The organism is Psychrobacter sp. DM8, assembly GCF_051307025.1.
Classification (GTDB): Bacteria; Pseudomonadota; Gammaproteobacteria; order Pseudomonadales; family Moraxellaceae; genus Psychrobacter.
The window spans coordinates 1-115343 of the sequence record NZ_CP195538.1 but is presented as its reverse complement, the minus strand read 5'-3'; the positions used below and the strand labels follow the sequence as shown (position 1 = coordinate 115343).

Annotated in this window: 107 protein-coding genes and 2 tRNA genes (1 of these 109 running past the window's edge); 63 read left to right on the top strand and 46 right to left on the bottom strand. The window is 45.2% G+C overall.

Translation table 11 applies throughout. The features are described 5' to 3' along the window. From ACR64J_RS00545 to ACR64J_RS00535, 3 genes are all read left to right on the top strand, one after another. Positions 1–250: the 3' portion of an ABC transporter ATP-binding protein gene (locus tag ACR64J_RS00545; protein WP_435950018.1), read on the top strand. It extends 1664 nt beyond the left edge of the window; only the last 250 of its 1914 coding nucleotides appear in the window; the start codon falls outside the window, past its left edge; its stop codon occupies positions 248–250. A 46-nt stretch (positions 251–296) separates the two neighbouring features. Then, entirely contained in the window at positions 297–1175 is an 879-nt protein-coding gene (locus tag ACR64J_RS00540; protein WP_435950017.1) for an alpha/beta fold hydrolase, read from the top strand. A gap of 166 nt (positions 1176–1341) precedes the next feature. Next, positions 1342–1971 (top strand): alpha-ketoglutarate-dependent dioxygenase AlkB family protein, encoded by a 630-nt coding sequence (locus tag ACR64J_RS00535; RefSeq protein WP_435950016.1) that lies wholly within the window; start codon positions 1342–1344, stop codon positions 1969–1971. Here the strand turns inward: ACR64J_RS00535 and ACR64J_RS00530 are convergent. The 5 genes from ACR64J_RS00530 to ACR64J_RS00510 form a co-directional block, all read right to left on the bottom strand. Then, positions 1968–2849 (bottom strand): EcsC family protein, encoded by an 882-nt coding sequence (locus tag ACR64J_RS00530; protein WP_317200503.1) that lies wholly within the window; start codon positions 2847–2849, stop codon positions 1968–1970. The two genes, ACR64J_RS00535 and ACR64J_RS00530, sit on opposite strands and share 4 nt — an antisense overlap. A 173-nt stretch (positions 2850–3022) precedes the next feature. Continuing rightward, positions 3023–4015, bottom strand: a complete 993-nt coding sequence (locus tag ACR64J_RS00525) for an NADP-dependent oxidoreductase (RefSeq protein ID WP_435950015.1) — start codon at positions 4013–4015, stop codon at positions 3023–3025. Positions 4016–4054: 39 nt separating this feature from the next. Then, a complete protein-coding gene (locus tag ACR64J_RS00520) occupies positions 4055–4810 on the bottom strand; it encodes an endonuclease/exonuclease/phosphatase family protein (protein ID WP_435950014.1) in 756 nt (251 codons plus the stop codon). Between the two features lie 152 nt (positions 4811–4962). Then, the gene (locus ACR64J_RS00515; RefSeq protein WP_435950013.1) at positions 4963–5775 is read right to left on the bottom strand and encodes a glutathione S-transferase N-terminal domain-containing protein; all 813 of its coding nucleotides are present in this window, start codon (positions 5773–5775) and stop codon (positions 4963–4965) included. Between the two features lie 102 nt (positions 5776–5877). Continuing rightward, positions 5878–6990, bottom strand: a complete 1113-nt coding sequence (locus tag ACR64J_RS00510; RefSeq protein WP_435950012.1) for a hypothetical protein — start codon at positions 6988–6990, stop codon at positions 5878–5880. 421 nt (positions 6991–7411) lie between these two features. Here ACR64J_RS00510 and ACR64J_RS00505 point away from each other — a divergent pair, with 421 nt between their 5' ends. The 6 genes from ACR64J_RS00505 to ACR64J_RS00480 all read left to right on the top strand — a co-directional run bounded on the left by ACR64J_RS00505 (position 7412) and on the right by ACR64J_RS00480 (position 13430). Then, a complete protein-coding gene (locus ACR64J_RS00505; RefSeq protein ID WP_435950011.1) occupies positions 7412–9595 on the top strand; it encodes a M3 family metallopeptidase in 2184 nt (727 codons plus the stop codon). Further along, complete coding sequence (locus ACR64J_RS00500) at positions 9596–9853, top strand: YheV family putative metal-binding protein (RefSeq protein WP_435950010.1); 258 nt, start codon at positions 9596–9598, stop codon at positions 9851–9853. Between the two features lie 63 nt (positions 9854–9916). After that, complete coding sequence (locus tag ACR64J_RS00495; RefSeq protein WP_435950009.1) at positions 9917–10528, top strand: hypothetical protein; 612 nt, start codon at positions 9917–9919, stop codon at positions 10526–10528. A 16-nt stretch (positions 10529–10544) separates the two neighbouring features. Next, the gene (locus ACR64J_RS00490; RefSeq protein WP_435950008.1) at positions 10545–11114 is read left to right on the top strand and encodes a hypothetical protein; all 570 of its coding nucleotides are present in this window, start codon (positions 10545–10547) and stop codon (positions 11112–11114) included. Positions 11115–11287: 173 nt separating this feature from the next. Further along, positions 11288–12196: a haloalkane dehalogenase gene (locus ACR64J_RS00485; protein ID WP_435950007.1), complete on the top strand. Its 909-nt coding sequence runs from the start codon at positions 11288–11290 to the stop codon at positions 12194–12196. 256 nt (positions 12197–12452) lie between these two features. Next, positions 12453–13430 carry a hypothetical protein gene (locus ACR64J_RS00480; RefSeq protein WP_435950006.1) on the top strand — a complete coding sequence of 326 codons (978 nt, stop codon included), beginning with the start codon at positions 12453–12455 and terminating at the stop codon, positions 13428–13430. Between the two features lie 139 nt (positions 13431–13569). Here the strand turns inward: ACR64J_RS00480 and ACR64J_RS00475 are convergent, their stop codons facing one another. The 16 genes from ACR64J_RS00475 to tpiA all read right to left on the bottom strand — a co-directional run bounded on the left by ACR64J_RS00475 (position 13570) and on the right by tpiA (position 29560). Continuing rightward, positions 13570–14493, bottom strand: coding sequence for a glutaminase (locus ACR64J_RS00475; protein WP_435950005.1), 924 nt, complete (start codon positions 14491–14493; stop codon positions 13570–13572). Between the two features lie 99 nt (positions 14494–14592). Continuing rightward, positions 14593–15747 (bottom strand): restriction endonuclease, encoded by a 1155-nt coding sequence (locus ACR64J_RS00470; protein WP_435950004.1) that lies wholly within the window; start codon positions 15745–15747, stop codon positions 14593–14595. 317 nt (positions 15748–16064) lie between these two features. Then, on the bottom strand, positions 16065–18188 hold the full coding sequence (gene pnp, locus ACR64J_RS00465) for a polyribonucleotide nucleotidyltransferase (RefSeq protein ID WP_435950003.1): 2124 nt from the start codon (positions 18186–18188) through the stop codon (positions 16065–16067). A gap of 624 nt (positions 18189–18812) precedes the next feature. After that, positions 18813–19082: a 30S ribosomal protein S15 gene (gene rpsO / locus ACR64J_RS00460; protein WP_435951085.1), complete on the bottom strand. Its 270-nt coding sequence runs from the start codon at positions 19080–19082 to the stop codon at positions 18813–18815. A 364-nt stretch (positions 19083–19446) separates the two neighbouring features. Further along, positions 19447–19608: a hypothetical protein gene (locus ACR64J_RS00455; protein ID WP_435950002.1), complete on the bottom strand. Its 162-nt coding sequence runs from the start codon at positions 19606–19608 to the stop codon at positions 19447–19449. Between the two features lie 126 nt (positions 19609–19734). Further along, positions 19735–19896: a hypothetical protein gene (locus ACR64J_RS00450; protein ID WP_317200487.1), complete on the bottom strand. Its 162-nt coding sequence runs from the start codon at positions 19894–19896 to the stop codon at positions 19735–19737. A gap of 53 nt (positions 19897–19949) precedes the next feature. After that, positions 19950–20474 (bottom strand): type 1 glutamine amidotransferase domain-containing protein, encoded by a 525-nt coding sequence (locus ACR64J_RS00445; protein WP_317200486.1) that lies wholly within the window; start codon positions 20472–20474, stop codon positions 19950–19952. A 173-nt stretch (positions 20475–20647) separates the two neighbouring features. After that, the gene (gene truB, locus ACR64J_RS00440) at positions 20648–21688 is read right to left on the bottom strand and encodes a tRNA pseudouridine(55) synthase TruB (protein ID WP_435950001.1); all 1041 of its coding nucleotides are present in this window, start codon (positions 21686–21688) and stop codon (positions 20648–20650) included. Continuing rightward, positions 21681–22094, bottom strand: coding sequence for a ribosome-binding factor A (locus tag ACR64J_RS00435; RefSeq protein WP_317200484.1), 414 nt, complete (start codon positions 22092–22094; stop codon positions 21681–21683). Before ACR64J_RS00435 ends, truB begins: the two co-directional genes overlap by 8 nt. A gap of 141 nt (positions 22095–22235) precedes the next feature. Beyond that, positions 22236–24962 carry a translation initiation factor IF-2 gene (infB, locus tag ACR64J_RS00430; protein ID WP_435950000.1) on the bottom strand — a complete coding sequence of 909 codons (2727 nt, stop codon included), beginning with the start codon at positions 24960–24962 and terminating at the stop codon, positions 22236–22238. 165 nt (positions 24963–25127) lie between these two features. Further along, the gene (nusA, locus tag ACR64J_RS00425) at positions 25128–26612 is read right to left on the bottom strand and encodes a transcription termination factor NusA (RefSeq protein ID WP_435949999.1); all 1485 of its coding nucleotides are present in this window, start codon (positions 26610–26612) and stop codon (positions 25128–25130) included. 161 nt (positions 26613–26773) lie between these two features. Continuing rightward, complete coding sequence (gene rimP, locus ACR64J_RS00420) at positions 26774–27274, bottom strand: ribosome maturation factor RimP (RefSeq protein ID WP_435949998.1); 501 nt, start codon at positions 27272–27274, stop codon at positions 26774–26776. 342 nt (positions 27275–27616) lie between these two features. Beyond that, positions 27617–27693: transfer RNA gene (locus ACR64J_RS00415), tRNA-Met, on the bottom strand. A gap of 120 nt (positions 27694–27813) precedes the next feature. Continuing rightward, positions 27814–27898: transfer RNA gene (locus ACR64J_RS00410), tRNA-Leu, on the bottom strand. Positions 27899–28098: 200 nt separating this feature from the next. Beyond that, the gene (secG, locus tag ACR64J_RS00405; protein WP_317200480.1) at positions 28099–28410 is read right to left on the bottom strand and encodes a preprotein translocase subunit SecG; all 312 of its coding nucleotides are present in this window, start codon (positions 28408–28410) and stop codon (positions 28099–28101) included. Positions 28411–28777: 367 nt separating this feature from the next. Further along, positions 28778–29560 carry a triose-phosphate isomerase gene (gene tpiA, locus ACR64J_RS00400; protein ID WP_435949997.1) on the bottom strand — a complete coding sequence of 261 codons (783 nt, stop codon included), beginning with the start codon at positions 29558–29560 and terminating at the stop codon, positions 28778–28780. Between the two features lie 146 nt (positions 29561–29706). Between tpiA and pilB the strand changes: the two genes are divergently transcribed. The 4 genes from pilB (at position 29707) to coaE (ending at position 34570) form a co-directional block, all read left to right on the top strand. Beyond that, a complete protein-coding gene (gene pilB / locus ACR64J_RS00395) occupies positions 29707–31410 on the top strand; it encodes a type IV-A pilus assembly ATPase PilB (RefSeq protein WP_435949996.1) in 1704 nt (567 codons plus the stop codon). A gap of 124 nt (positions 31411–31534) precedes the next feature. Further along, positions 31535–32758, top strand: a complete 1224-nt coding sequence (locus ACR64J_RS00390) for a type II secretion system F family protein (protein ID WP_317200477.1) — start codon at positions 31535–31537, stop codon at positions 32756–32758. Positions 32759–32772: 14 nt separating this feature from the next. Then, positions 32773–33672, top strand: coding sequence for a prepilin peptidase (locus ACR64J_RS00385; protein ID WP_435949995.1), 900 nt, complete (start codon positions 32773–32775; stop codon positions 33670–33672). A gap of 196 nt (positions 33673–33868) precedes the next feature. Next, positions 33869–34570 (top strand): dephospho-CoA kinase, encoded by a 702-nt coding sequence (gene coaE / locus ACR64J_RS00380; RefSeq protein ID WP_435949994.1) that lies wholly within the window; start codon positions 33869–33871, stop codon positions 34568–34570. Here coaE and rlmB read toward each other — a convergent pair. Both rlmB and ACR64J_RS00370 read right to left on the bottom strand, forming a co-directional pair. Continuing rightward, entirely contained in the window at positions 34533–35303 is a 771-nt protein-coding gene (rlmB, locus tag ACR64J_RS00375) for a 23S rRNA (guanosine(2251)-2'-O)-methyltransferase RlmB (RefSeq protein ID WP_435949993.1), read from the bottom strand. The two genes, coaE and rlmB, sit on opposite strands and share 38 nt — an antisense overlap. A gap of 130 nt (positions 35304–35433) precedes the next feature. After that, positions 35434–35769, bottom strand: coding sequence for a pyrimidine/purine nucleoside phosphorylase (locus tag ACR64J_RS00370; protein ID WP_317200473.1), 336 nt, complete (start codon positions 35767–35769; stop codon positions 35434–35436). A gap of 453 nt (positions 35770–36222) precedes the next feature. On the opposite strand from ACR64J_RS00370, the gene recN reads away from it, so the two are divergent. The 10 genes from recN (at position 36223) to ACR64J_RS00320 (ending at position 44708) form a co-directional block, all read left to right on the top strand. Then, positions 36223–37902, top strand: coding sequence for a DNA repair protein RecN (recN, locus tag ACR64J_RS00365; protein WP_435949992.1), 1680 nt, complete (start codon positions 36223–36225; stop codon positions 37900–37902). A 123-nt stretch (positions 37903–38025) separates the two neighbouring features. Then, the gene (locus ACR64J_RS00360) at positions 38026–38589 is read left to right on the top strand and encodes a YqgE/AlgH family protein (RefSeq protein ID WP_317200471.1); all 564 of its coding nucleotides are present in this window, start codon (positions 38026–38028) and stop codon (positions 38587–38589) included. 33 nt (positions 38590–38622) lie between these two features. Beyond that, positions 38623–39141, top strand: a complete 519-nt coding sequence (gene ruvX / locus ACR64J_RS00355; RefSeq protein ID WP_435949991.1) for a Holliday junction resolvase RuvX — start codon at positions 38623–38625, stop codon at positions 39139–39141. Between the two features lie 68 nt (positions 39142–39209). After that, complete coding sequence (locus tag ACR64J_RS00350; protein ID WP_435949990.1) at positions 39210–39671, top strand: hypothetical protein; 462 nt, start codon at positions 39210–39212, stop codon at positions 39669–39671. A gap of 71 nt (positions 39672–39742) precedes the next feature. Beyond that, positions 39743–40060, top strand: a complete 318-nt coding sequence (gene tusA, locus ACR64J_RS00345; RefSeq protein ID WP_435949989.1) for a sulfurtransferase TusA — start codon at positions 39743–39745, stop codon at positions 40058–40060. Between the two features lie 41 nt (positions 40061–40101). After that, a complete protein-coding gene (locus ACR64J_RS00340) occupies positions 40102–41292 on the top strand; it encodes a methyltransferase (protein WP_435949988.1) in 1191 nt (396 codons plus the stop codon). A 105-nt stretch (positions 41293–41397) separates the two neighbouring features. Beyond that, entirely contained in the window at positions 41398–42336 is a 939-nt protein-coding gene (gene xerD, locus ACR64J_RS00335) for a site-specific tyrosine recombinase XerD (protein WP_435949987.1), read from the top strand. A gap of 276 nt (positions 42337–42612) precedes the next feature. Beyond that, on the top strand, positions 42613–42951 hold the full coding sequence (locus tag ACR64J_RS00330) for a DUF3817 domain-containing protein (RefSeq protein WP_435949986.1): 339 nt from the start codon (positions 42613–42615) through the stop codon (positions 42949–42951). A 629-nt stretch (positions 42952–43580) separates the two neighbouring features. After that, on the top strand, positions 43581–44009 hold the full coding sequence (locus ACR64J_RS00325) for an MgtC/SapB family protein (RefSeq protein ID WP_317200463.1): 429 nt from the start codon (positions 43581–43583) through the stop codon (positions 44007–44009). A gap of 90 nt (positions 44010–44099) precedes the next feature. After that, positions 44100–44708 carry a class I SAM-dependent methyltransferase gene (locus ACR64J_RS00320; RefSeq protein WP_435949985.1) on the top strand — a complete coding sequence of 203 codons (609 nt, stop codon included), beginning with the start codon at positions 44100–44102 and terminating at the stop codon, positions 44706–44708. 76 nt (positions 44709–44784) lie between these two features. Here the strand turns inward: ACR64J_RS00320 and lptG are convergent, their stop codons facing one another. Together lptG and ACR64J_RS00310 are read right to left on the bottom strand one after the other, a co-directional pair. Next, a complete protein-coding gene (gene lptG, locus ACR64J_RS00315) occupies positions 44785–45978 on the bottom strand; it encodes an LPS export ABC transporter permease LptG (protein WP_435949984.1) in 1194 nt (397 codons plus the stop codon). Then, positions 45978–47240, bottom strand: coding sequence for an LPS export ABC transporter permease LptF (locus tag ACR64J_RS00310; RefSeq protein WP_435949983.1), 1263 nt, complete (start codon positions 47238–47240; stop codon positions 45978–45980). Before ACR64J_RS00310 ends, lptG begins: the two co-directional genes overlap by 1 nt. Positions 47241–47621: 381 nt before the next feature. Between ACR64J_RS00310 and ACR64J_RS00305 the strand changes: the two genes are divergently transcribed. The 4 genes from ACR64J_RS00305 (at position 47622) to sstT (ending at position 51934) form a co-directional block, all read left to right on the top strand. Beyond that, positions 47622–48227 (top strand): cysteine hydrolase family protein, encoded by a 606-nt coding sequence (locus tag ACR64J_RS00305; RefSeq protein WP_435949982.1) that lies wholly within the window; start codon positions 47622–47624, stop codon positions 48225–48227. Positions 48228–48405: 178 nt separating this feature from the next. Further along, positions 48406–50058, top strand: coding sequence for a leucyl aminopeptidase (locus tag ACR64J_RS00300; RefSeq protein WP_435949981.1), 1653 nt, complete (start codon positions 48406–48408; stop codon positions 50056–50058). 48 nt (positions 50059–50106) lie between these two features. Further along, a complete protein-coding gene (locus ACR64J_RS00295) occupies positions 50107–50559 on the top strand; it encodes a DNA polymerase III subunit chi (RefSeq protein ID WP_317200457.1) in 453 nt (150 codons plus the stop codon). A 172-nt stretch (positions 50560–50731) separates the two neighbouring features. After that, entirely contained in the window at positions 50732–51934 is a 1203-nt protein-coding gene (gene sstT / locus ACR64J_RS00290) for a serine/threonine transporter SstT (RefSeq protein WP_317200456.1), read from the top strand. Between the two features lie 58 nt (positions 51935–51992). Here the strand turns inward: sstT and ACR64J_RS00285 are convergent, their stop codons facing one another. From ACR64J_RS00285 to ACR64J_RS00270, 4 genes are all read right to left on the bottom strand, one after another. Further along, entirely contained in the window at positions 51993–52316 is a 324-nt protein-coding gene (locus ACR64J_RS00285) for a chaperone modulator CbpM (RefSeq protein WP_317200455.1), read from the bottom strand. A 94-nt stretch (positions 52317–52410) separates the two neighbouring features. Then, positions 52411–53421 carry a DnaJ C-terminal domain-containing protein gene (locus ACR64J_RS00280; RefSeq protein ID WP_435949980.1) on the bottom strand — a complete coding sequence of 337 codons (1011 nt, stop codon included), beginning with the start codon at positions 53419–53421 and terminating at the stop codon, positions 52411–52413. A gap of 222 nt (positions 53422–53643) precedes the next feature. Continuing rightward, positions 53644–53937: a Bor family protein gene (locus ACR64J_RS00275; RefSeq protein ID WP_317200453.1), complete on the bottom strand. Its 294-nt coding sequence runs from the start codon at positions 53935–53937 to the stop codon at positions 53644–53646. 12 nt (positions 53938–53949) lie between these two features. Next, positions 53950–54249, bottom strand: coding sequence for a Bor family protein (locus tag ACR64J_RS00270; RefSeq protein WP_317200452.1), 300 nt, complete (start codon positions 54247–54249; stop codon positions 53950–53952). Between the two features lie 367 nt (positions 54250–54616). Here ACR64J_RS00270 and ACR64J_RS00265 point away from each other — a divergent pair, with 367 nt between their 5' ends. Further along, positions 54617–54979 carry a septal ring lytic transglycosylase RlpA family protein gene (locus ACR64J_RS00265; protein WP_317200451.1) on the top strand — a complete coding sequence of 121 codons (363 nt, stop codon included), beginning with the start codon at positions 54617–54619 and terminating at the stop codon, positions 54977–54979. A gap of 63 nt (positions 54980–55042) precedes the next feature. Here the strand turns inward: ACR64J_RS00265 and ACR64J_RS00260 are convergent, their stop codons facing one another. Next, positions 55043–57046, bottom strand: a complete 2004-nt coding sequence (locus ACR64J_RS00260; RefSeq protein WP_435949979.1) for an ABC-F family ATP-binding cassette domain-containing protein — start codon at positions 57044–57046, stop codon at positions 55043–55045. A 437-nt stretch (positions 57047–57483) separates the two neighbouring features. Here ACR64J_RS00260 and erpA point away from each other — a divergent pair, with 437 nt between their 5' ends. The 8 genes from erpA to ACR64J_RS00220 all read left to right on the top strand — a co-directional run bounded on the left by erpA (position 57484) and on the right by ACR64J_RS00220 (position 65491). Continuing rightward, positions 57484–57879 carry an iron-sulfur cluster insertion protein ErpA gene (gene erpA / locus ACR64J_RS00255; RefSeq protein ID WP_317200450.1) on the top strand — a complete coding sequence of 132 codons (396 nt, stop codon included), beginning with the start codon at positions 57484–57486 and terminating at the stop codon, positions 57877–57879. Between the two features lie 308 nt (positions 57880–58187). Then, positions 58188–59762: a glutamate--cysteine ligase gene (gshA, locus tag ACR64J_RS00250; RefSeq protein WP_435949978.1), complete on the top strand. Its 1575-nt coding sequence runs from the start codon at positions 58188–58190 to the stop codon at positions 59760–59762. Positions 59763–59892: 130 nt separating this feature from the next. Continuing rightward, on the top strand, positions 59893–60414 hold the full coding sequence (locus tag ACR64J_RS00245) for a disulfide bond formation protein B (RefSeq protein ID WP_435949977.1): 522 nt from the start codon (positions 59893–59895) through the stop codon (positions 60412–60414). A gap of 301 nt (positions 60415–60715) precedes the next feature. After that, entirely contained in the window at positions 60716–61333 is a 618-nt protein-coding gene (locus ACR64J_RS00240) for a copper resistance protein NlpE N-terminal domain-containing protein (RefSeq protein ID WP_317200447.1), read from the top strand. Between the two features lie 154 nt (positions 61334–61487). After that, positions 61488–62942 carry a UDP-N-acetylmuramate:L-alanyl-gamma-D-glutamyl-meso-diaminopimelate ligase gene (gene mpl / locus ACR64J_RS00235; RefSeq protein ID WP_435949976.1) on the top strand — a complete coding sequence of 485 codons (1455 nt, stop codon included), beginning with the start codon at positions 61488–61490 and terminating at the stop codon, positions 62940–62942. A gap of 251 nt (positions 62943–63193) precedes the next feature. Continuing rightward, positions 63194–63448: a GlsB/YeaQ/YmgE family stress response membrane protein gene (locus ACR64J_RS00230; protein ID WP_435949975.1), complete on the top strand. Its 255-nt coding sequence runs from the start codon at positions 63194–63196 to the stop codon at positions 63446–63448. A 221-nt stretch (positions 63449–63669) separates the two neighbouring features. Continuing rightward, complete coding sequence (gene def / locus ACR64J_RS00225; RefSeq protein ID WP_317200444.1) at positions 63670–64212, top strand: peptide deformylase; 543 nt, start codon at positions 63670–63672, stop codon at positions 64210–64212. 103 nt (positions 64213–64315) lie between these two features. After that, positions 64316–65491, top strand: a complete 1176-nt coding sequence (locus ACR64J_RS00220; RefSeq protein WP_435951084.1) for a type III PLP-dependent enzyme — start codon at positions 64316–64318, stop codon at positions 65489–65491. 238 nt (positions 65492–65729) lie between these two features. On the opposite strand, the gene ACR64J_RS00215 is transcribed toward ACR64J_RS00220, so the two are convergent. From ACR64J_RS00215 to dnaJ, 3 genes are all read right to left on the bottom strand, one after another. After that, the gene (locus tag ACR64J_RS00215) at positions 65730–66572 is read right to left on the bottom strand and encodes a hypothetical protein (protein ID WP_435949974.1); all 843 of its coding nucleotides are present in this window, start codon (positions 66570–66572) and stop codon (positions 65730–65732) included. A gap of 54 nt (positions 66573–66626) precedes the next feature. Next, positions 66627–67457, bottom strand: coding sequence for a 4-hydroxy-tetrahydrodipicolinate reductase (gene dapB / locus ACR64J_RS00210; protein ID WP_317200440.1), 831 nt, complete (start codon positions 67455–67457; stop codon positions 66627–66629). 140 nt (positions 67458–67597) lie between these two features. Beyond that, positions 67598–68731: a molecular chaperone DnaJ gene (gene dnaJ / locus ACR64J_RS00205; protein WP_435949973.1), complete on the bottom strand. Its 1134-nt coding sequence runs from the start codon at positions 68729–68731 to the stop codon at positions 67598–67600. Positions 68732–69056: 325 nt separating this feature from the next. On the opposite strand from dnaJ, the gene ACR64J_RS00200 reads away from it, so the two are divergent. Both ACR64J_RS00200 and ACR64J_RS00195 read left to right on the top strand, forming a co-directional pair. Beyond that, positions 69057–69710: a DUF2939 domain-containing protein gene (locus tag ACR64J_RS00200; protein WP_317200438.1), complete on the top strand. Its 654-nt coding sequence runs from the start codon at positions 69057–69059 to the stop codon at positions 69708–69710. 52 nt (positions 69711–69762) lie between these two features. Beyond that, positions 69763–70824 (top strand): homocysteine S-methyltransferase family protein, encoded by a 1062-nt coding sequence (locus ACR64J_RS00195; RefSeq protein WP_435949972.1) that lies wholly within the window; start codon positions 69763–69765, stop codon positions 70822–70824. A gap of 27 nt (positions 70825–70851) precedes the next feature. Here ACR64J_RS00195 and ACR64J_RS00190 read toward each other — a convergent pair whose 3' ends face one another. Both ACR64J_RS00190 and ACR64J_RS00185 read right to left on the bottom strand, forming a co-directional pair. Next, positions 70852–71922 (bottom strand): disulfide isomerase DsbC N-terminal domain-containing protein, encoded by a 1071-nt coding sequence (locus ACR64J_RS00190; RefSeq protein WP_435949971.1) that lies wholly within the window; start codon positions 71920–71922, stop codon positions 70852–70854. A 357-nt stretch (positions 71923–72279) separates the two neighbouring features. Continuing rightward, positions 72280–72984 carry a pseudouridine synthase gene (locus ACR64J_RS00185; RefSeq protein WP_435951083.1) on the bottom strand — a complete coding sequence of 235 codons (705 nt, stop codon included), beginning with the start codon at positions 72982–72984 and terminating at the stop codon, positions 72280–72282. An 80-nt stretch (positions 72985–73064) separates the two neighbouring features. Here ACR64J_RS00185 and ACR64J_RS00180 point away from each other — a divergent pair, with 80 nt between their 5' ends. The 6 genes from ACR64J_RS00180 to ACR64J_RS00155 all read left to right on the top strand — a co-directional run bounded on the left by ACR64J_RS00180 (position 73065) and on the right by ACR64J_RS00155 (position 77166). After that, positions 73065–73658, top strand: coding sequence for a YigZ family protein (locus ACR64J_RS00180; protein WP_435949970.1), 594 nt, complete (start codon positions 73065–73067; stop codon positions 73656–73658). A gap of 118 nt (positions 73659–73776) precedes the next feature. Beyond that, complete coding sequence (locus tag ACR64J_RS00175; RefSeq protein WP_435949969.1) at positions 73777–74856, top strand: YheT family hydrolase; 1080 nt, start codon at positions 73777–73779, stop codon at positions 74854–74856. Positions 74857–74905: 49 nt separating this feature from the next. Next, positions 74906–75454 carry an acyl-CoA thioesterase gene (locus ACR64J_RS00170; RefSeq protein ID WP_435949968.1) on the top strand — a complete coding sequence of 183 codons (549 nt, stop codon included), beginning with the start codon at positions 74906–74908 and terminating at the stop codon, positions 75452–75454. A gap of 62 nt (positions 75455–75516) precedes the next feature. Beyond that, complete coding sequence (locus ACR64J_RS00165; protein WP_435949967.1) at positions 75517–76068, top strand: acyl-CoA thioesterase; 552 nt, start codon at positions 75517–75519, stop codon at positions 76066–76068. A 176-nt stretch (positions 76069–76244) separates the two neighbouring features. Then, a complete protein-coding gene (locus tag ACR64J_RS00160; RefSeq protein WP_435949966.1) occupies positions 76245–76622 on the top strand; it encodes a DsrE family protein in 378 nt (125 codons plus the stop codon). 412 nt (positions 76623–77034) lie between these two features. Next, positions 77035–77166 carry a hypothetical protein gene (locus tag ACR64J_RS00155; RefSeq protein WP_435949965.1) on the top strand — a complete coding sequence of 44 codons (132 nt, stop codon included), beginning with the start codon at positions 77035–77037 and terminating at the stop codon, positions 77164–77166. Between the two features lie 36 nt (positions 77167–77202). On the opposite strand, the gene ACR64J_RS00150 is transcribed toward ACR64J_RS00155, so the two are convergent. Further along, the gene (locus ACR64J_RS00150; RefSeq protein ID WP_435949964.1) at positions 77203–78150 is read right to left on the bottom strand and encodes an alpha/beta fold hydrolase; all 948 of its coding nucleotides are present in this window, start codon (positions 78148–78150) and stop codon (positions 77203–77205) included. A 213-nt stretch (positions 78151–78363) separates the two neighbouring features. Here ACR64J_RS00150 and ACR64J_RS00145 point away from each other — a divergent pair, with 213 nt between their 5' ends. The 8 genes from ACR64J_RS00145 (at position 78364) to ACR64J_RS00110 (ending at position 85884) form a co-directional block, all read left to right on the top strand. After that, positions 78364–79896, top strand: coding sequence for an MATE family efflux transporter (locus ACR64J_RS00145; protein ID WP_435949963.1), 1533 nt, complete (start codon positions 78364–78366; stop codon positions 79894–79896). A 126-nt stretch (positions 79897–80022) separates the two neighbouring features. Further along, complete coding sequence (locus ACR64J_RS00140) at positions 80023–80277, top strand: DUF2798 domain-containing protein (protein WP_435949962.1); 255 nt, start codon at positions 80023–80025, stop codon at positions 80275–80277. A 102-nt stretch (positions 80278–80379) separates the two neighbouring features. Continuing rightward, complete coding sequence (locus ACR64J_RS00135; protein WP_435949961.1) at positions 80380–81321, top strand: NADP-dependent oxidoreductase; 942 nt, start codon at positions 80380–80382, stop codon at positions 81319–81321. 170 nt (positions 81322–81491) lie between these two features. Further along, complete coding sequence (locus tag ACR64J_RS00130; RefSeq protein ID WP_435949960.1) at positions 81492–82469, top strand: zinc-binding dehydrogenase; 978 nt, start codon at positions 81492–81494, stop codon at positions 82467–82469. Between the two features lie 52 nt (positions 82470–82521). Further along, positions 82522–83523: an oxidoreductase gene (locus ACR64J_RS00125; protein WP_435949959.1), complete on the top strand. Its 1002-nt coding sequence runs from the start codon at positions 82522–82524 to the stop codon at positions 83521–83523. A 230-nt stretch (positions 83524–83753) separates the two neighbouring features. Beyond that, a complete protein-coding gene (locus ACR64J_RS00120) occupies positions 83754–84545 on the top strand; it encodes a TIGR04255 family protein (RefSeq protein ID WP_435949958.1) in 792 nt (263 codons plus the stop codon). After that, entirely contained in the window at positions 84542–85066 is a 525-nt protein-coding gene (locus ACR64J_RS00115) for a hypothetical protein (RefSeq protein ID WP_435949957.1), read from the top strand. Before ACR64J_RS00120 ends, ACR64J_RS00115 begins: the two co-directional genes overlap by 4 nt. Positions 85067–85074: 8 nt before the next feature. Then, positions 85075–85884, top strand: a complete 810-nt coding sequence (locus ACR64J_RS00110; RefSeq protein WP_435949956.1) for a hypothetical protein — start codon at positions 85075–85077, stop codon at positions 85882–85884. Between the two features lie 66 nt (positions 85885–85950). Here ACR64J_RS00110 and guaA read toward each other — a convergent pair whose 3' ends face one another. Next, complete coding sequence (gene guaA / locus ACR64J_RS00105; RefSeq protein ID WP_435949955.1) at positions 85951–87570, bottom strand: glutamine-hydrolyzing GMP synthase; 1620 nt, start codon at positions 87568–87570, stop codon at positions 85951–85953. Positions 87571–87770: 200 nt separating this feature from the next. Between guaA and ACR64J_RS00100 the strand changes: the two genes are divergently transcribed. From ACR64J_RS00100 to ACR64J_RS00075, 6 genes are all read left to right on the top strand, one after another. Next, positions 87771–88265: a cupin domain-containing protein gene (locus ACR64J_RS00100; protein ID WP_435949954.1), complete on the top strand. Its 495-nt coding sequence runs from the start codon at positions 87771–87773 to the stop codon at positions 88263–88265. Positions 88266–88444: 179 nt separating this feature from the next. Continuing rightward, positions 88445–90193 (top strand): FAD-binding oxidoreductase, encoded by a 1749-nt coding sequence (locus ACR64J_RS00095; RefSeq protein ID WP_435949953.1) that lies wholly within the window; start codon positions 88445–88447, stop codon positions 90191–90193. A 226-nt stretch (positions 90194–90419) separates the two neighbouring features. After that, positions 90420–92066 (top strand): glycerol-3-phosphate dehydrogenase/oxidase, encoded by a 1647-nt coding sequence (locus tag ACR64J_RS00090; protein ID WP_435949952.1) that lies wholly within the window; start codon positions 90420–90422, stop codon positions 92064–92066. Between the two features lie 174 nt (positions 92067–92240). After that, positions 92241–93809 carry an FGGY-family carbohydrate kinase gene (locus tag ACR64J_RS00085; protein WP_435949951.1) on the top strand — a complete coding sequence of 523 codons (1569 nt, stop codon included), beginning with the start codon at positions 92241–92243 and terminating at the stop codon, positions 93807–93809. Positions 93810–94005: 196 nt separating this feature from the next. Continuing rightward, positions 94006–95289, top strand: coding sequence for a phosphoribosyltransferase-like protein (locus ACR64J_RS00080; RefSeq protein WP_435949950.1), 1284 nt, complete (start codon positions 94006–94008; stop codon positions 95287–95289). Between the two features lie 181 nt (positions 95290–95470). Next, positions 95471–96637 (top strand): reverse transcriptase family protein, encoded by a 1167-nt coding sequence (locus ACR64J_RS00075; protein ID WP_435949949.1) that lies wholly within the window; start codon positions 95471–95473, stop codon positions 96635–96637. A gap of 157 nt (positions 96638–96794) precedes the next feature. On the opposite strand, the gene ACR64J_RS00070 is transcribed toward ACR64J_RS00075, so the two are convergent. Further along, positions 96795–97586: a hypothetical protein gene (locus ACR64J_RS00070; RefSeq protein WP_435949948.1), complete on the bottom strand. Its 792-nt coding sequence runs from the start codon at positions 97584–97586 to the stop codon at positions 96795–96797. Positions 97587–97844: 258 nt separating this feature from the next. Here ACR64J_RS00070 and ACR64J_RS00065 point away from each other — a divergent pair, with 258 nt between their 5' ends. Next, complete coding sequence (locus tag ACR64J_RS00065) at positions 97845–98051, top strand: hypothetical protein (protein WP_435949947.1); 207 nt, start codon at positions 97845–97847, stop codon at positions 98049–98051. A gap of 2 nt (positions 98052–98053) precedes the next feature. On the opposite strand, the gene ACR64J_RS00060 is transcribed toward ACR64J_RS00065, so the two are convergent. Then, complete coding sequence (locus tag ACR64J_RS00060; RefSeq protein ID WP_435949946.1) at positions 98054–99217, bottom strand: MalY/PatB family protein; 1164 nt, start codon at positions 99215–99217, stop codon at positions 98054–98056. Between the two features lie 264 nt (positions 99218–99481). Between ACR64J_RS00060 and ACR64J_RS00055 the strand changes: the two genes are divergently transcribed. Both ACR64J_RS00055 and ACR64J_RS00050 read left to right on the top strand, forming a co-directional pair. After that, positions 99482–100306 carry a hypothetical protein gene (locus ACR64J_RS00055; protein WP_435949945.1) on the top strand — a complete coding sequence of 275 codons (825 nt, stop codon included), beginning with the start codon at positions 99482–99484 and terminating at the stop codon, positions 100304–100306. 406 nt (positions 100307–100712) lie between these two features. Beyond that, on the top strand, positions 100713–102842 hold the full coding sequence (locus tag ACR64J_RS00050; protein WP_435949944.1) for a hypothetical protein: 2130 nt from the start codon (positions 100713–100715) through the stop codon (positions 102840–102842). Between the two features lie 328 nt (positions 102843–103170). Here ACR64J_RS00050 and ACR64J_RS00045 read toward each other — a convergent pair whose 3' ends face one another. Next, on the bottom strand, positions 103171–103971 hold the full coding sequence (locus ACR64J_RS00045) for a crotonase/enoyl-CoA hydratase family protein (RefSeq protein WP_435949943.1): 801 nt from the start codon (positions 103969–103971) through the stop codon (positions 103171–103173). A 129-nt stretch (positions 103972–104100) separates the two neighbouring features. Between ACR64J_RS00045 and ACR64J_RS00040 the strand changes: the two genes are divergently transcribed. After that, entirely contained in the window at positions 104101–104823 is a 723-nt protein-coding gene (locus ACR64J_RS00040) for a LysE family translocator (protein ID WP_435949942.1), read from the top strand. A 66-nt stretch (positions 104824–104889) separates the two neighbouring features. Continuing rightward, positions 104890–105930: a 23S rRNA (adenine(1618)-N(6))-methyltransferase RlmF gene (gene rlmF, locus ACR64J_RS00035; protein WP_435949941.1), complete on the top strand. Its 1041-nt coding sequence runs from the start codon at positions 104890–104892 to the stop codon at positions 105928–105930. 138 nt (positions 105931–106068) lie between these two features. Here rlmF and ACR64J_RS00030 read toward each other — a convergent pair whose 3' ends face one another. From ACR64J_RS00030 to dnaA, 6 genes are all read right to left on the bottom strand, one after another. Beyond that, complete coding sequence (locus ACR64J_RS00030; RefSeq protein WP_435949940.1) at positions 106069–106662, bottom strand: manganese efflux pump MntP; 594 nt, start codon at positions 106660–106662, stop codon at positions 106069–106071. A gap of 69 nt (positions 106663–106731) precedes the next feature. Next, the gene (locus tag ACR64J_RS00025; RefSeq protein WP_435949939.1) at positions 106732–108207 is read right to left on the bottom strand and encodes a DUF6880 family protein; all 1476 of its coding nucleotides are present in this window, start codon (positions 108205–108207) and stop codon (positions 106732–106734) included. 165 nt (positions 108208–108372) lie between these two features. After that, positions 108373–110982, bottom strand: a complete 2610-nt coding sequence (gene gyrB / locus ACR64J_RS00020) for a DNA topoisomerase (ATP-hydrolyzing) subunit B (protein ID WP_435951082.1) — start codon at positions 110980–110982, stop codon at positions 108373–108375. A 369-nt stretch (positions 110983–111351) separates the two neighbouring features. Continuing rightward, positions 111352–112578 carry a DNA replication/repair protein RecF gene (gene recF / locus ACR64J_RS00015; protein WP_435949938.1) on the bottom strand — a complete coding sequence of 409 codons (1227 nt, stop codon included), beginning with the start codon at positions 112576–112578 and terminating at the stop codon, positions 111352–111354. A gap of 58 nt (positions 112579–112636) precedes the next feature. Then, positions 112637–113812 (bottom strand): DNA polymerase III subunit beta, encoded by a 1176-nt coding sequence (gene dnaN / locus ACR64J_RS00010; protein ID WP_435949937.1) that lies wholly within the window; start codon positions 113810–113812, stop codon positions 112637–112639. Between the two features lie 82 nt (positions 113813–113894). Beyond that, on the bottom strand, positions 113895–115343 hold the full coding sequence (gene dnaA / locus ACR64J_RS00005) for a chromosomal replication initiator protein DnaA (RefSeq protein WP_435949936.1): 1449 nt from the start codon (positions 115341–115343) through the stop codon (positions 113895–113897).

Below are 115343 nucleotides of genomic sequence, written 5' to 3'. Positions count from 1 at the left end.
AGCCACCAGTGCCCTTGATTCTGAGATTGAGTTTGCCATTACTGAGAGTCTAAACGACATCATGACGGGCAAAACGGTCATTGCGATTGCCCATCGCCTCTCAACGATTGCCGCCCTAGATCGCTTGGTGGTTATGGAGCAAGGCCAGATCATCGAACAAGGTAGCCATGAGGAGTTACTCGCGCTCGGTGGTGTATATGCGCGCTTGTGGCAACGTCAAAGTGGTGGGTTCTTAGGTGAAGATAACTAAACCATTATAAAGTTAAACGAATACAAAGTATAAGGATAGTGCTGTCATGCAAGATTTTGCCAAACCGATTACCCTCAAAAAGAAAAAAGCGCGGTATTACGATTTAAGTACTCTTGGCGCACATACAAACACTAAGCGCGCGCCTGCTCATTTTTATGGCGGTAATGGCTTTACTGTCGGTAATTACAAACCGCTGCTCACCCAGCTTTCCACAAATTTTGATATCAGCGCGCTGGCTATGCGCGGCTATTGGTATGATAAGCCAAAGGCAAAAGTGTTGACCCGCCAGCAGGATGCCGATCTTCTTATTAAGTTTTTGGAGCAGACGCAAGATAAGCCTGTAGTCGGTATCGGTCATTCACAAGGCGCGACTGCGACCGCGATGGCAGCGGCTAAACGTCCTGATCTGTTCTCAAAGCTATATTTAATTGAGCCTGTGACTTTTACCAAACGCCAAGCAAGGCTATACAAGCTCATTCCTCGTAAGGTTCTGCTCACTCGAGAACCCTTTAAAAGCGCGCTGAGTAAACAAAATATTTGGTCAAGTGTGACAGAGCTTTATGATAACTTACGTAGCAAAAATGCCTATCGTCGTATCTCAGACGAGCACTTGCACCTCTTTGCTGAGCAAAGCCTTGAGCTGCAAGACGATGGCAGTTACCGCTTTATTTTTAGTCCAAAGCAAGAATTGGCAAGCTATTTTGGCATACCCTATATCGACGACGCCCTAAAAAAGACCCCCGTTCCTTATACCTTAATTATCGGTAAACCCACTATTTTTATTAACGATCAAGTCCGCAAAAATTGGCAAAAATTCGTCCCTGCAGATCAGCTGATCGTTATGCCTGAAAATGGACATCTACTCCCTGTAGAAGCGCCAGAAGAATGCGCTAAGCTCATCCTAAAAGACTTCAATGACAAGTAAACAACATCTTTAATCTATAGGGTATAGTAAATACTAAATAAAACAGATACATTTAATTTTAACGCGCAACTGATATCAATTTTCCTTGCGTGCTGTGTCGTTGCAGCCAGAGGCTGCGCAAAATTAATATCAGTTACGCTTACAATGGACTGACTCTAGATGCCCTATGACTGATTTGTTCCCGCTCACTCCTCAGCACAATTTACTACCCTGTGATGGTATTTTGAATGATTTTGGTGTGGTGATTGAGGACGCTAATGCGTTATACGAAGCTTTGTTGGCTGACTTGCCTTGGCAATCTGATCGTGTGACTTTGTTTGGCAAGACACATATCACTAGCCGCAAAATTGTCTGGATGGGTGACGACGGCACAAGCTATCGCTATTCAGGCCATACGCATTCGAGCATTCCTTGGTCAGACGCTGTGTTTCATGTGAAACAATTTATCGAGAAATTACTACTAGCGCGAGGTATTAAGGCCAATTTCAACTCCTGTTTGCTTAACTATTATCCGTCAGGAGCTGAGGGTATGGGCTACCATGCTGACGATGAAAAGGAGCTAGGTGACCGTCCTATTATCGCGGCGCTATCTTTGGGCGCCACACGCAAATTTGTCTTTAAACACAAAACTATCAGACACCAAAACAAGCCTGTCAAAGCTGCGCTCTATCTTAAGTCAGGTCAGCTGCTTGTCATGCGTGGGGATACGCAAACGTTTTGGAAGCACAGCATCACCAAGACCACAACTGTTGATTCGGGCCGTATCAGCTTAACCTTTCGGCGTATGCTCGTTTAAGTTGACTCTTGACGATCTAAAAAACGCTCGCGGTAGCACTGATACGCCGCTTCACACACACTTGCCGTATAATTGGCATTGACGCCGCCTGCGACCACAGCGCCTACCGCAGGAATAATCTGCGCCGCTTTGGTTTTGACCATATTGGTCGCCACTTTGGTTGCGGTCTGTCTAAGTATTCGCGACATCAGCTCTTCATTTATTTTATTAAATGCCTTAGTCTCAGGGTCTTGAGTTAAGCTTGCCGTATCCTCAAGCGCCGCTTTACGCTCATCAGCAGACGCAGAAGTCGCAACTGCTAGCAGTGACATGGCAAATAGCTGTTCGCCTTTTTGACTCATATCGAAACCATAATAAGTAGCATACTCACCGATAGCGCGCAGATTGGCGGTGATTAGTCCCATCACGTCAACACTGATACCCGCCCAGCCCGCCATTCCTGTCGCTACGCCTTGTGCACTTGTCAGTGCTACGTATTTGCTCTTAAATAATGTCACTTGCTCATCAACATCCGCGATATCTAAGCTTGCAATGTCATCGAAAGATTTGACCGAGTCACTATTGCCCAGCGTATTGCGATAAGCCTCTATAGCATCTTGGGTATCTAGCGTCCAGTTTGCTGCATCGCTTAGAGTTACAATGGCTTTTTGCGTCGCTTGCTTGAGCGTCTCGCCTAATTGCGGCGCGTTCATTAGCGCATCACCTGCCTTGTCTATTGGCGCACTTAAAGCTGCAAAGGTTTTATCTATTATATTTTGATCAGGGTTTTTCCATGCCTCTATCTCTTGGCGTACTTGAGCAGCATAAACGTTACCTCTGCCGTGACTTTTGGTGTTATTACTAGTGTCGCTATTTGCATTATCCTTTGCATCGGTCATTTTTTTATCCTTAATAATGATTATGTGGTAATTAAAAGCTAGGCGGCTGAGAACCAAACATTCAAACCAGCCGCTTTTAGAAGCGATCAATAAAGGCCGCGGTATGAATACTATAGCGGCTTACACGCATTGGTTTTGTAAGGATAAACACGGATAGGTAGTATAAAGGTAACTTATACGGCAAGTACCAATTTGCCAAAGGCGTCGCCCTTTTGCAGATCAGTGTGAGCGGCGACTACCTGTGCTAAAGGATAAACCTGCTGAATCTGTAGCGTCAGCTTGCTATCAGCAAGACACTTAAGCACGCGCGTCATGTCTTGACCATTGGGCTTGACTGCATAGCCCTCTACGCTTAGGTTTTTGTCACTACCTGCCTCTTTAAGCTTATCCACCCAAATCGTCGGTAGCACGAAGACGCGCGCGCGAGGTTTAAGTACGCTCAGCGCGCGCACGCCAGCCTCGTTACCGACCAAATCTAGCAACACATCCGCTTGTAAGTTAGGGAAATTATCGTCTTTAGTATAGTCAATCCAGCCCGCTAGCTGGTTTCTATCGATCAAACCTGAGATTTTGTCGTACTTATCAGGTGAGCAGATCACGGTAACTTTGATGCCCATCGTCGCCACTTTGTCCATCAACAGTTGCACGACCAATTGCCCAACGCCGCCAGCAGGGGCATTCATAACGACGTGCTCACCTGCTTTTATATCGGCAAAATCAATGAACTGTAATGCTGTTTGACCGACACAAGGCACCGCCCCTGCCTGCTCTAAGCTAACAGTCTTGGGCACTTTAGCAAGTAGCCCTGCCTCAACCGCCACGTACTCGGCATAGCACTGTCCATTGAAGCTAAGCGCAGCAACCTTATCACCGATAGCAAAATCATCACTACTGCTTTTGACGACTATACCTGCGACGTCAAAGCCTAAAATGGCAGACCACCCTTTATCGAAATACTGTTTTTGAATATTGTCTGCGCCCCAGCCTTTGCCTTGACGAGTCTTGTAATCGACAGGATTGATACCTGCATACGCGACCTTTATCAGTACTTGGTTATCACCAATGTCAGGGACTTGAACGCCACCTTCGTAGCGCATGACCTCAGGCGTACCAAATTTACTGATCAGTACAGCGTGCTGGTCTTTTGGTATAGCGTGCGTAGACATGATTGCGTCTTCCTTTTCGATGGTTTAAAAGTAATCAGGCTAAGCCAACACCAGCTCTGCACTAATCGGTAGATGATCTGATAGCGTCGACCACGGCTTGCCCGTATGTACCCAAGCATCCTTAATCGTCAGATTGCGCACGTAGATACGGTCTAAGCTGAGCACAGGCAGTTTAGCTGGGAACGTCGGTAATAGCTTGCCATGACAGCACCGCAGAGCCTCTGTCATACCGAGATTGGTCGCTAATTTATCACAAGACATCTTTTTCCAATCATTAAAATCACCTGCCAATATCAGTGGCTGATCAGGAGCAATGGCGTTACGCACGTAGTCGCTGATCGCCTCGTACTGCTTGATACGGTCGCGCTCAAATAGATTAAGATGCGCGCACAAGATAACGACAGGGATATCCCAGCCAATGGGTTGAACTTCGCAGTGCAATACGCCGCGCTGCTCAAGCTTATTGACGGTAATATTGACATTGTGCTTGGGATCTAACGGGAACCGGCTTAGTACTGCATTGCCGTGATGACCGTTTTGGTACTCGGAGTTTTTGCCATAGCTATTCTGAAATTGCAGATATTCTCCGAACCATTCGTGCTGCGATTGATCAGGGTACTCGTTGTACTGCAAGTTGCGTTTTAGGTTTTGACCTTGCACTTCTTGCAAGCAAATCACATCTGCACGTATAGTATCGAGCGCCTGCGCAATACCCTGCATCTTGACTTGCCGATTCATCGGCGACATGCCTTTATGAATGTTATAACTGGTTAATACAAAAGATTTAGTCGTCATAGGGTTATCATTTTTAAGGTAGAGAAATTGGGTTTTATCGTTTAGTCGTAATCAAAATAATTAGCAAACTTATGATGAATAGTAGCAGATAATCATTATGGTAGTTTATCAAAGCGCTGGAGCAGCGTACTCAGCTAAGATCAACAGACCAACTACCCATAGTGCTCATCTAAATAATTGATAATGTCTTTGGACTCATACATTTGCGTATCGGTATTAGGATCTACCAGATACGGGAATTGTAATTTGCCATGCATCACCTCATTCATCAAACGCTCACGTTTACCGCCTTTAACAGGCTGATACTCCCCTACATTGAGTCGAACGCCAAAGCCGCCAATGTCTTGAATCTGCTCGCGAGCGACGCTATGGTTAATATAACCGACTTCAAGCTCGCTGAGTTTTTCACGCACCAATCGGCAAAAGGGACTGGCCTCAAACCCATATAAATGTAGGGGCTCATCAGGTTTACCGCGTGCGTCATTCTTTTTGGGGTGGTCGGCTTTTACGCCGCGCATCATAGAGGCCACACTTGCCGCTTTATTGACAAGGGTGGCGTTGTCATCATCTTGGGCTCTTTGATACTTGCTAGGGGTTGTGCCTTTTTTGGAATAATGCGCGAATAGATGATCGATAATCGCTTGTGAGTCAAATAATTTGACGTCTTGGTTATCATCAATCAAAAACGGTACTTGCGCTTTACCAGCCAGTTTTGTAAGCTCATCGCGGTAAACGTGGCCTTTGTGCGGACTGGGACGACTCTCAAAGTCTAAATTAAGATGGGTCATGACCTCACGTACACGGCGCGAATAGGGACAGGCCTCATGCTCATAGAGCACCAGCATTTTTTCAGGCTGCATAGGCTTGGGCGTGCCCATATTGCCACGAGCACCGCGCAACAGCATAGTCGTCGTTGCTTGCAAGCTTTTTATCGTATGTCCAAGGGGTGTGTTTGGGATAATCATCGTGGATGCCTTATTGTGATGTAAAAAGAGCATTGACTCGTTATGAACCAATGCTCCTTTATTGTACTTTTATGATACTTAGTTATATGACCAAGTGCTATATCAATAACGGGTGACCAGAGCAATCGGTTGATCTTCGCCCATGATCTCCTCAGGCAAGAACACCACGTCGCCGCCATTGTGAATGACATGCTCAATAATCACGCCGATAGCGTCATCAGTAACGCCTTCGCCAGCTGCGTCGTCAACTACCGTTAGCGTCTGCGCTTTTTCATCGATTTTGGCAGGTTGGATGTACCAACGACGTACATATAGCGTCTCGCCTGCGCCTTGGAACGCGCCGCGATAGACTTCTTGCAAGTCAGTACGTAGCATCTCAGCGCCGCGAGCTTTGTCAATCTCACCCATCGCCTCTTGATGTAGTGATGAGCGATACTCTTCTACTGCCTCTTGAACGCCATCAACGATATGCTGCGCGCTGCCATCATCTAGATTAGTCACGTTGGAGACCGTAGCGATAATGTTGTCTGGACGATCGCAAACTTCTTTATAGTAGCCGATATTTTTGGCATCGCCGACGATAACGAGTGGTAATTTGTGCTCACCCCATAGCTCTTGCACGCTCTTGTCCACTTGGTTAAAGAACTCTTTTAGATGACTGCTCTCGTTATTCGCCGAGCGATCTGAGCCGCCATCACTGGTGGTATATAAGCCATTGTTTTCGACAGGAAAGGCAATGTTTTCCATATTGTTTTGCTTGTCATCATCTTTATCAAACTCAGCAACGACGCGATCATTTGACGCCTCGATTAAGCGCGCGACATCACGAGTCAACACAACGGTATAAAAGTGTACTGCGCTTGCCATATCACGAACCAAGTCACGCGTTGCAAAGCTGTCTGAGATCACCACGCGCTCTGTAGTGTCAAGCGGCATACGGATGAGCTGCACATCATCGACGCTAGCAAAAATAGCAAGAGTATCTAGATTATAGTTATGATTAAGATCATTGGTTTTTGCATGAATACTATCCATGATCGTGGTCGCTGTATGCTTATCGTACTCATTATTTAAGCGCTCTTCTGCAACTTTTAATTGGTTTTTGAGGGCGATAGGATCTTGCTCATTGGCAGGATGCTCGCGGTGGGTCTTAACAAAGATACTCACGGCTGGATTGGCTTTGGTCTCGCGTAAACTTTTAAGTGTTGCTTTCATAGATGCATTCCTTATTTTATTATCGTTAATAAACCTTTTGTATTGGTACTCTATTAAAGCATTACCACTATAAATGGTCGTCATCTTAATCTGACACTATCTAGCGGATAACGGTGAATAGGCACCTGTATTAGTACTTTTAGTCATATGTTTTTTCTTAGTACCACCTCTGATACTAACAGACCGCCTGCACAGATGTATGATTAGTTTGCAAGCAAATGATGACGCTTTGTAAGCAATAGCAATAAATGCAAGATACTGTTCTGCGCCTATTTTAAGCTTATGTCTAAGTGCGTCAGATTGCATTGCTCATCACTGGTTGCTAGCAGCTTGTATTTTTGTCAAGACATACCCATCTTTAATCCATATAACCTTATTGAATACTTATCATAATAATGATCTCAGTCAAATGGATACCCTTATGAGTGCTTTAGACCCTAGATTAAACCTTGTCAATTTTTTGGATGCTTCTCCTACAACGCTACAGGCGCAAGTCAATCAAGCTATAAAGCAAGCCAATGATTTTTTGGATACCTTGACAAGTTTTCAAGATAAAGACTTTACCCCTATTAGTGCAGATATTGCGCTACGTGACGTCCTAGAATTTGATCATATTAATTTAAGATTAGATCGTAGCTGGGGCGTGCTCTCGCACTTGAACGGCGTGATGAGTAATGATGAGATCCGTCATGTGCATCATGAGCTACTGCCTAAGCTCTCAGCTTATGGTACGCGCGTAGGCCAGCATCAGCCGCTATTTGATCGCTATCAAGCTATTATCGATGATGAGACGTTTTTTGCAGAGTTAGAGCCTGCACGCCGCCGCGCCATTGAGCTTGCCGTACGCCGATTTGAGCTATCAGGTGTGGCGCTACCAAAAGCTGAGCAAGAGAAGTTCGCCGCTGTTCAAAGCGAGCTATCCACGCTATCAGCGACATTCTCAGATCATATCTTGGACGCCACTCAAGCATACGCGCTACCGCTGAGCGCAGAGCAATTAGCAGGCTTGACCGATAGCGGATTGTCCTTACTTGCAGATGCCGGCGAGCAGTTTAAAGCAAACGAGTTAGAAGCGGGTCGCTTGACGCAAGAGGATGTCGACGCCTTGCCGACGCCTTATTATGTGGCGACGCTTAATATTCCTGTGTATCTGGCAATTATGACGCACGCCGATGATCGTGATTTGCGCGCCGAGCTGTACCGCGCTTACGTCACTCGCGCCTCCGAGTTCGATACTCATACCAACAAAGACGGCGACTCGCTGAACAATGCTGAGGTGATGAGTCAGATACTCACATTGCGCCAGCAAAAAGCTGAGCTACTAGGCTTTAACCATTATGCTGAGGTCTCGCTATCGACCAAAATGGCGGGCAGCGTGGCAGAGGTTGAGACTTTTTTGCGCAATTTAGCCAAGCAGGCGACGCCAACTGCCAAGCAGGATCTGACGCAGTTGCAAGATTGCGCTCGTAATTATGGCATCACTGATTTGCAACCTTGGGACAACGCTTATATCGCAGAAAAGCTTAAGCAAGATAAATTTAGTCTCTCGCAAGAGGAGATACGTCCGTACTTCCCTCTGCCAAAAGTCATCGATGGACTGTTTGCTATCGTAGAGCGCTTGTACGGCATCACAGTCAAAGAGCAAGAGAGTTATGCCACGATAAGTGACGTTACTGCAGCCTCGCGCTGGCATGACGATGTGCGTTTTTATCAATTATTCGATAACGATGATCGCTTAGTTGGCGGTTTTTACTTTGACTTATTTGCTCGTAGCGGCAAACGTGGCGGCGCTTGGATGAGCGGCTTTCAGTCTCGCTATAGTCATGACGAGCAAGGATATGAGCAGCTACCGGTCTGCTTTATGGTAGGTAACTTCACGCCAGCGCTCGGCGGAAAGCCAAGCCTACTCACGCACAACGAAGTGCTTACCTTGTTTCATGAGTTTGGTCATGGCTTGCATCATCTGCTCACGCAAGTCAGTGTCGGCGATGTCGCAGGAGTCAACGGCGTTGAGTGGGATGCCGTCGAGCTGCCTAGTCAATTTATGGAGAACTGGGCGTGGGATTCTGAGGGTATCGCGCTCATTAGTAGTCATGTCGATACAGGCGAGCCCTTACCCAAAGATAAGCTTGATGCCTTACTTGGGGCCAAAAACTTCCAGAGCGGTATGCAAACCTTGCGTCAGGTTGAGTTCGCGCTGTTTGATTTATTGATACATGCGCATACGCCAGCGCTTGATTATGACGGTATCTTAGCGACGCTCAACGAGGTTCGCGGTGACATCGCTATTACACAGACGCCTGATTACAATCGTTTTGCCAATGGCTTTAGTCACATCTTTGCGGGCGGTTACGCGGCGGGCTACTACTCTTATAAGTGGGCTGAGCTATTGTCAGCGGACGCCTTTAGCAAGTTTGAAGAGGACGGTATCTTCAATCCTGCTACGGGTAAAGCGTTCCGCGAGACTATTTTGTCCGTTGGTGGTAGCTTCCCTGCTAAGACTAACTTTGAGAATTTTCGTGGGCGCAGCGCCAATATAGAGGCGCTACTACGTCATAGCGGCTTTGCCCAAAATGATGAGTCTAATATGGATCAGGAGGCATAAATGCGCTATCAATCCACTCGTCCAAAACGGCAGTTCTTGGCTGGGGTACGCTGCCCCAAATGCCAAGCACTAGACGTTATCGTACAGGTCAATATTGTCACCCCAGAGCCTGATGAGTACATTGAGTGCATACAGTGCGATCATAGCGAACACCGTCCTGACCCTGACGCCATTAGTGCTCAAAACCACGCGCAAGATCAACTCGTACGCGATGCTATGACTACAGGTACGAGCGGTACGGTAAAATTTAAACCTTAATTTAACCGCCTATCTAGCTTAGATAGGCTTTTTATTTTGAGTTTGCTATCATAACCACAACTCATGACAACTCCTATTAACGATGGTATGAAATCACACAAACCGCGCCCTACCTTTAGCCGATACTCCAAGCCCAAACGCCAACCTGTTCAGATATTATGGATTGCCATCGCTCTGATACTAGCGATCATTATTCTAGCTTACCTGCTATGGCTGCGCTCTACTGCTGATAACATGGACGAACAAGGAACAACCATTGACATATCGACAGTAGAGGAGCAAATAAGAGCAGCTCAGCCCGTCTCCTCGCCAGTAGTACCTTCTGATAAAACTATAGATAATGATAGTGTTAACAGTACCAATAGTCCTACTATCGACACTTTAAACGACAATGATACGCTTGCTGTCAAAACAATAGCGGTTCCTAGTCCTAAAAAAATCATAGAAGCGCCATTGCCTAAGACCAATAGCCTGGCTAAAGAAGAGATTGACCGCTTAAAGGACGAAAAACAGCGTTTCGCTGAACAAGAGCGACTCGCGGCTGAACAAATCGCGATGACAAAACAGCTCACTCAAATGAAGGCCGAACAAATCGCGCTATTAGAAACGCAAATTGCTCAGTTAGAAGCACAAAAGTTAGAGGCGCAAAAGCGAGCCCGAGCAACGATAGAATAAACTAGGAATAGCTAATATGGCGACTATCCACTTAACACATGCGCCTATTCTAAGCAGTAGCGTACAGCTGCTCGTTTTACCTGTGAATACTACAGGCACGTTATTAGATCCTGTCCTTGCCCGCACCAAGTCCCTTTATCCTGATAACTATCGGCACTACCGCAAGGCCTGTATCGATGGCAGCCTAAAGACAGGAACCTGCTCAATACACAAATGCACGCGTGAGCACTCAGGTCTAGGCGTTGGTAGTCATAATAAGCCCAGTTATATCGCTAACTTAGTCATATCAGATCATCCTTACCATCGGGCGCGCACCGCTTGGCTGACACAAGCACTTAGTGATTTATCCGATCAGCTTATGGCGCTGATACGCTATCAAGGCGTGCGTAAAGCGGCCCTACTCGCCCGTCCGCTGCTATTTGACAACTCTTCTATTAATGCTAGTTTGAATGATGCAAAAGAGCACATGACAACCAGGCTGCCCTTGGACTGGCAGGATATCACGCTACCCCTTATTACCCAGCATCTACAAGAGTTACCGAAACTACGTATCGATATCCATGTGCCTAAAAGCGTAAAGCTCTAATAGCGAATACTATGCTAATTAAGGCGGCGCTAATTAAGTTGACATTAATTAAGGCGGCGTTAATTGAGACAAGGCTAATGCATACTTAGCGTGTTTAGAAATATAGTTTTGACAATCGGTTCAATGCTATTCTATAAGCTGTACATATTTATTTTTAAGGATAAGGACGTCCTATGAAAACTCTACGAACCCCTGATACGCAGTTTGAGAACCTACCTGATTTTGACTTTGTACCGAACTATCTGATGGTTGATGATACTGAGGGCGGCGAGCTACGTGTGCACTATCTTGATGAAGGTAGCAAGGACGCTGACCCTATTCTCCTGCTCCATGGAGAGCCGTCATGGTGTTATCTGTATCGCAAGATGATACCGATTTTGACAGCAGCAGGACACCGCGTTATTGCGCCAGACTTGCCTGGATTTGGGCGCTCGGACAAGCCTGCTGATCGCAATGACTACACTTACCAGCGTCATGTCGACTGGATGCAATCGCTACTCGATCAGTTAAAGTTAGACCGTATCACGCTGTTTTGCCAAGATTGGGGCGGGCTCATTGGTCTGCGCTTAGTCGCGGACAATCCTGATAGATTTGCACGCGTTGCTGCAGGCAATACTATGCTCCCTACTGGCGATCATGATCCTGGCGAGGGCTTTCGCAAGTGGCAGCAGTTCTCACAAGATACGCCAGAGTTCCATGTCGGCAGCATCATCAATAGCGGCACTGTAACCGAGCTATCACAAGATATTATCGATGCCTATAACGCGCCCTTCCCTGATGAATCATTCAAAGAAGGCGCAAGACAATTCCCCGTGCTCGTACCGACTACACCGGATGACCCTGCCTCAAGTGATAACCGCGCAGCTTGGGGCGTACTTAGCACATGGGATAACCCTTTTATCACCTTGTTTAGCGACTCTGACCCTGTTACCAAAGGCGGTGATAAAATCATGCAAAAGCTCATACCAGGTACTCAAAACCAAGCTCATACGACTATTACCAATGGCGGTCATTTTTTACAAGAGGATCAAGGCGAACCATTGGCCGAGCTGCTAGTTACCTTTATCGCTGACAATCCCTAGTATTAAACTATTTAATATTACCTTAATATCAAATCATCTTGCATGACGGCGCGGCATCTTGATTACAGATGTCGCCCTTTGCCGCGTCACTGTTTGAACTATTTGAACCTCACATCAGCGCATGTATCTTCCTGTACACTTTAGACAGTAGATTTATATCCATATATTGATAATCAAATGCGCTTAGCTTAGTATCCTTCTCATAAGTGAACTATCAACATTTAATACATTTAAACTTAATTAAGGATAACAAGCCATGTCAAACAATGATCCCAAAAACAGTAACGATAACAATGTAAAAAAAGCGACCGATAATAAAGCCGTCGTTGGCGTAGAAGTCGTCAAAGACGATACCGTAGTATTTGAAGACGGTAACTTTGATGAATACAATGCTGAGCATGATTACCAAGAGGGCGAAGAGCAAGACAAAAAAGCTCAGGACGATAAAGCGAAAACCACCCCAGCTCCAAACAAAGCCGATAGTGCGACCAAAAACGATAAGCCAGCGGCCGATAAAGCTAAAAATCAAGACAAGCCCCAAAACCAAGACAAGACTCAAAGCACAAGTAAAGCTAAAGATACTGACGCTAAGAACGAGTCAGATAATAAGAGCAATACTCAAAGCGCTAATAAAGATAAAGAAGCGGATAACGTTGAAGCCTCTGTAAAAGAGCAAGCCCCTAAAAAAGACGATAAATCAGCAAAAGCAGAAACTGCTAAAGACGATAGCAAAGCTGATGCTAAAGACGATAGCAAAGCTGATAAAAAACAAGCGCCGAAAAAAGCGAGCAAAGCTACCAAAGCAGAAACCGCAAAAAAAGACAGCGAAGCTAAAGCTGACGATGCTGCCCAAAAAGAGACGTCTAGCAAAAGTGACAAGTCTGATAAAGCTGCTGAGCAGAAGAGCGACGCCGAACAAAATGATGCAAATGACCAAGCGCAGTCTGATGAAGACAACGCTAACATGTCGATGGCAGGTCTCTTTCAGTGGGCCAATAAGCTCAGAGAAGACTTTATGTCAGAAGCAATGGGCATCACCAATGGCGTCACTGAAAAAGCCACAGCTATGACGCTAGAGCGCTTAATCGCTATGGTAGATATGGAGCTGGCTGCCTTTGATAAAAGCGTAGATGTCGCCAAAAAACTCATCGCCAATGTAGAAGAAGAGCGTAGTAAGATCGCCAGTAGAAAAGAGAAGTATCAAAGCATGATTGATGATCTAAACCAAGAGTAACCGTTTCATCTTGTAAGTTTAGAGTGTGATAAATCCAATGTTAGGCGTTTATTTAAGCGTTTAGCATTGGATTTTTTTATGCGTTAAAAGTCATAGTAAATGTCTATATCGGTATCTTTACTTACTATGAGATAATTTTTTAGTTTGAAAAGACCGACCAGCCTGTTCTTTCTACCAGTAGCTCTAGCGCTTTTGTGCCAAGTTCTGAGTTACCTACTGGATTTAGGCCAGGTGACCATACTGCGATTGCGCCTTTACCCGGCGCGATTGTTAGAATGCCGCCACCGACGCCGCTTTTGCCCGGCAGACCCACCTGATAGGCAAACTCCCCAGAGCCATCATAATGACCACACATCATCATCAGTGAATTAATCCGCTTAGATTGCTGCGGGCTGATCACCTTGGCTCCTGTGGGTTCATTGATACCGTTAGAGACCAAAAATAGACCAGCGCGAGCTAATTGCTCACAGCTCATGGCAATCGAGCATTGATGAAAGTAGGTATTAAGTATGGCATCGACGTCATGCTGCAGATGCCCAAAAGACTTCATAAAATGCGCAAGTGCGGCGTTGCGATCCTCGTGCTCAATCTCAGATCTTGCGACTTTATAATCAAAGCTGATCGACTCGTCGTCTGCTATAAAGTGCACAAATTGTAAAATCTCATCCAATATCTCTTTTGGCTCGCGTCCCATAGTGATGGCATCGACCACCGCAATCGCCCCTGCATTAATAAAGGGGTTACGCGGTCTGCCCGATTCGTACTCGAGTATGGTAATGGAGTTAAAGGGGTCGCCTGAGGGCTCACGACCAACATGATTCCACAGCGCACTGCCAAGCTTACTAAGGCCGATAGTTAGCGTAAATACTTTGGAGATACTTTGTATCGAGAATAGCGTGCTGGCATCCCCTGCGCTATAGACCTGCCCATCAGGAGTCGCGACAGCGATACCGAACTGGTTAGGATCGACATGCGCCAGCTGCGGAATGTAGTCCGCTACTTTTCCGCGCTCGGTCTTAAGCGCCATTTGGGCGGCGATGTCATCTAGGATTTGTTGCATCATAAAGGGATAGCCGTGTTTTTATTGATTTATTAAGTAGGCATGATTTTAACTGAATTAGTAAATATAAAGAGGAATAAGAAAATTTCCATTTACTAAGAATTAGACCAGTTTATTAAAATAACTTTCATCAATAGCCAATACCGTGTTTACATTTTTTTCAATCACACCGATACGGTTTTCAATCATTAAACTAACCATACTGTCACCATCAATTAACCTTATAGTATATTGATGTTCTAATGATTTATGATACTCATAGGCTGCTTTAGTAAATTTAGCTGTTGTCATGAATATCCCTTGTCTTAGTGAGTAGGGCGCAAGACTACCTATAAAGTTTTGTAAATCGGGGCTACCTATATTGTTCGATGTATAACGTTTGCATTGGATATAGTATTTCACTGGATGACCTAAGTAATCTTGAACTGTAACGATACAGTCTATGCCCATATCACCTGATTTTCCGTTGTGTACTAAAGCATTTCCAACATTGGCTTTAGGAAACAGCTCATATATCACTTGTGCTGACAGCTTTTCAAACTGTTCAGGATTTATGGACTTTATTTTTTCTAGAAGTTGATTTTTAAGACTCTCTATACAATTGGCTTTTTTAGATTCTATATTACAGCTATCGAAATCTGTTAGCACAAATTCTAATTTACCTTTACTATTTAAAATCCAGTTTATTTCTTCTTTTAAAGCTGCTATTAGTTCTTTGATAAGAGGGTCGCCATCCTTGCCATACATTTTTTTCATCATGTTGTCTATTCTAACTAACATGTTCTCTGCTACTAAGTCATCCCCACAATAACCATTTTTAGAGTGATAAACTAAATCCTCTAGATGATTATGTATCAAACTACTCGCCATTACTCTTAGTGCTTTTATAGAAATATAATCTATATCAAAACTCTTTAATGGTACTACAATAGAATCAGATAAATTATACCTTGTGCCAGCCTTTAATCTTTTTTTAACAACGTAACCCGATGCGATCAAAATCTCTAGAGCCAGTTCTTCGTAAGTCTGATAATAGTAGTATTCATTGTCTACAATAGTGTCTGAAGTAAGTTTTATAGTTTTAAATTCAATTGCGCTGTGATTAAAATTTAACCTTTCACACACTCTCTCAAGAAGTTTACTTTGGGAAACTCGTCCTCCATTTATATGTCTTGCTCGTCCTTCGTTTTTATATTGTAAAAGATAATTAACATATTCAGCTAAAAAATTTGAAAACGATGGTGTTTGTTGGCTCATATAGTACTCTTACTCTATTTAATACTAAGATAAAATTATAAAGATTTAATATGCTACAAAGATGCAAGAATGTCTATCAATCTATATGAAATTTAATCGATAGTAAACGTAGGGTGCGCCCAGTGCACCGATGTATAACGATAACTTATCCAGTGGTGCGCATGGCACACCCTACGAAAACTATATTTATTTTTTACAGTTCTATGTGCTGGGCTAAAAGCCCAGCCTACGCCAAAACTTAATATCTAAAATGTTTCCACAAAAAAACCGCCCTAACCAAAAAGCTAGAGCGGTTTTTCTAAATCAAAAAAAAGTACTTATTCAGCAGTATCAGCCGTTACATTTTGCTCAATACCTTTCATAGTCAGCTTAATGCGACCACGGTTGTCGACGTCTTGGACGAAGACATTGACCTTTTGACCTTCTTTTAGATAGTCAGAGACATTCTCGACGCGCTCTTCTGCGATTTGTGAGATATGCACGAGACCATCAGTGTTTGGCAAGACGTTAACGAACGCACCGAAGTCAACGATACGAGCGACCGTGCCTTCATAGGTTTTGCCGACTTCAACTTCAGCCGTTAGCGCCTCGATTTTACCGATAGCCGCTTTGGTTGCTGCTTTGTTCTCACCAAAGATACGAATCGTGCCCGCATCATCGATATCGATAACCGCGCCAGTTTCTTCAGTGAGCTGACGAATCATCGCACCACCTTTACCGATGACATCACGAATCTTATCAGGGTTGATTTCGATGACCGCATAGTTCGGTGCATGAGCGTTGATTTCAGTACGGCTCTCTGGCAATACTTTATTCATCGCGTCAAGGATATGAATACGACCGGCATGGGCTTGCTTCAGCGCCTGCTCCATGATGTCAGGCGTGATGCCTTCGATTTTAATATCCATCTGAAGGGCTGTGATACCGTCTTTAGAACCAGCGACTTTAAAGTCCATATCGCCTAGATGATCTTCATCACCCAAGATGTCTGATAGTACCGCAAAGCGCTCGCCTTCTTTAACCAAACCCATCGCAATACCAGCAACTGGTGCTTTGATCGGTACGCCTGCGTCCATCAATGCCAAGCTTGCACCGCAAACAGAGGCCATAGAAGACGAGCCGTTTGACTCAGTAATTTCAGATACGACGCGGATGACATACGGGAAGCGTTCGCTATCTGGTAGCATCGCTTGCACACCGCGGCGCGCTAGGCGACCATGGCCGATTTCGCGGCGTTTTGGGATACCTTCGCGGCCTGTCTCACCGACTGAGAAATGCGGAAAGTTATAATGCAGCATGAAATGATCACGAATCGTGCCGCCTAGTGAGTCGATCATATTCACATCACGGCTGTTACCTAAAGTCGTTGTGACCAGAGCCTGAGTCTCACCGCGAGTAAATAGCGCTGAACCATGCGTGTATGGCAATACGCCAACTTGTACGTCAAGCGCACGGACAGTATCTAAATCACGACCATCGATACGCGGCTTACCTGACAAGATATTGTCACGAACGGTGCGGTATTTGAGATCATTAAAGATATCTTTGAGCTTGGAGACATTGCTGCTGTAGTCCTCTGACTCTTTATCACCTGCTAGAGCATCGATAGCCGCTTGTTTGACGTCATCGAGCTTGGCGTAACGCTCTTGCTTATCTGTAGTGGTATAAGCGTCAGCCACTTGCGCGCCGAACTGCTCTTTCATGCTGCTCTCAAGCGACGCGTCTGCCTTTGGCGCTTCGAACTGCTGCTTGGCGGTGCCAATCTCTTGTGCCATTGAAGCAATGTTATCGATGACGATTTGCTGCTGCTCATGACCGTATAGTACCGCGCCTAGCATTTGATCTTCTGATAGCTCAGCGGCCTCAGACTCAACCATAAGTACCGCAGACTTAGTACCCGCGACAACTAGATCAAGATCACTTTCTTTGAGCTGCTCAAGCGTTGGGTTGAGGACGTATTCACCACCGATGAAACCAACACGGGCGGCGGCGACTGGACCATTGAATGGCGCATCAGAGATAGCGAGTGCAGCAGACGCGCCGATTAGAGCTGCGATATCAGCAGATTGGGTCTTATCCGATGACACAACTGTCGCGGTAATTTGAATCTCGTTGACGTAGCCTTCAGGGAATAGCGGACGAATTGGGCGGTCGATCAAGCGTGAGGTTAGGGTTTCAAACTCGCTGGCGCGGCCTTCACGTTTGCCGTAAGCCCCTGGGATTTTACCTGCCGCGTACATTTTTTCTTGGTAGTTGACCGTTAGCGGGAAGAAGTTTTGACCCTCTTTTGGATCTGATTTGACGACTGCGGCAACCAGTACCGTCACGCCGCCCATATGTACCATAATCGAGTTGGCTTGACGGGCAACGCGGCCTGTCTCGATGACGACTTGCTGATTACCGTATTGAAATTCACGCTTCACTGTATTAAACATTGTCATATAAGTTTCCTAGTATTGAGACTGATAATATCCGTATAAAGAGTCTGTCATCAGTCGTTAAATTTTTAAGTGCTAAGTTTTAAATACTATAGTCAGTTCAAAGTAAAATTGTCATAAATTTAGACGAGCTACTGGTATAAATTTTACTGGCGTGCTATTACCTTTCAACGCTGCGCAACTTCACGTAAAAAATAGCATCCCAGCAGCGCTATATCATTTTTAGAGTAAATCAACTATAAGTGCTAAATTGCTATCTCATTCATCTATCAATTATTTTGCTTTAAATAAAGAGCTTTTCCCTATCGCTGTGATCGCTCAATTATCTGTTACTACTCGTACTGGTTCAAATTCTGTTTTTTATGCTCATGTTACCTAAGCCTTTGTCTCTATAAAGCGCCTAACGACGCTCATTTTAAAAAGGGTCAGCTTAAGCTATATCAGGATACAAATTCACAAGGCATTATTTTACAGTGATTTATCGCCCTTGACCAATTAATCGCACAATTGGCTCAAACCTTGTCACTTAGATAAAATAGCAGCCATAAAAAAGCGGCGTGAATCTATTCCACACCGCTTTTGTAATACTCAGATATCTTATCGATAATCACACAGCTGAGTGTGATATTAACGACGTAGACCCAATTGGCTGATCAGTGTGGTATAGCGACCAAGATCTTTACCTTTTAGGTAATCAAGAAGTTTACGGCGCGTGTTTACCATACGGATAAGACCACGGCGGCTATGATGATCGCCTTTGTGCTCTTTAAAATGGTTCTGTAGATCGTTAATACGGGCGCTTAATAGGGCAACCTGAACTTCAGGGGAGCCAGTATCGTTCTCGCCGCGTTGGTATTGAGCAATGATTTGTTCGCGATCAGTATTCGTTAGCATAATTCTCTCCAGCAATGCTAAGAGCTCTATAATTTACTCAAACAGATGAGTGCTTATAGAACCGTAAAAATAAAAAAGCTTTGGCATCATTCAGGACAACCCTGCATTACTAGAGTTGACCTAGTGAACGCTAAGCATTCAAGGGTCGTATTATTAAACAATGAGCTTCACACGTAAACATTCAAGCTTAGCCGTCTATCTAGATACTAACTAACTAGATGCTAAAACTATATCAAAGTTTTGCATAAGAGCTATTGCCAATACGGCGCTGATTATAACAAAAAACTGCCACATTAGCAGCAGTTTTTATGGTGAGTTCACACATTTGATATCACAGTAACATCAATGGATAGACTCATTATAAGGATTACTTATCGTTGTTCTTTTTAACATCGTCTTCTGTAGCATGTCGACCAAGCTCGCTATCATCAAGCGGCGCAGTTGTTGCTTCTGCTAAACTATCAGGAGCCTCATCAGTTGGGTTAATCTCTTTGTATTGCTCTTCGATTTTCTTTTCTTGTTCATCCATTATTACTCTCCTATTCTTATAATAATTTTGCAAACCTAAAATAATAGCTTTCTTCTTAAAAGAAACGCTTTGAAAAATTTTTATAGAAGATAGCCATGATAGTTACAAGTTGTTAGCTATAAGTGCTTACTTATCGTCTTTAGCATTCTCTACATTGTCTGCAATACGATCGGCAGCAGCTTCTGTCTCTTCGTTATAATTGTCTTCGGTTTGATTCTTTAGTGAAGCGATTTGCGAGTCAGACTTTTGTTGCTCAAGCTTGGTATCATTTGGGTTAGGCTGTGTCATAGTAGATCCTTAGTGGTGGTTAAGTAAATTAAATCAGATATAGAAGAATAGAACTAGGATAGTGCTTTGTCGATAGCATCTACGAAATCATCAATATCATCTGGATTGCGTGAAGTGATCAGATTACCATCAATCTGCACGCTCTTGTCGACGAATTTTGCACCTGCGTTCTCTAGATCGGTTTGCAAGGAGTGATAAGCGGTTAGCGTTTTGCCTTTTGCAATGCCTGTATTAATCAGTGCCCATGGCGCATGGCAGATGACAGCTAAAGTTTTATTTGCGTCGTTAATAGCATTGATGATGCTATGAGCTTCTTTGTTGCCGCGAATAGTATCAGCGTTTACCGTACCGCCTGGTAATACGAGCGCATCATAATCAGCAACGTTTGCTTCATTGGCGAACATGTCAGCCGTGAACGTATCAGCTTTATTGACGTCCTGCTGCATCGCTTGTACTTGTTTATCGTCATTAGTAGTAATCAGAACGGTCTTATAGCCTTTGTCTTTGAGCTGGTTATTGACGTCTTCATACTCTGCTTGTTCAAAATTATTATGTAGTAAAAAAGCGATCGTTTTCATAATCTACTCCATTATTGATTATAGTCTCCTACTAGCTTACGTTGTCGCTGTTTTTATTATCATTAGTGTCTAGTAGGTTTGGCTAGTCTATAAAAAAAACAGGTCACGCCATAGACGTAACCTGCAATAAAATGTGACGATATGTGATTAATGTAATGCCCTAGTAATGCAATCTATAAATGGATGAGCTTTTTAGGCTGCAAGCGTCCGTTGAGACTAAGTGCCCCTAGACCAATAAACTGTTCCTGTTCGTCAACGAGACGTATATCTATAGGCATCTCATGATGCAAGAGTGGCTCGGCTTTTGGTTCTAGATGGTTCTTAGAATCAACCAAAATCTCATCAGACACTTGAGAATCGATACTGCTTGAGAGGTAGTTTTTAATATCAACACTCATCTGCTCTAAGACATTAAGGCGTTGACCTTGGCGTATACGTGCAACTTGCGCTGCGGTCAGCATAAGGGTAGCAGGTATATCAATACAAGCGTCCACTGGCAGCAATTGCTCAAAACGTTTATCAAGTGCTAGTGCTTCAAGCTCTAGTATGGTTATGGCATCATCAATAGCGAACTTGCCCACTTGCAATCGTCGTAATGCGGTTAAGTGACCGAGCGTGCCTAACGCTTGCGCGATATCCTCTCCCAGCACGCGTATGTAAGTGCCCTTAGTACAGGTTGCGGTGAGTTGCAACTGAGTGTCATCAATGGCAATCAGCTGGATATCTTTGATGACAATATCTCTTGCTGCACGTTCAACCTCAATGCCAGCACGCGCGTACTCGTAGAGCTTTTTGCCGTCTTTTTTGAGTGCAGAATACATAGGCGGGACTTGCTGCTGCGCGCCCAAAAACTTTTGAGCGATGCGCTCTAGTAGCGGCTGATCAATTTGAGTTACCTGAGCAGTCGCAATAACTTGCCCGTCAGCGTCGCCCGTATCGGTTTGACTACCGAGCGCAATAGTCGCCTGATAGGATTTGTCCGCGTCGAGTTGATAGTGACTAAACTTGGTCGCCTCCCCTAAGCAGATCGGCAAAAGACCTGTCGCCATAGGATCAAGCGTACCTGTATGCCCCGCCTTTTTGCTGTCATGCATTGGCGACTTAAACAGATACTTCACCTTTGACACGACTTGCTGCGAGGTCATACCTTGTGGTTTATCCACCAAGATAACGCCAGAGACCCTTTGTTTATCTATCTGTTTTTGCTTAGTCATTTTGCGAGGCGTCGTTTTCTACGTCATCTTCGTTTTGCTCAGTTTTGGTGACAGCTTGACTGATTAAGTCCATCATATAGTTACCACGCGCGGTCACTTCATCATAGTGAAAGCGCAGGCGCGGCGTCGTCCGTGTTTTTAGGCTATGGCTTAGCTCTGTACGCAAAAATCCTGCGGCGTTGTTGAGTACTTTGATGCTCTCTTCGTGACTGGTTTTGACCATAGCATCATTAAGCTCAGGCTCCATGATAGTGACATAGACATCAGCGTAGCCTAGATCTGGGCTAACCTTTACGCTAGAGATGGTCACAAAACCCGTTAGACGCGGATCATTGACTTCATCACGGATAAGGACGGCAAGCTCGCGCTGGATTTGATCAGCCAAGCGTTGTAGACGTTGGTTCATAGAATTAACCTTACTGTAGTAAAATTTTTATAGTTAAAATACATTTAGAGCGCTCATTTTATAACAAGGGCTATTCGGTAAAAAAGGCCTAGCAGGGTACACCTGTTAGGCCTAGTGGTAACTGACTATCAAACAATAGCCTTAGATCGTACGTGCGAACTCTTGAATCTCAAAGACTTCAATCTTATCGCCCGCTTCGACATCATAGCCACGAACCGCAAGACCACATTCCATCCCCGTACGCACTTCATTGACGTCTTCTTTGTAACGACGTAATGATTGCAATTGACCGGTAAAGATAACTTGGTCATCACGTAGTACGCGGATAGGCTTGTTGCGATAGATCGTGCCTTCAACTACCATACAACCGGCAGCTGCACCAAACTTACTAGAGCGGAATACTTCGCGAACATCCGCCACACCAAGGATCTTCTCACGATGTTCAGGCGCGAGCATACCGCTCATAGCTGCTTTGACATCGTCGATCAGACCATAGATGACGCTGTAGTAGCGAATGTCCATATCAGCGCTATCGGCTTTGCGGCGTGCAGTGGCATCAGCGCGAACGTTGAAACCTAACAGCACCGCTTCACTAGATTCAGCAAGGGTAACGTCAGACTCTGAGATTGGACCAACGCCTGAGCTGATAACGCGAACTTTGACTTCGTCAGTAGATAACTCATTGAGTGCTGCAAGTAGAGCTTCTAAAGAACCGCGAACATCAGTCTTAAGTACAATGTTTAAGAAAGACACATCACCTTGTTCCATCTGATCAAACATGCTCTCAAGGCGCATAGCGTTTTGACGTTCAAGTTGACGTTCACGCTCACGATTGGCTCTAAAATCAGCAACTTCGCGAGCTTTTTTCTCGTCGGTAACGACTAAGAATTCGCTACCAGCCGCTGGCGTCTCAGGTAAACCTAAGATCTCAACAGGGATAGAGGGACCCGCTGACTTAACACGTTGACCATGCTCGTCCGTTAGCGCACGAACTTTACCATAATGCTCGCCTGCTAGAACGAGATCGCCTTGCTTCAATGTACCTTTTTTGACCAGTACGCTGACGACAGGACCACGACCTTTTTCTAATCTTGATTCGATAACGACGCCTTGAGCAGCACCATCTAGTGGGGCTTCTAATTCCATCAACTCAGACTGCAAGCTGATAAGCTCTAACAGCTCATCGATACCGTCACCTGTTTTGGCAGATATACGAGCCATTGGTGTATCACCACCCCAATCCTCTGACACCACTTCTTTCGTCGTCAGCTCATTGAGAACGCGATCAGGATCAGCGCTTGGCTTATCCATTTTGTTGATAGCGACGATAATAGGCGTACCTGCCGCGCGGGCATGATCAATCGCTTCTGCCGTTTGTGGCATCATGCCATCGTCAGCGGCGACAACTAAAACAACAATATCCGTCGCCTGAGCACCACGTGAGCGCATCGCACTAAAGGCGGCGTGACCTGGAGTATCTAAAAAGGTAATGACGCCGCGATCTGTCTGTACATGGTACGCACCGATATGCTGAGTGATACCGCCAGCTTCACCTGTGGCAACTTTAGTCTCACGAATCTTATCAAGTAAGGATGTCTTGCCATGATCAACGTGACCCATGATAGTGACGACGGGTGGACGCGTTTGTACGTTACTGCTGCGCTCATCAACGGCATCATGTAGATCGTCTTCGACTTTGGTATCGCTAACGGGTACTGGGTTGTGACCCATCTCTTCTACGATTAAACTCGCTGTCGCTTGGTCTATCATGTCAGATTCGCGAACGATTTCGCCCATTTTCATAAGCAGTTTGATCACTTCGCGAGCTTTGACTGCCATACGCTGAGCTAAATCAGATACTGCGATTTGCTCGCTAATTTCGACGTCATAGACGATTTTTTCGACAGGCTTTTCAAACTTATGCTGTGACGCTTGCGTTGAAGTCAGACCGTTCTTACGATTCTTGATTTCACGCTCATCTTGGTTTTTGCGGCGACGACCACGAGCACCCGTACTATTAGAACCACGTTTGATCTCACGGCGCTCTTTTTCAAACGACTCCTCAAGCGCGTCTCCTACAAGGCCTTCAGCTAATGGCTCATCTTTACGAACTTCTGCCACAGGCTCACGATCGGTATACTTACCCGCCATTTTGCGCATCTGCTCAAGCGTACGCTTTTGCGCTTCTTCAGCTTGTACGCGGCGCGTCTCAGCTTCGATTTCACGTAAGCGTGCTTCCTCAACTTCACGTGCTTCGCGTGCTTTACGTTCAGCTGCGGTTTCAACTTTTGGCTTAGTCGCGGCAACCTTTTTCTTAGGCTGCTCTTTTGACTTGACTTCAACTGCCGCTTTGCCGCCTTTTTTGACGACAACAGAGGCTGCAACATCATCGTTTTTGTCATCAGAGGACTTGTTAGAGCCCAAGCTTGCACGCATCGCTGCTAGCGTTGCTGCTTGACGTTCTTCAGATTTTTTCTTAGCAGCTTGGCGCTCTTCGGCATCTTTTGCAGCGCGAGCTTGTGCTTCAGCCAAAGCCTGTTCACGAGCGGCTAATTCTGCTGCCATTTTTTCTGGATCAGGCTTGTCGAATACTTTTTTCTTACGTACTTCAACATTGACGCTTTTGGACTTACCAGAGGAGCCAGTCACGCGCGCGGTGCTCGTCGTCTTAGACTTAAGACTGATACGGCGCTTGTCGGTCTGGCCATGACTTTGTTTTAAATACGTCACTAACTTCTCTTGCTCGCGTTCAGTGACCATGTCACTCTCTTCGCGAGCAGGCAGTCCGGCATCTACCAGTTGCTGTTTTACAGCACTTGCGGTTTTGCCGACCATTTCTGCTAGTTCTTTGACGGTCTTATCTGCCATTTATTATCACCTACTGTCTATTGTTTGCTATATTTTCAATTCAATTGTTGGCTACAAATGATTGCGTTAAGGCAAATGTTGCTCGCTAGACTTTACGCTAAGAACAACATCCACGCTTTATGGTTGATAGCATATCACCAAAAGACAGCGATATGCAGTTAGTACCTATTCATCGAACCAAGATTCCCGGGCTTTCATAATTAATTTTCCTGCGGTGTCATTATCTAAACCTTCGATATCTTCTAGATCAAATACGGCCTGTTCTGCCAAGTCATCAACGGTAATAATGTCTTTTTGCGCCAGTTTATAGGCCAGATTGACGCTCATACCTTCAAGGTCTTGTAGCTCTTGACTTGGCTCTTTCATGTTTTGTTGTTTGACTAGCTCATCTGCGATGACCACTTCTTTAGCGCGCTCTTGAATCATATCAATCGCTTCGTCATCCAAGCCTTCGATATCATAAAAGGTCTCAACAGGCACATAAGCTACTTCTTCGATAGTCGTAAAACCAATATCGACAAGGGCTTGTGCCAAATCACGATCTACTTCTAAACGCTCATAAAATAAATCGATAAAGGCTTTTGATTCGCTCTCTTGGCGCTCTTGATACTCTTCTTCTAGCATCATGTTGAGCTTATAACCAGTCAGCTCAGAGGCCAGACGTACGTTTTGACCTTGTGAGCCAATCGCACGTGCAAGCTGATCGTTGGTACTAAAGACAATATCAGCTGTCTTGGCATCTTCATCTAGGATGATACTGCTGACATCAGCAGGCTCAAGCGCACTGATAATGAACTGGGCAGGATCATCTGACCACACCACGACATCGATACGCTCGCCGTCGAGTTCTTGTTGTACCGCTTGGATACGCGTACCACGCATACCGATACAAGCCCCAACAGGATCAATACGATGATCATTGGTTTTGACCGCTATTTTAGCACGAGTACCAGGCAGGCGAGCGACATTACGAATCTCAATGATCTCTTCTGCAATCTCAGGGACTTCCTTTTGCATCAGTGCTGAGAGCATTTCAGGATGCGTGCGGGATAATAGTAACTGCGCGCCGCGATTTTCACGGTTGACATGATAAAGGATAGCATTGATACGAGATTTGGCACGCAATTGCTCACGTGGCAGCATCTGATCACGAGACAGATAGCCTTCGGCGTTATCGCCTAAGTCAACAATGTAACCATCGCGAGTTTGTTTTTTGACTTCGCCATACATCATCTCACCAACGCGAGATTCAAAAGCATCGGCAACCAAAGCACGCTCAGCTTCACGAATCTTTTGGATAATAACTTGCTTGGCTTGCGTGGCTGCAATACGGCCAAATTCGATAGACTCAATCTGCTCTTCTTTGACATCACCAATGGACCACTCATCCGTGTCAAGATCAGTAATAGCAAGCTGACAGGCTGGCATCTCGTGGTCTTCATCAGCGACTACTGTCCAGTAACGATAAGTATCGTAGTCGCCCGTGTCACGATTGATCGCGACACGTACCGCTACTTCTGGCTGTTCGGTATAGACCTTTTTTTTAGTGGATACCACCAGAGCATCTTCGATAGCCTCAAAGATGTCTTCAGGGTTCAATCCTTTTTCGTTACTGACAGTTTCTACTACCGTTAAGATTTCACGACTCATACTCTATCTGTCCTATCGTTTTGTTATTGACTCATATCTTATCATTGATGTCGTAACGTTTATCGTCATTACGAATGTCATTACTGCTATTGTCACAATGAGTTTATTGTCACAATGAGTTATTCACAGCTCAAATTTTTGATATTAGATTATATGTAGCGCTAGACGTCTTCATAGATCAAGTTTGCTTTATCTATATTACTAAAAGCAATCTCAAACACTTCGCCATCAGAGGCGCTAAGCGTTAGTGAGGTATCGTCCATACTATCGAGCTTGCCTGTCGCTTTGCGGCGTTTTTTGTCGCCCTGCCCAATCGCTTGTATCAAACGAAGGCTTACCGTTTGACCGATGTAATCACGCATTTGCGACTCTGAAAAGAACGCCCGATCAAAGCCAGGTGAGGATACTTCTAGAATAAACTCGCCTGCGATAGGGTCATGCACTTCTAATATACCGCTGACTTGATGATTCACCGCCGCGCAGTTCTCAATAGTTACTTGCTTGTCTTGTGCTTGGTCTTCAGGCAACGCCTCAATATAGATACGCAGTAAAGAGCGCTGACCTTGCGGTACAAATTCTACGCCCCATAGCGACACATCACAAGCGGCAACAGCAGGCTCGATGATAGCGGTTAATTCAGCAACTTTGGTTGATAATTTCATAATGTATTTATTTTTTCCTATTGACGTATCACTTGTACATAATAAACGGCAACGACTTTGCCTGTTATTTTGGGCAAAAGCGCTCAGTCTAGGTTTTCTATGACCTAATCTTATTTATAGGCAAATGGATGTCATAAGATAAGGTAGAAGACCGTACTACTTATAAAATACTTATAAATAAGCACTCACTATGCCTAGTAGGCAGGCGCCACACAAGCTAATGCTTGGCATAGTAGGACAAGTGTCATGATAACACAAAGCTTTAGGTACAAAAAAACCCACAAACATAATGGTGGGCTAATCGACACTGGCTATTTAGGGTACAAACATCAGTATAAAAAGTGGTAGCGGGGGCTGGATTTGAACCAACGACCTTCGGGTTATGAGCCCGACGAGCTACCAGACTGCTCCACCCCGCAACAATTTAGAATGCGTATTATAGGTAGGTTTAATCACCTTGTCAATCTTTATTTAAATAAAGAGCGCTATAATGCATCGGTACTATACAAAACAAACATTACAAAACAAACATTAAAACTTGGTGCGATTGGGGGGACTTGAACCCCCACAGCTTGCGCCACCACCCCCTCAAGATGGCGTGTCTACCAATTCCACCACAATCGCTTATGAGACTATAAACTCTCATCACACTGCTTTTGACTATCTACTTTTAGCTACGCTGCTCTTTGAGGAAAATTCAGAACAGTAGGTCGACTATTAAGAGTCGGCTGCAAAAACAGAAAAAGTATTGTAAGACTAACGCATCAAAATAGCAAGCGCTGAGTATCCATCAATAGATGATTATACCGAAACCTTGCTTTTTACTACTGCTGAGGGTTCTCGGTTAACGGGCGCGGCGTTTGCGGCGCAGATACCGGCGCATCTAGGCGAAACTGATCTTCAGCCTGCTCGCGAGCATTGACTGCAAGTACCATACTGGTAATAAAAAATATAACCGTAAGCACAGCTGTCGCACGAGTCAAAAAGTTGGCCGTACCCGCTGCGCCAAAGACTGTACCAGAGGAGCCTGCACCAAAGGAGGCTCCAGCATCCGCCCCTTTACCATGCTGTATCAAAATCAAGCCGATCATAGCAATCGCTACGATAATATGTATGGCTAATATAAACGTAAACATGGTGTCCTCTTTTGCCGCCTAATGACGACTGGTAACAATAATAAATGATGTGAACCAACGACTTATAGCTCAAATAAAAAAACTTATGACAATACTCGCTAGAAAAAATCTAAAGTTTGTGCCATTCGACCTTGTCAAATTAGAACTGCTCTTCAAATTAGAACTGCTCTTCAAATTAGAACTGCTCGTTAGATTAGAACTGATAGTATCAAGGCTTAATAAATAAGGCGCATTATACACGATTGCAAGGGCACTATTAAAGTGACTTTTATCACCTCAAAGAACACCGTTTAGATCCGTCAGCCTACTCTTAGAGCAAAGAGTATAAGACCAAAGATCTTAATACAATACTAAGCTACTCATTAGCTTAACTAAAGGCATCCGCTATCGCCAAAAAGCTCTCTACCTTTAGTGAAGCGCCGCCCACCAAAGCGCCATCTATCATACTATCAGCAGCAAAGTCTTGCGCATTATCTGCATTAACACTACCGCCATAGAGTACATTTATATTACTAAAGGCGGGCGAGAGGCCAGCGAGCGTCTGCTTGATATGCTGATGGGTGGCGCTGACCTCAAAGACGGTTGGGACTTTGCCTGTACCAATCGCCCATACTGGCTCATAAGCTATCATTAGGTGCGATGAGAGAGAGTCGGTGATCTCTGGCTGCTGGGCTAGTAAGTCTTTGATAATGGATAACTGCTCATCGATAACATTTAGGGTTTGCTTGTCATCGTACTGCGCTTGCGTCTCACCAATACAAAATATGGCGCCCAAGTTTTGTTTGAGGGCACAAGATAGCTTTTGCATAAGCGCCTCATGAGACTCTTGATGGTACTGACGGCGCTCAGAGTGACCTAGTAGCGTCCACGTTGCACCAGCATCAGCGACTTGCTGCGCTGAGCAATCCCCAGTGTAGGCACCTGTACTATCACTATGCGCGCTAATATCTTGTGCAGCGGCAAGTAGCGATGTTCCCTTAATTTGCGTAGCCACAGCTGCTAAGTGAATGCTACTTGGGGCGACCATTAACTGACAAGTTATTGGCGCAGATTTTGCATCAATAGCAGCAAGTAAGCCTTGTACCAGTGCGCCTGCTTCGTGACTGGTGGCAGGATTTTGTTTCCAGTTGCCTATTACCCAAGTTTGCATCTTGTTTGCCCTATATGATTTATCATTATCGCTTTGTGCGCGCAAGTATAACAAATATTTTGCAAGTGCTATAGTATATAGAACACTAGGCTGTGTTTGATATTCGACCATAGCACTGATAGCAAGGTTAGGGAGAGACCATATCTATGACAACTATTAAAATCGGCGGCTTAGCGCAGCAGCTCATTAGCGAAGGGATCGTCAACGAGGCGCAAATGGATACTGCGCAAAGAGAGGCGCAGCAGCAGCAAATGGGACTGGTGTCTTATTTGGTAGATAACAAAATAGCCAATGCTTATCAGTTAGCAAAAATGATGTCGCAAGCTTTTGGCGATCCTTTATTTGATCTCAATGCGTTAAGCGATGACATCATACCCAAAGACTTAATTGATGAAAAAATAGTCCGTAAATTTAATGCGCTACCTATTTTTAAGCGTGGTCAACGGCTTTTTGTCGCGCTCAGTGACCCTACGCGTATCGATGCCATAGACGCCGTCGCCTTTAACTCGCGCTTGTCTGTTGAGACGGTAGTGGTTGAGGAGGATAAGCTCAAAGCCCGTATCGAGAAGCTATATGCTGATAGTATGCAAAACTTTAGCGGGTTTGCCGATAGCGACTTAACGGTCGATTTTGAAGACCCTGATGCTGATGATGGCGAGACCAAACTCTCTGATGGCGTTGATGAAGCGCCCGTTGTCAAATTCGTCAATAAAATGCTCGTTGATGCCATTCGTATGGGCGCATCAGATCTTCATTTTGAGCCATATGAAAAGAGCTTTCGTGTGCGTTTTCGCGTTGATGGCGTCATGCAAAAGATGGCCAACCCGCCCGTACAACTTGCCAGCAAAATCGCCGCCCGCCTAAAAGTCATGTCGCAAATGGACATCTCAGAGCGCCGCGTGCCACAAGATGGGCGTATCAAACTTAAACTATCCAAAAATAAAGCCATCGACTTTCGGGTAAGCTCATTACCGACGCTGTTTGGCGAAAAGCTAGTGTTACGTATTTTAGACCCCTCCTCTGCTATGCTTGGTATTGAAGCTTTAGGCTATGAGCCTGATCAGCAAGAGATGTTTTTAGAAGCGCTTCATAAGCCGCAAGGTATGCTGCTGATTACCGGACCAACAGGTTCTGGTAAGACCGTTTCTTTATATACGGGTATTAATATCCTAAATACCGGCGAAACTAATATCTCTACCGCAGAGGATCCTGTTGAGATTAACTTAGAGGGTATCAATCAAGTCAACGTCAACGCCAAAGTTGGTTTAACCTTTGCCAATTCGCTCAAGTCTTTTTTGCGTCAAGATCCTGATATCGTCATGGTCGGTGAGATTCGAGATTTAGAGACCGCTGAGATTGCGATTAAGGCGGCGCAAACGGGACATATGGTACTCTCAACGCTGCACACCAACTCAGCACCTGAAACCTTGACCCGTCTACGCAACATGGGTGTGGCCTCCTTTAATATCGCCACTTCAGTCAACTTGGTTATCGCACAAAGGCTGGCTCGTAGATTATGTAAAAACTGCAAAAAACCTATCGATGTACCGCGTCAAAGCCTGCTTGAGATTGGCTTTACCGATGCAGACTTGGATGACCCCAATAATCACATCAGCGAGCCTGTGGGTTGTAGCGAGTGCCGTGAAGGCTACAAAGGCCGCGTTGGTATTTATGAGGTTATGAAAGTCAGTCCGGATATCTCGCGTATTATCATGGAAGATGGCAATGCGATCGATATCAAAGATGCTGCGCTCAAAAATGGTTTTAGAGATTTGCGCCGCTCTGGTATTTTAAAGGTACTCCAAGGCGTGACGAGTATTCAAGAGATGATGCGCGTTACTTCTGAATAAGCGCACAAACCGACCTGAATAAGCGCGTAAACCAACGAGAAAAGCGCTAAAATTAACATCAATACGTAATCGATTTTAAGCTAAAATAAATACAGTTTATTGAATCATAATTGAGGGTGAGCACATGGCGAAAGCTAAGACAGATATGCTATTGGACTTTGTCTATGATGGAGTCAATCGCCGTGGGCAAAAGATCAAGGGCGAGACCACTAGCCGTAGCTTGGAGCTGGCAAAAGCAACTTTGCGCAAACAAGGTATTACGGTTAAAGGTATTAAGAAAAAGCCTAAACCCCTATTTGAGTTCAAAAAACCGATCAAAGCTATCGATATCGCCATATTTTCGCGCCAGCTGGCGACGATGATGAAAGCGGGCGTGCCGCTTACGCAGTCGTTTGAGATCGTCGCCGACTCGCTTGATAACCCAAGTATGAAAGAGCTGGTCTTAGACATAAAAGCTGATATTGAAGCCGGCGGCACCTTTGCCTCAGCCCTGCGCAAACATCCGCGCTACTTTGATGATCTGTTTTGCTCACTAGTCGATTCAGGCGAGCAATCAGGAGCGCTTGAAACTATGCTGGAGCGGGTTGCCACTTATAAAGAAAAAAGTGAGCTACTCAAGGCAAAAATCAAAAAAGCGATGAAATATCCTATCGCGGTCATCGTTGTGGCCATTATCGTCACTATGATTTTGCTGATCAAAGTTGTCCCTGTATTCTCCGATCTGTTTGCCTCCTTTGGTGCAGAGCTGCCCGCTTTTACCCAAATGGTCGTTGGGATGTCTGAATGGATGCAATCGTGGTGGTTCGTACTGATCTTAATCATTGGCGCAGCTATCATAGGGTTCTCAGAAGCCAAAAAACGCTCTAAGAAGTTTCGTGACTTTCTAGATCGCGCGACGCTAAAGCTACCGATCTTTGGCAATATTGCTTATCAAGCGATTATCGCTCGCTTCTCGCGGACGCTATCCACCACTTTTGCCGCAGGTGTACCGCTCATTGATGCGCTAAACTCTACTGCTGGTGCGACCAATAACGTGGTCTTTTATGATGCCACTCAGCAAATCAAAAACGACGTGGCCACCGGTCAGCAGTTGCAGTTCTCTATCCGCTCAACCAACCTATTCCCAAGTCTTGTCATCCAGATGGTCGGTATCGGTGAGGAGTCCGGAAGCCTAGAGGAGATGCTAGACAAGGTAGCTATATACTATGAGAATGAGGTCGATAACGCGGTCGATGGTTTAACGAGCCTAATGGAGCCACTCATTATGGCGGTGCTTGGGGTATTAGTCGGCGGCTTGGTCATTGCTATGTACTTACCCATTTTCCAAATGGGTTCAGTGGTCGGCTAAAGGATAGCAATGAGATGCAATTGATAGCGTTATTACAAAGCAATATGACTTTGGCTTTGGTCGTGTTTGCCGTATTAGGTCTCTGTGTTGGCAGTTTTTTAAATGTGGTGATTCACCGTATGCCACTGATGATGGTCTACGGCTGGCGACAAGAGTGTAGTCAATTTTTGGCAGGACAGACGGACATAAAAGAGGAGCCAGCAGCCGCGCTCACTCAAATGACGGCAAATGATGTGCCTATTACCCTAAGCATGCCCGCTTCACGTTGTCCGCACTGCGCGCATCGGATTAAATGGTATGAGAATATACCGCTGGTCAGCTGGTTGGTGCTACAAGGTCGCTGCTCTGCTTGCAAAGCGCCTATCGGTATACGCTATCCTATCGTTGAGCTCATCACTGCACTGCTAACTGTGGCAGTTATTTATCACTTCGGCGTTAACGTTATCGGACTCTCGGCACTGATCTTAGTGTGGACGTTGATTGCGCTCACAGGTATCGACTTTGATACTCAGCTATTGCCAGATCGCTTGACCTTTCCGCTTGCTGGATTGGGACTAGCGGTTAATTCACAGAGCTGGTTTGTCACCCCAACGCAGTCTATTTGGGGGTTGCTCCTTGGCTTTTTGTCGCTATGGATAGTGGTCAAGGTGTTTTATTTAATCACCAAAAAACATGGTATGGGACAAGGCGATTTTAAATTACTTGCGGTGCTAGGGGCGTGGCTTGGGCCGATGATGCTACCGCTGATTATTTTGCTATCGTCACTACTCGGCTCTATCGTAGGTATTATCTTGATGCGACGCCAAGGCGAGAGTCAGCCGTTTGCCTTTGGTCCTTATATCGCTATTGCAGGTATCATCGCCTTATTGTACGGCACTGATATCGTAAATGGGTATCTGGGCATGTATGCTTAAAGGTGAAAAACTCAATAGTAAGCTGGCAATCTCAGTAAAACGTTACAATAATGACATGTAACCACGACAGCCAATACTAATGCACGAGTTAAACTTATAGCCATTCACATTGCAAACATAGAACAGCAATTTCTTAAAATTATGACTTGTGCTCATAATCAATCAACCTTTCATTTGCCTATAATAAGTTATTACTATGTCCATACATGCAAGCTCATCTCATGCTGACTCTAACCAAAAATCGGCGCGTAAAGTGACTGGTTTTGACAAAACCAAACTGGTTATCGGACTAACTGGCGGCATCGGTAGTGGTAAGTCCGCGGCGACTAATTGGTTCGCTAAGCAAGGTATCGATATCATAGACGCTGATGTTATCGCACATGAAGTGGTCGCCAAAGGTAGTCCCACTCTGCGCAAGGTTCAAAAGAAATTTGGGGATTGGGCGATTAATTCGGAGGGTCAAATGGATAGAGCGGCGGTCAGAGCGCATGTCTTTGCCAATCCTGAGGCGCTTATAGAACTTGAAACCATCACCCATCCTGCAATACGTGAAGCGGCCAAGGCGCAATTAAATGCCAGCACCTCAGCTTACGCAGTGCTCTCAGCGCCCCTACTCATAGAAGCGGCAGAGGCAGGACTGGCTAATTTGTGTCAGCGTATCTTAGTAATAGATGCGACAGAGGACACGCAACTTGCTCGCGCCAGCCAGCGTGACGGGCAAAGCGTCGCAAAAATTAAAGCTATTATGGTCAATCAGTTAGATCGCGGCGAGCGTACGCGCCATGCTGACGATGTGGTGCTCAATGATGCCGACCTTGAGACTTTGTATCAGCACCTAGAGCCTTTACACCAAGATTATCTTACCCTTGCCCAGCAGCTAAAGTTCGCTGTCGATTAATCTCATATAGCGCCATACCAGTAGCCACGCTGACATTTAGGCTTTGCAAATTGCCATACTCGTTGCCTGACATGGGTATAAATACTAGCTCATCACAGCTCTCCATCGTCAAGCGGCGCATACCCTCACCTTCAGACCCCATGATCAGCGCCGTTTTGCCCGTCAGGTCTGCTTCATGTATGGGCTTAGCGTTTGCTTCAAGCGCGGTACCGAAGACAAAAACGCCTGCGTTCTTTATCTGCGTAAGTGTCCGCGCCAGATTAGTCACGCTAATAATAGGTATCATCTCAGCTGCACCTACTGATACCTTGGCAACAGTGGGCGTGAGACTTGCGGCATGATGTTTTGGACAGATAACCGCATCAACACCCATCGCCACTGCGCTGCGCAAACAAGCACCAAAATTATGAGCATCGGTAATCTGATCGAGCACCAATAGCAGACACTGATCGCGCCTGCTAATTGTATCAATGAGTCCCTCATCAGCAAATCCGAGGGGACGCGCATGAAGCACCACTCCTTGATGCTGAGGACTACCGCACAGCTGCGTAAGGTTGTCTTTTTGTGTGGGCTGGATGCTAATGCCGTTGGCTTTGGCCTCTTGAATGATAGCCTGTACATGAGTATCGCTCTCGCGTCCTTGTTGCACAAATAGACTTAAACCATCTAAGGGACGGTGCGCAAGTAAAGCATCAATGGCATGAATACCATAGAAGTAACTGGGTTTTGCCATAATAGGCCTGCTGATTAAATAGAAGTATAAGTGTCAATTAAAGAAAAACAAACAAAATCTAAGCGATTGTGTTTGTTTTAATAGATGAGTTGGGACTGCTGATATTAAGATGTAAATGTATGGCTGATTATTAGCCTTCAAGATGACAGACGTACTGAACGATCTCATCGGTACGCAGATTAAAGCCGCTATTGCCCTCAACGACAAAAGACTGCCCAGCGCGGTAGTAATTAAACTCCTCATCACCGCTTATCTTTACTTCGCACTCACCACTAATAATTTCGATACGCTCGGAGGTATTGGTGCTAAAGTGATAGTGATCAACCAAATTGTCACAAGGCAAAATGACGCCTAGGGTCTTGTGGCGACCGTCTTCGAACATAATAGTATGGCTTGAGCAGCGTCCATCGTAGGATATAGTGGCTTGCGCATTAACAGTCACATTAGAGAATTTTACCGCTGTCATAGGGACTTCCTTATCAAATAATCACAACTAAACTAAAAAATAAGTAACGGGTCAAGCCATCATCAAGACAGCTCTCTTTGATATATTGTCGCAACGTAAACAAGGTCGCAATGAGCGTAAAAGTTTATCGTTGTGTGAGATTATGCTACCACATTATATCTGTAAAGTTTGTTACGACACTGCCAAAATTCGCAAAATTTGATAAAATACAAGGTCAAATAATGAGCGCTTTGAGTGATAAATACTATTCTTTTAGACACTTAGCCTGTAGATTTATGTGATATTTTGCCGCTAGAATTTGTATTTGGTGCTGTTTAACACCATACTATATTTAGTTTTTTATTCCTTTATCTGTCTTTAGATACTACCGCATTTTTGTGGTGTACCCTCCTCTAGGCTAATGGTAGCGAGTAGGGTTTATTTAAAGGTTGTGATCAGCCACGAGAGGCGTTGATGCTTTTATCTTTAACTCTACATCAGTTTGCCTTGATAGCTCAGCATGAGCTGAGTATGGCTGAGGGTTTTAATGTGATTACGGGCGAGACAGGTGCGGGCAAGTCGCTACTGCTTGATGCCTTGTCTTTGTGCGTAGGCGAGCGCGCCGATAGCGCTATGGTCAGACATGGCGCAGCGCATGCGGATATCTACGCGCAGTTCGACGTACAGGACAACCAAGCGATAGCCGACTGGTTTGTAGCGCATGAGCGCCCTTTGGATGAGCCTGAGGTGCTGGTACGGCGTCAGCTTAGTAGTAATGGGCGCTCAAAAGCTTGGCTTAATGGTACGCCAGTCAGCTTAGCCGAGCTTAAAAGCCTGGGTACACTATTGGTCAATATCCATAGCCAACACGCGCAGCAGGCACTGCTTAAACCGCAGTTCGTGGTCCAATGGCTAGATGCGATGGCGCAGATTACTGCCATGAGTGACAATACTGCCACCAGCTATCAGCATTATCAGCAGCTCAAGCGCCGCGCCGATGATATTGCTAGCCGCGAGGCGCAGCGCCAAGATCGCATGCAATTATTGCAAAACCAGCTTGCCGATATCGCGCCGCTACTCTCTGTCGATTATGCTGATGTTGAAGCCGAGCACGAAGAGTTATCCAATATCGAGGCGCTGATGACGGAGGCCAGCCATAGCCTACATCTGCTTGATAATGATACTGATGAGCCTGATGTCATGACGTTGCTTGGGCAAGCGATCAAATTATGCGATCATCAAGTCGATGTTAGCGCAACCTTCAATCAAGCCTCCGAGCAGCTGCATTTGGCGCAGCAGCAGATTATCGAGGTTACCGCCTTACTCTCGGACTACGCCGAACAGCAGTTGCCTGACCCTGAACGCTTGCAAGCACTAGACAGCCTTATTAGTTTAGGTCATCGCCTCTCACGTAAACATAACCTGCCAGCGACCGATCTAATCGATGAGGCCAAAGCTTGGCAGCAGCAGTTGGACGAGCTAGAAAACGAGCCAAGTAGCGATGCGATGGCAGCACAAATTGAGCAAGCTTGGCAAGATTATCTTGCGCAAGCGACCGCGCTACATAAAGCACGCGTCAAAGCTGCGCCTGCAATCTGTCAGCAGCTCACCGCTCAACTAAAACCTTTAGCTCTGCCTAATGCGCGCTGCGAGTTTGCCTTTACCAAGCGTGATACGGCGCAGTACAACGCCCAAGGCTGCTATGATATCGACTTGCTCTTTAGCGCTAATGTCGGTATGCCTATGCAGCCGCTACACAAGATTGCCTCAGGTGGTGAGCTGTCGCGTATGGCGCTGGTGATGCAAGTTCTACAAGTGACCAATGCTGATACTAACGCCGCCAAGCCCATGCTGGTGTTCGATGAGGTCGATGTCGGTATCAGTGGCGGCACCGCGCAAGTGGTCGGCGAGTTACTACGCACATTAGGTCAGACGCAGCAGCTATTAGCGATCACTCACCAAGCGCAGGTTGCCGCCCAAGCGCATCAACATATCTTGGTACAAAAGCATCATGACAAGCTGACCCAAAGCGAGCTAATTATCTTAGAAGGTCACGCACAAGTCGATGAGCTCGCTCGTATGTCAGGCGGCGTCACCATTACTGATGTCACGCGCGATCATGCGCGTAGCTTATTAACTGACGTCAAATCGTAATCTATCCGCTTAGCGCAACTGTATTGATATTTGGTTAAGCGGTGCCATATAACTAGTACCCCATATGCCTAATTGATATCCAATCTACACTTAATCCTCTTACCCTTTGTTGTATTTGCCTCTATGTCTAAAGCCAATTTGACTCATCATTTTTTGATAGCAGCGCCCAAGCTCTCAGACCCCCGTTTTGAGCAGGCGCTCATTTACATCTGTCGTCATGACAAGCACGGTGCCTTGGGCCTCATGGTCAACCGTCCGCTTGAGCAGGCGCGCGTCGGCAAACTGTTAGAGGATCTAAGTATCGATGTCACTGATCCACAAGTGATGGATGATGTGGCGTTAGACGGTGGTCCTATGTATCCTGAAGTGGGCTTTGTACTACATACGGGGCAGCCTGAATGGGCATCGTCGTTTGCCATCTCCGAAAACGTCTGTATCACTACCAGTCAAGATGTACTTAAACGTATCGCGGTCGGTCACGGCGTCGGTCATTACCAGCTCTGCTTAGGACACGCCAGTTGGGGAAAAAAGCAGCTGGAGCGCGAGTTAAGCGCTGGCGACTGGCTGGTCTGCCCTGCTGATCTGACGCTCTTGTTCGATGCGCCCTTTGAGGAGCGCTGGCAATTAGCCGCTGACAAAATCGGGATTAATTTTGATTATCTAAGTGACGATATTGGTCATGCTTGAAATAACAAATGAGAGAAGAGGACATTCGCGACGATGGTGGATTCGATAGACACAGTGGATAGTACATCAATCGCTAACCGTGCTGACGTTAAACCTCATCTGGTACTATCTCTAGACTACGGGGTCAAAAAGATGGGCATGGCGCTTGGCAATACCATGACGCAGACGGCGCGTGCTTTTGATATTTTGGCGATGAATAATGGTCAGCCTGATTGGGACAATCTACTGGGTATTATCAAAGTCTGGGGCGTGACCCAAATTATCGTCGGTCTACCACTCAATATGGATGGCAGCAGCTCTATGCTCTCAAAACGCGCGCACAAATTTGCGCGGCGCCTAGCGCATCGGATAATGGAGCAGCACATACCCGCCACTGTTATGATGTGTGATGAGCGCCTCACCTCAGTTGCTGCCCGCGAGATCGCATGGGAGAACGGCTGGATTGATAATCCGCGCGCGCCAATCGATGATATTTCTGCCTGTATCTTGCTGTCGACCTACTTTAGTGATCCTAATAGTGCGCTGGCAATAGATGCTATTAAGCCTGAATAATTAAGCCTGGCTGATTCAGTAATCTATTAAACGTTTTTTTGAGCAATTATAAATAAGTGACATCCTTTATGAATACGGTCTCAGATCAACCGACTCAGCATGGTTTTGCACCGCTTGCGATCACTCGTATCAAAGGCGCGCAGCGTGCCAATCAAATCGCCATCTATATGTTATATGTAGCGATTCTCGCTTTTATGGTCTTTGGTACGATTGCTAGTATAAAGATGTTTCATGATAATCAACTGCTCTATCGTTTGTACTTTAATCTGCCCTATGTTTTGATCGCTCTGACGATTCCGATTACCCTTTATGATGCCCTAGTCATTTACCGTTACCGATTGAATCAGCCGTCGATGATTGCGCTCAGTATTGGTGTCTCTACTGTCGTTCTTATTGGCGGCTTATTGTTCGCAGATACCGCTTGGCTAGGACTGTCTTGCTGGCTTGGGGTGGCGTTTTTATTCAAATCTAACTTTAAGCGCTTCTTTGACTTTTTGGCCATAGAAGATAGTGTGGTAAAAGATAAATAAACTTATTATCAAAGACTGCTCTTTATTAGCCATTTACTTTAAAATCCAATTAACTTAAATACATAAGCCCTATGACAACTCATACTCCAGCTCACCATCATTTAGACACGCAAGGACTCATTTGCCCTGAACCTGTGATGATGCTGCACCGCGTCATTCGTAAGGCGGAGGGCGGCGAGGTTATCGAAATACTCGCAACCGATCCTGCGACCACACGCGATATTCCTAATTTTTGTCGTCATTTAGGGCACGAGCTTGTGGCGCAAGAAACCCTTGATAACGACGTCAGCTTGCCTGTCGATCCTAACGAGATCACCATCGATAGCGATGATGCTGCGCCGATGAGTCATACGCTTTATCGCTATCTGGTCAAGAAAAAAAGCGCTTAGTCGATAACGACAGTACATATTATTTATAAAAGGTAGGTTACGTGTTAGCACCCCAAAAGCAGTATGTACAGTGGCATGAGAACGATATAGTAAAACAAGCGCGCTGGTTGTCTGAGAGCAATCATGCACCGCCCACTCGAATAGTTATCATTGATGACAAAACCACAGCAGATGAAGCGTACCGCTTGGCCTCTCAAGGCACCTCTTTATTATGGCGTGGCAATTTTCATAACGCCCGGCAGCTATTGCAAGCGATCAACCGCCGTATCGATCGCACCAATGAGCGCTCAGCACTACGCAAAGCTAAGAAAGCGGCAAAAAGCGCTGAATCTGAGTCTAAAGCCATACCCAATCTATTCCATCAGCAGCGCCAAGTGACCGCTCAGCGTGCGCGTATACTCAGCCGTTTGCTGTTGGAGCTGGATGCAGATTATGGTAGCCATTTGCGCCGTGCTCCTGATATGAGCACTGCTTGCATCGCCGCTTTTGGCTCCTTAGATAAAAAGGATGATGAAGCGTGCGTACTGTCGTTTCGTGATGTGCAAGGTGCGCTTGGTGCGGCTGGATGGCGTGAAAAAGGTGTAAAGATCGACACTTTAGAGCTAACCCTTCATCCGCATTACGGTGTGTTTGCACCGACTCGGCATGAGTATGTACAGCTATTGCTCGATGCGCCTTTGCCAGTTGTGCCTGATGTCGCCTATGATATCGGTACGGGTACAGGACTATTGGCGATCATCTTAGCAAAGCGCGGCGCAAAACAAGTCATAGCAACGGACTTGAGCTCGCGGGCCCTCGCCTGCGCTAGTGATAACTTTGCGCGTCTAGATCTGACTGATATACAGTTGCAAGAGGCCAACCTATATCCGACTGATGCGCCGCTCGCCAATCTTATTGTGTGTAATCCACCTTGGTTACCTGCCAAGCCCACATCCCTGCTTGAGTACGCCGTCTATGACCCCAATAGCGCAATGCTGCGCGGATTGTTGCAAGGCGCAAAGTCTCACTTAGCGGAGCAAGGAGAGGTTTGGCTTATCCTATCGGACTTAGCTGAGCATTTGCATCTGCGCACTCGTGAGGAATTATTAGGCTGGTTTGCCGATAGTGGTTTAACCGTAAAATACCGTCTCGACACCCAGCCCAAACACGGTCGTAGCCAAGATGAGACTGATCCGCTATTTGCGGCGCGTCGTCGTGAGATCACTTCACTTTGGTGTTTGCAACCTGCCTAACGTTTAACTTTGAGTTTTCTATAGGGTGCGCCTCGCGCACCGATTGGGCTTAAAAATTCACAGCTCAATCCTGTAATTAAATATTTAAACTTTCGAGTAAATGCTATGAGCCGTGATCGCGCCGTCCAACAGCGACAACCCAAAGCGCTCGCCGTCGATGACGAACCGTATTATGTGACGGAATTTCGTCAAGCCATGCTGGCGCGTGGTCTGGCTACGCGTACCCGTAATGCTTATGTGCGCGACCTACGCGCTTGTGAGCTGACCAACCCGATCGCTCTGACCAAGTGGCAAGCCGATGACGTACTCCATTGCCTATCTACGCTCGCACAAAGCGATAAAACCCCGCGCACCCAAGCACGTATGCTCTCAAGCTTGCGCCAATTCTACCTTTGGATGATTGCCAGCAACCTGCGAGAGGACAATCCTTGCGAGCGTATTAAAAGCCCCAAGATCGGACGCCCCTTACCTAAAGACTTGGCGGAAGCGGATGTCGACAACCTCCTCGCTGCGCCCGATACTAGTACTGCCCTCGGTCTACGAGACAAAGCCATGTTAGAGGTGCTCTATGCTTGCGGTCTACGCGTTAGTGAGCTGATTAATTTGTCGCTTGAACAAGTGAACCTCAATGCAGGCTGGTTACAGATTACCGGCAAAGGCAATAAAACTCGCCTCGTACCTCTAGGCGAATATGCAGCAGACGCGTTGGAGGATTACCTATCTCATGGACGCGGTGAGCTGATCGCGCATTTAAAATCTGGCAACTGCCAAGCGGTGTTTTTGACCGCGCAAGGCGGTTATATGACCCGGCAGAACTTTTGGTATCTATTAAAGAAATACGCCAAAGTCGCCAGTATTGATAAAGAGCTATCACCGCACACCCTGCGCCATGCCTTTGCCACTCATCTACTCAATCATGGCGCGGATTTGCGCAGCGTGCAGTTGTTGCTTGGGCATAGTGACCTGTCTACCACGCAGATTTATACTCATGTGGCGACGGCGAGATTGCAGAAATTGCATGCGGAACATCATCCGCGTGGTTAGGGTATTGAAGAAAGGGTAAAAGCTTGATGTAGGGTGGGTTAGACTTAACAAATTCTCGAAGAGAATGCGGTTAAGACGTAACCCACCTTTTTTATAACTGTATTCTAAACTTGGTGGGTTACGCTGTCGCTAACCTACCCTACTCGCTAATTTACCTTTATATAGAAAAATAATTTTAATATATTAGCTTAACTCGCGTATTCGCTGGGCTAAAAGCACCAGCCTACAAAGACTTTTCGTACCAATAATTATCAGTGATCGTAAAAGGAATATCCAGTGCCGCAAGCCAAGCCCTCTACCCCGCCTAATCTAACCAAAAGTCAAAACTCTACGCTTAAAACGCTGACTATCATGGGTTATTTAGAGGGTACTTCTTTTTTATTGTTGCTAGGTATCGCGATGCCGCTAAAATATATGCTGGGCATTCCTGAAGCAGTAAGATACATTGGTATAGCGCATGGGGTACTATTTGTTGCTTATATTTTGACGCTTATCTACGCTGCTAGCAAAATAAAAATGCCACTTTGGGCTCTGCCTGCTGGCGTCCTCGGCTCGTTTTTACCTTTTGGTCCGTTTATCTTTGATTATGTTTTAAAAGAGAAATTGAAAGGGTAGCCTGTAGGGTGGGTTAGTTTTGTCAAGCTCTCAAAGAGCGCAGTCAAGACGTAACCCACCTTTCGAGATTGCGTTGATTCTAGATTTGGTGGGTTACGCTATCGCTAACCCACCCTACGCGCTATTTCATTCTACATAACTATGGGAGAAAACACTTATCCTAACCATTCTTTTAATTCCTGAAATTGCTCATAGTTAGTACGTAGGCTGGTGCTTTTAGCCCAGCACGATCTATAAAACCTCAAGATTTTGATATCGACAAATGAACTCACTTATATAAAAAGATAATTCTAGTGTTTGAGCTTAATTCTCTCATTCGCTGGGCTAAAAGCACCAGCCTACATCAAAATCTGTTTGTTATGTAACAGACATAAAGCGCGTTCCACGCACCGATATTGAGTATTATTTCCATGATACTGCGTCCAGCGAATCTTACCGATTAGCGAAACTTCCCTCCGCATCTAATTTTGTAATTATTAAATAGTCACCTTGAGGCGCGATCAGCTCCCATTACTCCTTAGACTGCCACTCGTCCAATGGCTTTAACGCTTCCTAACTGACAAAGCATATCGTTGGCGCTAGACTATTGGTTATAGAGTTTGGCGATATGCCTAGACAGGGAGTCTGCTATGTTTGGATTCGATATTGATATGGATTTGATGCAATATCACTTTTTTCAGTTAGGTATTGCGTTTGTGTTGTCGTTGCCAATTGCGCTGAATCGTGAGATGAAGGATAACGGCGCGGGGCTAAGGACGTTTCCGCTAGTGACGATCGCGTCGTGTGCGTTTATGCTGGTGGGGCGAGATATATTTTCTGAGGGTGATGCCGAGGCGCGTATTATGTACGGGATTATCACAGGTATGGGCTTTATCGGTGGCGGCGCTATCTTTAAGAGTAGTAGTAGTGTGAAAGGCACGGCAACGGCGGCAAGTTTGTGGAATACGGGAGCAATTGGGATTTCGGTGGCGTATGGGCGCTATGAGATTGCGATTATCTTGTCGGTGGTGAGTTTTTTAATTTTGCAATTCTCTGAGCCGTTTAAAGCGGAATCTTAGACTATAGTTTCGCAAGCGCGATAAAACGGTGCTGAAATTTGTCACCGTTGTGGTTACAATAGCGCTTATTATTCACCAATTGAGACCACTATGACTCACCGTCCCCCTGCAGAGCTATTAAAGAGTGCCGAACGCTGGCGCGAAGATATCCACTTTACGGATAACGTGCTGGGCAAGCCGTTTGAGTTTGCGACGACGTGGGGCATATTCTCACCGCAAAAGCTCGATGATGGCAGTTTGATGCTGCTTGATTATGTGGATTTTCAGGCCGATGACGATTCGATAGATTTAGGCTGCGGTTATGGAGTACTTGGCATGACGGCGGCGCGCGAGTGTCCGAATGGTCAGCATACTTTGATTGATAAGGACTTTATGGCGGTAGAATATGCGCGCCGTAATTGTGAAAAAAATGGTCTGAAAAATATCGATGTGCACCTGTCCAACGGCTTTAATCATGTAGCAAAGGACAAGGACTTTAGCTTGGTGATGTCAAACTTGCCTGCTAAAGTTGGTAAAGAGCAGCATTATCTGTACTTCCTCGATGCCTATGCACGCATGCGTCCTGGCGGTCGTTTTTATGTGGTGACCATCAATGGTTTGCGTCAATTTATGAAGCGCTCATTCGTTGAGGTCTTTGGTAACAGCGACAAGGTCAAACAAGGTAAGACTTATACGATTACGATGGCAATTAAAGAATAAAACAGTTTAACTTTGACATAAAAAAACACGCTAAAGTTATCAGCTTTAGCGTGTTTTTTTGCGTATTGATCTCACGTCACATCTGCCGTTTTATCAGATAAACCCCCAATGCAGCACTACCGATAATGGGCAGCAGTACCATCAGCATAGGCGAGAACCCTGTAGCTAAAGAGATAAAGCCAACCAAATCTTGTAAGTAGCTAAACAGCAAGCCAAACAATAAGGCGACGACAATACGTAAGCCTAAGCTATGCGTTCTTAGCGAGCCAAAGACGAATGAACAAGCGACGATCACCAGTGATAGTATTGACAATGGTGAGAGTAGCTTTTGCCAAAATGCCAGCTCATGCTCTAGTGAGCGATTACCCTGCCCGCGCATAAATTGACGATGGTCATACAGCTGAGTTAGTGATAAATCCTCAGCATCACGGGTCAGCAGATACACAGATTCTGGAGCAAAAGGTAGACTTAAAACATCGGAGGCGGCAGTGGCTTGACTACTCTCAAAGCCTTGGCTAATGGTTAGCTCTGTCATATTATTGAGTTGCCACTCGTAGCGATATTGGTCGCTTGCAACATCGTTATTGTCACGACTGACAGGGACGCGCTGGCTATAACGTCCGCCTTCAGCGCGGGTTGCGGTTTGCAGATTGCCATTATTATCTAAATGCCAGCGCTTGACCTCGCCGATATTGCCTGCAACGTCAGCATAATCAATGTACAGGATATCGCTACCATCAGGCTGCATGCTGCCACTTGCGTCGCTTTTGACCCTAGGTTGCACCGTCCAGTAGCCACGTACTGAGGTGATAAGCGCGCGGCTATCATTATCGTTAATCTCGCGCGCTAATTGATTGCTCTGCGGCAATATAAACTGATTGATAGCCAGTGCCAGTAGTACAAAGAGCAGCGCTGGTTGCAACACCCAGCCGACAATACGATAAATACTTACGCCAGCGGCGCGCATGACCACCAGCTCGCTTTTATTGGCGAGAAGGCCTAAACCAACGACGGCGCCAAGCAAAGCGCCTGTCGGGATAAACTGTTCCAAAAAATAAGGCGAGCGATAAAAAATATACTTCAGCGCGGCGCCCAAGGTATAGCCCTCATCCAACGAGTCCAGCTCATTGAGATAGGAGAACAATAGCTGTAGCGCCCAAAGGCCTAGTACCGCGGCTACTATAGCGAGTAGCGCATTAAGTTTTACGTAACGACTCAGTACAGATAGTTTGGTATTATTCAAGCGATCTTTTGGAGAAGCGGCGCGCATTAGGCCTGTCCTCCTGTTATCGGCGGGTTTTGTATGTCACTAGTAGCGGGATCTCGAAAGCGCAGGCGATGCTGGATACGGCTAGCCCAGTTGAGATACAGCGCCAGCGCCATAAAGCCTAAGATCAGCCAAGCGTTTGCCCATACGCTCACACTGCCTTTGCTCACCGCGTTTTTGAGTGAAATAACCCCAAGTGCGCAACTGACAAACAGCAGCACCGAGGGGAATAGACGTAGCCAACGACCTTGACGCGGTCGTACTTGCGCCAGTGGCACAGCGAGCATAGGCGCGATAATCATCAGCCAAGGCAGCGCAAAACGATACCCTAGCTCCCCTTGTGCTGCTCGTAGGGCATCTACGCTAGCGACTGAGGTGCCGCCGGTTGCAGCTTGCCATAGTGGTCCTATTGGCTGGGTCTCGATGTTGTCCTCAGTCACCACCTCTTTTGAGGATTCGGTCAAGGTAATACGGTAGCGATCAAAACTGACTTGATTGTATTTAAGGTTGCCTGCGCCAACTTCATAGCGCCGACCCTGAAACAGATCCAATTGCGTGATGCCGCTACTGCCGTTATCTACTTGCTCGGCGCGTTTGGCAAGGGTTATCGTATCTTTGCTACCGACTTGTCCTGCGCGCTGGATCATAGCCTTTGGCAACGCGGGCATGTCGCTATTGTCGTTATTTAAATTAACGCTATTTGAGTTGGCGTTGTCTGAATTAACATTGTTATCGTCGTCTTTTCTATCTTCAGTTTGAATCAAAATCACGTCTTGTAGTTGTTTTTTATCATCGCTTAAACTTCCGACATATAAGTTGTAATCGCCACTACTAATAAACTCATTGGGACGAATCAGATCAAAAGCACTGCTTAGCGCTTGCTGTTGCCAAATGACTTCAGATGAGCGTACGCCCCAAGGCTTGCCTACTATGGATAATGCTGCCTCGCCTACGAACAGTGCCAAAATTAAAGGCGTCATCAACCGTGCAAGCTTACCGCGTGAGACGCCACTGGCATTGATAACCGCCATCTCTTGATCGACATACAAGCGACCAAACACTAGCATTAAAGCAATAAAAAATGCCAAGGGCAGGATCAGCTCTAAAAAGTAAGGTAGATTGTACCCGATAATAGTAAACAACAAGCTGACATCAAGCCCGCCTTCAGCAGCGATACCAAAGTAACGTATGAGACGGCCGCCAAGCATCATCACCATCAAAAACCCCAGCACTAAAGCAGTCGTAGAGGCAACTTGACGGGTCATGTAGCGGCGTAGTATCACAATAGGTACTCTTGGAAAGATAGTTTAAGACGCTCGCGTAAACGCTATAAATCTATTAAGCGTCGATAAGGGGCGTGGGCTATAGGGCTAACCGCTAATGCTAGCATGTTTTGAGCGAAAATAGCGCTCAAATGTGTTCGCAAACATTACCTAAGCCTTGCTAAATGCTTCTGCTGGCTCTAATAAACTAATTCTAAAACAGGTGTAGCACTTTGCCTAACTCCTTAAAGTTCTTGAATTATGGTATTTAGAAAGGTTTGTGTGTGGTTGGTATCGTATAGTGACCATGATAGGTATTAGTTGATAGACTCTAAGCATCGAACCTCCCTTTTTATCAAACAAAACTATATAAAGGATACTATTATGTCTACCCCCAAAACCTTACTACAACTCGCTGGCGGTGAATTTGACGCTATTGATTGGTCAAACTGCGCTATCGTTTTTATCGATTATCAAAACGAATATGTCGATGGCGCGATGCCATTAGGTGACGCTGGCGCTAAGGCCATTGCCAATGCACGCTTATTATTGAATCACGCCCGCAAAAACGATATTCCTATGTTCCATATTGCTCATCATGGCGCAGAGAACGGCAAAGTGTTTGATCCGTTATCAAGTAAAGTCGATATCGTCAACGACTTACAACCCAAAGAGGGCGAAACCCACATCACCAAAAAGCATCCCAATGCCTTTTATGATACCGAGCTACAAGCGCTCATAAAGGATGCAGGTAAACAACAAATATTGTTCGCAGGCTTTATGAGTCATATGTGCGTGAGCTCCAGTGTCAGAGCGGCTTTTGATTTGGGCTTTGATAACTTTGTCTGCCATGACGCCAGTGCCACGCGCGACTTGCCAAATACCAAAGGTGAGACGATAAGCGCTCAAGTGATGCACGATACGGCAATGGCGGCACTGCAAGATCGATTTGCCGCTTTGGTCTCAACTGACGACTTATTAAACCGTTAGTGCTGTTTGATGCTCAAGATTATAATAGGTTAGCAAATGACAACAACATTCGCTAACCTTTGCTCACAGCGCACCTAGGTAGCAGTGTGCTACACTAGCTATCGGTTAAAACGCTAAAAACAATAATTTATAGCGGTGTTTTAGAACCCAAATCTTACTCTAAAAAGGATAACTATTGATGAATATTACCTTAACTCAGCACCTTCCCAAGACGCATACCCAAAAAATACTAAAAAAAGAAGCCAAAGATAAAGACGCGGCTTGCTTAGTCGTTTTAATCGATTACAAGAAGAACATTCTAGCGGCGTCAAAGCTCACAGACTATCAAGCACGTATTGAGCAGCTTATTGAAGTCTCACACTTTAACGGTAAAGCAGGCGAGAGTGTCGCTGATTATGCGCTAGCCGGCGATAAAAAAACCACCAAGCAAAACCCAGTCCAGCTATTATTAGTCGGTGTTGGTAACTGCGATAAGTTAAAAGAATCTGTCCTACAAAAAATCGCCAAGACTATTTATAACAGCACACAAAAACGCGTGAACTCCATTACTGTTGCTGTAGGGGACGCGTTGGAAGCCGATCAATTTGGTCAACTTGCACTCAACTTACTGGCGGCAAGTTATCGTTTTGATAAATACAAGTCGGAGCAAAAAGAGCCCGTACTCACCGATATCTATCTGCTCGCTGATGACTCGCTCAAATCTACTTTGGACTTTGCTGAATCTATATTCAAAGGCCAAAGCCTCACGCGTGATGTCGCTAATGAGCCAGGCAACATCTGCTTCCCTGTCTACATGGCAGAGCAAGCACAAGCCTTGGCAAAAGCTTATCCTGACGTATTAAAGGTGACAGTCATCGGCGAAAAAGAGATGGCAGCGCTCGGTATGGACTGCTTTTTGGCGGTCGCACAAGGCTCTGCTCGCGAGGGTCAATTGGTACTTATGGAGTATCAAGGCAAGTCAAAGTTTGGCGCAAAAGCGATGACTAATAGCGCATCAGTTGCCAGCGGTCTCAAAGCACTCGCCGATAAACTACCTTCCAAAATGCCAAATAAAAAGTCAGGTAAAACGACTCAACAAAATGACGATACTGTATCCGCCTCAAACGATGATGCGCCTATTGTCTTAGTCGGTAAAGGCGTGACTTTTGATTCAGGTGGTATCTCTATCAAGCCTGGCGCCGCTATGGATGAGATGAAGTTCGACATGGGCGGTTCAGCTGCGGTGCTCGGTACCATCAAAGCGCTATGTGAAGCTCGCTTGCCAATCAACGTCGTTGGCGCACTCGCTTGCGCTGAAAACATGCCATCAGGGGATGCGACGCGTCCTGGCGATATCGTAAAAGCTATGAACGGCAAGTCGGTTGAGATCTTAAATACGGACGCCGAGGGTCGCCTAGTGTTAGCCGATACCCTATGCTACGTACAACGCTATCAACCAAAAACCATCATCGATGTGGCAACGCTTACAGGTGCTTGCGTAGTGGCACTGGGTCATGTGCGCTCAGCGGTATTTAGTAATGATGAAGACGTGCTCTTTGGTCTTGAGAACGCCAGTAATCAATCTGGTGATCTGGTCTGGCATATGCCTATGGATGATGAATATCAGTCGCAACTTGACTCGCCTATCGCTGATATGCAAAATATCGGTGGCAAAGGTGGCGGCGCGATTACCGCAGCTTGCTTCTTATCGCGTTTCGTTGAAGAGGGTCAAGCGTGGGCGCATTTAGATATCGCGGGCACGGCATGGAACTCAGGTAAAGAAAAAGCCGCTACCGGTCGCCCTGTACCGCTATTTATGCAATACTTAAAAAATTGCGTAGATGTGGCTTGATGCCATAGCGACACTTTTTGATAACAACTTGTTGATGACAATCCGCTTATGAAAATTAGCTTTTATGTATTAAGCGAAAGTAAAGCCCAAGAGTTCTTGGGCTTTATTTGTCAGCTCACCCAAACGGCGTTAAACAAAAGCGAGCAGTCGCTATTGATACTCGCTAGTGATGAGGCACAGTTAACTGCGCTTGATGATGCGTTATGGTCTAAGGATCCGCTCAGTTTTATTCCGCATCAGCGCCTGCTAGAGACTACCGATCATGACACAAAGGTTGCAACTCAACCTTTAGCACCTGTCACACTTAGCTCTTACATGCCAGCAGACTTTAGCGGCATTGTCATTAATACTACTGCACATCCTGTAAGCACAAATAACTCAGTAAAGCCCTCTCGTATTCTCGAAATCATCAAACCTGATGAGACAAGCATGAGTGAAGGTCGCCATAAGTACAAAAGCTATCAGCAAGCAGGCTACGAGCTGACGCACTTTAAAGTGTGAATAGTGTAGTTTCATCCTTATTCAAACTACCCTCTCTTTTGTAATTCCTACTCCTTTTGCCCCTTACTCTATTCTTGTTTATACCTTAAAACCACAAGCCTAGTGGTAGGCTAATACTCGAAAAAATGCTACCATCCTTCGATTATTTTATTGTGCTTAAAAGGGTGTCATCATGCGGGCGATTTTTGCGATGTATCAACGAATAGGGCTGGTGCCGCTAATCATTATCGGTTTAATCCTTGGCGTCTTGATTGGTTGGCTGGTACCGAGTGCTGGGATAGCGCTTGGGATCTTAGGGACCTTATTCGTCGGTGCGCTCAAGGCGGTAGCACCGATACTGGTGTTTGTTTTGGTCTTAGCGGCTATTAGCAAACAGCGTAGGGGTAATGAGGTCTTTGTCAAACCTGTCTTAGTCATGTATCTATTCGGCACCTTTTTGGCCGCATTAACCGCGGTTGGTGCAAGCTTTTTGTTCCCGATCGAGATGGTCTTGGTCAATGCTGACATTGAGCAAGTACCACCTGCTAATCTTAAAGAAGTCATGACCAATTTGCTGATGAGTCTGGTCGCCAACCCTGTCAACGCGGTTGCCAATGCCAACTATATTGGTATCTTGGCATGGGCAATTATTATTGGTTTTGCCCTACGTCAAGCAGGTGATAGCACGCGCGCAGTTGTGAGCGACTTCTCCGATGCTATATCACAAGTGGTCAAATGGATCATTGCCCTAGCGCCTTTGGGTATCTTGGGTCTGGTTGCCAATACCGTCGCTGAAACAGGTTTTGCGGCATTAAAAGGCTATGCCAATATCTTAATGGTCTTAATCGGTTGTATGCTATTTATCGCTTTGGTTGCCAACCCTTTAATCGTATTAGTCAAAACGCGCAGGAACCCTTATCCCCTCGTCTTTACCTGCCTACGTGAGTCTGGGATTACCGCCTTTTTTACGCGCTCATCAGCGGCAAACATCCCTGTCAACATGAACCTTGCGCGCAAGCTTGGTTTGCACGAAGATACCTATTCAGTCACTATTCCTCTCGGCGCAACTATCAACATGGCGGGCGCGGCGATTACTATTAATGTTTTAACTTTGTCAGCGGCGCATACTTTGGGGATAGAGGTGAGCTTCGCCTCCGCCTTGCTGCTAAGTTTAGTAGCCACAGTGAGTGCTGGCGGCGCGTCTGGTGTGCCTGGTGGCTCATTACTTCTTATCCCATTGGCGGCGAGTCTGTTTAGTATTCCAAATGATATTGCGATGCAAGTGGTGGCAGTTGGCTTTATTATTGGTGTGATTCAAGACTCAGCAGAGACGGCGCTGAATTCTTCAACAGATATCCTCTTTACAGCCGCTGCCGATCCAAAGTATGCGCGCTAATGTATAACGCTTAGACCAATAAAAAAGAGCCAATAGTGGCTCTTTTTTATTGCGACTTCTACTTTAAACTCTCAATATCCACTTCAATTACCGGCATCTGCGTATCGACTTGGCGTTTAAACTTGCGCAGTTGTTCCACCTCGTCTAACAGCTCAAGTATTAAACCAATCGCCGGTACACTAGCGTCAAAGTCACGGCTCAAACGTGAAGCACGGCGTACTGTTGTAAGCTGGTAGCCTGTAAACTGCTCATACTCTGGTATATCATACTCAATGATGTTTTCTTCTATCAATGCTAGTACCCATTGGCGCTCTTGACCACAAACAGCAACCAGCTCATCAAAGTTCATAATGAGATCATTAAATTTAGGCGAGTGTTCCATTGTCATTCTCCTCGTTCGTCCTTTTTTATCATTATTGTGCGCTTATACGATATTAAAACCTAATATATCGAACTCAGTATATTGAAGCGTCCTATCAACGCTTGATACTGGTATCAGCAAAAGCTTGTTTGAGCTGCTCGTAGGCCTGTTTTGCGTCATCGGTACTGACCTCTGGATTGATAATATTAAGCGTCAAATACAGATCACCCGCGTCTTTAGCAGGGATACCTTTGCCTTTTAGGCGTAAGTTGCTTCCTGATTTACTGTTTTTGGGAATACTTACCCCAAGTGTACCTGTAGGCGTTGCAACATTGACCTTGTCGCCAAGCGCCGCCTCCCATGGGGTGATATTTAGCGTTTGATAAACATCAGCGCCTTCTAAGCGGATGTTATCGCTATGGGTGATTTTTACCTTTAAAAACAAATCACCGTTTTTGCCGCCACCATAACTTGCCGCGCCTTGCCCTGCTAGGCGAATTTGCTTGCCGTCAGTGATACCTTTGGGGATTTTGATCTTTAGCGTTTTATTTTCATAATCCACGCTACCGTTGGGCCTTCGCACAGGTACATTTAATTTAATACTATAGTCGTCACCGCTATAAACAGAGGCTAAGTCCACGCTGATCTCAGCATGCTGGTCTTGACCCTTACTATCTTGCGCGCCAAATTGATCAAAACCGCCTTGCGCCCCGCTCGATTGCCCACCAGCTGAACCCCGCGCGCCGCGACCAAAGGCTGAAAATATATCATCAAAACGAAAGCCACCACCGCCAAAGGCTTCGCCATCACCGAATTGATCTTTGATATCTTCCCAGCGAAAGCCGCCCTGAGCGCCTGCCGATTGTCCACCAAAGCCGCCAAAACCACCAGCGCCGCCTTGAGAGGCAAAAGGATTGTCCAGCATAGCGTCGTATTCTGCGCGCTTGTCTTTATCTCTGATAGTTTCGTAGGCGTTGTTAATCTCAGCGATTTTATTGTCAGCGTCTGGATCATCACTGACATCAGGATGAAATTGACGCACCAGCTTGCGGTATCTTTTTTTGATCTCAGCGTCTGAGGCGTCTTTTTTGACCCCCAAAATGTCGTAGTAGTTTTTTTCTGCCATATTATTTTTCCTTTTATTTTTTATGCTTATCGATTTATCACCTTTATATCTGGTACTTCACCCACTTTTGCAATGTTATAGTTTTTGTCTTGTTTATACAGTGAGTCATCTTGGCGATGATTTCAAGTTAAAATCTTTGAAACAAAAACAAAAAAAGAGCAGACACGGTATGCCTGCTCTATAAACTACTTCTAACTAGAAGATAGTGGTTAAATTCTACCTTTATTGACAGTAAACCGTCGCTGTTCTAGGGGTGTAGATACCAAAGGTTACCAAAGCGAGCGCCACATCTTTGGGCGATTGCATCGTTGTTACTTTGGCCACGTTAGCCGCGCCATTACATACCTGTGCTGCGTCAACAGATTGTACTTGTCCGATACCTGATATAAAGAAAGTCTGTGAATCAGAGTAGGTAGGCGTTACTTGCTGCGTTGGCTGAATAAGTGCGGTCTGCGTTGCGCAACCTGATGCCAATAGAGCTGAACCCATCAATGCCGTCATTATTAGTTTTTTCATAGTTATCTCTCCTTACTTGCAATAAACACGGATTTGACGAGGGGTATAAATGCCATACGAGATAATACCCAAGATGACATTTACAGGACTACTTTTTGTCTGAATACTAGCTACATTCTCTTTGCCTTGACAGACTTTAGCCGCATCGATTTCTTGTTCTTGACCCAAGCCACTCACAAAAAACGTCTGCATTTTATCAGCGTTTGCGGCAGTAGTTGCGTTTGGTGCGGTTTGAGAAGAGACAAGATAGTTTTGCGTTGCGCATCCTGATGTTAGAACGGCAAGTAGTGCTACAGCAACCGCTTTCTTCATAGGTGACTCCAGTAATTGATATTTGTTCGGAGCCGAAATAGTAACGATAAACTTGCTAAAACACAACAGATTTGTAATTTTATTTTTTAATAGTTATAAGCCATTGATGTAATTCACTTTATAAATGGGGTATAGAAAATAAGCCTGTTCTACCGAAGGTTTTATTTGGTATAGCTCTTCTTACATATGGTTCTAAGCGAACCCCTTATAAATCAAACAGTTATTTGAACTCAAGCGTTTTTTACACAATAGAAAGGATATAGCAAGTTTTTTATTGTATAATACGCACATTATTTGTACTCATAGGGAGTATAGATACTATAGGCAAAAGCATCTGTCTATTCCAAAAATTATTCAAAGGTATTACATGTCTTATTTGATCAGGTCTTTGGTTATCACTTTATCGCTGATATTGACCACTACCGCATTTGCAGGTAACACCAGTTACTATGGCAAAAAATTCCACGGTAAACGTACCGCTAGTGGCAGTATCTTTAACATGAATGCTATGACCGCAGCACACAAAACGCTGCCGTTTGGTACTAAAGTACAAGTGACTAACAAAAAGACAAAGCAGAGCGTTGTAGTAAAAATCACTGACAGAGGTCCTTTTACACCAGGACGTGTTCTTGATTTATCTAGAGCCGCTGCTGGTAAAATAAACTGTCAGTTGTGTACAACAACCATGGAGATTCTTTCTTATGGTGACGGTAAATACCGTAAGCAATAATGTAATAAAAAAGGGAGATTTGGTAATCTCCCTTTTTTGTGTCCTCGTTTTAGTTAAAACCTATCATTCAAACTCAGCTTCCATATCCTCTAACGTCGTCATGGCAACCAGTAACTTCTCTTCATAGTCGCTGTGCTGCTGCTGCAATGAGGCTTGCTCATCAAGTATCTTCATCAAGTCAGCTTTGCGAGATTCTTCGTAAAGGTCAGTATCAGTAAGCTTGTTTTCTAGTTTCGCTGACTTGTCATTGATCTTCTCAAGCTCTTTTTCTATCTCTTCGATCTCGCGGCGAACGGGCGCAGTGCGCTTACGTTGCTCTGCCGCTAATTTGCGTAGCTCTTCTTTGCTAAGCGCTGATGTCTTGTGATCTTGAGTATCTTTTGCCATTGGAGTATTGCTCGTTTCACGTGAAACAAACTTCTTACTCTCTTTTTTACTTTTTTTATTAGCAGTACTTTTGTCTGTAGCATTCTCTTGTTTACGCTTCTGTTCCAGCCACTTACCATAGTCGCTGATGTCACCATCAAACTCATCAATCTGACCATCGTGCACCAGATACAGCTCGTCACAGACGTTAGCGATAAGTTCACGATCGTGCGAGACCAGTACCACTGCTCCCTCAAACCCTTGCAAGGCAACAGTCAATGCTTGGCGCATCTGTAAGTCTAAATGGTTGGTCGGCTCATCAAGAACCAGAACGTTCGGACGTTGCCAAACGATTAGTGCTAGTGTCAAACGGGCACGCTCACCACCAGAGAATAGCTCACTTGCAGTATCGATACGGTCACCGCGAAAGTCAAAACTACCCAAAAACGCGCGTAATTCGGCGTCAGAGGTCTTGCCTGCTAGCCGGCGTAACATTTGCATGGGTGTTGCAGTGGCATCCAAGGCGTCCATTTGATGCTGGTTAAAGTAGCCAAGCTTTAGGGTGTCAGAAACGCGGTAGCTACCGGTTAATACTTTAAGCTCACCCACTAATGCTTTAATTAGCGTTGATTTGCCCGCGCCATTCATACCTAGCAGACCTAGACGCGTAGCGGGCGTGACTTGTACGCTAGCGTTATAGAGCAGTGGCGTATCACTATAACCGATATCGGCCTGCGTCATCTCGATAAGGGGCGAGCTCATATTGGCAGGGGGATAAAAGCGAAAAGAGAACGGGTTGTCTGCCATCATAGGTGACAGCTCAGCCATACGCTCAAGCTGCTTGATACGACTTTGTGCTTGCTTAGCTTTACTGGCCTTAGCTCGAAAACGGCGGATAAAATCATCGAGATGTGCTTTGGTCGCTTGCTGCTTTTCATAGGCTTGCTGCTGCTGCGCCATACGCTCATGACGAGTACGGATAAACTGCTGATAGTTACCCGTATAAAGGGTGATTTTTTGTTGTTCCACGTGCAAGATATGTCCGACGGTGGCGTCCAAAAAAGCCTGATCATGCGAGATGACAATGACTAAACCGGTAAAGGCATTGATCCAAGTCTCAAGCCAAAGAATAGCATCCAAATCCAAATGGTTAGTTGGCTCATCGAGTAACATTAAGTCCGCGCGGCTCATCAAAGTCTTGGCAAGGTTTAAGCGCATGCGCCAACCGCCAGAGAACCCTTCTACAGGCAGCTCGTGCTGACTGGTTTTAAAGCCAAGCCCCGCCATAATTTGTGCCGCTTTGGTTGGCGTGCGATACCCATCAATCTCATCGAACTGCTGATGCAAAACGCCGATTTGCTCATCACTAACTGTACTTAAATCATTGAGCGCCGCGTTAATCTCATACCACTGCTCGTCACCGCTTAAGACATAATCAATCGCCGTCTGACTACTAGCGCCAACCTCCTGCGCCATGTGCGCCACATGCCAGCTGTCAGGGATACTCACCTCACCTTTATCAAGCGTGACCTCGGTATCGCCTGTACCCATTTGCGTAAGTAGTAGAGCAAACAAAGTTGATTTGCCTGTGCCATTATTACCCGTCAGGCCTACCTTGTGACCAGGGTGCAGCTGAAAACTTGCCCCTGAAAATAACTCACGACCATCACGGCGCACGCCTACGTCTTTAAATTCGATCATATCTTTTTTTGTCTCAATATTTGTAAAAAAGGAGTCAATAATTTGACTCAGTAGTGCCATGATTGACTATCAAACAGACACTAATAGCGCGGTATTATTTCAAACGCATCACCAATAGGCAAACGATTACATAACTATTTTAAATTCATGCATTTATTATCAAGAGGACTAGTAAAACTGTAGGGCTAACACTTAACGAAATGTCGTTATCTTACGCACTCTTGACAAACGAATAGATAGCCCCATTATGATATACTGCTAATTGATAAGCGCAGGTAGTCCATCAATGCATTTTGATCGCGTGGCTATACTATTTATAATAAGCTTTAACGACTTACCATTAGTTTTAACGACAGCACCCTATTGAATCAGGCACCGATTATTTGCCATTATGGCATAGCAAACGATAGCTTTTGATTCTAGTTAATGAGGTAGATATGAACGAATCAGCCACCCCTTATAACCCAAGCTCTAGTAGTCCCAGCGCAAGCTGGCCTGTCGATCCTACTATTTTGACGTTGACCGATAGCGCCGCGCAAAAGGTGCGTCGTCTGCGCGAAGAAGAGGGTGATAATGAGCTGATGCTGCGTGTCTATGTGACAGGCGGCGGCTGCTCAGGTTTCTCCTATGGATTTAGGTTCGATAGTGATCTAAATGAGGACGATGCCAATTTTGACAATGAGGATGTGACCTTGGTCATCGATTCTATGAGTTATCAATATTTGCAAGGCTCGACTGTCGATTATATCGAAGGTTTAGAGGGTGCCCGTTTTGTGGTACAAAACCCTAATGCGACGACCACTTGTGGCTGCGGATCCTCGTTCTCAATTTAATTTATTAACTTGATACTTACTATGACAATGCATTTGCCATAACTAACCATTAAAAGCATCTATCCACGTGGTAGATGCTTTTTTTGTGGTTATGTTTTTATAATTTCATTCACTGCACAAGCAGTCGCTATAAACCCAAAAAAGTGGGTAAAAATACGCTATACACGCCACGTATAAAGCTTATCGTATTTGTAAGCACGCATAGTTTTTAGGACTACTTTGGGCTAAACTGAGCGGACTGTCTCTATGACACCCCTTTTTTAGATCGCATTTCGATCTACCTTTATAAATAATGATAGATGACCCTTATGAGTAATCCTGTAAGCAGTTTTGTTGATTTTGAGATTCCAAGTTGGTTTGATAGCAAGCATTTAGTCGGTATGCTACGCGGTATTGAAAAAGAGGGATTGAGGGTCAAAGCAGATGGTTATCTTGCGCAAACGCCGCACCCCAAGCAGCTGGGATCAAAACTAACCCATCCCTTTATCACCACTGATTACTCTGAGAACTTACTTGAGCTTATCACCGACCCAAAAGACTCGCCAAAAGATACCTTAATGATGCTACGCCAGTTGCATGTGCTGGTATATAAAGCTTTGCCTGAAGAGGAGCTGATGTGGCCGCTCTCCATGCCCTGTATGCTCTCATCTAATGATGAAGATATTCCCCTTGCCGATTATGGCAGCTCAAACACCGGTAAGCTCAAAACCCTCTATCGTAGCGGTCTTGGAGTGCGTTATGGTCGTCGTATGCAGACGATTGCCGGTCTTCATTATAATCTGTCATTTGGCGATGATTTGTTTCATGCATGGCAACAGCAAGCGGATACAGAGCAGCCTTTAGCAGAATTTAAAAACGAGAAATACCTAGGTCTTATTCGTAATTTTAAGCGCCTAACGAGCCTTGTGCTCTATCTATTAGGGGCCAGCCCCAGCGTCTGCCCTTGCTTTTTGGCAGGGCGCGAGCACGATTTGAAGCTACTAAACGACTCCACCTATTACAAGCCTGCGGCAACTAGCCTGCGTATGGGCAAACTTGGCTATACCAACAGCGTGCAAGAGCATCTTGACATCCGCTATAATCATTTACCTGAGTATATCGAGGGCTTGCGCCGCGCGATTCAAACGCCGCACGAGAGCTTTCAAAAACTTGGCCTCAATGATAGTAATGGCAATCCTATTCAGATCAATGATCATATTTTGCAGATTGAAAACGAGTACTACAGCCCTATTCGACCCAAGCAAATCGCTGAGCGCGGCGAGACGCCAACTGAGGCTTTAGAGCGCCGCGGTATTGCTTATGTTGAGTTTCGAGCGATAGATTTGGACCCGTACAGTGACGTTGGTATTCGCTTATCTAGTGCTTGCTTCTTAGAAGTCATGGCACTGTATTGCTTGCTCAATGACTCGCCTGAATTGATGCCTGAGGAGGAAGAGGCGCTAGCTATCAATCTTGAGCGCGTAGTCAATGAAGGCCGCCGTGACAATCTACATATTATCAATAATGGACAAGAGCAGTCGCTTGAGAGCTGGATGCTGGCGCACCTAGCCAATATGCAGCCGCTAGCTGCGCTCTTTGATGCGCACTATGGTGGCAATGATTACCGCGCAGCAGTTGCGTTGATGCAAGGCAAAGCGGGACACTCAGAGTCGACGATATCCGCGCAAGTGAACTCTGATAGCGCGCGCCTAGGTAGCTTATGGAAGCTTGGTTTCACCCTTGCCGAGCAGCACCGTGATGCGCTACTACAACAGACGCTAAGCCCCAATATCCAAGCTAAGTATGAAGTACTGGCTGAAAAGTCTATTCTTCAGCAAGCTGAAATTGAAGAGAGTGAAACAGAAAACTTTATGGATTATATCCAGCAGTATCGATCCTTTTAAAAGTCATAATTTAATACTGTTATAAGCGTACTACTGATAACTACCGCAACATCTACAGCACTCTTGTCTTAGAGTGCTTATCCCCTTTTAACAAACCAGTTATTCCACATCATATAAGCGTACTTATCTTATGTTACGAGCTATCACCTACCGTCAATTACAAGTCGTATTAGTCATTGGGGCTGTCCTAGGCATGAGCTATGCGTTGTTTTTTTTGCAGCGTTACATGGGCTTCACTCCTTGTCCGCTTTGCGTATTTCAGCGCATTGGCTTAATTGTGATGGGCATCTTTGCCTTACTTGCAGCGATTTTTCATCCCAAATCCAAAGCGGTCAAAATACTGCTGTGGCTTGGTAGCCTAATAGGTATTGTCTGGTCAACAGGGGTCGCGGCGCGTCACGTTTGGCTACAACACTTGCCTGCCGATCAAGTCCCCTCATGTGGACCAGGTTTGGACTATTGGCTAGATACGCTACCGATGAGTCAAGTTATGAATCAGGTATTTGCAGGATCGGGTGAGTGCGCTACGATTGATTGGATATTTTTGGGACTGAGTATTCCTGAGCAGTCATTGATATTTTTTAGCGTATTGATCTTAGTTCATATACTTATACTATTACGTATCTGGCGTCCTGCTACTCTAAATCATTAGTTTTGTATTTAAAATGTTTCTGGTAACTGGTGAATAAAAATCGCGCGCATTTGTAATGCTTATCAAATTATATGTATTTATAGTCTATTAATTCAGTTACTTAAGCCCTGCTAATATTTACGCTTAGTAGGGCTTACTATTGTGTACTTGTTGATTTACTTCAAAAATCCAAGCTTACACTCCATTTATCATAACAAAAAGTGCACAAACTCTAAGATGAGCTTTGTTATCTTGAAGTTTGTCATCTAAAATCTGGCATTAAAAAACGACGCAAAACATCTTGTCTGCTATTGGTGTATTTATGAAATTTATGATGACTTCTTTGTCTATAACAACGATGAGGCGATTCTGGCTCGTATTGCCTGCCCTAGCCATCACTATAGTGAGCTGCGATAACTCTCATTCTTCCTCGACATCGAATAATGCAGTGTCAAGTAAGGTATCTGCTTTTATCAACGCACAGGATGATGGAGACGACGTTGCCGTTATTACAAATAGTAATGACGAATCTGAGTTTGATTACGAGACTGACAGTGTGGAGGTTGTAGAAGAAGGCCAATCCCTTATCGCTGCGGCTAAGCCTGATGAAGCCCAGTCATCGTTACCTTCGAGTAATACGTTGCAAGCGACCTTGATGGGTGATTACGGCGGTATCATACCTTGTACATTTTGTGATTATATTGAAGTCACTTTAAACTTATTTGCCGACGGTAGTGTGGTCAAAACCAGCGTATATAACAATCCAAAGCTTGCGCGCGTACCTTTGGTGGAATCGGGCATATATCGTCAAGACGACGACAAGATTACGATCGCTTATGACAATCAGCATACTGAGTCTTATCACATCGAGGACAATCACTTACTGATGATAGATAAGAATAAAAATATTGATGTCAATCACGCTCTATCTCGTCAATAAACCCTTGGACTATATAAACCTTTGCACTGTACAAGCCTATAAAGCGACGCCTATTTATCAGGCGTTTTTTATTGCCTGACTGTTAGCTGTGATGCGAATACGCTACAATAAGCCAATTTTACTTCCTCATTCATTGACATGGTCTAAACGATTTATGCATATTCATATTCTTGGGATTTGTGGCACTTTTATGGGCTCTTTAGCGCTGCTCGCTAGGGAGCTTGGGTTTACGGTGACAGGGTCAGATGCCAACGTCTACCCGCCGATGTCCACTCAGCTTGAGCAAGCAGGCGTGACGATCAATGACGGTTATCATATCGAGCACTTACAACCCGCACCCGATCTTATCGTCGTCGGTAATGCGATGAAACGCGGTATGGATGTTATCGAGTACATGCTCGATAAAGGCCTGCGCTATACCTCAGGGCCACAGTTTTTATCCGAGCAAGTGCTACAGTCGCGCCATGTCATCGCAGTTGCAGGTACGCATGGCAAGACGACAACGACGACGATGCTAGCATGGATACTTCATTACGCCGGTATAGATACAGGGTTCTTAATTGGCGGCGTGCCTTTGGTAAATACCCTTGATGAGCACTTACAGCAAGTGTTTGCGCATAGCAGTTATTTGGGTTCTAAGGGTACAAGCGTCGATACAGATAGTGTAGGCTACTTCGTCATTGAGGCGGATGAGTATGATTCGGCGTTTTTTGATAAGCGCTCAAAGTTTGTGCATTATCGTCCCCGTACTGCCATCTTAAATAATCTTGAGTTTGATCATGCTGATATCTTTGCTGATCTGGCTGCCATTCAAACTCAGTTCCATCATATGGTGCGCATGATTCCAAGTAGCGGCAGGATCATTATGCCCGCCCAAACCAAAAGCTTGGAGGATACTTTAGCCAAAGGCGTCTGGACCCCTGTTTGGCGTACTGGTGTCACAACTCACAGCTCAAGCAGTCAGCGTGATAGTGACTGGCAAGCTGAGCTTATCAGCACTGATGGTAGTCAGTTTTGCGTAAGTTTCGCCAATGACCAAACCAGCGCTGTCGTTGAGTGGTCAATGAGCGGACTGCATAACGTTAATAATGCTTTGGTGGCGATCGCAGCGGCTTACGATGTTGGCGTCGATATTACGACTGCCTGCGCGGCGCTATCGAATTTCGCGGGTATCAAGCGCCGTATGGAATTGATCGGTGATGTGAATGATATTCTGATATTTGATGATTTTGCTCATCACCCGACAGCAATCACTATGACTTTGGACGGTGCTAAGAAAAAGCTGGCAGGTAGACGCCTATGGGCGATTATTGAGCCGCGTAGCAATACTATGAAAATGGGTATTCATCAAGATAGCTTAGCGCAGTCAGCAATGCTGGCTGATCAGACGCTTTGGTATGAGCCTGCAGGGCTTGAATGGGGTCTTAAAGCGGTCATCGATGAGGCTAAAGCGACCAATACAGACTTAAGCTCGCAGCAGGTTATGAGTAGTATCGATGAGATTATTAACCATATTCAAACTCATGCACGCGCAGGTGATGCTATCGTCATCATGTCAAATGGTAGCTTTGAAGGTATTCATCAGCGCCTGCTCACTACCTTGCAATAGAGCTTTGATACAATGATGGCGGCATATATTTTAAAGAAATGCTTTTTGCATTTTTATTAACTAAGCACTTACCTATTGACCCTACGCTATAGCAAAGAGACGGATTTTCTCACACAGCCCATACACAGGTAACAATTTCTACTTACTTTAATTTTAATTTAGCGTTTACAATGACTTCATTACAACGATTACAACGTCGTAGAGTGACAACGTTGCAAAACCTTTAAATTATAAGAATTAGGAGAATAAAAATGGGTTTTATTTGGATGATTATCGTAGGTCTCGTTGCAGGTTTATTAGCTCGTGCTATCAAACCGGGTAATGACGCGATGGGCTGGATTATGACGATTGTATTAGGTATCGTCGGTGCTATGCTCGGTGGTTTTATTGCAGGGCTCATTGGTATTGATGCAGATGGCGGGTTCACCGGTCTTATCTTCTCAGTAATCGGTGCAATTATCCTTCTGTTCCTCTATGAGATGATTATGAACAGACGCCGCGTATAACTATTAGTCTTTTAGCTTACAGTCTATTAAATAAATGAGCCTCATATCGTATGAGGCTTTTTTTGGCATCAGCAATGCCTTTTGGTAAAAGAGCAAACATGCCCTAAATGACCTACCTATATGACTGAGTAGGTCGCAAATATCCTTGATAACGCTTACTTTTGCCCTTATTTAACTTATAATAAGCCCTATTTCATCCGCTATTACCGAGGTGCGCTGTTATGGCAATACGCCCTATTCTAAGTTATCCTGATCCGCGTTTGCGTACTATCGCAGCGCCTGTCAAAGAAGTCACGTCTGAGATTAAAACCTTAATCAAAGACATGATTGAAACCATGTATGACGCTGACGGCATTGGTCTTGCAGCAACGCAAGTAGATGAGCATATTCAGCTTATTGTTATGGATTTATCTGAAAATAAAGACACGCCAATGGTGTTTATCAATCCAAAAGTGACGCCGCTGGTTGAAGAAAAACAGCCGTATGAAGAAGGCTGCCTGTCGGTACCTGAGGTCTATGACAAGGTTGAACGCCCAAACAAAGTACGTATCGAAGCGTTAGACGAAAATGGCGAGATCATAGATAAAGAGGTCGAAGGTTTGCTTGCCGTCTGTATCCAGCATGAGATGGATCATCTAAATGGTGTGGTCTTTGTTGATTACTTGTCTCGTCTTAAGCAAACGCGCGCCCGCGATAAAGTCAAAAAAGTGCTTAAAATACGTGAAAAGCAAGACGTCAAGCAAGCTCAGCCGAGTAATGTTTAAATAGCATTTAAGTTAATTGAGCACTTATCTTAACGCATGATGAGTGCTTTTTCATTTCTGTACACTTCTTTATTTATCTCTATAAAGGTTTCGCCATATGACTATGATCAAAATCGATCAATATTTTGACTCTGCCGCTTGGCAAAAATTTACCCAAGCCGCGCAGGGTCGCGAGACGCCATTTTTGGTGGTGGATTTGAGCCGTATCAAGACCAAATACAATCAGATGGTTGAGCTGTTCCCTAATACCAAACTTCACTACGCGATGAAAGCCAGCCCTGCGGTTGAAGTCATTAATTTACTTGCTGATTTAGGCTCAAACTTTGACTGCGCTTCTATCTATGAGTTAGATCGGGTACTAGACTGTAATGTTGAGCCCTCGCGTATCTCTTACGGTAATACCATCAAAAAGGCAGAGCACGTTAAATACGCGTTCGATAAAGGCGTCGATCTATATGCGACCGACTCAGAGGCGGATCTCAAAAATATCGCCAAATACGCGCCAGGATCAAGAGTATTTGTACGTATCCTAGTGCAAGGCGCGCAAACGGCTGAGTGGCCACTCTCGCGCAAATTTGGCTGTCACCCTGATATGGCAATCGATCTACTGGTGCAAGCTAAAGCCTTGGGACTGGTACCTTATGGTATCTCGTTCCATGTCGGTAGCCAACAAAAAGACGTGGCGGCGTGGGATGATGCGATTGCCAAGGTCAAATACATGTTTGATTGGATGAAAAACGAAGAAGGCATCAAGCTACAGATGATCAATCTAGGCGGCGGCTTCCCGACCAATTATATTAGTGAAGTCAACCCTATAGAAGTCTATGCTACTGAGATCAAACGTTACTTGTCTGAGGATTTTCATGACGACGATATGCCAGAGATTATCTTAGAGCCTGGGCGCTCGCTAGTCGGTGGCTCAGGTGTTCTAGTGAGTGATGTCGTGCTCATTTCACGCAAGTCTCATACCGATCTGACTCGCTGGGTGTATACCGATGTTGGTCTGTTCCAAGGCTTGATTGAGACTTTGGGAGAGGCGATCAAATATCCAGTCTATACGCCAAAGATGGAGACCTCCACCAGCGAAGGTACCGTGGTACTGGCAGGGCCTACCTGTGATTCGACCGATATCATGTACGAAGAAGCAGGATATCAGCTGCCTAATGAGCTTGAGATTGGCGATAAGATCTATTGGCTCACCACAGGCGCTTATACCAACTCTTACTCCTCAGTTGAGTTCAATGGTTTTCCGCCTTTAGAGGTAATTTATATCGATTAGTTCTTAGATGCCTCTATAAATAAAAAGCGCAGCACTGTGAATATAGTCAACACTAGATAAAATGGATACGTTATTCAAAAACGCGGAACTGGTATAAATTTTTCTGGCTTGCTGTGCCTACGCAGACAGAGGCTGCAAAAAATTCATTCCAGTCCCGCTGTATCTTTTTTATATTGGACTGACTATAGCAAGGCTGCGCTTTTTTGTGTCTGCTTTAAATGCAATGACTTCAGCAAATTTATCGAACCAAAAGAGAGATAGGCATACTATTATTGCTACTAAAAGTGCGGTTACTGCCATAGCCTGAGCTTTGACTTTGCCCATTTTGGGTAATTTGACCAATCGTAATCCATTGCCCACGCGGCACGATGATCGTACTATTTAGACGCTGAGCTTTGACCGCATTATTCTGACGGTAAGCCGCATTGGATCTGACAAGCGTCTCCTCTACTTGCGATAAATTGACCTCGACTTGCCCATTTGGTAATAGCCTTGGTACAACAGCGATGCCTTGCGTGGTCGGCAATAGTATCTGCTGCTGAATGATGATTTGTCCTAAGGGTTGGTTTAAATTAGAGTAAATACTGCTGCTATAATTTTGCGTTAAAGCATAGAGCGTACCTGTGCTAATACTCGCGGCACTGCCTGAGAGCGTCTGTACTTGATACAGATTACCCGTTCGCTGCTGGCGACTGCTCTGGATGATAGCTCCCGATCCTTGAATACCGCGATTGCTGATAATAACCTGACCTTGTTGGCTATTGCCTTGTACCTTGCTATCACTGCCCACACGTACAGCTACAGTTAATGGCTGCGGCTGACTATCAATCTGTTTTAGTAACTGTTGCACGGCTTGATAATTGGCGCGCGTGGTGCGTAGTAACAATTTTTCTTGATAAGTGCTAACAGTGCCGCCATCAGGGCTGGTATCTAATTGCTGACGTACCGCAGGTAATAACTGATTGCCGCCGTAAGTATCGATGACGTAGGTCTGATAGGTAGCGGCTTGAGTGGTAAAAGGCAGAACAATAATACTTAGAGCAATAGCTATTGATCGCACTGCGCCTGTGGCAGTCGTCATAAACTTTGAGTCGTTATTGTTCGTACTTATGTGCCTACTCATCTTATTTATATCCTACTCATTTAACCCAAGCACATCTTGCATATTATACTGACCGTTTTTTTGCTGGGTGATCCAAGTTGCTGCGCGCACTGCACCTGCGGCAAAGGTCATACGTGCTCGCGCTCGATGCGTAATCTCGACCACTTCGCCATCAGCGATAAACATGACCGTGTGATCGCCGATGATCTCGCCGCCGCGAATCGCATGAATACCGATAGTGCCTGTTTCACGTGCACCGGTTTGCCCTTCGCGTCCGTAGATCGCAACGTCTTTTAGGTTTTGACCACGAGCCTCTGCGACTGCTTGGGCCATCATATAAGCCGTGCCAGATGGCGCGTCGATCTTGTGTTTATGATGCGCCTCAATGACCTCGACATCAGCTTCATTGCCAAAGGCTTTGGCTGCCATAGCCAATAGCTTGAGCGATAGATTAACCCCAGTGGAGTAATTGCCTGCGTAGACAATGGCAATGTGTTTGCTGGCTTCAGTCAGCACTTGCTCTTGCTGCTCGTTAAAGCCTGTAGTACCAATGACCATGGCGACGTTGTGCTCAGCGCAAGTTTGCATGTTTTGTTCAGTGGCATCTGGGAGACTAAAATCAATCAATACGTCGATATCGTCAATTACTGCTACCAGATCATCGACGATTTTTATGTTTAAATGATCAATCGCTGCGACTTCGCCGGCGTCTGCGCCTACGAGGCTTGAGCCCTCACGTTCGATAGCAGCACTCAAAGTCGTTTGCAGATTTTCATTGACGGCTTCAATCAGCATACGGCCCATACGTCCGCCTGCACCGATAACGCCGACTTTTATTGTTGTATCATTTGCTTGCTTGCTCATTATCCATCCTAAATACTTGTGAATATCTGATGATTATCATAGCATGAATTAATTTATGCCCTATTATAAACTCATATGAAAAAGCCCAGTAGTTTCACGTGAAACTATTGGGCTTAGAATGTCAAACAGTGAATCAACGACTAGTCAAACAATTCGCCAATCTTTTTAAAGAAAGATTTTTTGTGCGGTGATTGTTGATGCTTGCTATCACCATCCAAAGTATCTTGGAATTGACGTAATAAGTCTTTTTGCTCACGTGTTAGGTTCACAGGAGTTTCGATAATAACGCGGCAAATCAGATCGCCTTTCATCGTGGTACGTACTGGAGTCACGCCTTTGCCGCGTACTCGCAGCAACTTACCGCTTTGGGTGCCCTCAGCGACTTTGATATTGACTCTACCATCAAGCGTTGGGATCTCAACTTCTTTACCGAGCGCGGCATCGGTAATGCTAACGGGGACATCCATATAGAGATCAGCGCCTTGACGGGTAAAGACTTCGTGCGGCTTGACGCGCACTTCGACATATAGATCGCCGTTTTGTACGCCTGCGCCGCCAGCCTCGCCCTCTCCTGCTAGGCGTACGCGGTCACCATCGTCAACGCCTGCAGGGATAGAGACTTCTAAATTGCGCGCTTTGTCTTTAATGCCGTTACCATGACAGTCAGGGCATGGGTTCTTGATTTGCTTACCAGAGCCGCCGCACTGCGGGCAAGTTTGCTGTACAGCAAAGAAGCCTTGCTGCATGCGAATCTGACCTTGACCGTGACAGGTCTGACAAGTGACGATATCTGAGGCATCTTTTGCGCCTTTACCATCACAGGTATTACAAGGCGCAGGCGCGGTAAAGCTAATCTCTTTTTTGCAGCCCCGTACCGCTTCTTCTAAAGTGAGCTCGATAACGTAGCGAAGATCAGAGCCACGACGGGCGCGACCACCGCCGCCGCGCGACTGACCAAAGATATCGCCAAAATTACCAAAGATATCGCCAAAGATGTCTTGGAAGTTACCACCGCCTGCGCCGCCAAAGCCGCCACCGCCCATGCCGTTCTCGAACGCCGCGTGCCCCATACGATCATAAGCGGAGCGCTTGTCGGCATCGCTCAATACTTCATAAGCCATCGAAGCTTCTTTGAATTTTTCTTCAGCATCAGGGTCATCAGAGTTGCGGTCGGGATGATATTTCATCGCCAATTTACGGTAGGCTCGTTTTACTTCTTTATTGTCTGCTGTTTTGCTAACGCCTAATATCTCATAAAAATCGCGCTTACTCATGGGCTCTCCTATCGTCATGACAGTATGGGCTTACAGGTTATCTACGACTCTCACCTTTTAATATCTTGACGATATTTATTTTTATAAAAGATATAAGTTTCACATGAAACCTACATTCTACAAGGTAAAAAAGGAGTCGATAAACACCTGTAGCGGATACTGCGTAACCAAATCAGTTATTAAAAGTTTGCGCTGTTTATGGAGATGATAGGCTTATTTATCAAGCTGGCAGTCGATAGATTTTTTATTGATGCCATATCCTCTTGTGGCATGCTAATATTTATCGCCCTATTTATTTTTAGATGCTCAAGCAGGTCACACCCTTATGAAAAAGCTGACTACCCTTTTATTGCTACTTATCGTCATTGCTATCGCTGTGTATGCAGGCTCGCCCTACTATAGCGCCTATCAGCTCAAAAACGCTTATGACACCAAAGATGGTGCGACTATCGCAGCTGCCATCGATTATGAGCAGGTGCGACCGAGTATTCAGACGCAGCTGACCAATGATTTTGCAGTGACGATGAGTGAGTACCCATTGGTCGCAGAATTGGGCGGCGATGCACTCAGCCAAGCAGCGGATAACTTTATCGCTCAAGCCGTAGATAGCGCGGTCACCCCGCAAAACGTTGAGAGGCTCATTAACACTCAAGGCCAAGCTAATACCGCGACCAAACAGCTAGCGGCGGCTTGGGCCATCGCTAGTAATCAGGTTGATTTGCGCGGTCTGATTCAAGACCTTATTATTCAGCGCGGTGATATGAGTGCAGTGATTGCCAATCAGACGCAGCTGGTCATGGAAAAGCAAGCAAACGAGCTTGCTCAGCAAGACGCGCAAGCTGGTGATAAACCTGCATTAAATTACTGCGGTATCAACTGCTTTACGATTAGTGGTCAAGTCAAAGGCTATCCTATGACGATAGAGATGGCGCGTAACGGCCTTATTGAGTGGAAAATCGTTGATATTGTGCTTCCTTAATAAAATTATAAGACGCTATTGATGTGTCTTTTAGCCTATAAGTGAGTTTATAATGCATACTCAAACTATACTTAAAAAAACAGGCTCTGATTCTGATATTCAAGAATCGATGACTATATTAGATGGCGGAATGGGACGTGAGCTTGAGCGCCGCGGCGCGCCCTTTCGCCAGCCTGAATGGTCGGCACTAGCTTTGAGCGCTGATCCTGATAGTGTGCGTGATGTTCACTTAGACTACATTAAATCGGGCGCTAGCGTCATCACTACTAACAGCTATGCGGTCACGCCTTTTCACTTAGAAGAGCGGTTTTTTAGTGAAGGAGCGCAGCTCATAAGAGTTGCCGCGCAGCTTGCATTTGAAGCAGTACAGGCCAGCAAAAGTCTGGACACACTACAACTGGACCCCCTACAACCTGTACAAATTGCGGGCAGCTTACCGCCACTCTTTGGCTCTTATCGACCTGACTTGTTCGATCCTAAGCGCGCACCTATGATCGCGCGTCCGTTATTAGCTGAGCAAATAGACTATGTCGATATCTGGCTGGTAGAAACACAAAGCAGCATCCTTGAAGCGATCACTTGGCAGCACCTAATTACAGATTTTACAGCAACTCAAAGTAAGCACTCAGCCAAACCCATTTGGGTCGCATTTACGCTCGATGATAGCGCATTAGATATGGCTACTGACGACAATGAATCCGATAAGCATATAAATACCGCGAAGCTGCGCTCTGGCGAATCTGTGACTCAGGCTGTAGAGGCTATGCTCGCGCTCAGTGTCGACGCTATACTCTTTAACTGTAGCCAGCCTGAGGTTATGAATTTGGCATTACAAACAGCCAAAGCAGCTCTAAATAAAGCAACTGTAGATACAACAATTACAGACAAAGCCTGCAACATGCAGCTAGGCGTCTATGCCAACGCGTTTGCCTCAAAGCAGGTGCATAAACAAGCCAACGCACAATTGCGGCAAATACGCAAGGATACGACCCCTGAGAACTACTTGACGTGGGCCAAGCTCTGGCAAGCTTCTGGCGCTACTATCATCGGTGGTTGCTGCGGCATTGGGACTGCTCATATCACGCAGCTTGCGCAGCATTTAGCTGTCAAATAGCGATGTTCCAGAGTCAGTATCAAAATTCTACTCTACCCCCAAAAACGCCAAAAACTCAGGACTCTCAAAACTCGCTTGATATAAGACGCCATCTTCGCGATAAATTGCAGGGGTGGCTATCACTGCCAATCCCGCTGCCTTCTCACGGTTAGGCGTCACATAATCGGTGCTACAACCAGCAGGTGCTGGGGTCATCTGACCGTTTAGCATAGCGCTATCTAACGCTTGGCGGCGGCTTGCCTCACCAGACTGACACCAAATACCGCGCATCTGCTCAGGTGACTGCTCATAGATAGGATAGCCAATCGTTTTCACGGTAACGCCCTTTTGATTTAGACTATCCATCTGCTTGTGTAGCCTACGGCAATAGGGACAATTGACATCCGTTGCAACATAAATAACGGCGCGATCAGTAGTCGTTGCTGGATAAGTAATCAGCTGCGACTCATCTAATTCGTTAAATACCGATAAGTTTTTGCGGGTTTCAAAGTTTTCATCAAGACCCGTGAATTGACCATTCTCTATCACCGATATCTCCCCATCTGTGACGTATTGCGCATCATCAGAGACCAAAAACGGTACGCCTTCTAACGTTGCACCCCAAATGACGCCGGGCACTGCTGTGTAATAGAACGGCGTTTTGGCGCTCATGTTAGCAAGTGCACTCATATTGGCAAGGAGCGCTGACTTGACCGCACTGCTGACTGGCGTACCGACTTGCGCAGCACTGCTACGCGTAGGCGTCTCGGTCACGACGCGCGGGCTTGGGTTTTTTTGCAAGTCGCCTTGGATGACGTATTTGGCGTCTGCGGTGATATGGAGTGGCGGTTGTCCAGCCAGATCGACTTGATACATATTTGGCAAATTAGAAGGTGCAATCGATGTAATCTCAACCTTGATACCCGCCTCGCTTAACGTTTGACGGATACGGGCATCCACCGTTTGGCTCACTGAGCTGGCTTGAGTATTGCTTGACTGAGAGACGCTACTCATCGTCGATGTGGCAGGTTCAGCGCAAGCACTTGTCGCTAATAAGAGAGCGCTGACGAGACTAATTGCTTTAAATAAAGGCGTGGTTTTGATTGTGGGTAGCAGCATAGCGATTGTCCTAACACAATGGAGTAGTTGCTAGAGTCGGTTATGGTCAGAGACACGATAACATTAGCAATTACTATACAAAAAAGTAGATTAAAAGATATCAGGACTTTAGCACATAAGTTAAATTCGGGAAGGGTTTGCCAGTTACTTTTGCAAATCGCTACTTGAGCTTAAGGGAGGCGCAATACAGATAGATAAAATGAGGTAAACATCTTGTATGATTGTAGGGTATGGTTAGAGAAGCGTAACCTGAAAGTCTTTGAAACAAAGTGTTGCTTTATTAGACTTGCAAGGAAAATTCTTTATAACAATTCCATAAAACTAACCACACCCTACGTAAGATTAGTTAAATGACTTCTAAAACTTAGCCACTTCATCGGCAGTCAAGAAACGACTATCGCCGCGCTCTAACCCGTCTAAAGTGATATGACCGATACTTGCGCGGTGCAGTTCGGTGACGCGATTGCCAAAGTAGCCCATCATGCGTTTGACCTGATGGTATTTACCTTGCTCCAAGGTCAGACGTGCATGCGTCTCATCGATAAACTCAAGGGTGGCAGGTTTAGTCGGCTCATAATCGCCTTCTAACAAGATACCTTCACTCACCTTTTGAATAGCTTTAGCTTGTGCGTCCTCATCCATAGGATCAGCTAGGGTTAGCTCATACACCTTGGCATGCTCGTGCTTGGGACTCGTCACGCGGTGCAGCCAGCCGCCATCATCACTAATGAGTAGCGCGCCTGTGGTATCGACGTCCAAGCGCCCTGCAATACGCAAACTACCCAGCTCTGGTACGGCGATGAGTTCTGTGACGATAGGGTATTCCTTGGCCTTTAGCGTACATTCAAAGCCTTCAGGCTTATGCAGCAAGATATAGCGATTGCCTGTCGCCACCGATAACGGCTCGCCTGCCCACAGCACTTCATCATTGACAATATCGACATGCACGCCTGGATCTTTGATGACCTCGTCGTTGACTGTGACCTCAGAGGCGTGCAGGATTTTTTTGGACTCTTTGCGCGACAGTTCCGTGGCTTTACTAATAAATTTATCTAAACGCATGCTTTTGCTACCATTTGATTTGTTATAGTAGGGCAAGTTTAACATATTCACTCTCAGCCTAGGCATATCATCACGACTATATGAGCTATCAAACCCCAAAAATCGCCGTCAGCGCTCGCCTTGACATCAAAAAATCAGCCTTTATCACTTACAGCTATCCTGTCAGCTCACGTGAAGCGGCTATGTTTCATGTGGAACAATTGCGCGCGCAATATCCAGATGCGCGGCATTGGTGCTGGGCCTATATCATAGGCGATCCTAACAATACGACGAGCGCAGGTTTTGATGATGATGGCGAGCCAAGCGGTACCGCTGGACGACCGATATTAAATGTATTGCAGCACAAATCTATCGGTAATGTGATTATTATCGTCGTGCGTTATTTTGGCGGCATTAAGCTGGGCGCAGGCGGTCTGACGCGTGCCTACGCAGGATCAGCGCAAGCCGTGGTCGATGAGATGACCCTGCAACCTTATGTGCCTATGATGCAAGTACAGATCGTTGCCGATTTCGCTCATGAGTCGCAGTGTCGTTATATCGTTGAAGACCTACAGGGTCATATTGATGACGTCGTCTATAGTAAGCAGGTCACGCTGACTGTGACCATCGCTGACGCTGATATCGCAACGTTGAAAGAGCGTTTGGCGATGGATGGTCGGGTGCTTGAGGACTAAACTGCTTAAAAGACTCACTTATTTGAGTAACCACCCGTTCACTCAAAAGCGTTGGTTTTGCCAGTGGCTATCGGTATGATAACTCATCCTTTTGATCCCACTTTAATAAGATTCTACTATGTATATTCATAATGCCCCAAAAGCCTTTAAACCCGCTCCCTTTAAGCCGCCTTTTTGGCTAACCAATTCACATCTGCAAAGCATCTTACCCAAGTTCTTTGCGCCCAAAACGCCAACGTATCGCCGCGTGGTCAAACCAGACTCCTTGTGCGAGACAGACATCGCCTACGACTTTTATGATGCGCATCCAATCGATAACCCAGATAACGCCTTAGAGCAGACGCCATTGATCGTTCTGTTCCACGGGATGGAAGGCAGTAGCGATAGCCATTATGCGCGGGCTTTGGCGTATCAGATGCATGCTCAAGGCTGGCACTTCGTCGTCGCTCACTTTCGCAGTTGCGGCGGTATACCTGCAAATGGTCGCGTGTTTTATAATGCGGGCGATACCAAAGAGGTGCACCATATGCTACAAAATCTGCGTGAAGAATTTGCCAATATCTATGCCGTTGGCGTGTCTCTTGGCGGTAATGCGCTGGCAAAATATCTGGGTGAATACGGCGATAAAGCCCTCTGCGAAGGGGCAGCGGTGATCTCAGCACCTGTCGATATGTCGTCCGCTGCGCTGAGTATGCATAGCTTTTTGAGTCATCGCATTTATACCCCGTACCTGCTCAACCCTATTATCAAAAAAGCACTCGCAAACGATATCACTGAAGAAGAAATCGCCTCTATCAAAGCCGTCAATCGCATCAGCGACTTTGACCATATCTTTACCGCCCCGCGTCACGGCTACCGCTCCAATAACGACTACTATCATTCTTCCTCGGCGCTACCTTACTTAATCGATGTGACTCACCCCCTACTCCTCATCAGCGCCAAAGATGATCCCTTTATCGGCTTTACCGCGACCGAAGGCGATGTCTCAGACACGGTTACTATTATCGAGACGGATAACGGCGGTCATATTGGCTATTTGCGTTATCGCTCAGAAAAATCTCAGGCCAAAAACGAATCAGCAAATGCTAAGTCCGCAAATGGTGACAACAGCAAAACCTCAAGATTTGATATCAATTGGATACCCGAGACCGTCAGCGCTTACTTTAAAGCCATTGGCGTGGGTTCTAATCAATCATAAGCCGTCATTACTTAGGTCACTTACCCTTGTAAAATTTTGAGACTATATTATGTATCCTTACCTGCGCTATACCAAGTCTATCGTTGACGCTGTCATTGCTAATAAAAAACAGCAACCTCTAGACTTTACGCAAACGAGCGAAGTCACAGTGCGTTGTAGCTTTACCGATATCGATCCGATGTTTGAGATGAATAATGGCCGCGTGTTGACCGTCTATGATATTGGGCGTACCGACTTTATCATTCGTACAGGGCTTGCCAAGCAGCTACTCAAACAGCGTTGGGGTATGGTGGTGGCTGGTAGCACGGTTCAGTACCGTAAGCGTATTCGCCTGTTTGATAAAGTGACGATAAAGACGCAGCTGGTCGGTATGGATGAGCGCTGGCTCTATCTTGAGCACTCGATGTGGGTCAAAGGCAAGCCGTGCTCCTCGGTGCTACTACGCACAGGCGTAACAAAAGGCGGCAGAGTAATTGAAACTGCACAGGTATTAAAAGCGCTAGGTGAGCCTGATTTGGTCGTGTCGCCTGAACCTTGGGTACAAGAGTGGATAGCGTCCAATAAGGATCATCGTTGGCCACCAATGGCTCAGAGCTAAAAAACTCCATTTGAGCTTCTGACCACCTTATCCTCCGTTACCCTAAGTTTTGAGAGCAGACTATGTACCCCTTTATTCGTCATACCACTACGCTTATACAAGCGCTATCGCAAGTCAAAAAGGGGCAGACGTTAACCTTAAATGACGTCAGTGAAATTGAGTTTCGCTGCCAGCTGACGGATATCGATGATTACTTTGAGATGAATAATGGGCGCATACTGACCCTATATGATCTAGGCCGGATGAACTTTGCCGTACGTACAGGATTGGGTCGTCAATTGTTCAAACAACGTTGGAATCTGATCGTGGCCGGTACGAGTATTCAATATCGCAAACGTGTCCGCGCCTTTGATAAAGTGACGATGAAAACTCAAATCGTCGGTATTGATGCACGCTGGATATATATTGAACAGTCCATGTGGGTCAAAGGCAAGCCTTGCTCCTCTGCTCTATTACGAACCGGTATTACTAAAAAAGGCAAGCTAGTCGAGACCGCGCACGTACTTGCAGCACTGGGTCAAGCTGATTGGCTAAAACCACCTGAGCCTTGGGTACAAGAATGGATAGACGCCAATGAGGATCACCGCTGGCCGCCGATGGGTGAGATCGTTTAGAATTTTTAAGCATTTAAAATGTTTAAAAATACAGAATTGAGAGCAAAATTACCGAGTAAGTTTTTGGTAACTTTAGCGCTACCCTTTGCTAACAAGTCACTATATAAATAAATATAATAAATGCTAGGATAGAGATGAGTAGGTTACTCAACAAATTATAAAATAAGGATAATAATATGGCTAAGCAAACAGATTACGTCGGTACGCTATTTGACAATAGCGACTCAAACCCTAGCAAAATCACCCTAGCCTTTACTATGGCAGGTGTCGCCCTCAAGCAAGGTCATTCGGCAACCGTTATCTTGATGGTAGACGCGGTACACCTAGCCTTACCTAATGCGCTAGATAATGTCGATATTGGCGATCCCTTCGAGCCTGCTGGCGAGCTGCTAGAAGCCTTTATCGAAAAAGGCGGTCAGGTCTTGGTCTGCGGCGCGTGTATGAAACATAACGGCGTGGCAGAGTCAGACATTGACAAGCGCTTCCCCGTCATCAGTGGTGACGATGTGGTTAAGCTGTTGATGGGATCAAAAGGGTCTTTGCAGTTGAATTAGAGCTGAACAAATAAAGTTATAAAAATGAGCTGGTTTTCTTTGGCATCTTTTGATGGTTTGGGGAGCTGGCTTATTTTTTGTCTACAATAATTTAGATTTCAAAATCTATTTTGTAGATCAAGCTTTTGAATAATTAAAATGTTGGGTAGGGTGCGCCCCGCGCACCAATTGGTTATTTTGATGTAGCTCAAAGAAATAAACAGAAGACACGTTAGCTAAACCAGAACCCTAAAGCTATAAACTATCTAATTCTATGATGCGCTAGGCGCACCCTACGGCTTAACTACAAAACCATAGTCAAATATATTGACTACAAATCTGTAGCTAACTGCCTTAATAGTAGTAAAGGTGGACATAGGGAGCGGTTCAGCTTGAGCACCGTCAAAAAATTGCACTACAATTTTAGGTGGAAATGGGGTGTGGTTTAGCCTCGATTGCAGCGGATATACTTAGCGATGCACAGGGTTGCGGGCGCTTAGCACGGGTCGGTATCGAGACAGCAGGAACGACCCTTGCTATTAGCGCCCGCGCCTGTGCAAGCTAAGATAGTAGCGTAAAGCGGGACTAGCTACTTTTAAGCCTACTTTTTAAGCCCTTCCCGAAAGCGCTTATAATCCTCAGCCGTTTGATCAACTGCCTCAACCATCGGCACGTGACCGATATCCTTCATCATAATGACTTGTGATTGTGGAATGATGTCTTTGATCACCTTGACGGTTTCAGGCTTGATGACTTGGTCTTTATCACCCCATACCACGAGCGTTGGGATATTGTAGTCGGCGATGACTTTGGCGCGCTCCTCGACATTGTCAGTAACGATTTGCTCCAAAATATTGGCGTGTAGCTCTCTATTGGCAAGGCGCTCTTGCGCAAATACTGCTTTGACCGATTTTGGAATATATGGCGGCTTGTACATGACAAAATCGTACATATCGTAGAAGTCTTCTTTGCTATTAATCAGCAAAGGATTGTTCTCAAGGGTTGCGCCCTCTAGCGATTTTGGCACGCCCGCTGACCAAAACCCTGCGCTATCGACCAGCCACAGACTTTTGACGTCATTGGGATACTTTGCCGCATACGCGACACTGATCGCGCCGCCCATCGAATTACCGCCGACATGAATATTGGACGCCACGCCCTTGGCTTGCATCAGCTCATGCAAGCGTGTGGCTTGTGCCTGTGAGCGGTAGTCTGCGCCCATAGGCTTACTCGATTCGCCAAAACCAAGCAGATCAGGAATCAGCAAATGATAACCCTCTAGCTCATCAGCGATACGGGTAAAGTTGTCTTTGTTACCACCGAAGCCATGAATAAGAAGTAAAGGCTCGCCTGCGATGTTGCCGTTTTCGGCATAGACCAGCTTATCGCCAGACGCTAGCGTGAATGATTTGGTCGTTAGATCCGATTTATTGCGCTCATACTGAATGAGCTTTTGGGTAGTATTGACCGCAAGTGTGTTGGGCGCGGTAGTGCAGCCAACGACGGACGCCGCCAGTAAAGTGGCGAGACTAAGACGTTTTAAGATCATGAGAGCTTCCTAAATATGAATTTTGCTTATGAGTTTAACGGCAAACTCGTATTTAGGGTTGTTAATTGATAACTTGATAGTCAAAGTAGTTTTGTAATAAACAAAACGACCACCGAGCTGATTACCTTTCTAATCAAATGACTCAAGCATTGTCATTTATAATAGGCGTCTTTATTCAACCTACGCCTACTTGGATGGCAAAAAGGATGCACATTGAGCGATACCAGTACCTCCACTGATAAGAAGCGTGACCTTACCAAAGGATCTATTCCTAAAACCATGCTGCTATTTGCCTTGCCTACCCTTGGCTCATCAGCGCTACAGTCTCTAAACGGCTCGATCAATGCCGTTTGGGTGGGTCGGTTTTTGGGTGAAGAGGCGCTTGCCGCAACGGCGAACGGCAATATCTTGATGTTTATTATGATCTCTTTTGTCTTTGGTTTCGGTATGGCGGCGACTATCTTGATCGGTCAAGCGATGGGCAGCCGCAACGAGGTCCTGATCAAGCGCACGATGGGAACGGCGCTGGGTAGCATTATTCCGATAAGTGTACTGGTCTCGGCAGGCGGATGGATATTTGCGCCGATGCTACTAGATCTACTCGGTACGCCGCCAAGTGCGTTTGATCTTGCGCTGACTTATCTGCGCATGATTTTTATTGCGATGCCTGTCACCTTAACTTTTACGCTGATGATGATGGCGCTACGCGGCACAGGGGACTCTACGACGCCGCTTTGGTTTATTATTATATCAGTGGTCATTGACCTGGTTTTGACGCCGACGCTCATCTTGGGTCTGGGGCCGTTTCCTGAATGGGGTATATTTGGCTCGGCGGTTGCAACTGCGGCGGCAAATGCTATCGCGCTTATTGGCATGATTATTACTTTGTACTGGCGCGGCTCAGTGCTGACCTTAAGTATGCCAGAGCTGCGCTTTTTGCGTGCTGACCGTGAGATTTTGAAGTCGATGTTCTCCAAAGGTTTGCCCATGGGTCTGCAGATGATCGTTATCTCATCAGCGGCTTTGACTATGCTATCGCTAATTAATCGCGAGGGCGTGCAGACGACCGCTGCCTACAGCGCGACCCAGCAGCTGTGGACGTATGTACAGATGCCTGCCATGGCGCTCAGTGCGGCGGCAAGCGCCATGGTCGCGCAAAATATCGGTGCTGATCAATGGAGCCGCGTGGCAGGAATCACCCGCTGGGGGCTTATCTTTAACGTAGTGTTAACAGGTACTATGATCGGCGTACTAACCATTTTTGATAGCACTATTTTGAGCTTTTTCTTGGGTAGTGATAGCCCAGCGGTACCGATTGGACGCCATATTCAGCTCATGGCGACATGGGGCTTTGTGTTCTTTGGTATCGCGCAAGTGTTCTTTGGCACTATGCGTGCAAATGGCTATGTGATTTGGCCGCTGATTGTCATGGTGATCTCGATGTATCCGGTGCGACTTGGCTTTGCTTTTGGGCTTTATCCTGTACTTGGCACCGATGCGCTTTGGCTGTCGTTCCCAGCAGGCATGGTTGCTACCGCTGTGATGGGCGGAGGACTATATCTACACGGCGGCTGGCGTAAAGGCAAAAACCTATCGGCAGAGGAAGCGGCGCAAAGATCTGAGGGCTACCGTGCTCAGGTAGGAACGTGTTCGTCGTGCCGTGATATGGCACCGACGACGTCGTGGAAGCATTTACCTTCGCTGCGTATTGCCGACTTACGCCACAAACTTCAGAGCATTGATTAGGTACTGCAAAAGGGCGAATTTAGTGAGGCTAAGCGTTGGCATCGAGTTGGGGCTAGCTCAATAAAAACGTCACCGCCGCTAGCGCATGAATAGCGGTCATTAAAAACAATAACTAAGCAGAAGATTATGGCAAACACTACTACCCTCAACATTCGTATTCGTCGCAAATACTACCGTCTGATATTTACCTGCCTTATGGCGCTAATGATGTCGCTTATCATTTCAGCGGCACTGATACTGGTCAAGACGGGCTATAGCGATCATTTTTTCGCTGATCTAATGGGCTCATGGGGACTGGCATTTGTCTTTGCTTGGCCCAGTGCTTATCTCTGCGCGTATCTGGTGCAAGAGCATGTGCTGAGCCGCATCGAGTTTTATTGATCTTGTTAGACTCTCACAACATCAGGTAACCAAATCTGCCTTGCTAGTAATCCAAGCCTCTTGTTAAGGTAATTGTTTATAACAACAATAAAGGAGGCCACTATGCAAGCCTATCTACTCCATAAAGCAGGCGGTATTGAGAATCTAACTCTAAGTGAGATTGATACGCCCATGCCCAAAGATGGTGAGGTGCTAATTAAGATCAAAGCCATAAGTATCAATCCTGTCGATGTCAAAATACGCGAGATGCCAAAATTACTAGACAAAGTCTATGGCACCGATAGACCACTGATTTTGGGCTGGGATATTGCAGGTATAGTCCATGCGGTGGGCCGCGATGTTACTGACTTTAAGGCGGACGACAAGGTATTTGGACTCGTTAACTTCCCAGGTCATGGCAGTGCGTATGCCGAATACGTCGCCGCGCCTGGCGAGCATTTGGTCGAGATTCCTGAGGGCACCTCTTTTCCAGAAGCCGCCGCGACCACGCTTGCAGCATTAACCGCATTACAAGTACTACGCCCAAGAATAAAGGCGGGTGATAAAGTCCTGATACATGCAGGCTCTGGCGGCGTCGGTCATTTTGCGGTACAGATCGCCAAAGATATCGGCGCTTATGTCATCTCCACCTCCTCCGCTGACAATAGGGATTTTGTGTTGTCGCTCGGTGCAGATGAGCATATCGATTATGAAGCTCAAGACTTTGAAAAAATAGTCTCAGATATCGATTTTGTATTGGATGCAATCGGTGGTGAGGTGCTCAAGAACTCTCTAAAAGTGACCAAAGATGGCGGCGAAATCATCAGTCTACCTGCCCCGCAATTCTCTGATGAGGTACTCGATTATACGCATGAGCACGACATCGATGTTGCTTATTTTAACGTCACCTCTAATGGCGATGATATGCAAACCCTAAAGACTATGCTTGAGAAGGGGGTGCTAAAACCGCATGTGTTCAAGACTTTTGCCTTTGCAAAGCTGCATGACGCGCATCGTCAAGTTGAGACCAATCATACCGTAGGTAAAGTAATCGTTGAGGTATAGCTCATTTATTAAAGAACGCATGAATCAAAAGGTTTAACTAAAGTCACATTGCGAACCTTTAGGTTCACTTGTTATGGTAGTGCTTGTTTTATAGCTATCGAGCAAGTAGCTAAGCATTTGCAAAAACATTCAAAAGTACAAAACACTTAAAATCAAAAAAAGGATTTATTATGCGCAGCGCAACTTATAACGAATTTGGCAAACCAACCGAAGTCCTCAGCCTAGGCGATCGCCCAATTCCTGAGCCCAAAGCCACCGAGGTACGCGTCAAAACCACCCTCGCCTCTATTCATAATCATGACCTATTGACCATTCGCGGCAAATATGGCTTTAAGCCTGAACTGCCAGCCATCGCAGGCTCTGAGGCGGTAGGCGTGGTCGATGCTGTTGGTAGTGATGTCAAAAATCTAAAAGTCGGTCAGCGTGTCGCCGCAGCCAGTGTACAAGCCACTTGGGCGGAGTATTTCGTCGCTGTCGAGGATATGGTCTTTGCCATCCCTGAGAGCTTAGATGATGAGATGGCGGCGCAATTGATCGCTATGCCGCTAAGTGCCCTTATGCTGCTCGAATTCTTAGAAGTAGAAAGTGGTCAATGGGTCATTCATAACGCTGCTAATGGCGCGGTCGGTAAGTCGCTTGCCATGCTAGCCGCAGCGCGCGATGTCAACACCATCAATGTCGTACGCAGTAAAGAAGCGGTAGAGGAATTAGAAGCGGTCGGCGCAAAGAATAACATCAATACCGAAGATGAAGACTGGAAAGAACAGGTCAAAACGCTCCTCGGTGACGACAAAATCAGCGCAGCAGTTGATTCGGTCGGCGGTCAAGACAGCGGCGATATGCTCTCGCTCCTAGGTCATGGTGGCACCTTTGCAGTATTTGGCGCGATGTCAGGTAAGCCTATGGTACTTAACCCTACCGATGTGATCTTTAAACAGGCGGTGATCAAAGGATTTTGGGGTAGCAAGCTGAGCCAAGAGATGAGCGTAGAGAATAAACAACGCCTAGTTGATGAACTTATCGAGCGCGCGGTAGATGGTAAATTACAGCTTCCTGTCGAAGCTACTTTTGATTTGGCTGATATCACTCAAGCGGTCGATGGCAAATTGCAATCGGGTAAAAATGGTAAGGTATTACTTAAGCCATAAATATATACAAACCTACTAGCACTAAACCACTATTTTTTTAGGAGATACTATTATGTCCGAGCAAACCTTTAAAGCGCTAGTCGTACGCGAAACCAGCGACGGCGAATTTAACAAAAGCATTGAGCAGCGCCATGTTAGCGATTTACCTGAGAATGATCTGCTAGTTGAGGTGCATTACTCATCCTTAAATTATAAAGACGCAATGTCAGCCTCAGGCAATAAAGCTATTAGCAAAAACTTCCCACATACCCCAGGTATCGATGCTGCTGGCGTGGTCGTTAGCGATAAGTCTGGCACTTTTACCAAAGGTCAAGAAGTCGTCATCTTTGGCTATGATCTAGGCATGAACACTGATGGCGGCCTCGCTGAGATGATTGCTATTCCTGCTGATTGGGCGGTTAAATGTCCAGACTCTCTCACGCTAAAAGAGGCGATGATCTATGGTACGGGCGGTGTCACTGCCGCGCTTAGTATCCAAAAGCTTGAGAAAATGGGCGCAAAACCTGAACATGGCTCTGTCGCCGTCAGCGGAGCAACGGGCGGCGTCGGTAGTATCAGTATCGCCATACTTAATCAATTGGGTTATGACGTTATCGCCTTCTCAGGAAAAACGGAACAAACCGAGCATCTCAAAGAGCTTGGCGCAACTGAAGTCCGTCATCGTGATAGTGTCAATGAAGTCGGCAGTCGACCTGTCGGACGCGAGCTGTGGGCCAATGCTATCGATACCGTTGGCGGTGACTATTTAGCGAACTTGCTCAAGCAAACCAAAGCAGGCGGCGCGGTGACCTCTTGTGGTCTGGCGGCCTCTGCTGAATTCTCCATGACGGTACTACCCTTTATCACTCGCGGCGTCTCCTTGCTCGGTATCGATTCGGTCTTTATTCCGTTAGAGGATAAAAAGGCAATCTGGGAGAGAGTGGCTACGGATATGAAGCTGCCTAATCTTGAGAGTTATGGCGAAGAGATTACCCTTGAGCAAACGCCTGAGTACTTAGATCGCTTTATGGCGAGTCAGACGGTTGGGCGTTATGTGGTGAATGTGAAGGGTTAGATTTTGGTTTAGAAGGTGGGTTTTTAAATAATGGCAGTGCTCTTTTGGGGTGCTGCTTTTTTTGACTTGAATAGCTCTTAAAGTCATACAAACTAAGTAATACTCATAGGTTGCTTGGTAATCAGCTCTTTCACTTCTTAATTAATTTCCAAAAATTACACAACTAATTACACATAATGTGTATTATATAGTAACTTTAAATAGACTTATCAGCTTACTGAGAGTTCGTTATGTGTGACTACAAAAAGTTATCGAATCAGCCTTTAGTCTTTGTATTAGCAGAATTTAGATTTTCTCCTATACTAGATATAAAGGAATATATACCCAAGATTCAAGATGCTTTGAGAAATAAGCTACCCATATCAAAAAACACGGAAACCCAAGATATTACGGTTTCGCCTAACGGAATTAGCGTACAGGCTCAAGCCAACTGGGAATTTATCTCCAAAAACAGTCATACAGCAGCTTCGGTTAATCAGAATCGTTTATTATTTATGACTAGTGAATACGAACGTTTCGATGGGTTTAAAGAGTACTGTGATTTCTTATTACAAACTATTATAGACGTCGTTGATCCGAGCCTCTGTTTGGGTCTTGGCTTGCGCTATAGTGATACTATTTTCGATATTGAAAATAAGGGATCAATCGAAGATTTCGTTCAGCCTAGGCTATATAACAACGATGACTTAATGCTATCAGGAAATTTATTAAGACAGACCAATGAAACCTTATGGAAAACGAAAGAAGGCGCTATTTTTATTCGTTCAATATATGGTGAAGATAGGGTTTTAGTTTGGCCTGATGCGGAAAACTTACCTGTTGCAATGCAAAAGACTTCTGATAAACCTGTGAAAAGACTACTTTTAGATATCGACCATGTATGGGATGCTCAAGAAGAAGAGTCAGGGCCATTAGATTTTGATAAGGACTTAATACTCAGTAAGCTTGCGAGCATGCACAAAATCAGTAGAAAAGCATTTTGGAATGTAACAACAGAAAAAGCCAAGGAGGCATGGAAATGAGACCAAATAGTTATGGATCTAATTGGAACAAAAGTATTACTACCGCTCTTATAGGCGCCTCTATTCTTGCCACTACTCCAACCTATGCTTCTAAAAAATCAACCAGCTACGATGATAGTCGCTACGTGGTAGATAAGATGAGTCGATCAAGCGGCTCCAGTATTAATGTTAAGTACAATACTCGTCAGTCTCAGCTTTCGACAATAAAAGAGTATTTTGATTTGAGTGATGAAGAGCTTGCTAACCTTGTTGGTGTCTCAAGAAAAACGCTGTACAACTGGGAGAAGCAAGGGATTAGTAAAGAAAAAGATAGACAAAGAGTGTTTGAGTTAAGCGTTATCGCAGAAGACTGGAATTACAATAAGCTTCCTACTGATAAAGAAAAGCTGTTTACCCCTATTATAGGTTCTACTAGCGTGATGCAAATGTTGACAGATAAAGAGCTTGATAGAGAAAAAATAATTTTTGCAGGTCGACGTCTTGCTCACCAATCATTGACGCCTGAAGTAGGTTTGATTTAGAGGTATAAATGCAGCGTTCCGTACTCGAAGCATTAGGATGGCGACAAGGCAGCTTTATTGATTCCGAATCAGTTGCAAAGCTGATAGGTGATATGAATAGTAAGTTCACTATATCTGCTAATGACTTATTAGTTGTGGCTTCACAATCGTGCGACGTTGCATCTTCTCAAGAAGAATATATTGAATTATCTATTGTACGGCTTTTACGAGCTGGAGAGTTTAGTAAACAATATAGCCATAATCGTCATCCTAGAGTACTTCATATAGAAGCAAACTCAAACAGCTCTGACGAGAAAATCAATTTAAAACTGCAAGCTCATGAAAAGATACAAATAGAAAAACAACTTCTTGAAGAACACACTCCTGATAGCTCAATTAACTTTTCAGAGGAAAATCTAAATCAATATGTAGATTGGTTAGCAGGTCGTTATAAGAGACCTGCATTACCTACGAAGTTTGATCAGCTAATCGCATTTTCTGACAAGAAAGGTAAAAGAAAAAAGATTGCTAAACGAGCTAATGACTATTTAACTGGTATATATGTTGAGATTTATCCAAATCGGGATATTAACGATGGTGAGACTTATTCAGTGAATTTGTTAGGTATAACTTCTGGCGAACAGTCTATTACCTTTGCTACTGATGTACTTAATGACTATGCTGATATATTGAAAGATGCTGGAATGGACGTTTCTGTTTCTAAAGTAGGTACTGAATTTCAAATTTCTTTAGGTACTTTGCGTCAATATCAACGTATCAATTTTGACTATCTTTCATACGAAGAAAGTAACCCTTTACCACCTGATACAAGAATTTAGACAAAAAAACACCCAACAAGTTGAGTGTTTTATGTTATCTAAAACCAATCATTAAACTAAACAACCCTACTCCCACTCAATAGTAGCCGGCGGTTTACTCGACACGTCATAAGTGACGCGCGAGACGTCTTTAATCTCGTTCATAATGCGATTACTCACCGTTTCAATCAGCTCATAGGGCAGATGGGCAAAGCGCGCGGTCATAAAGTCCACGGTCTCGACCGCACGTAACGCAATCACCCACGCATAGCGACGACCGTCACCGACCACCCCGACCGATTTGATCGGCTGAAATACTGCAAAGGCCTGCGCGGTTTTGTCGTACCAACCTGAACGCTCAAGCTCTTGCATAAATATCGCATCAGCAAGGCGTAAGATATCGGCGTATTCTTTTTTGACTTCGCCGAGGATACGTACGCCCAAACCCGGCCCTGGGAATGGATGACGATAAATCATTTTCTCAGGTAAGCCAAGGGTGATACCCAGTTTACGCACTTCATCTTTGAACAGATCACGTAATGGCTCGATAAGTTTAAAGGCCAAATCATCGGGCAGTCCGCCGACGTTATGGTGGCTCTTAATGACATGCGCTTTGCCTTGATGCGATTTGGCTGATTCGATAACGTCTGGATAAATCGTGCCTTGCGCCAAGAACTCAATCTCTTTGCCATCGCTTTGTTCGCTAACTTGGCGCGCGCTATCGGCGAAGACATCGATAAAGGTTTTGCCGATGATTTTGCGTTTGGCTTCAGGATCAGACTCGCCTGCTAGCGCGTTTAAAAATAGATCCTCAGCATCGACACGGATGACTTTGACACCCATGTTTTCCGCGAAGACTTGCATCACTTGATCGCCTTCGTGCAGACGCAGCAAGCCATTATCGACAAACACACAAGTGAGCTGATCACCAATCGCTTTATGCAGTAGTGCCGCCACCACCGAGCTATCGACGCCACCTGAGAGACCAAGCAGGACTTGCTTATCACCGATTTGCTCTTTGAGTTGCGCGATACGCATATCAGCGATATTGTCTGGTGTCCACTCGCCAGAGCAGTCGCAGATTTGATGCACGAAGCGACCGAGTAGCGCTTGCCCTTGTAGCGTATGGGTGACCTCTGGATGAAACTGGAGACCGTAATAGTGCTTATCATCATCCGCCATAATCGCAATCGGACAGCTGGGCGTGCTGGCGATAATCTCAAAGCCTTTGGGTGCTTCAACCACCTTATCGCCATGACTCATCCAGACATTTAGATTGGCTGTGCTGTTTTCCGTAGTGCTGTCTTCTATGCCATCAGTAAGCTGTGAGTGACCGTTTACATTGATTGTCGCTGCGCCGAACTCGTGAATATCGCTGGCATGTACCTTACCGCCGAAACGGTCCGCCATCGCTTGCATACCGTAGCAAATGCCAAGTACAGGCACGCCTAACTCAAACACGGCATCATTGATACGCGGGCTGTTCTCTGCATGGACGCTCTCAGGACCACCCGATAGGATGACGCCTTTTGCGCCAAAATCGATGATACGCTGAGTGTCGATATCATAAGGGAACATCTCACAAAAAACGCCAGAATCGCGCACACGGCGGGCGATCAACTGGCTATATTGCGAGCCAAAATCAAGGATAAGGATGCGGTCTTCTTTGATAGTTGGAATTGCAGAATTATTGGCGGCAGGGGTCATAATATTGTCCAATGGTAAAAGCAGAAAAATAAGCGTATTTTAGCAAGAATAAGACGAGTATGCGCGACTGATAACATCGATTGTGCAACATAAAAGAGTACCTTTTCGCATCGGCAATCATACAAGTGCGCTAATTTAATACATAAACCCTTGGGTTATTCGTTACTATAATTTTGATATAACAATAATGGAGACAGCTCGTGAGCAAAACAGCCAAACCTAAATTTGACAACCCAAAAGACTATATCCTTACTAAGTCCGATATTGGCGCTATTCCCGAAACCAGACACGTGCATCAGTTTAACGAAAACGCTATTCGCCATACGGTATCTCTAAGTGACATCGTTGGACTGAACACTTTTGGTCTGCATCTGGTACGCGTTGAGCCGGGCGATGAGACCACCCAGCACCACTATCATGAAGAGTCAGACGAATTTATTTATGTGCTAGAAGGCGAGCTATCACTGCGTTATGGCGACGAGAGTTATCCATTAAGTGCAGGCGATTTTGTTGGTTTTCCAGCGCACGGTGCGGCGCACTCGATGCGTAATGATAGTGATAATGACGCGGTGTATCTAATGGGTGGTAGTAGACCGCCGATTGATATCACCAATTATCCCGATATCAAACGCAGAATGTATAAGATCCATGGAGAAAAGGAATTTGTCGATTTGGTAGATTTAGGTAGGGTCTAAATAAATAATGGATAGAGCGAAAGATAAACTTATAAAGAATAGTTTTTTGTATTGCGATTATCTAGAAAAATTAGTATGGTGACTTATTATTTGGTTTAGTCATTAGTTGAGTTTTAGCATCTTGTATAGACTCACTGCCATTCAAAATATTACGATTATAACTCGACAGGTATGTCTCTATGAGCAAACTCAAATCTCTTATCCGTAAAAGCCCTAAAGTCGATAACGCTGCGCCTCTCGCAATCACCTCTGATAGCGAAAACGCCGACAACACCAGTTTAGATATGACTTCCAAAACCAACACCCCCATCGAGCAAACGCGCTGGAATGGTTGGGGCAACGTCAATATTAATAAAAAAGTCTCGCCGCATGGCGCAAAACTGATCAAATCCCACATTGGCAAAACCAAAAAACTCAAATCAGTTAGCCTGCAACAAGTGCTAAAAACTGTACCACAATCACGTTTGCCTGCTGAGCTTACTGATTTAGATATAGTGACGACTGATAGCGAAGTTAGACTTAGACACGCCCGCGGACAGAGCTTTCCTGATTGGATTGCGATGCATGGCGGCGACTTTGAAGTGTTCCCTGACGGCGTGGCGCACCCAAAATCGACCAATGATGTCGAGCAATTACTTAAATTAGCCCAAGAGCACGACTTGATTGTCATTCCTTTCGGCGGCGGCACGTCTGTAGCTGGACACATCAATCCGCAACAGGGCGCGCGTCCCGTGTTAACAATCGCTATGAGTAAAATGGATCAACTTATCGACCTAGATAGGGAGAGCCAAATTGCTACTTTTGGTGCCGGTACGCAAGGACCAGCGGTTGAGGCGCAATTGGATGAGCATGGTTATCGCTTAGGGCATTATCCGCAGTCGTGGGAGCTGTCGACACTTGGTGGTTGGATTGCCGCGCGCTCTAGTGGTCAGCAGTCCTTAGGCTACGGGCGCATCGAGCAGATGTTCGCTGGCGGCACTTTAGTGACCCCGCAAGGCGTGCTAGAGATTGCTGATATTCCTGCATCCTCGGCAGGGCCTGATCTGCGTGAGATGATGATGGGCACTGAGGGTCGCGCGGGTATCTTTACCGAGGTAAAAATGCGCGTGCAATCGCAACCTGAGGAAGAGCTTTTTAAAGTGGCCTTTTTACCGAATTGGGAAGCGGGTAAAGCGGTACTTAAACAAGCAGTGCAACAAGATATTCGCTTGTCTATGCTACGGTTAAGTAATGCGGTCGAGACTGACGCACATTTGCATCTAGGTACTACGCCAAGTCAGTTTTTAGCGATTAGCACTTATCTAAAAGCGCGCGGGCTGAGCTCAGAAAAGGTAATGCTCACTTATGGATTCTCAGGCGATAAAGCGCAGAATAAATTAGCGCTAACTCAGTTTAATAAACTGTTAAAGCAAAATGGTAGTGTCACGGGCAAAATCACCGATATTATGGGCAGCGTCTGGGTGCACGGGCGTTTTAAGTTCCCTTATCTGCGCGGTACGCTTTGGGATAAAGGCATTATGGTTGATACCTTTGAGACCGCCACCAACTGGATCCATATCGACGAGCAAATGGCGCAGATGCAAGAGGCGGTCAGAAACTCACTCGCTGATGAAGGCGAGAAAGTCATGGCCTTTACCCATATCTCGCACGTTTATAAGCAAGGCGCAAGTCTTTATACCACCTACTTTTTCCGCGCCGCCAAAGATCATGCAACCACCTTACAGCGCTGGCAAAAAATCAAACATGCGGCAAGTACTAGCGTGGCTAATGGCAAAGCGACGATATCACATCAGCATGGCGTCGGTCGCGATCATGCCCCGTATCTGGCTGCCGAAAAAGGTAAGCTTGGCATTCAAGTGACTCGTGATATGCTCAAAAGCTTGGATCCTGAGCAGCGTATGAACCCGGGTGTGTTGCTCGAAGAGTAATTTTAATTAAGAGCTTTGTTTATAGCCAGTTTGATAGAAGAGCGTTACAGCGCGGCTGGTCTTGATTTTGCGCAGCCTCTGGAGTGACGCAGTCGCACAGCAAGCAAGCAAGCAAGCAAGCAAGCAAGCAAGGAAAATTTATACCAGTCACGCGTCATAATACAAAGGGCTTAGTTTATTTGAAATCAACTATGTCTAATAAATTATTAATTAAGAAGAATGGTTTATGACTCAAAGCAAACAACGCCAGCAAGCCCTCGCGCCTCTAGCACGATCTGAACCTTGGGATATGCTCATTATCGGCGGCGGTATTACTGGGGCGGGCATTGCGCGTGAAGCGGCAAGGCGTGGTCTAGCGGTATTACTTATCGAGCAAAAAGACTTTGCTTGGGGCACCTCCAGCCGCTCTAGCAAAATGGTACATGGCGGATTGCGTTACATAGCTTCGGGCGACTACAAAACCACCTTACTTAGCGTCCGTGAGCGTGAGCGTATGCTCACTGAAGCAGACGGTCTGGTCAACGAGATGCACTACGTCATGCCGCATTATAAAGGCAAGTTTCCACCGCCCTGGATATTTAATACCTTATTAAGAGTCTATGACAGAATAGCGGGCAAACGTTATTTTAAATACTTTAAAAGGGACGCTTTTTTACGTCTGAATCCTAATATCAAGCAAGATAAATTTTTGGGTGCCAGCCAGTTTAGCGATGCCGTCACCGATGATTCGCGCTTAGTCATGCGTGTACTTGGTGAGGCTACCCATGACGGCGCGCACGTTATTAATTATCTCAAAGCCGAGTCGCTCATCACTAATGAGCAAGGCTTAGTCGTTGGCGCAACTTTAAAAGACACCGCTTCTAAAGATAAAGATCAAACCTATAAGGTTCACGCCAAAGTAGTGGTCAGTGCCACAGGCGCTTGGGCCGATACCTTACGTATGCAAGCCAGTAATGAAACCGAGCAAAGCTTCAAAAAGCAAATACGTCCCTCACGCGGTAGTCACTTAGTGGTCAGTCAAGAGCGCTTGCCTACCTCGCAAGCTTATACCTTCTTGCATCCTACTGATAAAAGAGCGGTATTCGTCTTTCCGTGGGAGAACCGCACTGTGCTAGGGACTACCGATTTGGATCACCCGCCACTTAATGACGAAGAAGTCGGTATCACTAGCGCCGAGGTCGATTATCTACTAGCAGCAACTAACTCATTATTTGATGATACCGATCTCAATCGAGAAGATGTCATCAGCACGTGGGCAGGCGTGCGTCCGCTGATATCCGATAGCGGCGATGGCAAACGCGTCAGCCCCAGTAAAGAAAAGCGCGATCATAGCGTTTGGCTCGATAATAATCTGGTGACCGTCAGTGGTGGCAAGCTGACTACCTTTCGCCTAATTGCCCTTGATGTGCTTGAAAAGTGTCAACAAGTGCTCGCGCTTGATGACACGACTACTCAAGAGCAAGCCATAAATGGCGACCAAGTTTTTAGTAATAAAACCCCAACCCATCCCAAATTCGCCACTTTACCAAAATCTCTACAGCAGCGCTTGCAAGGGTTTTACGGTCTACAGCTCGATAATTTATTAGAGCTGGCGCATGAAGAAGACTTAGCTTATGTCACCGATAGCAACACTATTTGGGCCGAAATTCGCTTTGCCGCACGCTTTGAGCAAGTCATACATTTAGATGACTTGTTATTAAGACGCACGCGCTTAGGTTTGATCCTGCCGCATGGCGCGATGACCCCTTTAATCAGCGCGAGACTTAAGCAAATTTGCCAAAATGAGCTGGGCTGGGATGAGCAAAAGTGGCAACAAGAAGTCGCTCGCTATACCGAGTTATGGCAACGCTATTACCATTTGCCTGCGGCTTAGTGTTTTTTATACCTACATTTAAGATACTTTAAGAGTTATGCTGTGCGGCTGGTATAAATTTTCCTTGCTTGCTGTGCGACTTCGTCACTCCAGAGGCTGCGCAAAATTCATCCCAGCAGCATATAGCAAATGTGTATCAGTTTTAACTAGAACTGAGTATAGTTAAGGACAACTATGACCGATAATTCTGCAAACCCGATTTATTTCTTAGCTATCGACAACGGCACCCAAAGCGTCCGCGCGCTTATCTTTGATCAATTCGGCAGCGAGATTGCCAAAGCCCGCGTGCCTATCGAGCCGTATTTCTCCGAGCAGCCCAATTATGCCGAGCAGCACGCCGATTACTATTGGCAAAAGCTGACGGAAGCCTGCCAGCAATTATGGCAAAGCTGCGAGATTAAACCTGAACAAATCGCCGGCGTCAGTCTCGCCACCCAGCGCTATACTATGATCTGCCTTGATAAAGACATGCAGCCGCTACGTCCTGCTATCGTTTGGATGGATTTGCGCCGCGCTGAAACTGGTGATATTGGTTTTTTAAACCCGCTCACCAAAATCATCGGCATGGGCGAGCTGGTCAAAGACGCGCAGCAAAAAGCGCGCTGTAATTGGCTCGCGCAAAACGAACCTGAGATGTGGGCAAAGACCGCGCATTACGTCAATCTCTCCGCCTACCTCACTTATCAGCTTACAAATGAACTTATCGACTCAAACGGTCACGCGGTCGGCTACCTGCCTTACGACTACAAAGCACAAAAATGGCTCAAACCCAAAGACCTCAAATGGCGACTGTTTAGCTGTACCCCCAAGCAAATGCCCAAAATCGTCCCGCCAAGCCAAACTCTCGGTAAGATAAGCGCCAAAGCTGCCGAGACCACCGGCATACCCCAAGGCACGCCAATGATTGCCGCCGCCAGTGACAAAGCCTGCGAAGCCCTTGGCGCAGCAGGTCTGGCCGCCGATACCGCATGTCTTAGCTTTGGCACCACCGCCACTATCAATACCATCTCCCCCGATTACGTCGAAATCCTCAAGCACATGCCCGCCTACACCGCCGCCGCCCCGCACTACTACAACCACGAGTACATGATTTATCGCGGTTTTTGGATGGTCAGCTGGTTCAAAGAGCAATTCGCCCACTACGAGCAACAACTTGCCAAAACCCAAGGCATCGACACCGAAAAGCTCCTCGATGCCGCCGTCAAAGACATTCCAGCAGGCTGTATGGGACTCATCATGCAGCCCTATTGGTCACCCGGCGTCCGTCATCCGGGGCTTGAAGGCAAAGGCGCGCTCATCGGTTTTGGCGATGTGCATACCCGCGCGCATGTATACCGCGCTATCTTAGAAGGACTGGCTTACGAGCTCAAACTCGGCTTTGATACCATTTCAAGGCGCACTGGCAAACCCATCAAACACCTGCGCGTCTCAGGTGGCGGCTCCCAAAGCGACGCCGCCATGCAGCTCACCGCCGACATCTTTGCCATGCCCGCCTACCGACCGCACACTTTCGATGCCACTGGCCTCGGCGCGGCCATCAACTGCGCGGTGGGTCTCGGCGTCTATCCCGACCACGCTACGGCTAGCGAAGCCATGACCCATTTAGGCGACAAATTCTTACCTATTGAAGCCAACGTACAACTCTATAAGCGCCTGTATAACGAAGTCTATCTGAAGATGTACGAGCGCCTGAAACCCTTATACCAAAGCATTCAAGACATCACAGGATATCCTGCCAAGTAGTCTAAGCAGGTTTGAGGTGTCGGCTATTGGGAGTGGTTAAAAGGTGAGGGGTTTTGGCTGATATGTTGTGGGAGCTAATCGCGCCTTTTGCTTGTATATGCATTATAGGTTCAGTCGGCTACAATTGATTCAAACCACTCTTCTCGCTCAAAATTTTAAAGTAAAATATATAAGTATAAAAAAAAGGACTTTGAAAATGAAAAACTATACAAGACTGTCTCAAACAAGGTTATCTGAAGAGTGGATATCGCAATTTGAAACTACTTACGATAAGAATATTGCGAAAGAACTTTTAGATTCCTTAAAGTATGTATCTATCAGAGAATTTGAAACAGCTTTAGAAAGTAGTTTGATAAAGCTTGTAGAAAGTACAGGAGAAAGAATAGCAGTATATCCAGTAACTGAGTCAGATACTCCTGCTTCAGTTTTTTATGGAAAAACAAAGTCAGATGGTAGACTTGAATCTAACTCTAAACCTTCTAGAGAGGGAAGGAAGAAAAAATATGGAAGTGAAGATAGAGTAGGAGGTTTTCTAGAAAAGGTAAGTTCTAGCTTAGCTTGGAATAATATGTCAAGAATAGAGTGTATACCAACTATAAATACAATTAATAATCAAGGAATAGAAAATATTGTTTTAGTAGATGATTTTTGTGGAAGTGGAGTTAGAATCTCTGGTTATTACAAAAATATTTTTCCAGCCTCTCTAAAACGGAAAATTTCTCTAAAAAAGATAAAGTTATGGTTGTTGATTTATGCAGCTAACTCTGATGGTATAAAAGCAGTACAGAAAAATATTAAATACTTTAGTAAAAATAGAGATAGAATAATAATTATATTTCCTGAAACCGAAAAAAATATGTTTAGTTTGGAAGTTAGTAGTCTTTGTAAGAAGATGGGTATGGGTTATAAAGGTTCAACTGCCAATATTGTATTTGAGCATGGTTGCCCAAACAATATTCCTAATATTCTATGGAAGAAGAAATATTCATGGAAGCCTTTATTTCCTGAAAGATCCATACCTATTGAATTACGTCCCAGCTTCGGTAATCATTCTACTGCTGATTTAGGAAGTACTTTATGGGCGTCAGGGCAAAACCAGTTAGCTCTATCTTTATACAATGCTATTGATGAAAACTGCTTAGATGGAGATAGTTCTTTGAAATTGACTGTACTGGGATTGTTAATAAAAAATGTTAGTATTGAAAATTTAGCTAAAAGAATACTCGTAGAAAAAAGCAAAATAGAAGAGATAGTAAATAGTTTGTTAGATGCAGATTTTTTATATCAGAGTGAAAATAAAGTTCTAGTTAGTTCCCTAGGTATGAATATAATCAGAGAATTTAAGAGTCGGAAAGAATCTTTATCAAATGATGGTATTGATAATACTGAAGTTATATATTACCCTACTCAGTGTGATGGGCATCCTCAGTTTCTTGGTAGACTGCCTTCTGATTCGAAGGAAGGTTGTACAGATGAGTAATAAGTAAGTTATTCTTGTCTTTAGTGGAGCACGGAGTCCGTTGTTCTAGTATTTAGCTGTTTTAAAGCGAGATGTCTATCACTCGTTTCGCTTAACGCTCTGGGTTTCTACTTCGGAAACTCGCTACGAAGCGAGTGATAGATACCCGCACGCAAGTGCGGGTTAAAGCAGGAGATTAGGGATGTCTCATCACATCTATTTAAAAAATATAAGTAATCAAGGTTTTAATACACAATATACAAATCAACTCAAAACTTATGTCACAAGGCTGAATAAGGAGTTACCAGTAATTTTTAGCTTGAAACATTTAGCTTTATTGACTGATACTCCCTATCCCATTTTATATTCTATCGTTCATAGAACTAATGATTATTATAGAGTATTTCCAATTTCCAAAAGAAGTGGAGGTAAGAGATGGATCTGCGTTCCTTCAAAATCATTACTAAAAATTCAAAGATGGATTAATAAAGAAATTCTTTCTTCAGAATTTGTCCTTAATAACATCTCTTATAATTCTACCGCATATATAAATAAGAAAGGGCATGTATTTAACGCTACACAACATTTCGGTAATAACGATATAGTTAAGTTAGATATAACTCGATTTTTCGAATCTATTTCAGAAAGGCAGGTTTTTCACGTTTTTAATAACTTGGGATATAAACCTTATGTCTGTTTCATACTGTCAAGAGTTTGTACACGAACTATTAGATTATTTTCTGATAAAAGGATGTTAACTGACCCAAAAAGATGGATTACAGATAAAGAATATAAGTTTTCAAGCTCTACCTTAAATCAAAAAGCACAGTCTCTAGGACACTTGCCACAAGGTGCTCCTACTAGTCCCTTATTATCTAATCTTATAAGTCAGAATATTGATAAGAAAATAGTAGAAATAGCAAATAATAAATATCTAACTTATACTAGATATTCGGATGACTTAGTGTTGTCAGGAGACATTGAGAGTCGTGTTGAAGCTAGTGCTCTAATCAGTGACATATCTAGAGTACTTAGAGAAGAAGGATTTAAGGTTAACTTTCAGAAAACGAAATACCGTCCTAAAGGTTCTAGACAGATTATTACTGGAATTTGTATAAATGACTCTCGCCAAATTAGAGTGCCTAGATCATATAAAGATAAAGTAAGACAAGAGTTATATTATATTAGAAAGTTTGGCTTATCTAATCATTGTTTAAAGATTGGTGTTCAGAATCCTGCAACTTATCTCTTAAGACTTGAAGGTAAAATTAAATATATTAGCTCTATCGAAAAGACTAATGGTAAAAAAATGATGGAAGAGCTGATTGAGTACGCTCCTGAAATGAAATTAATTAAAAATCTATTATAATAGATAATTTATTCTATTATATTCGAAATGTTATAGTATTTATATTATCCCCTAAACTCAGTATCATTTTTTTCAGTGTAAATATTATTCTATTTTTAGCCTATTCTAAATAAAGCAAATATTTTAGATAGTGCTGGATATTCGCCAATGACAATAATTAGCGAGTTATAGCAACACTAATTAGTAGTTCTAGCATATCGGGATCGAATGTTTCTGTAAATTTGAGCATTTTAGTATTACCTTTATTAGCACTTATATCTATACCACCTTTGAACACCTCATACCCTACTAGTTGTGCAAAAGTTAGAGAGAAATTCTTCTTTCCACCTTTATAAACCAGTCTTTTACTTGTTACGTAAAAGTCACCTTCATCTACTGTGATAATTCCTTTTTCACTTACTGAACGGCCTTTTTGTTGCCCTACTTTAAAACTCACACCTTTTGCTACTCTAATATTAACGCCTGACGATCCACCTTGATATTTCCTGCTTATAACTCTTTCTTCAAGTAAGTTTGCTCGTGCTCTAAAATGCACCTGCTCATCACCTTTTAGAATTAATCCAAAGCTGTTTGCTGACGGTAGAATACCCTTTTGAATATTGCGCAATTCTTGATGCTTGCGTAAAACGGCAAGTTGCTTAGGTATTTGTTGATCAGTCACCATCAGAGTTTGTTGTGTTTCGATGATATCTAGCTCTTCTTGTTCTGTGATAACACCATCGCTAATGATTGCTTTAAAGGCAGCATCGTACGCAGCAGAATTTACTTTTTTAAAGTCCTCTTCTTCAATATTATATTCCTCAGCAAGATTGTTGATCAGCTCTAGCTCTGCCTCAGTAATCTTACCATCTGAACATACTTCTATTAGACGCTGTTTGAAGTCTTTCTTATTAGACAAATCCTGTTTAACTGCACCTATCTTCGTAGTCAGCTTAGAAATCATATTCATCAAAATTTCCCTATAATGTTAAGTATGTTTTATACAACTATATTTTGCAGATTATAAAGTAAAGATAAAGCCCTTAACTACTATTTTACTCTTCACTTCATAAAAAGCAGCTACGTATTTATCAGCTATTATCAATTAGATAAACACAGCAGCTAGCTATAAACATTGGTTAGAACCTGAATCAATATTTGTTTATAATTTATTCTACCATTATGACCAACATTAGCCTTCTACATTTGAACTTCTAGGATTATGACCATGCGTAACATCCCTATCTTAATCGCTATATCCTGCTTACTACTAAATGCTTGTACCACAGCCAAGCCCTTAGAAGACCGAACTTCAGCTACGCAAAGCAAATACTATAATCCTAACTGTGCCCGTGCAGCTGTACCTGCTACTAATGATCCAAACGAGCCTTTTGGTCATCTGATATATGAAGATCCTTTATGTAAGAATTATTAGGATTAAACCCCACCACTAAACGCCGCATAAACCCGATTTAACCCCTCACGCAGCAGCGCCTCAGGACAGGCCACATTGATACGCATTTTCAGATGTCCCTCGCGACCATATTTAATTCCCGAGTTTAGCTCAACTTTTGCCTCGCGCAGTTTGTCATAAAGCGCCTGATTGTCCTCACCGTATGCCGAGCAATCCAGCCAAATCAAATACGACGCCTCAGGGCGCATCACCTTAATATCAGGCAAATGCCCTGCTAAAAAGTCTATTGTAATCTCAATATTTTTTTCTATATAAGCCAGCACCTGCTCAAGCCACTCGCCGCCATCTTCATAAGCACTTTGCATCACGGTATAAGCAAACAAATTTAGCTCATATTCATCATTAAACTGCTGCTGCTGGCTGATTTTTTTGATTAGCGTTTCATCTTTAGCAAATATCATCGAGCCTTTGATACCCGCTACGTTAAAGGTTTTAGTCATGGAGGTCAGGCTGACAACGTTATGCTCGTAACCTGCTGCTTCTGCTAGCTTTAATAAAGGCGTAAACGTATGACCACTTAAGGTTAAATCTTGATGAATCTCATCACTAACGATGGCTACATTATGCTTTTTACATAGCGTCAGTAGCGCTTTAAGCTCGCTCTTTGTCCACACCCGCCCGCCCGGATTATGCGGGTTGCATAGCAGGTATAGCTTTACCTTATGCTCGATTATCTTGGCTTCAATATCGGCTAAATTAAATTCATATTTACCATCTATTTCCTTTAACGCAGATGTCACAAGCCGGCGCTTATTTTGCTGCACCTTAGTCATAAACGGCGTATAAATGGGATCATTGACCAGTACCGTATCGCCTACTTCGGTAAATATACGCATCATCAATGCAAGGCTTGGCACCACGCCCGGCGAGAATAAGATATTGTCCCTCGTCAACTGCAAATCATAACGACTACCATGCCAGTTGATAATCGCATCATACAAAGCGTCGGTAGGCTTGGTATAACCCAAGATGCCGTGATCCACCACACGCTGGACACTATCCAAGATAGGCGGGGCTGCTTTAAAGTCCATATCAGCGACCCACAGCGGAATAGTATCATCGCTATAGTGCCATTTGAGTGATCCCGTCCCGCGTCTATCGATTATCTCGTCGAAATTATATGGCATTGGCATTCTCCTTTATATCAGTGAATAGCGAGTGTGTTTTTGGGCTATAACTGCTCATTCGTCGGCTTAAATAACCTTTGAGAGTTTAACACTATCATTACTTGCATGATGCGCAAGAATTAGTGTTACATTACTGTGGCGGACTCTATATCTCATCAGTTTATCGATGCCAGAGTATGCTGATAGTGCACTACTTGTGAGTTATTAGCACCCGCCCAAACCACTACCTGAGCCAAGATGGCTTATCTAAAAGGACTTAATATTATGAAAATGGACTTTTCACGACAGTCAGTACTCAAAATGAGCGTACTTACTTTAGCAATCACAGGCGTCGCTGCTTGCTCCAATATGACAACCGCCGCCGAGGCTCAACCGATGACTGCCAGTGCTACCAGCAGTACGGCCATCATTTTGGGTAATAGCGCGATGTCTACTGGCACCAACGACACCGTCGCCATTGGTAATATGGCAAACGCCGGACTTAATTCAGCGACAGCTGTCGGCGGTCAAGCCAACGCCGCAGGTCTCGGCTCAACCTCTGTCGGTTGGCAATCCAAAGCGACTGCCGAACGCGCGCAAGCCTTTGGTCATCTAGCCAGTGCAAGCGGCGTACGCTCTACCGCTGTCGGCGAAGCGGCTATGGCAGGAGGCACCAACGATACCGTCGCTGTCGGTAACAAGGCTAATGCAGGTCTAAACTCAGCAACGGCTGTGGGCGGTGAAGCCAATGCCGCAGGTCTGGGTTCAACGTCTATCGGTTGGCAGTCCAAAGCCACTGCCGAGCGCGCGCAAGCTTTTGGTCATATCGCCAATGCTAGTGGCGTTCGTTCAACCGCCGTCGGCGAGGCGGCCGCCGCACAAGGGGCAAACTCGGTAGCTGTAGGTAACAAATCTATGGCAGGCGGCATGAACAGCATCGCTATCGGTAATGGCGCAATGGCAGCAGGCAATAACCAAGTCGTCTTAGGTAGCGCCGGACAAGTACAATCGAGCACCGCATCACAGTCGGGTACGGTCAGAATAGTGACTATCGATGACAACGGCACATTAGGCACGATGCTGGTTGACTACTACAAATCCGCTCGTTAAACCATCACTGGATAATATTGGCACAGCTATAAATCAGATTAAATAATAAGACCTCGCTATGTGAACTGATCCCCAAATGTTGAACGGTTTAGTTTATATGGCGGGGTTTTTTTAGCTGTGATGATTTTTTGTAGATTAAACCGTATTCAATATAAAAAAATTGCATCAAAATCAATATGTTTTGCCAAAAATTGGACTGTCGTTGTCTGTTCGTCGGCTAAAACGACCTTTTAAAACATAATTTTATTATTAGTTTAATGACTATCAAAAATTAGTGCTACATTTATAATGCAGACTCTATGCTTTATCTAGGACAGAGGATGTTGATATTGCAAGGATTGTGACCTATTAGCATCGCCCAACTACCCACAAAGCCCAGATGGCTTTTTTAAAAGGATTTAACACTATGAAAACGGACTTTCTTCCACACTCAGCACTTAAAATTAGTGCTCTAACCTTAGCTATTGCCGCCGCCTCTTTAAGTGCTAACACTGTTATGGCAGCTGAATGTCAATTAGACAGCGGTGATACAGGAGGCGCGACTAGCTTCGGCACAGACGCTCTAGCTTGTGGCCCTAACACTAGCGCTTTCGCCGACAATGCCACCGCCGTCGGTCAAAACGCTTTTGCGTCAGATGAAAACGCTATAGCAATCGGTAACACTGCCTTTGCCTCGTTTGAAAACGCTATCTCAATTGGTGCCAACTCCCAAGCTGACGGTGTTGATGCCGTCGCGCTTGGCGGCGGTGTGTCTGAAGATGGCTCGCGCGCCGGCGCACAAGCCTTGGGCAACTCAACGACCGCCATTGGTGGTGAGTCAATTGCAGAGGGTGCAGGCGCAACTGCTATTGGTTGGCAGTCAAACGCTACTGGCGCACAGGCACAAGCTTTTGGTCATCAAGCCACCGCTACCGGCGATTTGTCTTTAGCAGTTGGTGAAGATTCTCGAGCACTAAGTGCCAACTCAACGGCCATTGGCAATCAATCTACCGCTACAGGAGTGGATGCCCTAGCGCTTGGCGATCAAGCCAACGCTAACGGCAACTCAACCACTGCAGTCGGCGGTGAGTCATCTGCTAGTGGTCCTGGCGCTACTGCTATTGGTTGGCAAGCGGTTACTCAAGGCAATCGTTCAACAGCGCTTGGGCATCAGACTTCCGCAATTGGTGTGCAATCAGTCGCCGTTGGTGAGGATGCAACGGCTACAGGCAATGGTGCCATCGCTATTGGTGGTAATAATGATATAAATAATGATGGAAACTTGGACGAAGACGGTGTTGGATCAAATGCCAATGGTAATGATGCTGTGGCTATTGGTGCTGGTGCTAGTGCTCAAGGCAACTCTACGACTGCTGTAGGCGGCGAATCAGTTGCTACGGGTGCTGGCGCAACCGCCATCGGTTGGCAGTCAGGGGCTAATGCCGAACGCGCGCAAGCTTTTGGTCATTTGGCTCAAGCAAATGGGGTAAGATCGCTAGCAGTAGGCGAAGCGGCTACCGCTGGCGGCGATAACGACACCGTCGCCATCGGCAATACCGCGAACGCTGGTAATAATTCAGCGACAGCAGTCGGTGGTCAGGCCAATGCAGCAGGTCTAGGTTCAACCTCTATCGGTTGGCAATCAAAAGCCACTGCTGAGCGCGCGCAGGCCTTTGGTCATCTCGCCAATGCGAGCGGTCTACGCTCTACCGCTGTTGGTGAGTCCGCTGCCGCTAGTTCAGACAATGCGGTCGCTATTGGTAACAACTCAGTCGCCTCAGGTCTCGATGGTGTGGCTATTGGCGGAGATAGAAGCAGTATTCGTCAAACGACGGCTTCTGGTACGTCCTCAACCGCTATTGGCGCGCAAGCGCAAGCGACGCAAGCAGGCGCAACCGCAGTAGGTTGGCAGTCGACTGCTAGCGCTGAACGCGCACAAGCTTTTGGTCACTTGGCATCGGCAACTGGCGTACGCTCTACCGCAGTCGGTGAGGCGGCAGCAGCAGGTGGTTTAAACAGTATCGCTATCGGTAATCAAGCATCTGCCGCAAACGATAACCAGATTGCTCTTGGTGGCGCAGGTCAAATTCAAGCCAGTACCGCTTCACAGTCAGGGTCGACTAACATTGTTACTACCGACGCCAACGGTACCTTGGGCGCAAGCGTTACTGTAGACTCACTGGCTACCGCCAATCAGCTGGCTAATACCAACTCCCAGCTTGCCAATACCAATACGCAAGTGGCTAATCTAGGAGTAGCATCTGCTAATAACTCAAGACAGATTAGTGATCTGCGTAGCGAGTACAATCGTCATGAAGACCGCTTGGATGAAGCCGAAGACGGCATCGCTATGGCTTTAGCGCTTGAGACCCCAGTTATCCCCTCAGGTAAACGCTATGCTATGACCTTTGGTACCGGTTATTATAATAATGGCTCAGCGCTAAGCACCTCTTTTGCTGGGCGCGTCAGTGATAGTATGACCATCTCAGCTGGTGCCGGCGTAGGGCTTGATACAGGTAAAGTGGGCGCACGTGGCGGCGTGACTTTTGCTTGGTAGACAAAGTTAATATCATTTAACCCGATAAAAAAAGCCCTGCAATTGCAGGGCTTTACGTTGATTAAAGACGTCTAATAAGCGTTTATTTTTATTTAATAGTCACTTATAAAGCTCAGTTCTCCTCTTTTTAGTTACTCCTATCAAACCCTATATTCTAAAACCCAACCGTCATTTTCCAGTAGATAAGTACCGCGCTCATGCTAAAGAACGAGCCGATTGTCGAGACGATGACGATAAAAATAGGGGCAGTGATATTAATAATGTCTAACATGGTAATCATTGCCCTTGATGTCATAAAGCAATTTTAGAATAAATATAAGTCAAAGCTCTAGCGCCCTTTAAATTCAGCCGCGCGGCGCTCTACCATCGCCATCGCACCTTCCTTTGCATCTTCTGAATGAAACAAGTGCGGTAGATAGCCATGAATATTAGCTAGAGCGCTAGCTGCGCCATTACGACTGGCATCTTGTGCTGAGGACAGTAGCCCTTGTACGCCAAGCGGGGCGGCGGTGCAGATCTCTTGTGCTATCGTTAGTGCGCGCTCATACTCTTCACCATTCGGCACCACTTCGCTGACCAAATTGAGTCTGTCTGCGGTTTGTGCATCAAAGTTCTTGCCAGTTAATAGATATGGCATTGCTTTTTGCCAACCCGCTGCCGCCACAAATCGTACCGTCGCCCCGCCAAATGGCATGATACCGCGCTGGACTTCCATTTGTGCAAAGTTGCAGTTGCTACTGGCGATAACCACATCACTATTTAGCATCAGCTCAATACCCGCGGTAAAGCAAGTGCCTTGTATCGCGACGACCACGGGTTTGCTGCGTAATTTACCACCGATGCCCCACGGGTCAATTTGCGTCTCATCAAATTCAAACGCGCCTTTGTCCCATTTATTCTGTAGCTCCATGAGATCAAGACCTGCGGTAAAGTGCTCACCATGAGCGAAAATGAGCGCACAGCGTAGATTATCATCACTCTCATATTTAGTAAGTGCTCTAGAGAGCTGCTTAATCATATGGCTGTCAAAGGCATTGCGCTTGTCGGCGCGATTAAGTCCAATCAGGCAGATGTAACCATCAGTCTCAAAGGTAATGCGGTTGTCCGTATCGTTACTTTGCGTAGTCATAGTTTTATCCTTTTTTGTTGGTATCGCTTTAATCAACGTGCTTTCAATATAGCCACCCCCACTCTATAACACAAGCAGCAAAGCCATTATCAATATAAGTTGACCTGATTTATGATAGCTGCCACTATTATGCAACTTGTAACCCTTATTAGAGCGCGTTATGGAATTTTGCACGGTTTTTTGCTGATCACTAGCGTGCACTTGCTTGCTGCCGCCTCCCCAGGTCCTGATTTTGTATTAGTTTCACAGCAGACTTTGGCAAAGGGGCGACGCACGGGTCTGATTTGTAGTCTCGGTATTACCTTAGGTCTCGCCGTCCACATTATCTATTCGGTATTGGGACTGGCAACGGTAATCGCTCACTCGCAGCCTCTACTCACCGCTATTAAATGGTTGGGCGGCGCTTATCTGATTTATTTAGGCTGGCAAGGCATTCAAGCTAAACCCATTCAAGCTAAACCTAAGTCGGTCTCGGACATAGCAGCGCCCAATACTCAAACTATTTTAGACAGTCAAAGTGTTAAACCGACAAAATCTGGCGTGAGCAACAGCGATTCTACTTTTGCTATTTTGCGTCGTGGATTTTTTTGTAATGTCTTTAATCCAAAAGCGCCTGTGTATTTCGTCGCCATATTTACCCTAGTATTATCGCCCGGTATCCCGCTTTGGCAACTGGCCATTTATGGCGTGTGGATGATGGTGTTACAGATGGCATGGTTTAGCACCGTGGTCATGCTGCTCTCTATTCCAGCAATTTTGCGCCGTTTTCAGCGCTTTGAGCACTGGATAGAGCGTATTTTAGGTACAGCAATGATTATATTAGGACTAAACCTGATTTTGCGTAGCCGATAAGATGGCTGTTAACGATGATAATCTGTTAAAATACTCGGTTATATTCACACCTTATAGCCTACTATTATGACCAATTTCTCTTCTAGAAACAGCAGTCCAAAACATAGAAACAGATCCCCAGCAACCGCGAAAAAGCTGGGGCAATTACATCCGCGTAACCCACATCAAGGTCGCTATGACTTTGCAGTATTGACGCGTGCATTACCTGAGCTTAGCGATTACACCATTACCAATCCAAAAGGTGAGTCGACGATTAATTTCTCTGATGCCAAGGCCGTACGTGTGCTCAATCAAGCACTGCTCGCGCATTATTATGGTGTCAAATTTTGGGACATACCTGAGGGTTATTTGTGCCCGCCTATTCCAGGGCGCGCTGATTATATTCACTACATCGCCGACTTGCTCGCGCAAACGACCCATGTGAGTAGCGATAATAGCCCGCCGATGGGCAAAGATATTCATGCGCTCGATATTGGCACTGGTGCCAGTGCCATCTACCCTATTATCGGCGCTCAAAGCTATGGATGGCGCTTTACCGCAAGTGATATTGATACGGTTTCTGTTAATACCGCGACGGTTATCAGCCAAGCCAATCCGAAGCTTAAGGGCGCGATCAAAGTCAAGCTGCAACCTGAACCGAAATACATCTTTAAAAACATCATCGGTCGCCAAGATTACTTCGACGTCGTGGTGTGTAACCCACCGTTTCATGCCTCATTAGAAGAAGCGATGCAGGCTAATAGCCGTAAACAGCATAATTTGCAAAGACATCGCGGCAAGAATGAAAACGCGCAAATAAGTCGCAGCTCAACAAAATCGGGTAATGCCGCGCACAACCTAAACTTTGGCGGTCAACATAAAGAGCTGTGGTCTGAGGGCGGCGAGATTGCTTTTTTAACCAAGATGATTAAAGAGAGCAAGGACTTTGCTGAGCATGTTGGTTGGTTCACAAGCTTAGTATCTAAGTCTGAAAACGTAAAACCTTTGCAGCTATTATTAAAACAACTTGATGTGGCGCAGATGCGCATTATCGAGATGAGTCAAGGTCAAAAGAGCACGCGAGTGCTAGCATGGCGTTTTACCATGGATGAAGCACAAGAGAGTTAATCTATTCATAGGCACATATTTTTATAGGTTTCACATGGAACAATACGTTTTACAAAGAATGCTATATAGTTTCACGTGAAACCAAAAAGACCACTTCATTTTTGAGTGGTCTTTTTTAATAGCGTTTAGAAATGTTTTTTAGGTAAAGAACAGTATCTTAAGTCCTATACCAATAAGTACCACACCGCCCACCATTTCTGCTCTATCCTCAAGCCAAGTTCCTGATTTTCGGCCTAGATACACGCCAAAGAAGCTAAAGATTGCTGTAGTTATGCCGATAATGAAACAGGCTAACCAAGCATTTAAGGCTAATACGTTAAGTGTAAAACCTGCGACCATAGCGTCGATACTGGTTGCAATAGCAAGGGTCAATAACGTGCGCTGAGCAATAGTGTCCTGTACACAAAGGTTTTTATCAGTATGAGCTCCATTATCTCCCGCTTCACTTTGCTCATTGCGTACGACCTCATAAAGCATCTTTGCACCAATACCAATAAGGATAAAACCGCCTATCCAAGGTGCAACAGCAGCAAACCACCCTATCACCGCTACGCCCAATAAATAACCGATCAGAGGCATCACGCCCTGTGCAATGCCAAAATATAACGCGATATAGATAGCTAAACGTCGTAAATATAAGCGGTTTTTATGTTGTGACTGCGCGCCAAGCCCTATAGCAACGGCAAAAGCGTCCATTGCCAAAGCGATTGCTAGTAGTATGACTTCTATCATTTATAACTTACTCATTCTTGTTTCACGTGGAACGTCTTAAGGTATTGACAATGACTGGTTTTAAGGTAGTTACGACTCAACCCTATCCCAAAAGCTGTACTTTTTACCGTGTTTTTTCTGAATAGAATCCACATAATTCTTATGATGGTCAAGACCCATATAGCCAGCATCAGATCTATTAATAAAAGCATCTAACTTGACTAAGTGCTTGTAGTAGCGAGCTGCATGTCCATACGCCATACTGCGATCATTCTCCAAGATATCATTGAGTAGGCTGCGGTAGATGACCACTCGAATAAGATGAGTCTCATCAGGAAGTTGTTTAAGCCACCGAGTCAAAGTCGTATAGTGCATATCGTCAAACTCATCTTGGCGCGCGATAGCGACCTGATTGGCGCGCGTCGTCTCTTTAACTTCAAGCCATAATCCTATCGCAATGATGACATCATCTTGTTGATCAGCCAGCTCGTAGGTTTTTTTGCGTAAGTCGGCTTGCTGGGCTGGTGTAGCAATCGCCATAATCTGCTCAAAAAGTGCAGGCGTTGGCTCAAGCTCAAATGCTGTATTTAATACGTCTAGTTGTAGTGCAACATTATTTTGCTGCGCATAAACTCTATTGAGCCAGTGTAGACACTCTGTCTCTGGGACATGATGACTATCTTGCCAGTCTTTGGTCAAATAACGCAAAGCAGTATGGTAAGCGTCTTGCTCAAGCATAAACGTGATAAACATTTTAAACTCATATAACGAAAACACTCTATGAGTATTTAAATACAAGTACATCTCTTCGAACACGTCGATATCGCCTAGTGCCCACGCTAGATCTGTAAGTGCGGTCTCAAGATATTTTTTGTGGATACTATTAGCGCTGTTTTGCTCATCAAAACTAGGCTTGGAACCATCAAAAAAATCATTAAAAGCATCGTTAAGTAGCGTCTGATAATCGTATTTGTAATCCTCAATCAGGCCTTGTATCTCTATTGATGTAAACAGCTGATCTACGCCTCGCAGAATATGGTCTTTAGTGCCATAGTCATTATCACAAGCTATAGACTTTACTTTTTCCATCCACGCATGGCGGACGATATCTTTCTCATCTATGCCAGCAGCCTGCAATTCTTGCTCGTAACATCTAGTCGCTACTTGTAGCCATAACGAGGTCAGATTCTGGTAAATATCAATGACATCACCGTTTGAGTCATCAATCCGCTCAAAGGTAGGTTCTGTAGAATCAATAAATAGCTCAAGCAGCTCTAAACACGCTTGCGCTTGCTCAGGATATAGACTCATAACATCATCTACGAGGTAATGTAGCTCAGTCACAAAATCGCTATACTCCCAAAAGTTTAACGATTTTCGGCGGCGTCTGAGTCCTTTTAAGGTAGAAGTTAGCTTTTTAATCAGTTTAGGTTTGTCTGATTGTAGTAATAGACGCTCAATCTTTTTATCAAGCAGCTTGTCCATACCTTGCACATCAGCCACAAAATTAACCAAAGTCGCCTTAGGCAGCTTTGATAGACACGCCTTTTGCTGATCATCTAACATAGATAGTCCTTAAGCTATTTTTAAATTATCACCTAAAATGATAAAACAATATCTCACTATTAAATGGGTTTCACATGAAACAAAAAAGCCAGATACTTGCAGTATCTGACTCCTTATAAACCCTCAACCTATTTTAGGACGGGACAAATAAAAGTAAACACTATACTAGATATCAAGATTAGAGACTGTCAACGCATTCTCTTCAATAAAGGCGCGGCGCGGCTCGACATGATCACCCATAAGACAGGTAAACATATGATCTGCAGCAATGGCATCCTCAATAGTCACACGTAGCATACGGCGATTTTCTGGATCCATCGTCGTATCCCAGAGTTGATCGGCATTCATCTCACCCAGACCTTTATAACGCTGAATCGCAAGGCCACGGCGCGCGTCTAACATCATCTGCTGCCATAGATAGTCAAAGTCGCGGACTGGAATGTCTTTGGTCGTGCCAGCAGTATTCTCACGGCGGATAAACGCACTGTCATCTAGTAGCGTATTCCATTCGCTCGATAAACGCAGCAGCCGAGTATACTCACCTGAATTGATAAAGCTGGCATCAAGCAAGTAATGATGGGCTAATTGATGGACGTAAATGGTGACACGTGGTAGCCACTGCGCTTTGGTCGATAGCATCTCGCTATTAGACGCTGTCTGTATTTGGGCATCGGTGTTATCAGCCAATAGCTCAGGTTGCGGCTTCATGCCTAATAAATCAGCAGCAGCAGCATCCATCTCGCTTGCATCCGTTTTTGGCGCGTGAATATTGACCAGTTCGATCTCAGGATTTAAATCACTACCAAAGTGATCAAGCTGAGTCTGTAATGATGTACGCCACTCCTCCATAGACGCCTTATCATAAGTCATATCCGTGCTCAGCTTCGGCGTGTGCGTCAATGCATCAAGTAGCAACGCAGGATAACGAATCTGCAAACGCGCTTTTATTAGCTGCGTCTGGTTATAATCGTTCAATAAAGTCTCAAGCGCTTGACCAGTAATCGCAGGCGCGTCCGCACTTACATGCAGCTTAGTATTATCTATCGTTGATGATAATAAATAAGCTTTGAGTGCTTCATCGTCTTTTAAGTACAGCTCTTGGCGACCTTTTTTGACTTTGTATAGTGGCGGCTGAGCGATATAAATGTAGCCGCGCTCAATAAGCTCAGGTGTTTGGCGGAAAAAGAAAGTCAACAGTAGCGTACGAATGTGCGAACCATCAACGTCCGCATCAGTCATGATGATGATTTTGTGATAGCGGACTTTGTCAGGATTATACTCATCAGGACCGATACCGCAGCCAAGCGCAGTAATGAGCGTACCGACCTCAGCTGAGGACAGCATTTTATCAAAACGCGCGCGCTCGACGTTTAGGATTTTACCTTTTAGCGGTAAAATTGCCTGCGTTTTGCGGCTACGACCTTGTTTGGCTGAACCGCCAGCAGAGTCACCCTCCACTATGTATAGCTCAGATAACGCAGGGTCTTTTTCTTGGCAATCAGCCAATTTACCTGGCAGACCTGCAATGTCTAAAGTGGTCTTGCGGCGCGTCATCTCACGGGCTTTACGAGCGGCGTCACGAGCACGCGCGGCATCGATAATTTTGCCTGCAATTGCTTTAGCTGCGCTTGGATTCTCTAATAAAAAGTCATTAAACTTATCATGCATCGCCGATTCGACCGCAGATTTGACTTCGCTAGATACCAGCTTGTCTTTGGTCTGACTTGAGAACTTAGGATCGGGTACTTTGACAGAGACGATAGCGGTCAAGCCTTCACGCGCATCATCACCTGTCGCCGTGACTTTTTCTTTTTTAAACAGATTCTCACGATCCATATAAGTATTTAGTACGCGAGTCAGTGCCGAGCGAAAGCCTGATAGATGCGTACCACCGTCGCGCTGCGGAATATTATTGGTAAAGCATAATACCTTTTCGTTATAAGTATCGGTCCACTGCAACGCCACTTCTACACCGATGCCGTCATCTTGGTCGCTGTTAAAATGGAAAATCTCATTGATGCCGTCTTTGCCAGCATTGATGTAGCTTACGAACTCAGACAAGCCGCCTTTGTGCTCAAATTCATGGCGTTTATCGATACGCTCATCTGTCAGGACAATACGTACGCCTGAGTTTAAAAATGATAGCTCACGCAAACGTTTTGCTAAAATATCGTACTCAAAGATCGTACCTGTGAACACATCAGTACTTGGATAAAAACGGATTTGCGTCCCTGTTCTATCGGTCGCCTCCATCTGCTGAATATCGCTATCAGGCACGCCATCGGTATAAGTCTGCTGGTAATGAAAACCCTCACGCCAGATGTTCATCTCAAGCTTTTTGGACAGCGCATTGACCACAGAGACGCCAACACCGTGCAAGCCGCCTGAGACTTTATAACTGTTATCATCGAACTTACCACCAGCGTGCAGTACTGTCATGATGACTTGCGCCGCTGATACGCCTTCCTCCGGATGGATATCCACAGGAACGCCGCGACCATTGTCCATAACGCTAACCGACTCATCTTCGTGAATGATAATATCAATCTGATCACAGTGACCAGCTAAGGCCTCATCAATTGAGTTATCAACGACCTCAAAGACCATATGATGAAGACCGGTGCCATCATCAGTATCACCGATATACATCCCAGGGCGCACGCGTACCGCTTCAAGACCACGCAATACGCGGATGTCTTTGGAGCTATAATCTGAAGGCAATCCTTCAGGGGTAATGGTTTCAACGATGCTATCTGTTTGTAATTCTGCTGACATCAGTTGCTCGTTATCGATAGGTAATGACTCACTCATGTGCATTCCTTAGTCTAGCCATAATCAGTTGCTTATCATAAGCACGCGTCTGTAGTGAGGCGAGCATAATGTTATCTTGGACTCAAATAGTTGAACTTGATGTGATAAAAATTAAAACAATCTCAGCGCTTATCAGCACTCATTGCTTGTAGATTTATATAAATATAAAACCTTTAATAATCAGTTGCTTGAATAGATATAGAGGCTTAGAATCGCTCGTTTTTTACCTTAAGATAATTTGCTGAATATAGGACAAAAATAAAGCCCTATTTTAGCATTTTTTTGCTCGTAAGTCACTGTTTGCTGGCATATTCTAGCAATAGAATCACTATCTCATTCAGTAGCCAAAAGGATGCCTTGTTTCATGTGAAACACTGTAGAATATGACCAATAACGATTGATGAATGCAATGACATCTTCGGTCAAACTGGTCATAAAGACCTGACACGGAAGCTTTGCTAGTGTGGACAATAAAATATCAAGCGCCCTACCATCTAGCTCTGCGGTAATATCATCTAAGAGTACAACTGGGGTTATAGATAGATCTAATCTAGAACCAATATCCTTTATGCTGACATCATCTGACTTTTCTTGGTCAGCAAACTGCGTACTCAGTACTTGTTTATTAAGCAGTAGAGGCAACTGTGATAAGCGTAAAGCGGTAATCAGTAGCTTTTTCTCGCCGCGAGATAAGACGTTAGCGGCCTGCTCTTTTAAGGTTGGTAGTTTTATCGCATTATCAGTTACTGGTTTAGACTTGTCATCATTTGAGCGCCAATGCACATGTATATCGGCGCGGTGGCTGCCGATACGAGTATAACCCAGTTGCAAATCCTGACTTAAACGCTCATTGAGCTGCTCATCAAGAGGTTTTGTAGCGTCAAAGCCTGCATTGTAGCTCAAGCTCAGCTGATCTGCGTAAGACGGCAATAGCTGTGCGATACTTTGCGCAAAAAAGGGTCGCCAAGCATCAAATACTTGCTCGCGGTAGTGATGGATAAGCGCTGCATGATTGGCAAGACCTTTATCCCAAGACTTTAACTCGTTGAGTTGTGTTTGGCTTAAGCTACTGCTTTGTTTGAGTAAACTGTTACGCTGCTTAAGCAAGCGCTGATAGGAGACCCACTGCGAATGAAAGCCTGGTTTCATGTGAAACACGAGCCAGTCGAGCAATTGACGCCGACTAGCACTGCCCTGCTCTAACATATCCATAGTAGAGGGATCAATTAGTAGCGTTGGTAGCTGCTCAGTCAGAGCGCTTTGCGTATAAACAGTGTTTTGGTTCAAACGTAATATGGTAGTTGCATCGAGCTGTTTTTGAATAGCAATAGTACGATCTGCCGACAGAGTGGCATGTACCGTCGTTGCAGGCTGATAATGTTGAATATAGCGTTTAGGCTGATGATGACGAAAGCTTTTGCCACGGGATAACAAGAATATCGCCTCAAGTAGAGACGTCTTCCCACTACCATTAGCACCAATAATGATGTTGCAAGCTGAGGCTTTGAGACTTAGGTTATCAAGGTTGCGTAAATGCGAGACTTGTAGACGTTCAATCATATAACTACCTAATAATATATTTTAGTCTATAAATCATCGCATCTTAGAGTGTGAAGCACTATATACGCATAGGCATGATGACGTATTGATGAAACTCATCACCCAATTGGTTGACTAGTACTGAGGCATTAGATTGGCTCATATGCATTTGCAAATCTCCTTGGATCACTCCAAGAACGTCTTGCAAGTAAGCGGCATTGAATGACAGCTCCATCGGCTCGCCACTATATTTAGCTTGTAGCATCTCGATAGCTTCGTCCTGCTCGGCATTGTTAGCACGAACCTCAACCATACCGTCGCTGGCAAAGTTAAACACGACGCCGCGCGATTTTTCATTACTCAAAATAGCAACGCGGCGTAATACATCCATCATTTTTTCTTGATTAAATAGTGCAAGCTTATCTGTATTACTTGGCATAACGCGGCGATAGTCAGGGAATTTGCCATCGATAAGGCGCGCAGTAAAAGTGACCATCAAGTCCGTGCTCACCTGCCCTGTACTATCAACGTTACCAAACGGCAAGCTGACTTGCAAAAACTCTCGGCCAAAGCTAAGCGTTACTGCATTATCTTGCTCACCGAGCATTTTACCAAGCTCAGAGGCCAAACGCTCAAGCTCAATAACGGCCTTGCGCGGCAAAATAGCTTGCATATTCAACTCTTGACTGACATCAACCACGCTGCGAGCCAAAGCCAGTCTATGGCCATCAGTCGCAACAGTCGTGAGCTGCTGCTCTGCAACATCAAACAACATACCCGTTAGGTAATAGCGCACATCTTGAATCGCCATCGCAAATTGTGTTTTGTGAATTAAGTCCAATAGATGGCTACGGCTGATGTTTAGAGGCGTGATACTTTCAGGATTGCCCAAGCTTGGATAGTCTTCGCTTGGCAGCGTTCCTAAGGTAAATCGACTCTTACCACTAGTTAATAGGCAGCGCTCATTGGCTTGCGTTGCTAGATTGACTTGCGCTTGCGCTGGTAGCGATTTACAAATATCCTTTAGTTTGGTGGCAGGTAGTGTCGTTGCACCCGCTTCGATACAAGCGCCTGCTGGCAGCTTTAGAGTCGATGTCAATTCTACCTCTAAATCAGAAGCCGTTAAGATCAGTTCAGACTCGGATAATTGAAGCTTAATATTACCCAAGATAACCATATTATGGCGCTTGTCAGCAGCTTTGGCGATCAGGTTAATGGCTTTTAGTAACGACTCTCGATTAATCGATAATTGCATGCTTAATTACTCTTATTTAAAGGGCTTTTTGGTTTATTATAAACCATTATTGTAGGCGACAACATAGCCGTAATACTAGGCTTTAAGCGGCTTGTAGCATCATAGATAACGACTTGTAGTCTTTGTCAAAAGCAGGATCCATTGAGCGCAGTTGAGCGACTTTGTCACAGGCGTGCATTACAGTAGTATGATCACGTCCGCCAAATGACTGACCAATATCAGGATAGCTATCACCAGTGAGCTCGCGAGCTAAAGACATTGCAATCTGGCGTGGTCTGGCAATACTTCGAGTGCGTTTGCGTCCCATCAGATCCTTTACGCTAATATTGTAATACTCAGCAACCACTTTGCGTATGTTATCCATATTTACCGCTTGCACACGCATCGCGATAATGTCTTTTAGCGCATACTGTACCATCTCAAGCGTAATTGGTGCACCTGTCAGATTGGCATTGGCAAAAACTTGATTTAGAGCACCTTCTAGACGCCTGACGTTCGACACCACATTTTGTGCGATAAACAATGCACAGTCCTTAGGTAATACCATACCAAAGGAAGCGGCCTTTTTTTGTAGTATCTGCACCCTAGTATCAATCTCAGGGGGATCAACTGCAACTGTCAAACCCCAAGCAAATCGTGAACGAAAACGTTCATCAAATTCAGTCATTTGCGAAGGGTGACGATCTGAGGCCAGAATCAGCTGCTTATCACCACTAGTAAAGTCAGCAAATAAAGTCAAAAACTCATCACTGCTTTTAGTCTTTCCAGCCAAAACATGAATATCATCTACAATAAGTAGATCTACTTTTTTTATTTTCTTCTTAAAATCTTCTATTTTATTATTTCTTAATGAGTAAACTAATTGGTTAATAAATTTTTCAGAAGTAAAATAATAAAAACTTCTATTGTTTTTTATAAAGCGATGCGCAACAGAATGCATTAAATGCGTTTTTCCCAATCCTGAAGGTCCATATATAAATAAAGGATTGTGCCTATTTTTTGATTGACGTTTACTTAGCTCATAACAGGCTTTGTAAGCTAGGTTATTAGACTTGCCTGTAACAAAGCTGTCAAAGGTAAAATCAGGATTTAGATAACTCAAAGACTTAGTATCAGCAGACTCCATAAGCTGAGCATGTTGCTGCAAGCCTGTATCGTAACTCAATAACTCATTATTCTCACTATTGGTAGTAACTTTTGAGTTTGTCTGGAGTAGGGTAGAGGCGTCACTTGTGACTTGAGAGGCATTATTTTCATCACTATAAGACCCGTCATTGTGACCTGTATTGTCAACTCGAACAACGACTTCATCAATACTACCTTGACTATGTTTGGCAACCAGCTGCTGGATATCTTGTAGATGATTCTTTTTAATATAAGAGACAAAGTAATCATTAGGCGCGCGAATGACCAACGTTTTTGATTCTTGATGTGCTGACAAAGGTCTTAGCCACATCGTAAAAACGTTGTCTTTGACGTGATAACGTAAGTCGTCTAAGCACTTATCCCAAATGGTTGCAGTCTCTATCAT

What these genes read in the sequence shown, in the direction of transcription:
- ACR64J_RS00540 (WP_435950017.1), top strand. Translation starts at nt 297, where the DNA reads ATGCAAGATTTTGCCAAACCGATTACCCTCAAAAAGAAAAAAGCGCGG.
- ACR64J_RS00535 (WP_435950016.1), top strand. Translation starts at nt 1,342, where the DNA reads ATGACTGATTTGTTCCCGCTCACTCCTCAGCACAATTTACTACCCTGT.
- ACR64J_RS00530 (WP_317200503.1), bottom strand. Translation starts at nt 2,849, where the DNA reads ATGACCGATGCAAAGGATAATGCAAATAGCGACACTAGTAATAACACC.
- ACR64J_RS00525 (WP_435950015.1), bottom strand. Translation starts at nt 4,015, where the DNA reads ATGTCTACGCACGCTATACCAAAAGACCAGCACGCTGTACTGATCAGT.
- ACR64J_RS00520 (WP_435950014.1), bottom strand. Translation starts at nt 4,810, where the DNA reads ATGACGACTAAATCTTTTGTATTAACCAGTTATAACATTCATAAAGGC.
- ACR64J_RS00515 (WP_435950013.1), bottom strand. Translation starts at nt 5,775, where the DNA reads ATGATTATCCCAAACACACCCCTTGGACATACGATAAAAAGCTTGCAA.
- ACR64J_RS00510 (WP_435950012.1), bottom strand. Translation starts at nt 6,990, where the DNA reads ATGAAAGCAACACTTAAAAGTTTACGCGAGACCAAAGCCAATCCAGCC.
- ACR64J_RS00505 (WP_435950011.1), top strand. Translation starts at nt 7,412, where the DNA reads ATGAGTGCTTTAGACCCTAGATTAAACCTTGTCAATTTTTTGGATGCT.
- ACR64J_RS00500 (WP_435950010.1), top strand. Translation starts at nt 9,596, where the DNA reads ATGCGCTATCAATCCACTCGTCCAAAACGGCAGTTCTTGGCTGGGGTA.
- ACR64J_RS00495 (WP_435950009.1), top strand. Translation starts at nt 9,917, where the DNA reads ATGACAACTCCTATTAACGATGGTATGAAATCACACAAACCGCGCCCT.
- ACR64J_RS00490 (WP_435950008.1), top strand. Translation starts at nt 10,545, where the DNA reads ATGGCGACTATCCACTTAACACATGCGCCTATTCTAAGCAGTAGCGTA.
- ACR64J_RS00485 (WP_435950007.1), top strand. Translation starts at nt 11,288, where the DNA reads ATGAAAACTCTACGAACCCCTGATACGCAGTTTGAGAACCTACCTGAT.
- ACR64J_RS00480 (WP_435950006.1), top strand. Translation starts at nt 12,453, where the DNA reads ATGTCAAACAATGATCCCAAAAACAGTAACGATAACAATGTAAAAAAA.
- ACR64J_RS00475 (WP_435950005.1), bottom strand. Translation starts at nt 14,493, where the DNA reads ATGATGCAACAAATCCTAGATGACATCGCCGCCCAAATGGCGCTTAAG.
- ACR64J_RS00470 (WP_435950004.1), bottom strand. Translation starts at nt 15,747, where the DNA reads ATGAGCCAACAAACACCATCGTTTTCAAATTTTTTAGCTGAATATGTT.
- pnp (WP_435950003.1), bottom strand. Translation starts at nt 18,188, where the DNA reads ATGACAATGTTTAATACAGTGAAGCGTGAATTTCAATACGGTAATCAG.
- ACR64J_RS00455 (WP_435950002.1), bottom strand. Translation starts at nt 19,608, where the DNA reads ATGGATGAACAAGAAAAGAAAATCGAAGAGCAATACAAAGAGATTAAC.
- ACR64J_RS00450 (WP_317200487.1), bottom strand. Translation starts at nt 19,896, where the DNA reads ATGACACAGCCTAACCCAAATGATACCAAGCTTGAGCAACAAAAGTCT.
- ACR64J_RS00445 (WP_317200486.1), bottom strand. Translation starts at nt 20,474, where the DNA reads ATGAAAACGATCGCTTTTTTACTACATAATAATTTTGAACAAGCAGAG.
- truB (WP_435950001.1), bottom strand. Translation starts at nt 21,688, where the DNA reads ATGACTAAGCAAAAACAGATAGATAAACAAAGGGTCTCTGGCGTTATC.
- ACR64J_RS00435 (WP_317200484.1), bottom strand. Translation starts at nt 22,094, where the DNA reads ATGAACCAACGTCTACAACGCTTGGCTGATCAAATCCAGCGCGAGCTT.
- infB (WP_435950000.1), bottom strand. Translation starts at nt 24,962, where the DNA reads ATGGCAGATAAGACCGTCAAAGAACTAGCAGAAATGGTCGGCAAAACC.
- nusA (WP_435949999.1), bottom strand. Translation starts at nt 26,612, where the DNA reads ATGAGTCGTGAAATCTTAACGGTAGTAGAAACTGTCAGTAACGAAAAA.
- rimP (WP_435949998.1), bottom strand. Translation starts at nt 27,274, where the DNA reads ATGAAATTATCAACCAAAGTTGCTGAATTAACCGCTATCATCGAGCCT.
- secG (WP_317200480.1), bottom strand. Translation starts at nt 28,410, where the DNA reads ATGTTTACGTTTATATTAGCCATACATATTATCGTAGCGATTGCTATG.
- tpiA (WP_435949997.1), bottom strand. Translation starts at nt 29,560, where the DNA reads ATGCAAACTTGGGTAATAGGCAACTGGAAACAAAATCCTGCCACCAGT.
- pilB (WP_435949996.1), top strand. Translation starts at nt 29,707, where the DNA reads ATGACAACTATTAAAATCGGCGGCTTAGCGCAGCAGCTCATTAGCGAA.
- ACR64J_RS00390 (WP_317200477.1), top strand. Translation starts at nt 31,535, where the DNA reads ATGGCGAAAGCTAAGACAGATATGCTATTGGACTTTGTCTATGATGGA.
- ACR64J_RS00385 (WP_435949995.1), top strand. Translation starts at nt 32,773, where the DNA reads ATGCAATTGATAGCGTTATTACAAAGCAATATGACTTTGGCTTTGGTC.
- coaE (WP_435949994.1), top strand. Translation starts at nt 33,869, where the DNA reads ATGTCCATACATGCAAGCTCATCTCATGCTGACTCTAACCAAAAATCG.
- rlmB (WP_435949993.1), bottom strand. Translation starts at nt 35,303, where the DNA reads ATGGCAAAACCCAGTTACTTCTATGGTATTCATGCCATTGATGCTTTA.
- ACR64J_RS00370 (WP_317200473.1), bottom strand. Translation starts at nt 35,769, where the DNA reads ATGACAGCGGTAAAATTCTCTAATGTGACTGTTAATGCGCAAGCCACT.
- recN (WP_435949992.1), top strand. Translation starts at nt 36,223, where the DNA reads ATGCTTTTATCTTTAACTCTACATCAGTTTGCCTTGATAGCTCAGCAT.
- ACR64J_RS00360 (WP_317200471.1), top strand. Translation starts at nt 38,026, where the DNA reads ATGTCTAAAGCCAATTTGACTCATCATTTTTTGATAGCAGCGCCCAAG.
- ruvX (WP_435949991.1), top strand. Translation starts at nt 38,623, where the DNA reads ATGGTGGATTCGATAGACACAGTGGATAGTACATCAATCGCTAACCGT.
- ACR64J_RS00350 (WP_435949990.1), top strand. Translation starts at nt 39,210, where the DNA reads ATGAATACGGTCTCAGATCAACCGACTCAGCATGGTTTTGCACCGCTT.
- tusA (WP_435949989.1), top strand. Translation starts at nt 39,743, where the DNA reads ATGACAACTCATACTCCAGCTCACCATCATTTAGACACGCAAGGACTC.
- xerD (WP_435949987.1), top strand. Translation starts at nt 41,398, where the DNA reads ATGAGCCGTGATCGCGCCGTCCAACAGCGACAACCCAAAGCGCTCGCC.
- ACR64J_RS00325 (WP_317200463.1), top strand. Translation starts at nt 43,581, where the DNA reads ATGTTTGGATTCGATATTGATATGGATTTGATGCAATATCACTTTTTT.
- ACR64J_RS00320 (WP_435949985.1), top strand. Translation starts at nt 44,100, where the DNA reads ATGACTCACCGTCCCCCTGCAGAGCTATTAAAGAGTGCCGAACGCTGG.
- lptG (WP_435949984.1), bottom strand. Translation starts at nt 45,978, where the DNA reads ATGCGCGCCGCTTCTCCAAAAGATCGCTTGAATAATACCAAACTATCT.
- ACR64J_RS00310 (WP_435949983.1), bottom strand. Translation starts at nt 47,240, where the DNA reads ATGACCCGTCAAGTTGCCTCTACGACTGCTTTAGTGCTGGGGTTTTTG.
- ACR64J_RS00305 (WP_435949982.1), top strand. Translation starts at nt 47,622, where the DNA reads ATGTCTACCCCCAAAACCTTACTACAACTCGCTGGCGGTGAATTTGAC.
- ACR64J_RS00300 (WP_435949981.1), top strand. Translation starts at nt 48,406, where the DNA reads ATGAATATTACCTTAACTCAGCACCTTCCCAAGACGCATACCCAAAAA.
- ACR64J_RS00295 (WP_317200457.1), top strand. Translation starts at nt 50,107, where the DNA reads ATGAAAATTAGCTTTTATGTATTAAGCGAAAGTAAAGCCCAAGAGTTC.
- sstT (WP_317200456.1), top strand. Translation starts at nt 50,732, where the DNA reads ATGCGGGCGATTTTTGCGATGTATCAACGAATAGGGCTGGTGCCGCTA.
- ACR64J_RS00285 (WP_317200455.1), bottom strand. Translation starts at nt 52,316, where the DNA reads ATGGAACACTCGCCTAAATTTAATGATCTCATTATGAACTTTGATGAG.
- ACR64J_RS00280 (WP_435949980.1), bottom strand. Translation starts at nt 53,421, where the DNA reads ATGGCAGAAAAAAACTACTACGACATTTTGGGGGTCAAAAAAGACGCC.
- ACR64J_RS00275 (WP_317200453.1), bottom strand. Translation starts at nt 53,937, where the DNA reads ATGAAAAAACTAATAATGACGGCATTGATGGGTTCAGCTCTATTGGCA.
- ACR64J_RS00270 (WP_317200452.1), bottom strand. Translation starts at nt 54,249, where the DNA reads ATGAAGAAAGCGGTTGCTGTAGCACTACTTGCCGTTCTAACATCAGGA.
- ACR64J_RS00265 (WP_317200451.1), top strand. Translation starts at nt 54,617, where the DNA reads ATGTCTTATTTGATCAGGTCTTTGGTTATCACTTTATCGCTGATATTG.
- ACR64J_RS00260 (WP_435949979.1), bottom strand. Translation starts at nt 57,046, where the DNA reads ATGATCGAATTTAAAGACGTAGGCGTGCGCCGTGATGGTCGTGAGTTA.
- erpA (WP_317200450.1), top strand. Translation starts at nt 57,484, where the DNA reads ATGAACGAATCAGCCACCCCTTATAACCCAAGCTCTAGTAGTCCCAGC.
- gshA (WP_435949978.1), top strand. Translation starts at nt 58,188, where the DNA reads ATGAGTAATCCTGTAAGCAGTTTTGTTGATTTTGAGATTCCAAGTTGG.
- ACR64J_RS00245 (WP_435949977.1), top strand. Translation starts at nt 59,893, where the DNA reads ATGTTACGAGCTATCACCTACCGTCAATTACAAGTCGTATTAGTCATT.
- ACR64J_RS00240 (WP_317200447.1), top strand. Translation starts at nt 60,716, where the DNA reads ATGAAATTTATGATGACTTCTTTGTCTATAACAACGATGAGGCGATTC.
- mpl (WP_435949976.1), top strand. Translation starts at nt 61,488, where the DNA reads ATGCATATTCATATTCTTGGGATTTGTGGCACTTTTATGGGCTCTTTA.
- ACR64J_RS00230 (WP_435949975.1), top strand. Translation starts at nt 63,194, where the DNA reads ATGGGTTTTATTTGGATGATTATCGTAGGTCTCGTTGCAGGTTTATTA.
- def (WP_317200444.1), top strand. Translation starts at nt 63,670, where the DNA reads ATGGCAATACGCCCTATTCTAAGTTATCCTGATCCGCGTTTGCGTACT.
- ACR64J_RS00220 (WP_435951084.1), top strand. Translation starts at nt 64,316, where the DNA reads ATGATCAAAATCGATCAATATTTTGACTCTGCCGCTTGGCAAAAATTT.
- ACR64J_RS00215 (WP_435949974.1), bottom strand. Translation starts at nt 66,572, where the DNA reads ATGACGACTGCCACAGGCGCAGTGCGATCAATAGCTATTGCTCTAAGT.
- dapB (WP_317200440.1), bottom strand. Translation starts at nt 67,457, where the DNA reads ATGAGCAAGCAAGCAAATGATACAACAATAAAAGTCGGCGTTATCGGT.
- dnaJ (WP_435949973.1), bottom strand. Translation starts at nt 68,731, where the DNA reads ATGAGTAAGCGCGATTTTTATGAGATATTAGGCGTTAGCAAAACAGCA.
- ACR64J_RS00200 (WP_317200438.1), top strand. Translation starts at nt 69,057, where the DNA reads ATGAAAAAGCTGACTACCCTTTTATTGCTACTTATCGTCATTGCTATC.
- ACR64J_RS00195 (WP_435949972.1), top strand. Translation starts at nt 69,763, where the DNA reads ATGCATACTCAAACTATACTTAAAAAAACAGGCTCTGATTCTGATATT.
- ACR64J_RS00190 (WP_435949971.1), bottom strand. Translation starts at nt 71,922, where the DNA reads ATGCTGCTACCCACAATCAAAACCACGCCTTTATTTAAAGCAATTAGT.
- ACR64J_RS00185 (WP_435951083.1), bottom strand. Translation starts at nt 72,984, where the DNA reads ATGCGTTTAGATAAATTTATTAGTAAAGCCACGGAACTGTCGCGCAAA.
- ACR64J_RS00180 (WP_435949970.1), top strand. Translation starts at nt 73,065, where the DNA reads ATGAGCTATCAAACCCCAAAAATCGCCGTCAGCGCTCGCCTTGACATC.
- ACR64J_RS00175 (WP_435949969.1), top strand. Translation starts at nt 73,777, where the DNA reads ATGTATATTCATAATGCCCCAAAAGCCTTTAAACCCGCTCCCTTTAAG.
- ACR64J_RS00170 (WP_435949968.1), top strand. Translation starts at nt 74,906, where the DNA reads ATGTATCCTTACCTGCGCTATACCAAGTCTATCGTTGACGCTGTCATT.
- ACR64J_RS00165 (WP_435949967.1), top strand. Translation starts at nt 75,517, where the DNA reads ATGTACCCCTTTATTCGTCATACCACTACGCTTATACAAGCGCTATCG.
- ACR64J_RS00160 (WP_435949966.1), top strand. Translation starts at nt 76,245, where the DNA reads ATGGCTAAGCAAACAGATTACGTCGGTACGCTATTTGACAATAGCGAC.
- ACR64J_RS00155 (WP_435949965.1), top strand. Translation starts at nt 77,035, where the DNA reads ATGGGGTGTGGTTTAGCCTCGATTGCAGCGGATATACTTAGCGATGCA.
- ACR64J_RS00150 (WP_435949964.1), bottom strand. Translation starts at nt 78,150, where the DNA reads ATGATCTTAAAACGTCTTAGTCTCGCCACTTTACTGGCGGCGTCCGTC.
- ACR64J_RS00140 (WP_435949962.1), top strand. Translation starts at nt 80,023, where the DNA reads ATGGCAAACACTACTACCCTCAACATTCGTATTCGTCGCAAATACTAC.
- ACR64J_RS00135 (WP_435949961.1), top strand. Translation starts at nt 80,380, where the DNA reads ATGCAAGCCTATCTACTCCATAAAGCAGGCGGTATTGAGAATCTAACT.
- ACR64J_RS00130 (WP_435949960.1), top strand. Translation starts at nt 81,492, where the DNA reads ATGCGCAGCGCAACTTATAACGAATTTGGCAAACCAACCGAAGTCCTC.
- ACR64J_RS00125 (WP_435949959.1), top strand. Translation starts at nt 82,522, where the DNA reads ATGTCCGAGCAAACCTTTAAAGCGCTAGTCGTACGCGAAACCAGCGAC.
- ACR64J_RS00120 (WP_435949958.1), top strand. Translation starts at nt 83,754, where the DNA reads ATGTGTGACTACAAAAAGTTATCGAATCAGCCTTTAGTCTTTGTATTA.
- ACR64J_RS00115 (WP_435949957.1), top strand. Translation starts at nt 84,542, where the DNA reads ATGAGACCAAATAGTTATGGATCTAATTGGAACAAAAGTATTACTACC.
- ACR64J_RS00110 (WP_435949956.1), top strand. Translation starts at nt 85,075, where the DNA reads ATGCAGCGTTCCGTACTCGAAGCATTAGGATGGCGACAAGGCAGCTTT.
- guaA (WP_435949955.1), bottom strand. Translation starts at nt 87,570, where the DNA reads ATGACCCCTGCCGCCAATAATTCTGCAATTCCAACTATCAAAGAAGAC.
- ACR64J_RS00095 (WP_435949953.1), top strand. Translation starts at nt 88,445, where the DNA reads ATGAGCAAACTCAAATCTCTTATCCGTAAAAGCCCTAAAGTCGATAAC.
- ACR64J_RS00090 (WP_435949952.1), top strand. Translation starts at nt 90,420, where the DNA reads ATGACTCAAAGCAAACAACGCCAGCAAGCCCTCGCGCCTCTAGCACGA.
- ACR64J_RS00085 (WP_435949951.1), top strand. Translation starts at nt 92,241, where the DNA reads ATGACCGATAATTCTGCAAACCCGATTTATTTCTTAGCTATCGACAAC.
- ACR64J_RS00080 (WP_435949950.1), top strand. Translation starts at nt 94,006, where the DNA reads ATGAAAAACTATACAAGACTGTCTCAAACAAGGTTATCTGAAGAGTGG.
- ACR64J_RS00075 (WP_435949949.1), top strand. Translation starts at nt 95,471, where the DNA reads ATGTCTCATCACATCTATTTAAAAAATATAAGTAATCAAGGTTTTAAT.
- ACR64J_RS00070 (WP_435949948.1), bottom strand. Translation starts at nt 97,586, where the DNA reads ATGAATATGATTTCTAAGCTGACTACGAAGATAGGTGCAGTTAAACAG.
- ACR64J_RS00065 (WP_435949947.1), top strand. Translation starts at nt 97,845, where the DNA reads ATGCGTAACATCCCTATCTTAATCGCTATATCCTGCTTACTACTAAAT.
- ACR64J_RS00060 (WP_435949946.1), bottom strand. Translation starts at nt 99,217, where the DNA reads ATGCCATATAATTTCGACGAGATAATCGATAGACGCGGGACGGGATCA.
- ACR64J_RS00055 (WP_435949945.1), top strand. Translation starts at nt 99,482, where the DNA reads ATGAAAATGGACTTTTCACGACAGTCAGTACTCAAAATGAGCGTACTT.
- ACR64J_RS00050 (WP_435949944.1), top strand. Translation starts at nt 100,713, where the DNA reads ATGAAAACGGACTTTCTTCCACACTCAGCACTTAAAATTAGTGCTCTA.
- ACR64J_RS00045 (WP_435949943.1), bottom strand. Translation starts at nt 103,971, where the DNA reads ATGACTACGCAAAGTAACGATACGGACAACCGCATTACCTTTGAGACT.
- ACR64J_RS00040 (WP_435949942.1), top strand. Translation starts at nt 104,101, where the DNA reads ATGCAACTTGTAACCCTTATTAGAGCGCGTTATGGAATTTTGCACGGT.
- rlmF (WP_435949941.1), top strand. Translation starts at nt 104,890, where the DNA reads ATGACCAATTTCTCTTCTAGAAACAGCAGTCCAAAACATAGAAACAGA.
- ACR64J_RS00030 (WP_435949940.1), bottom strand. Translation starts at nt 106,662, where the DNA reads ATGATAGAAGTCATACTACTAGCAATCGCTTTGGCAATGGACGCTTTT.
- ACR64J_RS00025 (WP_435949939.1), bottom strand. Translation starts at nt 108,207, where the DNA reads ATGTTAGATGATCAGCAAAAGGCGTGTCTATCAAAGCTGCCTAAGGCG.
- gyrB (WP_435951082.1), bottom strand. Translation starts at nt 110,982, where the DNA reads ATGTCAGCAGAATTACAAACAGATAGCATCGTTGAAACCATTACCCCT.
- recF (WP_435949938.1), bottom strand. Translation starts at nt 112,578, where the DNA reads ATGATTGAACGTCTACAAGTCTCGCATTTACGCAACCTTGATAACCTA.
- dnaN (WP_435949937.1), bottom strand. Translation starts at nt 113,812, where the DNA reads ATGCAATTATCGATTAATCGAGAGTCGTTACTAAAAGCCATTAACCTG.
- dnaA (WP_435949936.1), bottom strand. Translation starts at nt 115,343, where the DNA reads ATGATAGAGACTGCAACCATTTGGGATAAGTGCTTAGACGACTTACGT.